This window comes from Streptomyces sp. NPDC052023 (assembly GCF_044548465.1).
Taxonomy (GTDB): domain Bacteria; phylum Actinomycetota; class Actinomycetes; order Streptomycetales; family Streptomycetaceae; genus Streptomyces.
The window spans coordinates 90,611-193,955 of the sequence record NZ_JBIUBW010000013.1 but is presented as its reverse complement, the minus strand read 5'-3'; the positions used below and the strand labels follow the sequence as shown (position 1 = coordinate 193,955).

General features: G+C 71.7%; 85 protein-coding genes, 2 tRNA genes and 1 riboswitch. Of the genes, 54 read left to right on the top strand and 33 right to left on the bottom strand.

The annotated features are described in order from the left end of the window. The first annotated feature begins 178 nt into the window (after positions 1–178). The 10 genes from fabG (at position 179) to ACIHCM_RS25165 (ending at position 10,952) form a co-directional block, all read left to right on the top strand. On the top strand, positions 179–964 hold the full coding sequence (fabG, locus tag ACIHCM_RS25210) for a 3-oxoacyl-ACP reductase FabG (RefSeq protein ID WP_399899857.1): 786 nt from the start codon (positions 179–181) through the stop codon (positions 962–964). 37 nt (positions 965–1,001) lie between these two features. Then, positions 1,002–1,946, top strand: a complete 945-nt coding sequence (locus ACIHCM_RS25205; RefSeq protein ID WP_399899854.1) for an aromatase/cyclase — start codon at positions 1,002–1,004, stop codon at positions 1,944–1,946. Between the two features lie 2 nt (positions 1,947–1,948). After that, positions 1,949–4,240: an SDR family oxidoreductase gene (locus tag ACIHCM_RS25200; protein WP_399899851.1), complete on the top strand. Its 2,292-nt coding sequence runs from the start codon at positions 1,949–1,951 to the stop codon at positions 4,238–4,240. Positions 4,241–4,244: 4 nt separating this feature from the next. After that, positions 4,245–5,663, top strand: coding sequence for an MFS transporter (locus ACIHCM_RS25195; RefSeq protein WP_399899848.1), 1,419 nt, complete (start codon positions 4,245–4,247; stop codon positions 5,661–5,663). A gap of 62 nt (positions 5,664–5,725) precedes the next feature. Beyond that, positions 5,726–6,175, top strand: a complete 450-nt coding sequence (locus tag ACIHCM_RS25190; RefSeq protein ID WP_399899845.1) for an acyl carrier protein — start codon at positions 5,726–5,728, stop codon at positions 6,173–6,175. Beyond that, the gene (locus ACIHCM_RS25185) at positions 6,172–6,981 is read left to right on the top strand and encodes a 4'-phosphopantetheinyl transferase family protein (RefSeq protein ID WP_399899842.1); all 810 of its coding nucleotides are present in this window, start codon (positions 6,172–6,174) and stop codon (positions 6,979–6,981) included. The genes ACIHCM_RS25190 and ACIHCM_RS25185 overlap by 4 nt, the downstream gene beginning before the upstream one ends. 9 nt (positions 6,982–6,990) lie before the next feature. Further along, the gene (locus tag ACIHCM_RS25180; RefSeq protein ID WP_399899839.1) at positions 6,991–8,622 is read left to right on the top strand and encodes an acyl-CoA carboxylase subunit beta; all 1,632 of its coding nucleotides are present in this window, start codon (positions 6,991–6,993) and stop codon (positions 8,620–8,622) included. After that, positions 8,619–8,849 (top strand): acyl-CoA carboxylase subunit epsilon, encoded by a 231-nt coding sequence (locus ACIHCM_RS25175; RefSeq protein WP_399899837.1) that lies wholly within the window; start codon positions 8,619–8,621, stop codon positions 8,847–8,849. The genes ACIHCM_RS25180 and ACIHCM_RS25175 overlap by 4 nt, the downstream gene beginning before the upstream one ends. A gap of 69 nt (positions 8,850–8,918) precedes the next feature. Next, the gene (locus ACIHCM_RS25170; RefSeq protein WP_399899834.1) at positions 8,919–9,845 is read left to right on the top strand and encodes a nuclear transport factor 2 family protein; all 927 of its coding nucleotides are present in this window, start codon (positions 8,919–8,921) and stop codon (positions 9,843–9,845) included. Between the two features lie 156 nt (positions 9,846–10,001). Further along, a complete protein-coding gene (locus ACIHCM_RS25165; protein ID WP_399899831.1) occupies positions 10,002–10,952 on the top strand; it encodes an NAD-dependent epimerase/dehydratase family protein in 951 nt (316 codons plus the stop codon). A gap of 18 nt (positions 10,953–10,970) precedes the next feature. Here ACIHCM_RS25165 and ACIHCM_RS25160 read toward each other — a convergent pair whose 3' ends face one another. The 5 genes from ACIHCM_RS25160 to ACIHCM_RS25140 all read right to left on the bottom strand — a co-directional run bounded on the left by ACIHCM_RS25160 (position 10,971) and on the right by ACIHCM_RS25140 (position 15,348). After that, entirely contained in the window at positions 10,971–12,134 is a 1,164-nt protein-coding gene (locus ACIHCM_RS25160; RefSeq protein ID WP_399899827.1) for a serine hydrolase domain-containing protein, read from the bottom strand. Positions 12,135–12,213: 79 nt separating this feature from the next. Further along, positions 12,214–12,660: an organic hydroperoxide resistance protein gene (locus ACIHCM_RS25155; protein WP_399899824.1), complete on the bottom strand. Its 447-nt coding sequence runs from the start codon at positions 12,658–12,660 to the stop codon at positions 12,214–12,216. A 120-nt stretch (positions 12,661–12,780) separates the two neighbouring features. Then, complete coding sequence (locus ACIHCM_RS25150; RefSeq protein WP_399899822.1) at positions 12,781–13,542, bottom strand: energy-coupling factor ABC transporter ATP-binding protein; 762 nt, start codon at positions 13,540–13,542, stop codon at positions 12,781–12,783. Then, positions 13,530–14,291 (bottom strand): cobalt ECF transporter T component CbiQ, encoded by a 762-nt coding sequence (gene cbiQ, locus ACIHCM_RS25145; protein ID WP_399899819.1) that lies wholly within the window; start codon positions 14,289–14,291, stop codon positions 13,530–13,532. The genes ACIHCM_RS25150 and cbiQ overlap by 13 nt, the downstream gene beginning before the upstream one ends. A 1-nt stretch (position 14,292) precedes the next feature. Next, on the bottom strand, positions 14,293–15,348 hold the full coding sequence (locus ACIHCM_RS25140) for an energy-coupling factor ABC transporter permease (protein WP_399899816.1): 1,056 nt from the start codon (positions 15,346–15,348) through the stop codon (positions 14,293–14,295). A gap of 166 nt (positions 15,349–15,514) precedes the next feature. Here ACIHCM_RS25140 and ACIHCM_RS25135 point away from each other — a divergent pair, with 166 nt between their 5' ends. After that, the gene (locus ACIHCM_RS25135; RefSeq protein ID WP_399899813.1) at positions 15,515–15,874 is read left to right on the top strand and encodes an SsgA family sporulation/cell division regulator; all 360 of its coding nucleotides are present in this window, start codon (positions 15,515–15,517) and stop codon (positions 15,872–15,874) included. Between the two features lie 10 nt (positions 15,875–15,884). On the opposite strand, the gene ACIHCM_RS25130 is transcribed toward ACIHCM_RS25135, so the two are convergent. Both ACIHCM_RS25130 and ACIHCM_RS25125 read right to left on the bottom strand, forming a co-directional pair. After that, entirely contained in the window at positions 15,885–17,561 is a 1,677-nt protein-coding gene (locus ACIHCM_RS25130) for a penicillin-binding transpeptidase domain-containing protein (protein ID WP_399899810.1), read from the bottom strand. A 136-nt stretch (positions 17,562–17,697) separates the two neighbouring features. Next, positions 17,698–19,329, bottom strand: coding sequence for a penicillin-binding transpeptidase domain-containing protein (locus ACIHCM_RS25125; RefSeq protein WP_399899807.1), 1,632 nt, complete (start codon positions 19,327–19,329; stop codon positions 17,698–17,700). Between the two features lie 225 nt (positions 19,330–19,554). On the opposite strand from ACIHCM_RS25125, the gene ACIHCM_RS25120 reads away from it, so the two are divergent. Then, positions 19,555–19,926, top strand: coding sequence for a hypothetical protein (locus tag ACIHCM_RS25120; RefSeq protein WP_399899805.1), 372 nt, complete (start codon positions 19,555–19,557; stop codon positions 19,924–19,926). A 15-nt stretch (positions 19,927–19,941) separates the two neighbouring features. Here ACIHCM_RS25120 and ACIHCM_RS25115 read toward each other — a convergent pair whose 3' ends face one another. Then, positions 19,942–21,687 (bottom strand): dolichyl-phosphate-mannose--protein mannosyltransferase, encoded by a 1,746-nt coding sequence (locus tag ACIHCM_RS25115; RefSeq protein ID WP_399899802.1) that lies wholly within the window; start codon positions 21,685–21,687, stop codon positions 19,942–19,944. 62 nt (positions 21,688–21,749) lie between these two features. Between ACIHCM_RS25115 and rsmI the strand changes: the two genes are divergently transcribed. The 11 genes from rsmI (at position 21,750) to ACIHCM_RS25060 (ending at position 35,397) form a co-directional block, all read left to right on the top strand. Then, positions 21,750–22,595, top strand: a complete 846-nt coding sequence (gene rsmI / locus ACIHCM_RS25110) for a 16S rRNA (cytidine(1402)-2'-O)-methyltransferase (RefSeq protein ID WP_399899799.1) — start codon at positions 21,750–21,752, stop codon at positions 22,593–22,595. Positions 22,596–22,770: 175 nt separating this feature from the next. Further along, positions 22,771–23,181 carry a hypothetical protein gene (locus ACIHCM_RS25105; protein ID WP_399899796.1) on the top strand — a complete coding sequence of 137 codons (411 nt, stop codon included), beginning with the start codon at positions 22,771–22,773 and terminating at the stop codon, positions 23,179–23,181. A 37-nt stretch (positions 23,182–23,218) separates the two neighbouring features. Further along, positions 23,219–24,100, top strand: a complete 882-nt coding sequence (locus ACIHCM_RS25100) for a TatD family hydrolase (protein WP_399899794.1) — start codon at positions 23,219–23,221, stop codon at positions 24,098–24,100. A gap of 111 nt (positions 24,101–24,211) precedes the next feature. After that, complete coding sequence (locus tag ACIHCM_RS25095) at positions 24,212–25,627, top strand: ubiquitin-like domain-containing protein (protein ID WP_399899791.1); 1,416 nt, start codon at positions 24,212–24,214, stop codon at positions 25,625–25,627. Positions 25,628–25,658: 31 nt separating this feature from the next. After that, the gene (gene rsmA / locus ACIHCM_RS25090) at positions 25,659–26,558 is read left to right on the top strand and encodes a 16S rRNA (adenine(1518)-N(6)/adenine(1519)-N(6))-dimethyltransferase RsmA (RefSeq protein ID WP_399899788.1); all 900 of its coding nucleotides are present in this window, start codon (positions 25,659–25,661) and stop codon (positions 26,556–26,558) included. Next, entirely contained in the window at positions 26,555–27,454 is a 900-nt protein-coding gene (locus ACIHCM_RS25085) for a 4-(cytidine 5'-diphospho)-2-C-methyl-D-erythritol kinase (RefSeq protein WP_399899783.1), read from the top strand. Before rsmA ends, ACIHCM_RS25085 begins: the two co-directional genes overlap by 4 nt. A 116-nt stretch (positions 27,455–27,570) precedes the next feature. Next, complete coding sequence (locus tag ACIHCM_RS25080; RefSeq protein WP_399899780.1) at positions 27,571–28,653, top strand: peptidoglycan recognition family protein; 1,083 nt, start codon at positions 27,571–27,573, stop codon at positions 28,651–28,653. Between the two features lie 73 nt (positions 28,654–28,726). Next, positions 28,727–30,535, top strand: coding sequence for an ABC-F family ATP-binding cassette domain-containing protein (locus ACIHCM_RS25075; protein ID WP_399899777.1), 1,809 nt, complete (start codon positions 28,727–28,729; stop codon positions 30,533–30,535). A 217-nt stretch (positions 30,536–30,752) separates the two neighbouring features. Continuing rightward, positions 30,753–32,546, top strand: coding sequence for a PQQ-binding-like beta-propeller repeat protein (locus tag ACIHCM_RS25070; RefSeq protein WP_399899774.1), 1,794 nt, complete (start codon positions 30,753–30,755; stop codon positions 32,544–32,546). Between the two features lie 48 nt (positions 32,547–32,594). Next, positions 32,595–34,373 (top strand): PQQ-binding-like beta-propeller repeat protein, encoded by a 1,779-nt coding sequence (locus ACIHCM_RS25065; protein ID WP_399899771.1) that lies wholly within the window; start codon positions 32,595–32,597, stop codon positions 34,371–34,373. A 334-nt stretch (positions 34,374–34,707) separates the two neighbouring features. Beyond that, a complete protein-coding gene (locus ACIHCM_RS25060; protein WP_399899769.1) occupies positions 34,708–35,397 on the top strand; it encodes a LuxR C-terminal-related transcriptional regulator in 690 nt (229 codons plus the stop codon). A 208-nt stretch (positions 35,398–35,605) separates the two neighbouring features. On the opposite strand, the gene ACIHCM_RS25055 is transcribed toward ACIHCM_RS25060, so the two are convergent. Further along, complete coding sequence (locus ACIHCM_RS25055; protein ID WP_399899766.1) at positions 35,606–35,917, bottom strand: hypothetical protein; 312 nt, start codon at positions 35,915–35,917, stop codon at positions 35,606–35,608. A gap of 21 nt (positions 35,918–35,938) precedes the next feature. Continuing rightward, the gene (locus ACIHCM_RS25050) at positions 35,939–37,618 is read right to left on the bottom strand and encodes a sodium:solute symporter family protein (RefSeq protein WP_399899763.1); all 1,680 of its coding nucleotides are present in this window, start codon (positions 37,616–37,618) and stop codon (positions 35,939–35,941) included. 195 nt (positions 37,619–37,813) lie between these two features. On the opposite strand from ACIHCM_RS25050, the gene galT reads away from it, so the two are divergent. From galT to galK, 3 genes are read left to right on the top strand one after another with little or no spacing between them, the layout of a single operon-like run. After that, the gene (gene galT, locus ACIHCM_RS25045) at positions 37,814–38,875 is read left to right on the top strand and encodes a galactose-1-phosphate uridylyltransferase (protein ID WP_399899760.1); all 1,062 of its coding nucleotides are present in this window, start codon (positions 37,814–37,816) and stop codon (positions 38,873–38,875) included. After that, positions 38,872–39,834 carry a UDP-glucose 4-epimerase GalE gene (gene galE / locus ACIHCM_RS25040; RefSeq protein WP_399899757.1) on the top strand — a complete coding sequence of 321 codons (963 nt, stop codon included), beginning with the start codon at positions 38,872–38,874 and terminating at the stop codon, positions 39,832–39,834. Before galT ends, galE begins: the two co-directional genes overlap by 4 nt. A 27-nt stretch (positions 39,835–39,861) precedes the next feature. Continuing rightward, entirely contained in the window at positions 39,862–41,034 is a 1,173-nt protein-coding gene (galK, locus tag ACIHCM_RS25035) for a galactokinase (RefSeq protein ID WP_399899754.1), read from the top strand. 11 nt (positions 41,035–41,045) lie between these two features. Here the strand turns inward: galK and ACIHCM_RS25030 are convergent, their stop codons facing one another. Further along, the gene (locus tag ACIHCM_RS25030; protein ID WP_399899882.1) at positions 41,046–41,507 is read right to left on the bottom strand and encodes a GNAT family N-acetyltransferase; all 462 of its coding nucleotides are present in this window, start codon (positions 41,505–41,507) and stop codon (positions 41,046–41,048) included. 297 nt (positions 41,508–41,804) lie between these two features. Between ACIHCM_RS25030 and ACIHCM_RS25025 the strand changes: the two genes are divergently transcribed. Further along, positions 41,805–42,575: a LuxR C-terminal-related transcriptional regulator gene (locus ACIHCM_RS25025; RefSeq protein WP_399899752.1), complete on the top strand. Its 771-nt coding sequence runs from the start codon at positions 41,805–41,807 to the stop codon at positions 42,573–42,575. 147 nt (positions 42,576–42,722) lie between these two features. Here ACIHCM_RS25025 and tamR read toward each other — a convergent pair whose 3' ends face one another. Continuing rightward, positions 42,723–43,220, bottom strand: a complete 498-nt coding sequence (tamR, locus tag ACIHCM_RS25020) for a MarR family transcriptional regulator TamR (RefSeq protein WP_399899749.1) — start codon at positions 43,218–43,220, stop codon at positions 42,723–42,725. Positions 43,221–43,292: 72 nt separating this feature from the next. Between tamR and ACIHCM_RS25015 the strand changes: the two genes are divergently transcribed. After that, positions 43,293–44,096: a trans-aconitate 2-methyltransferase gene (locus ACIHCM_RS25015; protein ID WP_399899746.1), complete on the top strand. Its 804-nt coding sequence runs from the start codon at positions 43,293–43,295 to the stop codon at positions 44,094–44,096. Continuing rightward, positions 44,093–44,452, top strand: a complete 360-nt coding sequence (locus ACIHCM_RS25010) for a VOC family protein (RefSeq protein ID WP_399899744.1) — start codon at positions 44,093–44,095, stop codon at positions 44,450–44,452. The genes ACIHCM_RS25015 and ACIHCM_RS25010 overlap by 4 nt, the downstream gene beginning before the upstream one ends. A 57-nt stretch (positions 44,453–44,509) precedes the next feature. Here ACIHCM_RS25010 and ACIHCM_RS25005 read toward each other — a convergent pair whose 3' ends face one another. Together ACIHCM_RS25005 and ACIHCM_RS25000 are read right to left on the bottom strand one after the other, a co-directional pair. Beyond that, complete coding sequence (locus tag ACIHCM_RS25005; protein ID WP_393109409.1) at positions 44,510–45,184, bottom strand: TetR family transcriptional regulator; 675 nt, start codon at positions 45,182–45,184, stop codon at positions 44,510–44,512. Beyond that, a complete protein-coding gene (locus ACIHCM_RS25000) occupies positions 45,181–46,206 on the bottom strand; it encodes an acyl-CoA desaturase (RefSeq protein ID WP_399899741.1) in 1,026 nt (341 codons plus the stop codon). Before ACIHCM_RS25000 ends, ACIHCM_RS25005 begins: the two co-directional genes overlap by 4 nt. Before the next feature lie 314 nt (positions 46,207–46,520). On the opposite strand from ACIHCM_RS25000, the gene ppc reads away from it, so the two are divergent. Beyond that, entirely contained in the window at positions 46,521–49,253 is a 2,733-nt protein-coding gene (gene ppc / locus ACIHCM_RS24995; protein ID WP_399899738.1) for a phosphoenolpyruvate carboxylase, read from the top strand. A gap of 366 nt (positions 49,254–49,619) precedes the next feature. Here the strand turns inward: ppc and ACIHCM_RS24990 are convergent, their stop codons facing one another. The 7 genes from ACIHCM_RS24990 to ACIHCM_RS24960 all read right to left on the bottom strand — a co-directional run bounded on the left by ACIHCM_RS24990 (position 49,620) and on the right by ACIHCM_RS24960 (position 55,290). After that, complete coding sequence (locus ACIHCM_RS24990) at positions 49,620–50,108, bottom strand: hypothetical protein (protein WP_399899735.1); 489 nt, start codon at positions 50,106–50,108, stop codon at positions 49,620–49,622. A gap of 54 nt (positions 50,109–50,162) precedes the next feature. Continuing rightward, positions 50,163–50,765 carry an aminoacyl-tRNA hydrolase gene (pth, locus tag ACIHCM_RS24985; RefSeq protein WP_399899732.1) on the bottom strand — a complete coding sequence of 201 codons (603 nt, stop codon included), beginning with the start codon at positions 50,763–50,765 and terminating at the stop codon, positions 50,163–50,165. A 69-nt stretch (positions 50,766–50,834) separates the two neighbouring features. Continuing rightward, on the bottom strand, positions 50,835–51,446 hold the full coding sequence (locus tag ACIHCM_RS24980) for a 50S ribosomal protein L25/general stress protein Ctc (RefSeq protein WP_399899728.1): 612 nt from the start codon (positions 51,444–51,446) through the stop codon (positions 50,835–50,837). 205 nt (positions 51,447–51,651) lie between these two features. Next, positions 51,652–52,632, bottom strand: coding sequence for a ribose-phosphate diphosphokinase (locus tag ACIHCM_RS24975; RefSeq protein WP_393109397.1), 981 nt, complete (start codon positions 52,630–52,632; stop codon positions 51,652–51,654). Positions 52,633–52,766: 134 nt separating this feature from the next. Then, complete coding sequence (gene glmU, locus ACIHCM_RS24970) at positions 52,767–54,215, bottom strand: bifunctional UDP-N-acetylglucosamine diphosphorylase/glucosamine-1-phosphate N-acetyltransferase GlmU (RefSeq protein WP_399899725.1); 1,449 nt, start codon at positions 54,213–54,215, stop codon at positions 52,767–52,769. Positions 54,216–54,337: 122 nt separating this feature from the next. Continuing rightward, positions 54,338–54,408: transfer RNA gene (locus ACIHCM_RS24965), tRNA-Gln, on the bottom strand. Positions 54,409–54,414: 6 nt separating this feature from the next. Next, positions 54,415–55,290: a hypothetical protein gene (locus ACIHCM_RS24960; protein ID WP_399899722.1), complete on the bottom strand. Its 876-nt coding sequence runs from the start codon at positions 55,288–55,290 to the stop codon at positions 54,415–54,417. 167 nt (positions 55,291–55,457) lie between these two features. Here ACIHCM_RS24960 and ACIHCM_RS24955 point away from each other — a divergent pair, with 167 nt between their 5' ends. Continuing rightward, positions 55,458–56,789, top strand: a complete 1,332-nt coding sequence (locus tag ACIHCM_RS24955) for a sensor histidine kinase (protein WP_399899719.1) — start codon at positions 55,458–55,460, stop codon at positions 56,787–56,789. A gap of 33 nt (positions 56,790–56,822) precedes the next feature. Here ACIHCM_RS24955 and ACIHCM_RS24950 read toward each other — a convergent pair whose 3' ends face one another. Next, complete coding sequence (locus ACIHCM_RS24950) at positions 56,823–57,317, bottom strand: SUKH-3 domain-containing protein (protein WP_399899716.1); 495 nt, start codon at positions 57,315–57,317, stop codon at positions 56,823–56,825. Between the two features lie 160 nt (positions 57,318–57,477). Next, complete coding sequence (locus tag ACIHCM_RS24945; protein WP_399899713.1) at positions 57,478–57,990, bottom strand: YwqJ-related putative deaminase; 513 nt, start codon at positions 57,988–57,990, stop codon at positions 57,478–57,480. Positions 57,991–58,309: 319 nt separating this feature from the next. Here ACIHCM_RS24945 and ACIHCM_RS24940 point away from each other — a divergent pair, with 319 nt between their 5' ends. From ACIHCM_RS24940 to ACIHCM_RS24930, 3 genes are all read left to right on the top strand, one after another. Further along, positions 58,310–59,338, top strand: coding sequence for an SMI1/KNR4 family protein (locus ACIHCM_RS24940; protein WP_399899710.1), 1,029 nt, complete (start codon positions 58,310–58,312; stop codon positions 59,336–59,338). 7 nt (positions 59,339–59,345) lie between these two features. Beyond that, entirely contained in the window at positions 59,346–62,069 is a 2,724-nt protein-coding gene (locus tag ACIHCM_RS24935; RefSeq protein ID WP_399899706.1) for an SUKH-4 family immunity protein, read from the top strand. 179 nt (positions 62,070–62,248) lie between these two features. Continuing rightward, positions 62,249–63,136 (top strand): cellulose-binding protein, encoded by an 888-nt coding sequence (locus tag ACIHCM_RS24930; RefSeq protein ID WP_399899703.1) that lies wholly within the window; start codon positions 62,249–62,251, stop codon positions 63,134–63,136. 56 nt (positions 63,137–63,192) lie between these two features. Here ACIHCM_RS24930 and ACIHCM_RS24925 read toward each other — a convergent pair whose 3' ends face one another. From ACIHCM_RS24925 to ACIHCM_RS24915, 3 genes are all read right to left on the bottom strand, one after another. After that, the gene (locus tag ACIHCM_RS24925) at positions 63,193–64,773 is read right to left on the bottom strand and encodes a cation acetate symporter (RefSeq protein ID WP_399899879.1); all 1,581 of its coding nucleotides are present in this window, start codon (positions 64,771–64,773) and stop codon (positions 63,193–63,195) included. A 26-nt stretch (positions 64,774–64,799) separates the two neighbouring features. After that, positions 64,800–65,231 (bottom strand): DUF485 domain-containing protein, encoded by a 432-nt coding sequence (locus ACIHCM_RS24920; protein ID WP_399899700.1) that lies wholly within the window; start codon positions 65,229–65,231, stop codon positions 64,800–64,802. Between the two features lie 422 nt (positions 65,232–65,653). Next, a complete protein-coding gene (locus ACIHCM_RS24915; RefSeq protein ID WP_399899698.1) occupies positions 65,654–67,159 on the bottom strand; it encodes an MFS transporter in 1,506 nt (501 codons plus the stop codon). Positions 67,160–67,574: 415 nt separating this feature from the next. Here ACIHCM_RS24915 and ACIHCM_RS24910 point away from each other — a divergent pair, with 415 nt between their 5' ends. From ACIHCM_RS24910 to mfd, 3 genes are all read left to right on the top strand, one after another. After that, entirely contained in the window at positions 67,575–68,363 is a 789-nt protein-coding gene (locus ACIHCM_RS24910; RefSeq protein ID WP_393109377.1) for an ABC transporter ATP-binding protein, read from the top strand. After that, positions 68,360–70,939 (top strand): ABC transporter permease, encoded by a 2,580-nt coding sequence (locus ACIHCM_RS24905; protein ID WP_399899694.1) that lies wholly within the window; start codon positions 68,360–68,362, stop codon positions 70,937–70,939. Before ACIHCM_RS24910 ends, ACIHCM_RS24905 begins: the two co-directional genes overlap by 4 nt. Before the next feature lie 389 nt (positions 70,940–71,328). Continuing rightward, positions 71,329–74,862, top strand: a complete 3,534-nt coding sequence (gene mfd / locus ACIHCM_RS24900; RefSeq protein WP_399899691.1) for a transcription-repair coupling factor — start codon at positions 71,329–71,331, stop codon at positions 74,860–74,862. 142 nt (positions 74,863–75,004) lie between these two features. Here mfd and ACIHCM_RS24895 read toward each other — a convergent pair whose 3' ends face one another. Then, on the bottom strand, positions 75,005–75,190 hold the full coding sequence (locus ACIHCM_RS24895; protein WP_399899688.1) for an Rv0909 family putative TA system antitoxin: 186 nt from the start codon (positions 75,188–75,190) through the stop codon (positions 75,005–75,007). A 150-nt stretch (positions 75,191–75,340) separates the two neighbouring features. Between ACIHCM_RS24895 and ACIHCM_RS24890 the strand changes: the two genes are divergently transcribed. The 13 genes from ACIHCM_RS24890 to ACIHCM_RS24830 all read left to right on the top strand — a co-directional run bounded on the left by ACIHCM_RS24890 (position 75,341) and on the right by ACIHCM_RS24830 (position 88,320). Continuing rightward, the gene (locus tag ACIHCM_RS24890; protein WP_399899685.1) at positions 75,341–76,057 is read left to right on the top strand and encodes an HNH endonuclease family protein; all 717 of its coding nucleotides are present in this window, start codon (positions 75,341–75,343) and stop codon (positions 76,055–76,057) included. A gap of 215 nt (positions 76,058–76,272) precedes the next feature. Beyond that, positions 76,273–76,449, top strand: a complete 177-nt coding sequence (locus ACIHCM_RS24885; RefSeq protein WP_399899683.1) for a hypothetical protein — start codon at positions 76,273–76,275, stop codon at positions 76,447–76,449. A 176-nt stretch (positions 76,450–76,625) separates the two neighbouring features. After that, positions 76,626–77,252 (top strand): hypothetical protein, encoded by a 627-nt coding sequence (locus ACIHCM_RS24880; protein WP_399899681.1) that lies wholly within the window; start codon positions 76,626–76,628, stop codon positions 77,250–77,252. 38 nt (positions 77,253–77,290) lie between these two features. Beyond that, positions 77,291–78,775 carry a serine/threonine-protein kinase gene (locus ACIHCM_RS24875; RefSeq protein ID WP_399899876.1) on the top strand — a complete coding sequence of 495 codons (1,485 nt, stop codon included), beginning with the start codon at positions 77,291–77,293 and terminating at the stop codon, positions 78,773–78,775. A 143-nt stretch (positions 78,776–78,918) separates the two neighbouring features. Then, positions 78,919–79,563, top strand: coding sequence for a SurA N-terminal domain-containing protein (locus ACIHCM_RS24870; RefSeq protein WP_399899679.1), 645 nt, complete (start codon positions 78,919–78,921; stop codon positions 79,561–79,563). A 67-nt stretch (positions 79,564–79,630) separates the two neighbouring features. Beyond that, positions 79,631–80,707, top strand: a complete 1,077-nt coding sequence (locus ACIHCM_RS24865) for a nucleoside triphosphate pyrophosphohydrolase (protein ID WP_399899676.1) — start codon at positions 79,631–79,633, stop codon at positions 80,705–80,707. Continuing rightward, positions 80,704–82,002, top strand: coding sequence for a cytochrome P450 (locus ACIHCM_RS24860; protein WP_399899673.1), 1,299 nt, complete (start codon positions 80,704–80,706; stop codon positions 82,000–82,002). The genes ACIHCM_RS24865 and ACIHCM_RS24860 overlap by 4 nt, the downstream gene beginning before the upstream one ends. Before the next feature lie 145 nt (positions 82,003–82,147). Continuing rightward, a complete protein-coding gene (locus ACIHCM_RS24855) occupies positions 82,148–83,248 on the top strand; it encodes a transglycosylase family protein (RefSeq protein ID WP_399899670.1) in 1,101 nt (366 codons plus the stop codon). Between the two features lie 217 nt (positions 83,249–83,465). Further along, positions 83,466–83,645: riboswitch (cyclic di-AMP (ydaO/yuaA leader) on the top strand. Between the two features lie 3 nt (positions 83,646–83,648). Further along, positions 83,649–84,347, top strand: coding sequence for a transglycosylase family protein (locus ACIHCM_RS24850; RefSeq protein WP_399899667.1), 699 nt, complete (start codon positions 83,649–83,651; stop codon positions 84,345–84,347). 561 nt (positions 84,348–84,908) lie between these two features. After that, positions 84,909–86,189 carry a phosphopyruvate hydratase gene (eno, locus tag ACIHCM_RS24845; RefSeq protein ID WP_399899664.1) on the top strand — a complete coding sequence of 427 codons (1,281 nt, stop codon included), beginning with the start codon at positions 84,909–84,911 and terminating at the stop codon, positions 86,187–86,189. 111 nt (positions 86,190–86,300) lie between these two features. Beyond that, complete coding sequence (locus tag ACIHCM_RS24840) at positions 86,301–86,777, top strand: septum formation initiator family protein (RefSeq protein WP_399899661.1); 477 nt, start codon at positions 86,301–86,303, stop codon at positions 86,775–86,777. Between the two features lie 41 nt (positions 86,778–86,818). Next, positions 86,819–87,370 carry a DUF501 domain-containing protein gene (locus ACIHCM_RS24835; protein WP_399899658.1) on the top strand — a complete coding sequence of 184 codons (552 nt, stop codon included), beginning with the start codon at positions 86,819–86,821 and terminating at the stop codon, positions 87,368–87,370. Beyond that, positions 87,367–88,320, top strand: coding sequence for an exopolyphosphatase (locus tag ACIHCM_RS24830; RefSeq protein ID WP_399899656.1), 954 nt, complete (start codon positions 87,367–87,369; stop codon positions 88,318–88,320). Before ACIHCM_RS24835 ends, ACIHCM_RS24830 begins: the two co-directional genes overlap by 4 nt. Positions 88,321–88,469: 149 nt before the next feature. Here ACIHCM_RS24830 and ACIHCM_RS24825 read toward each other — a convergent pair whose 3' ends face one another. Continuing rightward, entirely contained in the window at positions 88,470–88,694 is a 225-nt protein-coding gene (locus ACIHCM_RS24825) for a hypothetical protein (RefSeq protein ID WP_399899653.1), read from the bottom strand. 558 nt (positions 88,695–89,252) lie between these two features. Between ACIHCM_RS24825 and ACIHCM_RS24820 the strand changes: the two genes are divergently transcribed. Together ACIHCM_RS24820 and ACIHCM_RS24815 are read left to right on the top strand one after the other, a co-directional pair. Further along, positions 89,253–90,635, top strand: coding sequence for an NAD(P)/FAD-dependent oxidoreductase (locus ACIHCM_RS24820; protein WP_399899650.1), 1,383 nt, complete (start codon positions 89,253–89,255; stop codon positions 90,633–90,635). A 349-nt stretch (positions 90,636–90,984) separates the two neighbouring features. Beyond that, positions 90,985–91,644 (top strand): hypothetical protein, encoded by a 660-nt coding sequence (locus ACIHCM_RS24815; protein WP_399899647.1) that lies wholly within the window; start codon positions 90,985–90,987, stop codon positions 91,642–91,644. Positions 91,645–91,673: 29 nt separating this feature from the next. Here the strand turns inward: ACIHCM_RS24815 and ACIHCM_RS24810 are convergent, their stop codons facing one another. Next, positions 91,674–92,324 (bottom strand): hypothetical protein, encoded by a 651-nt coding sequence (locus ACIHCM_RS24810; protein WP_399899644.1) that lies wholly within the window; start codon positions 92,322–92,324, stop codon positions 91,674–91,676. Between the two features lie 265 nt (positions 92,325–92,589). Between ACIHCM_RS24810 and ACIHCM_RS24805 the strand changes: the two genes are divergently transcribed. Beyond that, on the top strand, positions 92,590–93,888 hold the full coding sequence (locus tag ACIHCM_RS24805; RefSeq protein ID WP_399899641.1) for a class I SAM-dependent methyltransferase: 1,299 nt from the start codon (positions 92,590–92,592) through the stop codon (positions 93,886–93,888). Between the two features lie 59 nt (positions 93,889–93,947). Here the strand turns inward: ACIHCM_RS24805 and ACIHCM_RS24800 are convergent, their stop codons facing one another. Together ACIHCM_RS24800 and ACIHCM_RS24795 are read right to left on the bottom strand one after the other, a co-directional pair. Continuing rightward, positions 93,948–96,476 (bottom strand): ABC transporter permease, encoded by a 2,529-nt coding sequence (locus ACIHCM_RS24800; protein ID WP_399899639.1) that lies wholly within the window; start codon positions 96,474–96,476, stop codon positions 93,948–93,950. 36 nt (positions 96,477–96,512) lie between these two features. Continuing rightward, positions 96,513–97,313, bottom strand: a complete 801-nt coding sequence (locus ACIHCM_RS24795; protein ID WP_399899636.1) for an ABC transporter ATP-binding protein — start codon at positions 97,311–97,313, stop codon at positions 96,513–96,515. Between the two features lie 407 nt (positions 97,314–97,720). On the opposite strand from ACIHCM_RS24795, the gene ACIHCM_RS24790 reads away from it, so the two are divergent. After that, positions 97,721–97,803 (top strand) — tRNA-Leu (locus ACIHCM_RS24790). Between the two features lie 637 nt (positions 97,804–98,440). Here the strand turns inward: ACIHCM_RS24790 and ACIHCM_RS24785 are convergent. Continuing rightward, positions 98,441–99,487: a zinc-binding dehydrogenase gene (locus ACIHCM_RS24785; RefSeq protein ID WP_399899633.1), complete on the bottom strand. Its 1,047-nt coding sequence runs from the start codon at positions 99,485–99,487 to the stop codon at positions 98,441–98,443. A gap of 209 nt (positions 99,488–99,696) precedes the next feature. Next, entirely contained in the window at positions 99,697–102,918 is a 3,222-nt protein-coding gene (locus ACIHCM_RS24780; RefSeq protein WP_399899630.1) for a cytochrome P450, read from the bottom strand. Between the last annotated feature and the right edge of the window lie 427 nt (positions 102,919–103,345).

Here is a 103,345-nt window from a genome sequence, read left to right as displayed (position 1 = left end):
GTGGTCCCCCTCCACCCCCCCCCCGGGGGTGGGGCGGCCCCCGGCCCCACCCCCCCGCCCCCCCCCCGCCCCCCCCCCCCGCGGGGGGGCGGGGGCCCCCCCCGGGGGGGCCCCCCCCCCCACGCCCCACCCCGCCCGAACACCCGCCCGACCACCCGCCCACAAGGGAGCAGCAGTCATGTCCGACAAGCACGAGCGGGTCGCCCTCGTCTCCGGCGCCACCAGCGGAATCGGCCTCGCGGTCGCGCGGCTGCTGGCCCAGCAGGGCCACCGCGTCTTCCTCGGCTCCCGCGACGCCGGCAACGTCGCCGGGACCGTCAAGGAGCTGACCGCCGAGGGCCTCGACGTCGACGGTGCCACCCTCGATGTGCGCTCGGCACTGTCCATCGAGAACTTCGTGCAGGCCGCCGTCGACCGCTTCGGCACCGTCGACGTCCTGGTCAACAACGCGGGCCGGTCCGGCGGCGGCGTCACCGCCGACATCGACGACGAGCTCTGGTACGACGTCGTCGAGACCAACCTCAACAGCGTCTTCCGGCTCACCCGCGCGGTCCTCACCACGGGCGGCATGCGCGACAAGAGCCGCGGCCGGATCATCAACATCGCCTCCACGGCCGGCAAGCAGGGCGTGGTCCTCGGCGCCCCCTACTCCGCCTCCAAGCACGGCGTCGTCGGCTTCACCAAGGCCCTCGGCAACGAGCTCGCCCCCACCGGCATCACCGTCAACGCGGTCTGCCCGGGCTACGTCGAGACGCCCATGGCGCAGCGGGTGCGCGCCGGTTACGCGGCGGCGTACGACACCAGCGAGGACGCCATCATGGAGAAGTTCACGGCGAAGATCCCGCTCGGCCGCTACTCCACCCCGGAGGAGGTCGCCGGGCTGGTCGGCTACCTCGCGTCCGACACCGCCGCCTCCATCACGGCCCAGGCCCTGAACGTCTGCGGCGGCCTCGGCAACTTCTGACCCGCCCGCCACCCGTACCCTTCCGAGGAGTTCACGCATGTCCGCATCCGAGCTGCGGGAAGTCGAGCACGAGATCACGATCGCGGCGCCGGCCGCCGACGTCTACCGGCTGATCGCCGACGTGGCGAACTGGCCGCGGATCTTCCCCCCGACCATCTACGTCGACCACCTGGAGCGCTCCGGCGACGAGGAGCTGATCCGGATCTGGGCGACCGCGAACGGCGAGCCCAAGAACTGGACCTCGCGCCGCGTGCTGGACCCCGGGGCCCTGCGGATCACCTTCCGCCAGCAGGTCTCCACCCCGCCGGTCGCCTCCATGGGCGGCACCTGGATCATCGAGCCGCAGGGCGAGGGCACCTCGCGCGTGCGGCTGCTGCACGACTACACGGCCGTCGACGACGACCCGGCGAGCCTTACGTGGATCGACGAGGCCGTGGACCGCAACTCCCGCTCGGAACTGGCGGCCCTGAAGACCAACGTCGAACTGGCCGCCGCCTCCGCGGAGCTGACGTTCTCCTTCGAGGACACGGTCGAGGTCGACGGCTCCGCCAAGGACGTCTACGACTTCGTCAACGAGGCCGGCCTGTGGTCCGAGCGGCTGCCGCACGTGGCGACCGTCCGGCTCACCGAGGACTCCCCGGGGCTGCAGACCCTGGAGATGGACACCCGCGCCAAGGACGGCTCCACGCACACCACCCGCTCCTACCGGGTGTGCCTCGAGGGCCGGAAGATCGCCTACAAGCAGACCACGCTGCCGGCGCTGATGAACCTGCACACCGGCTACTGGACGTTCACCGACCACGGCACCGGCAGCACCGCGTCCTCGCAGCACACCGTCGTGCTGCGTCCGGAGAACATCGAGAGGATCCTCGGCCCCGGGGCGGGCGTCGCCGAGGCCCGGGAGTACGTGCGCTCGGCGCTGAGCACCAACAGCAGGGCCACCCTGGGCCACGCCAAGGCGTACGCCGAAGCGAGGCGCTGACCGTGTCCGGCGCCGACGCGGTCGATACGGACGTCATCGTGGTCGGCGCCGGACCGGTCGGGCTGATGCTCGCCGGGGAACTGCGGCTCGGCGGCGCCGAGGTGACCGTACTGGAACGCCTCGACGCGGCCACCACGCAGTCGCGGGCCTCCACGCTGCACGCGCGGACCATGGAGATCCTGAAGCAGCGCGGACTGCTCGACGGGCCGGACGGGTTCGGCGACCCGCTGCCGCCGCACGAGCCGCGCGGCCACTTCGGCGGGCTGCCGCTGGACCTCACGCTGCCCGGTCCCTACCCGGGCCAGTGGAAGGTGCCGCAGGTGCGCACCGAGGAACTCCTCGGCACCCGCGCCGCCCGCCTCGGCGCCCGCGTCCTGCGCGGCCACGAGGTCGTCGAACTGGACCAGGACCAGGGGCGGGTGACGGTGACGGCCCGGCACGCCGGGCGGCGGGTGACCTTCACCGCGCGGTACGTCGCCGGCTGCGACGGCGAGCAGTCGGCGGTACGGCGGCTCGCGGGCGTCGGCTTCCCCGGCAGCGACGCCGAACGGGAGCTGATCCGCGCCGACGTCGCCGGCATCGAGATCCCGGGCCGGCGGTTCCAGCGGCTGCCGAAGGGGCTCGCCATCGCCGCCCGGCGCGGCGACGGCGTGACACGCGTGATGGTCCACCGGTTCGGCTCCCCGCCGCGGTCCGGCGAGGCACGCTTCGCCGACATCGTCGCCGCCTGGCGCGAGGTCACCGGCGAGGACATCGCCCACGGCACCCCGCTGTGGGTCAACTCCTTCGGCGACGCGTCCCGGCAGGCCGTGCGCTACCGCTCCGGCCGGGTGCTGCTCGCCGGCGACGCCGCCCACCTGCAGATGCCGATCGGCGGCCAGGCACTCAACCTCGGCCTCCAGGACGCCGTCAACCTCGGCTGGAAACTGGCGGCGACCGTACGCGGGCGCGCCCCCGAGGGGCTGCTCGACACCTACCACGACGAACGGCACGCCGTCGGCCGCCGGGTCCTGTCCCACATCCGGGCCCAGGCGCGACTGCTGCTGGGCGGGCCGGAGGTCGAGGCGCTGCGCTCGGTGGTCGGCGAACTGACGTCGTACGAGCGGGTGCGGGCGCATCTGGCGGGCACGGTCAGCGGCCTGGACGTGCGGTACGGCACCGGAAGCGGGCCCGTCGGGACGCGGCTGCCCGACGCGCAACTCACCGGCGCCACCGGGCCCCGCTCCACCCTCGACCTGCTCCGCGAGGCACGCGGCGTGCTGCTCGTACTCGCCGGGGTGGCGGAGCCGTTCGCGAAGGTGGCGCGGCCGTGGTCCGCGGCCGTCGACATCGTGGGCGCTCGTCCCGCGCCCGGCGGCGCACTGCCCGACGTGGCCGCCCTCCTCGTACGGCCCGACGGGCACATCGCCTGGGCCGGCGACACCCCGGACGGCCTGGAAGCGGCGCTCGCTCGCTGGTTCACGCCCGGAGCGCGCACCGCGCCCCACCACCCCACCCACCCCCACCGACACCACGACGTCAGGAGAAGGAAGATGGGCAACCTGAGCGGCAGGACGGCGCTCGTCACGGGCGCCAGCCGAGGCATGGGCCGGGCCACCGCCGAGCGGCTCGCCCGCGACGGCGCGCTGGTCGCCGTGCACTACGGCACCAACGAGGACGCGGCCGCCGAGGTCGTCGCCGGCATCGAGCGGGACGGCGGCCGGGCGTTCGCCGTACGCGCCGAACTCGGCGCCCCCGGCGACGTGCACGAGCTGTTCCTCGCCCTGGAGGAGGGCCTGAAGGAGCGCACCGGCTCCACCGAGCTGAACATCCTGGTCAACAACGCCGGTGTGATGGGCGGGGTCAAGCCCGAGGACACCACGCCGGACATGTTCGACCGGATCTTCGCCGTCAACGCCAGGGCGCCGTTCTTCCTCGTCCAGCGGGCCCTGACGAACATGCCCGACGGCGGGCGGATCGTGAACATCTCCTCGGGTCTGACCCGGTTCGCCAACCCCGACGAGATCGCCTACGCGATGAGCAAGGGCGCCGTCGAGCAGCTCGCCCTGCACTACGCCAAGGCCCTCGGCCCGCGCGGCATCACGGTCAACAGCGTCGCCCCCGGCATCACCCGCAACGGCAACCCGCTGTTCGACATCCCCGAGGCCGTCGAGGCGATGTCGGCCCTGTCCACCTTCAACCGGGTCGGCGAACCGCAGGACGTCGCCGACGTCATCGCCTTCCTCGTCTCCGACGATGCCCGGTGGGTCACCGGCTCCTTCGTCGACGCGAGCGGCGGCACCCTCCTGGGGTGACGCCGTGACCAGGACGTACCCCGCGGCTGAGCCCGGCACCGGGAACGCGCGGTGGAGCCCCCGGCTGTGGGGGCTCCTGCTCGTGCTCGCCGGGAACATGCTCATCGACGCGCTCGAGGTGTCCGTCGCGGTCGTGGCGCTGCCCTCGATCGGCACGGACCTCGGGCTGCCCCTGACCGGCGTGCACTGGGCCATGACCGGCTTCGCCGTCGGCTTCGGGGGCCTGCTGCTGTTCGGCGCCCGGGTGGTGAGCCTGCTGGGCCGCCGCCGGGTCTACCTGGCGGCGCTGCTCGCCTTCGCCGCCGCCTCCGCCCTCAGCGCGCTCGCCCAGGAACCGGCGCTGCTCGTCGCCACCCGTCTGGTCAAGGGCTTCTGCGCGGCGCTGACCGCCCCCACCGGCCTCGCCATCATCGCCACCGCCTTCCCGCAGGGCCCGCCCCGCGACCGGGCGGTGTCCGTCTACGCCCTGTTCGGCGCCGGCGGTTTCACCGCCGGCCTGCTGCTGTCCGGCTGGCTCACGGAGATCAGCTGGCGGCTGTCCTTCGCGTTCCCGGCCCCGGTCGTGCTGATCCTCTTCGCCCTCGGCCTCAAGCTGATCCCCGACGAGGAGCGGACCCCGGCGGGCGCCACCCCACGCCGCTACGACCTCACCGGCGCCGTCACCTTCACCGCGGCGCTCCTCGCCCTCGTGTACGGCATCGGCGCCGTGCCCGCGCACGGCTGGACCGGCGCCGGGGCCGCGGTGCCGCTCACCGCCGCCGCGCTGCTGTTCGTGGCCTTCGCGGTCGTCGAACGCACCACGCCCGACCCCCTGGTGAAACCGCTGCGCGACGCCGCGCTGATCCGCTCGGCGCTCGGCGCGGCCTGCCTCAACGGCTCCTATCTGGGGCTGCTGTTCGTGCTGACGTACCAGATGCAGACCGTCGCCGGCTGGTCGCCGTCGACGGCCGCGCTGGCCCTGGTCCCGGCCGCCGCCCCGCCCGCGCTCACCGCGCTCGCCTCCGGGCGCCTGGTCGCCCGTTTCGGCGCACCCCGGCTGATCGTGACCGGGGCCGCCTGCGCGTTCGCCGGGTACCTGCTCCAGCTCGGGCCCGCAGGGCCGCTGAACTACCCCGCACGGACGCTGCCGACGCTGCTGCTGGCCGGCGCCGCCTTCGTGCTGTCCTTCGCCGCGCTGAACATGCAGGCGACCTCGGGTCTCGGCCCCGCCGGCCGGGCCGCGGCCAGCGGCCAGTACCAGACGGCCGTCCAGCTGGCCGCCGCGCTCGCGGTCGCGGCCGTCGCCGCGCTGCTCGCCTCCTCCGCGGCCCCCGGCGCCACCGCGGCCGAGGCCGTCGGGGCCTGCCGTCCCGCGCTGATCCTCGTGGCCGCGCTCGGCGGACTGGGCACCCTCGTCGGCCTCACCGGCCTCGGGCGCCGCTGAGCCGTTCCGGCCCGGCCCGCCCGCCCTTCCCTCCAGCCACCCACTCCCGACGGGGCACGCCCATGGACCAGACGACGAAGACCTGGGTCTTCGACGACCTCGACGATCTCGACGACCTGGACTACGAGTTCGAGCAGGACACCGTCGTCGACGTCGACCCCCCGGACCCGGCCCACCTGGCCGCCTGCGGCGAGAGCGAGCGGGTCCGGCTCATCGACGCGTACGTACGTGCCGAACTCGCCCGGGTGCTGCGGGTGCCGCCGCACACCATCGACACCGAAGGGCGGCCGATGAACAGCCTCGGCATCGGCTCGATCAACGGCCTCGAACTCCAGCGCCGGATGGAGGCGGCCCTCCACCTCGACGTCAACCTCAACATGCTGCTGCGCGCCAACAGCGCCGCCGAACTCATCGAGTGCCTGTCCGGGCAGCTCGGCCCCGGGGACAGCCCGCACAAACGCGGCGGGCAGGGCGTCCACCTGGTCTCGCACGACGGGCCGGGCACGACGTGATCCCGGAGCTGGTGGTCCGCCAGGGACCCGAGACCGCGAGGCCGCGACTGCCGGCCCCGGGGCAGCTCGACGTGTGGCTGGTGCGCCGGCCCAAGCTGGAGACTGCGGCCGAGCTGCTGGACCTGTCCGAGCTGGACGACGCGGAACGCCGGCGCACCGCCTCCTTCGTACGTCCCACGGACGGCATCACGTACGCCTCCGCGCACGTCGCGCTGCGCCGGCTGCTCGGCGCCTACCTGGGGCTGGCGCCGCGCGAGGTGCCGTTCGTCCGGGAGCCCTGCCCGGGCTGCGGCAAACCGCACGGACGGCCCGCCGTCGCCCACCCCGACCCGCCGCTGCACTTCTCCCTGGCGCACAGCCACGGCGTGGCCGTCGTCGCCGTCGCCGCCACCGTGCTCGGCGCCGACGTGGAGCGGCTGCCGAGGGACGAGACCGTCGAGGTGTGCTCCCCGGCGCTGCACCCGGGGGAGCAGGAGGAGCTGGCGCGCCTGCCCGTCGAGGAGCGGCGTGTGCTCTTCGGGCGGATGTGGACCCGCAAGGAGGCCTACCTCAAGGCGCTGGGCACCGGCCTGTCCCGCGACCCGGGCCAGGACTACCTGGGGGCCGACCGGCGCCGCCGCCCGGCCGGCTGGACGCTGCTGGACCTGCCGTCCGGGCCCCGCCACAACGCCGCCGTCGCCCTGCTGGGCGGGCCACCGGACCGGGTCACCGTGCGCTGGGTGCCACCCTTCGCGCTGCACGCCGGCGGGACGGTGGACCTGGACGCCGGCGGCATGACCACGCACGAACCTGACTGGGGAGCGTGAGATCCACCCATGACGACCGATCAGAGATCCGATCACCTCGGGGCCCCGGCCGCCGACCGGCCCAGCCTGCACGACCGTGAGCACCGCGGTCAGTGGAGCGCCGCGGAGCGGCTGGAGGAACTGAGCCTGATCAAGCAGGCCGCCCGGCACGGCGATCCGCTGGCCACCGAACGGCAGCACGCCAAGGGCAAGCTCACCGCCCATGAACGCATCGAACTCCTGCTTGACGAGGGGTCGTTCACCGAGGTCGAGATGTTGCGCCGGCACCGGGCCAGCGGCTTCGGCCTGGAGAAGAAACGTCCCTACACCGACGGTGTGATCACCGGCTGGGGCACGGTCCACGGCCGTACGGTCTTCGTCTACGCGCACGACTTCCGGATCTTCGGCGGAGCCCTCGGCGAGGCCCACGCCCAGAAGATCCACAAGATCATGGACATGGCCATGGCGGCAGGCGCGCCGCTGGTGTCGCTCAACGACGGCGCGGGCGCCCGGATCCAGGAGGGCGTCAGCGCGCTGGCCGGCTACGGCGGCATCTTCCAGCGCAACACCCGCGCCTCCGGCGTCATCCCGCAGATCAGCGTGATGCTCGGCCCCTGTGCGGGCGGCGCCGCCTACAGCCCCGCCCTGACCGACTTCGTCTTCATGGTCCGCGACATCGCCCAGATGTTCATCACCGGGCCCGACGTGGTCAAGGCGGTCACCGGCGAGGAGATCTCCCAGAACGACCTCGGCGGCGCCGACGTGCACGCCACCACCTCCGGCGTCGCCCACTTCGCCTACGACGACGTCCGCGCCTGCATGGAGGACGTGCGCCACCTGCTCTCCCTGCTGCCGGCCAACAACCGTGACCTGCCGCCCAGGATGCCGAGCGCCGACCCCGCCGACCGGCGCACCGACCGGCTGCTGGACATCGTGCCCGGCGACCCGAGCCAGGTGTACGACATCCGGGCGGTCATCGAGGAGATCGTCGACGACGGCGACCACTTCGAGGTCCACCCCGGCTGGGCGACCAACGTGGTGTGCGCGCTGGCCCGGCTGGACGGCGAGGTCGTCGGAGTCGTCGCCAACCAGCCCGCCTCCTACGCCGGGGTGCTCGACATCGACGCCAGCGAGAAGGCGGCGCGGTTCGTGCAGTTCTGCGACGCCTTCAACATCCCCATCGTCACGCTGATCGACGTGCCGGGCTTCCTGCCGGGCGTCGACCAGGAGCACAACGGCATCATCCGGCGCGGCGCCAAGCTGCTCTACGCCTACTGCAACGCCACCGTGCCGCGCATCTCGCTGGTGCTGCGCAAGGCGTACGGCGGCGCGTACATCGTCATGGACTCCCGGTCCATCGGCACCGACCTGGCACTGGCCTGGCCGTCCAACGAGATCGCGGTGATGGGCGCGGAGGGCGCGGCGAACGTCATCTTCCGCCGGGAGATCGCCGGCTCGGACGACCCGGAGACGACCCGCGCCCAGAAGATCAAGGAGTACCAGGCGGAGCTGATGCACCCCTACTACGCCGCCGAACGCGGCCTCATCGACGATGTGATCGACCCCCGGGACACCCGCGGGGCCCTCGTCCGCGCCCTGTCGATGCTGCGCAGCAAGCAGGCCGACCTGCCGTGCCGCAAGCACGGCAACCCGCCGCAGTGAGCACGCGGGACGCGCTGGTCATCAAGGTCGTCACAGGCACCGCGACACCGGCCGAACTCGCGGCCCTGACCAGCGTGCTGCTCTCCCGTGCCGCCGCGCTCGCGGCCGCCGGCCCCGGCCTGCAGGAGCAGGCCCCCACCCGCACGGCGGCCTGGCGCCGCCCGGAACGCGTCCCGGCGCACCGCGACCCACGGGGGTGGCGGGTGTCGGGCAGCCGGGCGGCGTAGGGGCTGCGCCCCAGGTGCCGTCGATCGCCCCCTCGTCGCGGGGCGCTGCCGAAACGGAGCTTGTTCCCCATGACCTCCCCGCACCACGAACAGACCGACACCGTCACCCTCCCGCGGACCGAACTCGACGCCCTGCGGCGGCGGTTGCGCGAACTGGCCGACCGGGCCGAGATCACCGGGCTCGTCGACCGGTACATCACGCTGCTCGACGCCCAGGACGCCCACGGGTACGACGAGAGCTGGCCCCGCACGGTCTTCACGGACGACTGCCGGCTGGAGTTCCCGGTCGGCGCGGTGCGCGGCCGGGACACCGCCGCCGCCTTCCACTTCGACCGCAAGTCACGCTTCGCCCGCACCCACCATCTGGCCTCGAACTACGGCATCGCGCTGGACGGCGACACCGCCCGCGTCCGGGTCCACATCCTCGCCTCCCACGTCCACCACGACGACGGTCCCGACCCCGGCGGCCGCTTCGACATCGGCGGCTACAGCGAGGGCGAGACCGTCCGCACCCCGGACGGCTGGCGGATCAGCCGCTGGCGTTTCCACCTGGTGTGGTCCGACGGAGCCGGACCGCGTCCGGGTCCCGCACCCACCGCCCTGCGCAGCTCCCAGCCCCGTCCGCGCACCGCTCCCACACCCCGGAAGGACGACACCGTGTCACCGACTCCCGTCCCGGCCCCGGACCTCGGCTCCTGGCGCACCGCCACCGGCGAGGAACGGCTGCGGGCCGTCGAGGCGTTCGTCTGCCGCACCCTGGAGACGTACCTCGACGTCCCGCCCGCGCACCGCATCCACCGCGACCGCCCGCTCTACGCCCAGGGCATCGACTCCCTCACCGCCCTGGCCTTCCAGCGCAAGCTGGAGCACGCCCTGCGGATCCCGGTGCCCACCCACCACCTCCTGCGCGAGCAGTCGGTCAGCGAACTCGCCGCCACCCTCGACGACCTGCTCACCCACGCCGGGCGCGGACAAGCGGCGACGGCGTCCGTGTAGGGCGCACCCGCACGCGGGCGTGCCGCCACCGACGGGCGGCGGCACCCGCCACGCTCAAGTCCCCTTGCCCACCGGGCCGTCGGTGTAGAAAAGTGACGCGACGCGACACACGTGATGACACGTCCAGCTCACCGACCCCCCGGCGGAAGGCCGCACTTGAGCCCCGAACGCATTCTGGTGACCGGCGGCACCGGTTTCATCGGCTCCCACGTCGTACCTCTGCTCCGGGCCGCCTCCGCCGCCCCGCACGGCCCCGCCCTCCGTCTGCTCACCCACCGCCGCCCCGGTCCCGGCACCACCGGCGCCGGACTGGAGACCGTGCACGGCGACCTCGCCGACCCGGCCTCGCTGCACGGCGTGTGCGACGGCGTCGGCACCGTCCTGCATCTCGCCGCCCGCATCGGAGGCACCCCCGAGGAGTGCCGGACCGTCAACGAGGAGGGCACCCGCGCCCTGCTCGCCGAGGCGGCCAGGGCGGGCGTGCGCCGGATCGTGCAGCTCGGCACCGCCGCCGTCTACGGCGACGGCCCGCACCGCGGCGAGCCCGAGGGCCGGATCGCCGAGGCGCCGCTCTCCCCGACCAGCCGGACCCGCCTCGCCGGCGAACGGCTGGTGCTGGCCGCCGGGGGCACCGTCGTACGCCCGTACCTCGTCTACGGCGAGGGCGACACCTGGGTCGTGCCCGGCATCGTCCAGCTGCTGCGCCGCCTGCCGCACTGGGTGGACGGCGCCGGCTCCCGGCTCTCCCTGATCTCGGCCCCCGTCCTGGCGCGTGCCCTGGCCGAGCTGGCCCTCGCGCCCCAGGCGCCGGCCGCCGGTGTGCTGCACGCGGCGCACCCCGAGCCCGTGACCCTGCGCGAACTCGTCACGACCGTCTGCGGAGCCCTCGACCTGCCCCTGCCGTCCGGCGAGCTCGCTCTCGACGAGGCACTGCGCCGGCTCGACGCCCACGGCCCGGGCGCCCGGCGTCCCCTGGCGCTGGTCGCCGTCGACCGCTGGTACGACAGCGGCGCCCTGTGGTCACAGCTGACCACCGGCCCCGGAGCCCCGTTCGCCGTGGCGTTCAAGGAGTGCGCCCCTTGGTACCGCCGCGCCCTGACGGCCTAGCCCCGAAGCAGCAGCCGCTCAGCCGCCCAGCACACCCCGCAGCGCCCGCACCAGTGCCTGGGCCCGGGGGTCCGCCGTGACGCTCTTGCGGAAACCGTTGGTGACATAGCCGAAGGCGATCCCCGACCCGGGGTCCGCGAAGCCGAGCGCGCCGCCGCGACCGGGGTGGCCGAAGGCGGTGCCGGACAGCAGCGGGGACGCGCTGCCGTGCAGCATGTAGCCGAGCCCGAAGCGCGTGCCGACCACGAGCACCCGGTCCGGCCCCGCCGACTGTTCCCCGCGCGCCAGCTCCAGCGTCCCGGGCGTGAACAGCCGTGTCCCGCCGTCCACCTCACCGATCAGCGAGGCGTAGAAGCGGGCGAGCCCGTCGGCCGTGGCGATGCCGTTGGAGGCGGCAAGGGCGGCGGACCGGTACACGGGGTCGTTCTCGTCCGGCACCGGCGATATCGCCCCGAAGGCGCGGCGGGTGAGGGAGTCCGGGTCGGCGTAGGCGTCGGACACCGCCCGCTTGGGCCGCGTCCGCAGCCCGTTCGCCGTGTCCGGGCCCTCGACCTTGCCGACCCGCCCCACGCGCGCCGCCTCCCTGTCCGGCAGCCCGAGCCACAGTTCCGCCCCGACCGGCCCGGCGATCTCCTCGGCGATCCACTCCCCGACGGAACGCCCGCTGACCCGCCGTACCACTTCGGCGACCAGCCAGCTGTACGTCTGCGCGTGATACCCGTGGGCGCTCCCCGGCTCCCACGCCGGTTCCTGCGCGGCCACCGCGGCGGCGCCGAGGTCCGGGTCGGCGGCCTGGGCCACGGTCAGCGGCCGGTCGAGCACGGGCACGCCGGCCCGGTGCGCGAGCAGATGCCGTACGAGGGTCCGCTCCTTGCCCGCCGCCTTGTACTCCGGCCACACCTCACCGACCGGCGCGTCCAGGTCCAGCTCACCCCGCTGGTGCAGCAGCAGGAGTACGGCGGCGGCGACGCCCTTGGTCGCCGAGCGCACGATCTGCGCGGTGCCGTGCTCCCAGGGCGCGGTGCCGTCGACGTCCTTCGTGCCGCCCCACAGGTCGACGACCTTGTGCCCGTCCCGGTAGACGGTCACGGCGGCCCCGCGGTCGCCGAGCGCCTCGAAGTTCCTGGCGAACGCCTCCCTGACCGGCTCGAAGCCCTCGGCCACTGTGCCGTTCACGTCCACGTCCGTACTCCGTTCCCTTCACACACCTGCGACGGTGGGTGCAACGCACACGGAGAGCCCGCGATTCCTCCGCCCGCCCCTAGCCCAGCAGGATCGTGACCTCGATGTTGCCGCGGGTGGCGTTGGAGTACGGGCACACCTCGTGGGCCTCGTCCACCAGCTTCGCCGCGACGTCCGCGTCCAGGACCGGCAGCGAGACGCTCAGGGCGACGGCGAGACCGTAGCCGCGCCGGCTGTTGGGGCCGATGCCGACCTTGGCGGCGACCGTGGAACCGGCCAGGTCGTAGCCGGACCGGTTGCCGACCAGGATCAGCGCGTTGTGGAAGCAGGTGCTGTAGCCGGCCGCGAACAGCTGCTCCGGGTTGGTGCCGTTGCCGTCGCCGCCCAGCTCCGGCGGCATCGCCACCTTCAGCTCGATCTGCCCGTCCTGGCTGGTGACATAGCCTTCGCGGCCGCCGTGCGAGGTGGCCTCGGCGACGTACATGATCTTCCGCGGGCGGGTGTCGGCGGCGGTGCCGTCGGTCAAGGGTGGCCTCCCCAGGCAGGAAACGTGAACGCGGCAACTACTTCGTGCACAAGGTACTGGCCGGTGGGGCGGCCTTGTTACCAGGGGGTAGCGGCCCGGGGTGACCCGAGCGGCCGCGCCTCACCCGCGTGTCGTCACCGCGCGCGGGTCGAAGCCGAAGGGCAGCTCCAGACGGTGGGCGCGCATCAGGGCGTCGTCGCCGAGGAGGTCGCCGGTCGGCCCGTCCGCCGCGATCACGCCCTCACTGAGGATCAGCGCGCGCGGGCAGAGTTCCATGGCGTACGGCAGGTCGTGGGTGACCATCAGCACGGTCACGTCCAGCGCGCGCAGAATGTCCGCGAGTTCCCGCCGCGAGGCGGGGTCGAGGTTGGACGACGGCTCGTCCAGGACCAGGATCTCCGGCTCCATGGCGAGCACGGTCGCCACGGCCACCCGGCGCCGCTGCCCGAACGACAGGTGATGCGGCGGACGGTCCTGGAACCCGGCCATCCCGACCTGCTCCAGCGCCCGCTCCACCCGGGCCCGCAGCTCCTCCCCCTTCAGCCCGGCAGCCGCCGGCCCGAAGGCCACGTCCTCGCGGACGGTCGGCATGAAGAGCTGGTCGTCGGGGTCCTGGAAGACGATCCCGACCTTGCGCCGGATCTCGGCCATGTGCGTGCGGTCCACGGGCAGCCCGGCGACCCGCACCGAGCCCGCGCCCCCGCCGAGGATGCCGTTGAGGTGGAGCACCAGGGTGGTCTTCCCGGCGCCGTTCGGCCCGAGCAGCGCGACCCGCTCGCCACGGCCGACGCGGAAGTCCACGCCGAAGAGGGCCTGATGGCCGTCGGGGTAGGCGAAGGCGAGGCCGGAGACCTCCAGGGAAGCTTCAGTCACAGCACCCATCCCAGCAGACAGACGACGAGGGCGGCACACGGCAGGGCGAGGGCGTACGACCACTGCGCCCGGGACGCGGTCACCTCGTCGATCACCGGCATCACACCGGTGTACCCCCGGCTCACCATCGCCAGATGGACCCGCTCGCCGCGCTCGTAGCACCGGATGAACAGCGCTCCGGCCGACTTGGCGAGCACCCCCCAGTGCCGCAGACCGCGCGCCTCGAAGCCGCGCGACTCCCGGGCGATCCGCATCCGCCGCATCTCGTCGGTGATGACATCGGCGTACCGGATCATGAAGGACGCGATCTGCACCAGCAGGGGCGGGAGCTTCAGCCGTTCCAGGCCGAGCAGCAGCTCGCGCAGCTCGGTGGTGGCGGCGAGCAGCACGGACGCGGCGACGCCCAGGGTGCCCTTGGCGAGCACGTTCCAGGCCCCCCACAGCCCGCTGACGCTCAGCGACATGCCCAGCACCTCGACCCGCTCGCCCTCCGCCACGAACGGCAGCAGCACGGCGAACGCGACGAACGGCACCTCGATCAGCAGCCGCTTCACCAGGAAGAGCGGGGGGACGCGCGCGATCCCGGCCACCACCGCCAGCAGCACGGCGTACGCCCCGAAGGCCCACAGCGCCTCGCGCGGGGTGGACACCACGACCACCACGAAGGCGAACGTGGCGGCGAGCTTGGTGTGCGGCGGCAGGGCGTGCACGGGTGACGAGGTGCGCCGGTAGAGCTTGTGGGCGTGCCCCGCACCCATGTCAGACGCTCGTGCTCGTGGGCGAGACGTCGTCCCCCTCGCCCGTACGGCGCCGGCGCACCGCCCAGAAGACCGCGCTGCCCGCGACGACGGTCACGCCGACGCCGATCACACCGGCGAGGCCGCCGGAGAGCCGGGCGTTGTCGACGTCCTTGACGCCGTAGTCGGCGAGCGGGGAGTCGGCGTTGTGGTGTTCCTCGGCGGACTCGGCGAAGCCCTTGTCCTCGGCGACCTTCTCCAGCCCGTCCGGGCTGGCCGAGGCGTAGAAGCTGACGATGCCGGCCAGGACCAGGGAGGCGGCGAGTCCCCCGCCCCACAGCGTGCGGTGCGAGGTCCGGGCGGCGGGCGCGGGGGTCTCGGGGGCGGGGGCGTCGACGAGTTCGCCGCCGACCCGCAGCTTCAGCGGCCGGCGCAGGTCCCGGGCGCCGTACACGAGGTCCGGCCGCACCGCGAGGACGGCGCCGACGGTCAGCGCGGTGATCACGGCCTCGCCGACACCGATCAGGACGTGCACGCCGACCATCGCGGTGGCGACCTTGCCGATGGAGACGTCGGTGGTCCCGCCGATCGCGTAGAACGCGGTGAAGGCCAGGGCGGCGGCCGGCACCGAGATCAGGGCGGCGACGAAGGAGGCGGCGGTGATCGACCGCCGGGTGCCGGGCAGCACCTTCACCAGGGCGCGGAAGACGAGGTAGGCGACGCCGACGCCGACCACCGACATGTCGGTGATGTTCACGCCGAGCGCCGTCAGGCCGCCGTCGGCGAACAGGATGCCCTGCATGAGCAGGACGACGGATATGCACAGGGCCCCGGTGAAGGGGCCGACGAGTATCGCGGCGAGTGCGCCGCCGAGCAGATGGCCGCTGGTCCCGGCCGCGACCGGGAAGTTCAGCATCTGCACCGCGAAGATGAACGCCGCCACCAGACCGGCCAGCGGCGCGGTCCGCTCGTCCAGTTCACGGCGGGCACCGCGCAGGCTCACGGCGATGGCGCCGGCGGCGACGACTCCGGCCACGGCGGACGTGGGCGCGTTGATGAATCCGTCAGGTACATGCACGCTTCGATGATGTGGCTTGATGCGAACGACTTGCAAGAGCGAGGCTCTCCCGTTGTGAAGCTGAGATAAGCCGCTCCGCCAGGCGTAATCCCGGAAATATGGGACATTGGAGGGGTAGCGGATTCATAGTTTCCGCTCAGGTGACGCACGGTGAAAGGGCCGTCCGATGTCCGTAGTGGAGCAGTACGCACGCGCTCATATCGTCACGGACGCGGATGTCCAGCTGCTGGACGAACGGGGGGCGATTCCGGTCGTGCTGCGCTACGACCCCGACCGCGACCCCCGCGCCGTGCGCATAGGCCTGCCCGGCCCGCACGAGTGGACCTTCGCACGCGAACTCCTCGAACAGGGCCTGCGCGCCCCGGCCGGCTCCGGCGACGTCCGGGTGTGGCCGTGCGGGCGGGTGCAGGCCGTCATCGAGTTCCACTCCCCGCAGGGCACCGCGGTCGTCCAGTTCGACACGAAGGCGCTGATCCGCTTCCTGCGGCGCACCTACATGGCCGCCGCGACCCCCGTCGGAAGCTGACCGCGCGCCGTCAGCCGCCCTGCTTCAGCAGCGCCGCCACGATCGGCCCCGCCGTCTCCCCGCCGTGCCCGGCCGCCTGGACCACACCGGCGGCCGCCAGATCGCCCCGGTACGCGGTGAACCAGCCGTTGGGCTTCTTCTGCCCGTCGACCTCCGCGGACCCGGTCTTGGCGCCGACGTCCCCGGTGACCCCCGCCATCGCCTCCGCCGCCGTACCGTACGCCGCCGTGTAGGCCATCAGCCCGCGCAGCTTCGCCAGTGTGTCCGCGGACATCGTGCGCGAGGCCGTGGCCAGGGTGCGGTCGTCCACGGACGGGGCGACCAGGTACGGCTGGTGGAAGACGCCCGCCTTGACCGTCGCCGACACCGACGCCATGTTCAGCGGGTTCATCCGCACCCCGCCCTGGCCGATGAGCGACGCCGCCATCGAGGCGGCCGACTGCACCGGCACGGCACCGTCGAAGGTGGGCACACCGATCGCCCAGTTGTTCAGCGACAGCCCGAACACCTGCTGGGCCTGCTCGGTCAGGTCGCCGTCGTCCAGCTCGGGCGCCTGGCTGATGAACGCCGTGTTGCAGGACCGGGCGAAGCTCGTCTTGAAGGTGCCGCCCTTGATCTCGAACTTGTCGTCGTTCTGGAACTTCCACCCGCCGTACGTGAAGTACTTGGGGCACGGGTGCGCCTTGTCCGGCGAGGCCAGCCCCTTCTCGATGAGCAGCGACGAGGTGATGACCTTCATCGTCGAACCGGGCGCCAGCGATCCCTGGAACGCGGTGTTGAAGCCCGGGTTGGAGTTCGCCACCGCCAGGATCTCGCCCGTCGAGGGCCGCAGGACGACCACGGAGGCACGGGAGCGTGCGCCGACCTGCTGCTCCGCCGCCGCCTGCAGGGTGGCGCTGAGCGTCGTCCGCACCTCGCCCGGCGTGCCCTCGCTCAGCTCCAGGACGGTCTTGTCGGACAGCTTCTGCTTCTCGGAGGCCTTGCCGCGGACCACCCGGAGTTCCACGCCGGCCTTGCCGCCCGCCGTCTTGCCGTACTTCTCGCGCAGCCCGTCCAGGACCGGCCCCAGCGACGCGTACTGCTCGGTGGTCAGCTCCTCGCCGTCCCGGTCCAGCGCCGTGACCGGCGGCGTGCCCGCCTCGCCGGTGACCAGCCGGTCGCCCTCGCGCAGGTCGGGGTGGAGGACCGAGGGCTGCCAGCTCACCAGCGGCTCGCCGTCCGCGGCCCGGCGGACGACCTTCAGCGAACTGCGGTACGTCAGCGGCTTGCTGACGTCCCGGTACGCCACCGTGCCCTTCACCGTGAACGGCACGGTGTCACCGGTGCGCGCACCCGGAGTGAGCGTGAGGTCCTTGATGTGGGCGTCCTTGGCGTACGCGGCCAGCAGCGCCGTCGCCGCCGCGGCGTCGTCGGTGGCGGCCGCCGCGCCGGTCACCTCGCCCCGCTGCCAGGCCGTGAGGAACGCCTGGGCCGCGGTGCCGACCTCCTTCGCCGACAGCGGGCCGGTCTTCACCGACTTCTCCCGCCCGGCGGCGGCCGTCGTGGACGCGCTGTTGTCGGCCGCGGCGCCGGTGCCGAACAGTGCGTAGGCACCGATCCCGGCGCCGCCCACGACCACGGCGATCACGCCGCCGATGACGGCGGGCCTCGTCTTCCGTCGCTCGGCGACGCGCCTTCTCTTGCCCACTGCTTCCCGATCCTCCGCGCAGTCCCCGGGCCCCGCCCCTTGCGGGCGGCGCGGCCCTTACGGCCGTACCGGCCTCGTGGTCGTCACAGTCCCCAACGACGGCACCACCCTAGAGTCCCCGCCTGTGCGGGTGACGTCAGCCACCCGCACGCAGGACGGCCGCCACGATCGGGCCCGCCGCCTCGCCGCCCCGCCCGCCCTGCTGGGCCATGGCCGCCGCGGCGACGTCGTCGCGGTAGCCCGTGAACCAGCTGTCCGCCTTGGTGTTGCCGTCCACCTCCGCCGAGCCGGTCTTCGCGCCGATGCTGCCGGACAGACCCGACATCACGGAGGCGGCGGTGCCGCTGGTGGCGGTGCGGTTCATCATGGCGCGCAGCTGCTCGACGGTGCTCCCGGACAGACCCTGCGCCTTGGCCAGTTCCCGTCCGTCCAGGCTCTGCGGCACGATCACCGGCTGCCGGAAGGTGCCCGTCGTCGCGGTCGCCGTGACCGACGCCATGTTCAGCGGGCTCATCTGCACCTGGCCCTGGCCGATCAGGCCGGCGGCGGTGTCCGGGCCGCCGGCGGCGGGCACCGACCCGTCGAAGGAGGGGACGCCGACCTTCCAGTCGTCGCGGCCGATCCCGAACCTGTCCTGTGCCTCCCGGGTCAGCGAGTCCACCTTCACCTCGTCCGCGAACTTGACGAAGGCGGTGTTGCAGGAGCGCGCGAAGCTCTCGGAGAGCGTGGCGTTGTCGTTGGGGGTCATGCCGGTGAGGTTGTGGAAGGTCTGGCTCTCCGAGACGGCCGAGTCCGGGCAGGGTGCCGGGCCGTTCATGCTGGTGAGCCCGGCGTCGATGAGCGTCGCCGCGCTGAGGATCTTCATCGTGGAGCCGGGCGCCACCTGGCCGAGGAACGCCGCGTTGAAGCCGTCCGCGCGGTTGTTGGCCACCGCCAGGATCTCGCCGGTGCTCGGCTTGACGGCGACGACCGAGGACTCGTCGTACTGGGCGACCGCCCGCTCGGCGGCGGCCTGCGCGGTCGCGCTCAGCGTCGTCCGCAGCTTGCCGGGCCTGCCCTCGGCGAGGGTGAGCAGCGTGGTGTCGGCGGCCCCGGCCACGGTGTGCCGGACGGCGAGTTCGACGCCGGGGGTGCCGCCGGCCTGCTCACCGTAGCGGGCGCGCAGTTCGTCCAGGATCGGGCCCAGGGAGGGGTACTTCGCCTTCGGCAGCACCGTGCCGTCGCGGTCCACCGCCTCGACCTGAGGGGTCGCCGACTCCCCGGTGACAAGGATGTCACCGTCCTTGAGGCGGGGGTGCACCACGGACGGCTCCCAGTCGACCAGCGCCCGCCCGGTGCTCTTCCCCCGCACCACGGTGAGGGTGCTGCGGTACGCCAGCGGCTTGGACTTTCCGTCGTACGACACCGTCGCCCGGACCGAGAACGGCACGGTCCGCCCCTGCGCCCTGCCCGGCGTGATCTCGACGTCGGTGAGGTGCGCGTCCTGCCCGAAGGACGTCAGCACGGGCTCGGCCTCTTCGGCGAAGTTCGTGTACGACGCCGCCTTCACGCCCTGTCCCCGCTCCCAGGCGGCGAAGAACTGACGGGCCGTCTCCCGCACCTCGGCGTCGGTCGGCGGTCCGGAACGCAGCGGCTCGTTCTCCCCCGCGGCCGCTGTTCCGCCGTCACCGTTCACCGCGGACACGAAGTTGAAGGCGCCGTATCCGGCCCCTCCCACCATCACCGCGAACACACTGCCGACGACGGCAGCCTTGACCCCCTTGCGCATGGCGCGACCCCTCCCCGTTCACAGATCTCCGCACTCTAAGCGGGAGTCATGGTGCAGGGGGCACGGGTTTCTCAGATTGTTAGGCGTGGGCTACCCGCGTTCGATTGGACACGCAAGTGGCGGGGGAGTACCAAGGAAGCGAAGGCCCGTGCACCTTTTCTCTCGCCCTCCCTCCGGCCGCGAAGCCGGGCCTTTCCGCGCGTTCGTGCCCGCAAGGAGGCTGGCATGCGTACAAAAAGGATCATGGTCGCGCTCGTGGCGCCCCTCGCCTTCGCGACCGCGTTCGCCCTCCCGGCGGCCGCGGCTCCGCAGGCCGCCGCGCAGGGAACGGCGGCCGTGGCGGCCCCAGGGTCCACCGCCACCCTGGCACCCACCTCGCCCAAGGACTTCCGGCGCGGCTACCAGGACGGATCCCACCGGGGCTGGAGCGACGGGTCCAGGGACGGCCGCAACTGCGACTACCGCGACAACTACCGCCCGTGGACCGACCGGGGCAACCGTGACTACCGCGACGGCTACCGCAAGGGCTACCGCGGCGCCTACGAGTCCGCCTTCGACCGCACCGCCAGGCGCTGCGACTACCAGCGGCACTTCTAGGAGCCGCCCGCTCGGCTACACCCAGGTGTCCAGCCACATCCGCGACCGCCAGTCGTCCATCGGGATCGTCTGGCCGGTGTAGATGGGCCAGAAATAGACGAAGTTCCAGGCGATCAGCAGCACCAGGACGCCCGCTCCCGTCGCTCCCGCCACGCGGCGGGTGTCGGTGGAGCCGGGTGGGCCGACCAGGGCGCCGAGCAGCATCGCGACCGCCAGGCAGAGGAACGGCACGAAGACCACGGCGTAGAAGAAGAAGATCGTCCGCTCCTGGTACAGGAACCAGGGGAGATAGCCCGCGACGATCCCGCAGGCGATGGCGCCCGCGCGCCAGTCGCGGCGGAAGAACCAGCGCCAGAGCACGTACAGCAGCGCGAAGCAGGCCACCCACCACAGCATCGGCGTGCCCAGCGCCAGCACCTCGCGCGCGCACTTGTCACCCGCGTCCACCGGGCAGCCGTCCGCGCCGGGGGCCGGGGACTCGTAGAAATAGGACACCGGGCGGCCGGTGACGATCCAGCTCCACGGGTTGGACTGGTAGGTGTGCGGCGAGGACAGGCCGACGTGGAACTCGTACACCTGGCTCTCGTAGTGCCACAGGCTGCGCCACCAGTCGGGGAACAGCCACGACCAGGAGCTGTCCTTGCCGTCCGTGGCCGCCCAGTTGCGGTAGTAGCCGCCCGATCCGTCGGTCGGGGAGAGGATCCAGCCGGTCCAGGACACGACGTAGGTGACGATCGCGACCGGGACCGTCGACAGGAACGCCCAGCCGAGATCGCGCCGGATCACCGCCGTGTACGGATGCCGTGCTCCCGCCACCTTGCGGGCCCCGACGTCCCAGAGCACCGCCATCACACAGAACGCGGCCAGGATGTACAGGCCGTTCCACTTGGTGCCGATGGCCAGGCCCAGCATCAGACCCGCCGCGATCCGCCACGGGCGCCACCCGATGCGGGTCTCCTGCGCCGTCCGCGCGTCCGGCCGGACCCGGCCGTCGGCGTCCGTGGGCAGGGCGGCGGCCAGTCTCGCCCGCGCCCGGTCCCGGTCGACCAGCAGGCAGCCGAACGCCGCCAGCACGAAGAACATCAGCACGCCGTCCAGCAGCGCGGTGCGGCTCATCACGAAGTGCAGCCCGTCCACCGCCATCAGCGCGCCCGCGAGGCAGCCGAGGAAGGTGGAGCGGAACAGGCGGCGGCCGATCCGGCACAGCAGGAGGACGGACAGCGTGCCCAGCAGGGCGGTCATGAACCGCCAGCCGAACGGGTCGAACCCGAACATCAGCTCGCCGAGCCCGATCACGTACTTGCCGACCGGCGGGTGCACGACGTACGCCGCGTCCGTCGGGATCGGCACGTCGCCGCCCCGGGACAGGATGAGGTCGTTGACGTTCTTGTCCCAGTTGACCTCGAACCCGCGGTGGACGAGCGCCCAGGCGTCCTTGGCGTAGTACGTCTCGTCGAATATCACCGCCTTCGGGCTGCCCAGGTTCCAGAACCGCAGCACCCCCGCGAACAGCGTCACCAGCAGCGGCCCGCCCCAGCCGGACCAGCGGGCGATGCGCGTGGCCAGCGGATACCGGATGCCGAGCGCCGCCCACAGCCGTGGGCTCGGCTCGGTGTACGGCGGTACGAGGCGGTCCCGGACGTCGCCGCGGGAGCCGGCCGGTGTGTAGCCGAAACGGCGCAGCCGCTGCTGCCACGAGGGCCGCTGCTCGTGGGAGGCCTGGTCCTGCCGGGTGTCCGTGGAGGACGCGGTACTGGTCACCGCGCCATCGTAGGGAACCCGTCTGTGGGAGTCCCGTGGACCGCCCCTGCGAGGATGGAAACGTGACAGGAACCCTTGTTTTGGCAGGCACCCCCATCGGTGACGTCGCGGACGCGCCGCCGAGGCTCTCCGCGGAACTGGAGCGGGCGGACGTGGTCGCCGCCGAGGACACCCGGCGGCTGCGCCGGCTGACCCAGGCGCTCGGCGTGACGCCCCAGGGGCGGGTGGTGTCGTACTTCGAGGGCAACGAGGCGGCGCGTACGCCGGAGCTGGTAGAGGAGCTGGTGGGCGGCGCGCGGGTGCTGCTCGTCACGGACGCCGGCATGCCGTCGGTGTCGGACCCGGGGTACCGGCTGGTGGCGGCGGCGGTGGAGCGGGACGTCCGGGTCACCGCCGTGCCGGGGCCGTCCGCCGTACTGACCGCGCTGGCGCTGTCCGGGCTGCCGGTGGACCGGTTCTGCTTCGAGGGGTTCCTGCCGCGCAAGGCGGGGGAGCGGCTGTCGCGGCTGCGGGAGGCCGCCGGGGAGCGGCGCACGCTGGTCTACTTCGAGGCGCCGCACCGCCTGGACGACACGCTGAGGGCGATGGCCGAGGCGTTCGGCGCACAGCGGCGGGCGGCCGTCTGCCGGGAGCTGACGAAGACCTACGAGGAGGTACGGCGCGGGACGCTCGGCGAGTTGGCCGAGTGGGCGGCCGAGGGGGTGCGCGGGGAGATCACCGTGGTGGTCGAGGGCGCCCCCGAGAAGGGTCCCGAGGACGTCGGCCCCGAGGAGCTGGTGCGGCGGGTGCGGGTGCGGGAGGACGCCGGCGAGCGGCGCAAGGAGGCCATCGCGGCGGTGGCCGTGGAGGCGGGAGTGCCCAAGCGGGTCGTGTTCGACGCGGTGGTGGCCGCCAAGCGCGCGCCATGAGAGGCCACGGGTCTCCACTGGGCTCTCCCAAACGGCGCTAAAGGGGACGGGCCCTGAGGCAAGACACCGCCAAGTCCCGCCCAATACTGCACAGATCCCGTGCTTTCGGCCCCTTCCAGCAGTCCACTGGGTGACGGAACGCAACCCGTTCCTCCAGCGGACAACAGGAGCCGGCATGAGCGAGATCACAGGGCACACCGGCCTTCGCAACGGGGCGACCGCCGTGGTCGACGAGTCGTACTCCTTCGCCTGCATGCGATGCGGGCACGGGTGGGAGCAGTCGTACGAGATAGAGCACCACGTCGACGGCGGGGGTCACGAGTTCGTCCTGTACGTGACCGACGGGCGGATCGTGCCGTCGCCGCTGAGCAGGCCCGCCTGCCATCGCTGCGACGGCCATGTGGTGCGGATCATGCGGGCCGGCCAGGTGTCGTCGGCGCGTGACGCGGGACGGCGGCAGCGGCCCGCCGCGGCGGCCGGGCCGGTCGCGGTGCCACGGCAGGCCGGGGAGGCCGGGGCGACCGGCGAGCAGCATCACTGGCACCTGTCCGGCCTGCTGCACGTCTTCCAGCGCAAGGCCGGCTGAGCCGCTCCCGGGCGGGTCCCTCTCGTACGATCGGGGCATGCCCACCTCCGACAAGAACGCCGCACCGCCCCTGCCGCCGCCCCTCGGCGTGCCGGTCGCCGACTCGCACACCCACCTGGACATGCAGTCCGGCACCGTGGAGGAGGGCCTCGCGAAGGCCGCGTCGGTCGGTGTCACGACGGTCGTGCAGGTCGGCTGCGACGTGAACGGCTCCCGGTGGGCGGCCGAGACGGCGGCGGCGTACGAGAACGTGCACGCGGCCGTCGCGCTGCACCCCAACGAGGCCCCGCGCATCGTGCACGGCGATCCCGACGGCTGGTCCCGGCAGGGGGCGCGCGAGCCCGGCGGGGACGCGGCGCTGGACGAGGCGCTCGCCGAGATCGAGCGGCTCGCCGCGCTGCCGCAGGTGAAGGCCGTCGGCGAGACGGGCCTCGACCACTTCCGTACCGGGCCCGAGGGCAAGGCGGCGCAGGAGCGGTCCTTCCGCGCGCACATCGAGATCGCCAAGCGGCACGGCAAGGCACTGGTCATTCACGACCGCGACGCCCACGCGGACGTGCTGCGCGTCCTGAAGGAGGAGGGCGCGCCCGAGCGCACGGTGTTCCACTGCTACTCCGGGGACGCCGAGATGGCCGAGGTGTGCGCGCGCGCCGGCTACTTCATGTCCTTCGCCGGCAACGTCACCTTCAAGAACGCCCAGAACCTGCGCGACGCGCTGGCGGTGGCCCCGCTGGAGCTGGTCCTGGTGGAGACGGACGCGCCTTTCTTGACGCCGGCGCCCTACCGCGGACGGCCCAACGCCCCGTATCTCGTTCCGGTCACGGTGCGCGCCATGGCCGCCGTCCGCGGCATCGACGAGGACGCCATGGCCACCGCACTCGGCGCGAACACGGCGCGCGCCTTCGGTTACCGCACATGACACAGCACGCTGTGTAGTCGCGTCGCTTTGGAGAGTGACGATCGCTCCGCTAGGTTCTGGGGGCCCGATCCGGACCCCTCTGGACCCCTCCGGCCCCTGGAGCGTGTCGGCGTGAGCAACTCGCAGTACGAGACATACGGGATCAATCAGTCGTACGGGACCTTCGACTCCCTCGACGCGTACGAGCCGTCGCCGGCCTACGACGACGGGTGGGACGTGCACAGCGCCCCGACGCTGCCCCACGGCACCACCTACGCCGCCTACGCCGCGTACGACCCGTCCGGCGCCACGTCCGGCGACACCTACCGGCCCGCCTACGAGACGGCCGAGCCGCTGGTGCCCCGGCAGGGCTCGCCGGAGACGCCGGCCGTCGCCCGCCCCCGGGCCGGTGGGCGCGCCGCGCGCCGGCGCAAGGGGCGGTCCCCGGAGCGCCCCGACACCTCCGTACGCCGGCTGCTGCCGCGTGCGCTGGTCGTCGCGTTCCTCGCCGGTGGCACCACCGCCTTCGTCGCCGAGGACAAGGCCGTCGAGCTGACCGTCGACGGCGAGCCCCGCCGGCTGCACACCTTCGCCGACGACGTCGGTGAGCTGCTCGCCGAGGAGGGCGTCGAGATCGGCGCGCACGACGTGATCACGCCCACGCCCGGCACGGAACTGGGCCACGGCGACGAGATCGCCGTGCGGTACGGCCGCCCCGTGCGACTCACCCTCGACGGGCACCGGCAGGAGGTGTGGACGACGGCACGGACGGTGGAGGGGGCGCTCAGACAGCTCGGGGTGCGGGCACAGGGCGCGTACCTGTCCGTGGCGCGCTCGCAGTCGATCGGGCGGGCCGGTCTCGCCCTCGACGTGCGCACCGAGCGGTCGGTGACGGTCATGGCGGACGGACGGGCCCGCACCGTCCGCACCAACGCGGCCACCGTCGACGAGGCCGTCCGGGCGGCCGGGGTCACCTTGCGCGGCCAGGACACCACCTCCGTGCCGCCGGACAGCTTCCCGCGCGACGGGCAGACGGTCACCGTGCTGCGGATCACCGGCGGCAAGGAGACCCGTGAGGAGGAGATCCCCTTCGAGGTGCGGCGGGTCGAGGACCCCACGGTGTTCAAGGGCACGGAGGTGGTCGAACAGGCCGGGCAGCCGGGCCTGCGCCGGGTCACCTACGCGCTGCGGACCGTCAACGGGGTGCGCCAGCAGCCGCGCCGGATCAGTACCGAGCTGGTGCGCGAGCCGGCCACGCGGATCGTGAAGGTCGGCACCAAACCGATGCCCACCTCGGTCCAGGGCGCCGACCACCTCGACTGGCAGGGCCTCGCCGTCTGCGAGTCCGGCGGCGACCCCGGCGCCGTGGACCCGTCGGGGACGTACGGGGGCCTCTACCAGTTCGACACCGGGACCTGGCACAGCCTCGGCGGCACCGGCCGCCCCCAGGACGCCCCGGCGGCGGAGCAGACGTACCGGGCGAAGAAGCTGTACACCCGGCGGGGCGCCGGCCCCTGGCCGCACTGCGGAGCGCGGCTGCACGGATAGCCCCGGCGGCGGCCACGGATAGGCTGTCGCCGTGAGCAGCCCCACCCCCGACGCCCTCCTGGGTCCCGCCGACATCCGTGAGCTGGCGGAAGTCCTCGGCGTACGGCCCACCAAGCAGCGCGGCCAGAACTTCGTCATCGACGCCAACACGGTCCGCCGTATCGTCCGAACCGCCCAGGTACGGCCCGACGACGTGGTCGTGGAGGTCGGGCCGGGGCTCGGCTCGCTCACCCTGGCGCTGCTGGAGGTGGCCGACCGGGTCACCGCCGTCGAGATCGACGACGTCCTGGCCGGCGCGCTGCCCGCCACCGTCGCGGCCCGCATGCCGGAGCGCGCCGAGCGGTTCGCGCTGGTGCACTCCGACGCGATGCGCGTCACCGAACTGCCCGGCCCCGCGCCGACCGCCCTGGTGGCGAATCTGCCGTACAACGTGGCCGTCCCGGTGCTGCTGCACATGCTCGACACCTTCCCCAGCATCGAGCGCACCCTCGTGATGGTGCAGTCCGAGGTCGCCGACCGGCTGGCCGCGCCGCCCGGTTCGAAGGTGTACGGCGTGCCGTCGGTGAAGGCCAACTGGTTCGCCGAGGTCAAACGGGCCGGCGCGATCGGACGCAACGTCTTCTGGCCCGCCCCGAACGTGGACAGCGGGCTCGTCTCGCTCACCCGGCGCGCCGAGCCGGTCAAGACCACCGCCTCGCAGCGCGAGGTCTTCGCCGTCGTCGACGCGGCGTTCGCGCAGCGCCGCAAGACCCTGCGGGCAGCGCTGTCCGGGTGGGCCGGTTCCGCGGCCGCCGCCGAGGCGGCGCTCGTCGCGGCGGGCGTCTCGCCGCAGGCGCGCGGCGAGTCCCTGACGGTCGAGGAGTTCGCCCGGATCGCGGAGGCCGCGCCGGCGCGGGCCACGACCCCCGCACCCCAGAAGGAGAACAAGTGAGCGTCACGGTACGTGTCCCCGCCAAGGTCAACGTCCAGCTCGCGGTCGGCGCAGCCCGCCCCGACGGCTACCACGACCTGGCCAACGTCTTCCTCGCGGTCGGGCTCTACGACGAGGTCAGGGTCACCGCGGCCGACGAACTGCGCGTCACCTGCGAAGGACCCGACGCCGCCCAGGTCCCCCTGGACCGGACGAACCTGGCGGCCCGGGCGGCGGAGGCGCTCGCCGCCCGCTACGGCCGCTCGGCCGGCGTCCACATCCACATCGCCAAGGACATCCCCGTCGCCGGCGGCATGGCGGGCGGCAGCGCGGACGGTGCGGGCGCGCTGCTCGCCTGCGACGCCCTGTGGGGCACCGGCGCCTCCCGCGAGGAACTCCTCGACATCTGCGCGGAGTTGGGCAGTGACGTGCCGTTCAGCCTGGTCGGCGGGGCGGCGCTCGGCACCGGGCGGGGCGAGAAGCTGACCTCGCTCGACGTCGGCGGCACCTTCCACTGGGTGTTCGCGATGGCGGACCGCGGGCTGTCCACCCCGGCCGTGTTCCGGGAGTTCGACCGGCTCGTCGAGGGCACGGACGTGCCGGAGCCCGTCGCCTCCCAGGACCTGCTCGGCGCCCTCGCCAAGGGCGACCCCGACGCGCTCGCCGCCGCCGTCTCCAACGACCTCCAGCCCGCCGCCCTCTCCCTCTTCCCCGCCCTCGCCGGCACCCTCGCGGCGGGCCGGGCCGCCGGCGCCCTGGCCGCGCTGGTCTCGGGCTCCGGCCCGACCACGGCCTTCCTCGCCCGCGACCCGCAGTCCGCGGCGAAGGTGGCGGCGGCGCTGAGCGCGTCGGGCACGTGCCGGACGGTGCGCACCGCGTCCGGTCCTGCGCCGGGCGCCACCGTCCTGGGCGGTTGATCCGGAGCTCCACCGGCGGGACGGTCAACGTGAGTTGATCTTCTTCGCCCGATCTCCACGAGGAGTTCGGGAAGCCGTGGTGCTGGTGGGGCAGGTGGCGCCCATACGTTTGGTTGATGTTTCAAGCCTCCTCCCACCGCAAGAAGAACCCCCTTTCCCGCCGCGGCGTGATCGGCGCCGCCGGAGCCGTGGCCGCCGCGGCCGCGGTGACCCCGGCGGTCTTCGCGGCCACCGAGTCCGGCACCTCCACCACGGACGCCGGGCCGGGGACCACGCCGAAGGCCTTCCCGGCCACCCGCACCGCCGCCGCCGAAGGCACCGACTCCCTCCCCTTCGCCGCCTCCTACGTCGCCGTCCGCTGGACCGGCGCCCAGGACGGCGCCGCGATCCGCTTCGGGGACGGCTCCTGGGAGCCCGTGACCGGCGGGTGCGCCACCGTCGAGGACGGCGGCACGGCACTCGTCCCGGCCGGCGCGGCCACCGCGTACGAGGTGCAGGCGCCCGCCGGGGCGCGGCGCCTGCGCTCCCTGGCCATCGACCCCACCGACGGTCCGGAGCGCACCTTCCTGGTGCCGTCGGAGCCCACCCGGATGCGGGGCGTGCGCTATGTCTCCCGCCCGGCCTGGGGCGCCGACGAGTCCAAGCGCTTCAAGGACGGCGTGGTCATCTCGCCCGAGCAGTACTATCCGCTCCAGACGATCACCGTCCACCACACGGCGACCCCCAACGACGACCCCGCCCCGGCGGCCACCGTGCGGACGATCTACGACTTCCACGCGATCACCAACGACTGGGGCGACATCGGCTACCACTTCCTCGTCGACGAGGAAGGCGTCGTCTACGAGGGCCGCTACTCCGGCGGCGACGGCATCCCCGCCCTCGACCCGGACGGCAACCTCGTCACCGCCTTCCACACCGCCGGCTTCAACTCCGGCAACCTCGGCATCGCCCTCCTCGGCACCCTCACCGACCAGGGGCCCACGCCTGCCGCCAGGAACTCCCTCACCCGGCTCGTGAAGGTGATCGCCCGCCTCAAGGGCCTGGACCCACGGGCGCGGACCACCTTCGTCAACCCGGTCAACGGCGTGACCAAGGACGTACCCGTGCTCAGCGGCCACCGCGACTGGCTGCAGACCGACTGCCCGGGACAGGTCATGTACGACCTCCTCGCCGAGATCCGCGCGGCCGCCGCCCGCTGACGGCGCGGGGACCGGGCACCTCCCCGCGACCGTTAGGCTGGGAGGCTGACCGATCCCCGCGAGCAGGAGCGAAATGGCCGTCAACCTGGTCAATGTCGAGAACGTCAGCAAGGTGTACGGCACCCGCGCGCTCCTCGACGGCATCTCCCTCGGCGTCTCCGAAGGGGACCGCATCGGCGTCGTCGGCCGCAACGGCGACGGCAAGACCACGCTCATCCGGATGCTGGCCCGCCTGGAGGAGGCCGACACCGGCCGCGTCACCCACTCCGGCGGCCTGCGCATGGGCGTCCTCACCCAGCACGACTCCCTCGACCCCGAGGCCACCGTCCGCCACGAGGTCATCGGCGACATGGCCGACCACGAGTGGGCGGGCGACGCCAAGGTCCGCGACGTGCTCACCGGCCTGTTCGGCGGGCTGGACCTGCCCGGCTTCCCGCAGGGCCTCGACACCGTCATCGGCCCGCTCTCCGGTGGTGAGCGGCGCCGCATCGCGCTCGCCAAGCTGCTGATCGACGACCAGGACCTGATCGTCCTGGACGAGCCCACCAACCACCTCGACGTCGAGGGCATCGCCTGGCTCGCCCAGCACCTGCGCGAGCGCCGGTCCGCGCTGGTCTGCGTCACCCACGACCGCTGGTTCCTCGACCAGGTCTGCACCCGCATGTGGGACGTGCAGCGCGGCGTTGTCCACGAGTACGAGGGCGGCTACTCCGACTACGTCTTCGCCCGCGCCGAACGCGAGCGGATCGCCGCGACCGAGGAGGTCAAGCGGCAGAACCTGGTCCGCAAGGAACTGGCCTGGCTGCGCCGCGGCGCCCCCGCCCGCACCTCCAAGCCGCGCTTCCGCGTGGAGGCCGCCAACGAGCTGATCAAGGACGTGCCACCGCCCCGGGACCGCTCCGAGCTGATGAAGTTCGCGTCCTCGCGGCTCGGCAAGACCGTCTTCGACCTGGAGGACATCACCGTCCAGGCCGGACCCAAGGTGCTCCTCAAGCACGTCACCTGGCAGCTCGGACCCGGCGACCGCATCGGCCTGGTGGGCGTCAACGGCGCCGGCAAGACCTCGCTGCTGCGGGCCATGGCCGAGGCGGCGCGCACGCAGGGGGAGACGCAGCCCACGGGCGGGCGGATCGCCGTCGGCAAGACCGTCAAGCTCGCCTACCTCTCCCAGGAGGTCGCCGAACTCGACCCCAGCTTGCGGGTCCTGGAGGCCGTGCAGCAGGTGCGTGAGCGCGTCGACCTCGGCAAGGGGCGCGAACTCACCGCGGGCCAGCTGTGCGAGACGTTCGGTTTCAGCAAGGAGAAGCAGTGGACGCCGGTCGGGGACCTGTCCGGCGGTGAGCGGCGCCGGCTGCAGTTGCTGAGGCTGCTGATGGACGAGCCGAACGTCCTCTTCCTCGACGAGCCGACCAACGACCTCGACATCGAGACGCTGACCCAGCTCGAGGACGTCCTCGACGGCTGGCCCGGCTCGATGATCGTGATCTCCCACGACCGCTTCTTCATCGAGCGCACCACGGACCGGGTGTTCGCCCTGCTCGGCGACGGCACGCTGCGGATGCTGCCGCGCGGGATCGACGAATACCTGGAGCGGCGCCGGAAGATGGAGGAGGCCGTCGCGGCCGCCTCCCCGGCGGCGGCGCCGGTGAAGCCGGCGGCCGAGAAGAGCGCCGCCGACCAGCGCGCCGCCAAGAAGGAACTCCAGAAGATCGAGCGGCAGTTGGACAAGATCTCCGAACGCGAGACCAAGCTGCACTCGCAGATCGCCGAGAACGCCACGGACTTCGCGAAGGTGGCCGAACTGGACGCCGAGCTGCGTGGGTTGGCGGGGGAGCGCGAAGAGCTGGAGATGCGCTGGCTGGAACTGGCCGAGGACGCCTGAGTCCCGGCGCGCGCGTCACGTGAAGGGGGCGTGAAGGCGCGTAACAACGGCATCACGGGCCGGTGCTCCCTTGGGAACAGGGGTGTATCCGGCCCGGTTCGTCTTGGGTTCCGGGTGATAGAAATGGGCGGTCTGAGAACCGTCTGAGAATCGTGGGTGTGGCGGAAACGCAGCGCCAGGGGCGCGGAGCCACATCAGTCACAAGGGGGAACCGCTGATGACCCAGCCACCCAACCAGCCGCCGGGTGGCGGCTTCGGCGCGCCACAGGACCAGCCGCCCGGTGGCGGCTTCGGCGCACCGCAGGACCCGCGGCAGTCCGGCGGTTTCGGCGCGCCACAGCCCCCGGCGCAGGGCACGCCCCCGCCGCCGGCACAGCCCCCGCAGGGGCCGCCGCAGCCGCCCCAGCCCCCACACGCTCCGCCCCAGCCGGGGTACGGCTATCCGCAGCAGCCCGGCCCGTACGGAACCCCGGGCCCCTACGGGCAGCCACAGCAGCCGGGGCCGTACGGCCCGCAACCCGGCTACGGCTATCCGCAGCCCCAGTACCCCGGCGCCCCCGGCACGCCTCCCGGCGCCGGCTCGCGCAACCCCTTCCGGGGCAAGCCCGCGCTGGCCGTCGGGGCCGCGGTGGCGGCGCTGCTGCTGATCGGCGGCACGGTCTACGTCGTGACCAGCGGCGACGGCGACGACAAGAAGCCGGTCGCCGAGCAGAGCGACGATCCCAAGCCCTCCGCGTCCGACGCCCCGGTCAACCCCGGTGACGGCAGCGGCGACGGCGGCGCCGACCCCGACGACCTCAACGAGGGCCGCAAGCCCGGCGAGGCGAAGGTGCTCTGGTACAAGGAGGCGCCCGACGCCCCCGGTTCCGGCGCCGACGCCCCCGGCATGTGGATCACCGGCAAGACGGCGGTGAAGGCGGCGTACAAGGAACTCGTCGCCTACAACGTCGGCGACGGCAAGCCCACTTGGGACCCGATCACCTTCCCGCAGAAGATCTGCTCGGTCACCTCGCAGAAGACGGCCGACGACAAGATCGTCGTGGCGTACATGAACGGCGCGAGCGACCGCGCCAAGTGCAACCAGATGCAGCTGATCGACCTCGACACCGGCGAGAAGGGCTGGAGCGGCGAGGTCGCGGACGGCGCGCTCTTCGACAGTGCGCTCAGCATCGAACTGAGCCTGGCCGGCAACACGTTGATGGTGGGCCGCTCGCAGTCGGGCACGGCCTACGACGTCACCACCGGCAAGAAGCTGTTCGACAAGAAGAAGTACGGCGACTCCTGCTTCCCGACCGCCTTCGCGGGCGGCAGCCGGCTGATCTCCGTGGCGTCCTGCGGCGCGGCCACCGACAACGAGCACGACGAGATCCAGGAGCTGGACCCGAGGACGGGCAAGGTCAAGTGGACCCAGGCCTTCGACAAGGGCTGGCGGATCATGCGCACCTATTCCCTCGACCCGCTGGTGGTCTACAGCACCAACGACGACAAGGACGCCTGGAACATCTCCACGCTGGACGCCAAGGGCGGCTTCCGCTCCCAGGTGAAGATCGACGAGAGCTTCGCCCCGGCGTGCGGCTGGTCCGTCCTCCAGCGCGACCTGACCGGCTGTGAGGGCGTCGCCGCCGACGCGAACACCCTCTATCTGCCCACCGAGGCCTCCGGCGGCGCCAACGAGATCGTCGCGATCAACCTCGCCACCGGCAAGGAGAAGTGGCGCGTGAAGTCCCCGGCGGAGGAGGCGATGCTGCCGCTCCAGGTCGAGGGCGGCAAGCTCACCGCGTACGTCGAGCCGTCGTACGACGGGGGCGGCCAGATCGTGTCCGTGCCGACGACCGGCAGCAGCCACACCCCGGCGAAGCTGCTGCAGAACCCCGCGGGCGCCGCGGAGGTCGAGAACAGCTTCTTCTCGCGGGACGTCGCCTGGGTGGACGGCCGCTTCTACATCTCCACCACCCGGCTGTCCGGCTCGGACGACGCCAAGGAGAAGCTGATGCTCGCCTACGGCAAGTGACGCGCCCCCCGACTCGTTCCGTCCCCGTCTCCCCGAGGTACCCACGTCATGACCCAGCCGCCGCCTCCGCCGCCCAACCAGCCCCCGCAGGGGGGTGGGCCCGGCTCCTCGCAGCCCCAGCCCCAGCCACAGCACCAGCCGGGGTCCCAGGACCAGCCGCCCGCCGCGCCGCCCACTCCGCCGCAGCAGCCGCCGGCGGGCTATGGATATCCGCAGCCGCCGCAGCCGCAGCCCGGGTACGGATATCCGCAGAGCCCGCCGACGCCGCCGCAGCAGCCCGGGTACGGCTACCCCGGGGCGCCGGGCCCCCATCCCTACGGACAGCCCGCCCCGGGCTACGCGCAGCCGACCGTGCCGATGCACCCGCAGCCGGGTCGGCCGGGCGGTGACAAGCGGGCGTTCCAGGCGCAGGTGGCCATCATCGTGGCCGCCGTCGTGGCGATCGCGCTGATCATCGGTGGCGGCGTCTGGTACTCGAAGTCGTCCGCCGGCGGCGGCAAGGACGACACCGCAAGCTCCAGCGGCGGCAAGGGTGACGGCAAGGGCGGCGAGGGCTCCTCCAAGGGCTCCGAGAAGGTGCCCGCCGACCCGAACTCCAAGGTGCTGTTCCAGATTCCGGCGCCCAAGGTCGACAAGGACGACTCCGTCGTCGTCTCCGGCTCCTGGCTCACCGACAAGGTGTACGCCAAGGCGGGCGTCGCCGAGATCGTCGGCTACGACCGGGACAAGGGCACCGAGCTGTGGACGATCCCGCTGCCCGGGCCGGTCTGCGAGGCCACCGAGCACGCCACGGCGGACGGGAGGACAGCGGTCGTCTTCCAGCCCCGGATGCCCGCGAAGAACTCCTCCGAGGGGTGCAGTCAGGTCGCCGCGATCGATCTGAACGCGGGCAAGAAGCTGTGGACGAAGACCGCCAACTCCGGTGACCAGCCGATCAACTTCGACAACGTCACCGTGAGCGCGAGCACGGTCGCCGTGGGCAGCACGAGCGGCGGCGCCGCGTTCGACATCGCCACCGGCAAGTCGCTGTGGGCGCCGAAGCCCGGGGACACCTGCTACGACGCCGGGTACGGCGGCGGCGCCAAGCTGGTCGCGGTGCGCAAGTGCGGGCAGTACGAGGCGCGTGAGCTGCACATCCAGACCATCGACCCGAAGTCCGGGAAGGTGATCTCGGAGTACAAGATGGCCAAGGGCATCGAGTACGCCAGTGTCGTGTCGACCGAGCCGCTGGTGGTCGCGGCCGACGTGGGTGACTCGGCCGGGGACGGCAGCGGCATCTCGGACTTCTTCTCCGTGGACAACAAGACGGGCAAGCTGCGGGCGCGGATCTCGGCGCCGGGTGACTCCTACGCCGCCGACTGCGACGGGATCTCGCGGGTCGAGGACTGCACGGGGCTCGCGGTCGGCAACGACCGGCTGTACGTGCCCACGGAGGAGCAGGACAGCTCCGGTGACCTCGGCCGGATGAACTCGGTCGTCGTGTTCGACCTGGCGACCGGGAAGCAGACCGGGCAGCGGGCGGACGCCGGGGACGGGTACACGATGACGCCGCTGCGGATGGACGGCGGGAACGTGATCGCGTACAAGAGCGGGCCCTACGACAAGGGCGGGCAGATCGTCAGCATCGACGGCGGCAGCTTCGAGCAGGTCAAGCTGATGGAGAACCCGGGGACCGACTCGGTGCGGGACGTGGAGTCGGGCAAGGAGCCGGCGTACGGCGAAGTGCTCTACGCCCAGGGGCAGTTGTACATGTCCGAGGTGTACGTCAGTGGGTCGGCCGCGAGTGGGGACGAGTACCTCGCCATCGCGTTCGGGGTGAGTGGCTGACGTCCGTGTCGCCGTCGGCGGCGTGCGGCCCCGTCCCTGTTCAGGGGCGGGGCCGCGTGCTTACCGCTCAGCACCCTCGAACGAGCGGATTTTCGGCGATCAGGGGCACTTCTCAGCAGGAGAGGCAGCGTGACGTCGAACAAGCGTGTAGCTTCCGGGGCATGACGGGCGTCTATGCCGGGGGGCGGGCGTCCGGGGGGCTGGACTTGGTTTGTTCCGTGTTGGTTCCGGGTCTGTCCGTGGGGACCTTTGGGCATCCATAGTGGGCGTCCATCGGGGGTCTGGGACTGCGACGGGGACCGGGGCAGGGGACTGGGGGCTGGGGGGTATCTCGATGGGAGTGCGGCTCATGGTGGTCGACGACCACCGGTTGCTCGCGGAGGCGCTGGCCTCGGCGTTGAAGCTGCGGGGGCACCGGGTGCTGGCCGCGGCGGCGCCGGCCGTGGGGGCGGCGGAGCTGGTGATCGCGCGGGCGCCCGAGGTGTGTCTGTGGGGGACGGCGACGCCTGCCGAGGCGGGGGCGTTCGATCCCGTGCAGCGGATCAAGCGGGAGCGGGGGCAGGTGGCGGTGCTGGTGCTGGGGCCGGTGCCGAGTCCGCGGGGGATCGCGGCGGCGTTCGCGGCGGGGGCGTCCGGATATGTGCGGCACGACGAGCGCATCGAGGGCGTGGAGCGGGCGATCATGAAGGCCCGGGCGGGGGAGGCGGCGGTGGCGCCGCAGTTGCTGCAGGGGGCGTTCAGTGAGCTGCTGAATCCCGCGGCGCAGCCGGATGACGAGGGGCAGCGGCTGTTGGAGATGCTGACGCCGAGGGAGGTGGAGGTGCTGGTGCGGGTGGCCGACGGGGAGGACACGCGGCTGATCGCGGCGGGGATGGGGATCGCGCCGTCGACGGCCCGTACCCATGTCCAGCGTGTCCTCATGAAGTTGGGCGTCGGCTCGCGTCTGGAGGCCGCGGCCCTGGCGGCCCGCACCGGGCTGCTGGACCGGGCGGGGCCGCTGCCGGGTCGCGGCGGCGAGGACTGACGCCTGCGGGGGCCTGTTTTCGGTTTGGTGGGGGTTGCTGTAGCGCGTTCGGTGGCGGGGTGGGGCGGGGCCGTGCCGGGTACGCGACTGCGGGTCCGCGGGGCCGCCCGGGCCCGTGCCCGCCTTCTCGCCGTGTGCGGGTGTGGGGTCCGTGGGGTGTGGTGCCCCGTCCCCGGGTGGGGACGGGGTGGGGACGGGGTGGGGTGGGTTATTGCTGGTCGGGGGTTTCCGGTGGGGGTGGGGGGGCCGTGGGGCGGAGTTTCAGCCAGGCCAGGAAGAACAGGCCCAGCAGGAGCATGCCCAGGCCGGTCCAGAGGTTGATGTTGACGCCCTCGGCCTTTTCGATCGCCGCCTCGTCGTCCGTGAGGCCCACGATCGTGACGATGACGCCGTAGACGACGAACAGGCTGCCGATGATGCGGCGGATGTCGAAGAGGCGGGCGGCCGTGGCGGACTTGCCCTCCAGTTCGGTGACCTCGCGCAGGACGTCGTCCTCGGAGTACTCGGGGTGCTCTGACATGGTCTCTCCATCCTCCCGCGGTCAGAACGAGAACGGGATGTAGCAGGCGGCGGCCAGGATCACCGCGCCCCAGCCGAGCAGGGCGGGCTTGCGGTACCACGCGTCGTCGCCCTCGGCGGGCGGCTCCGCCATGCCGGGCGAGCGGGTGCCGTAGACGAGTCCCTGGAGTTCCCGCTCGGGCTTGGGCGCGGTGAACAGGGAGACGGCCACCATGACCACCGCGCCGGCCACGAAGCCCGCGATCGCGGAGACGAAGTTGGCGCCCTGGTCGGAGGGGATGTCGATGATGCCCTCCTTGTAGATCACGAAGTAGTTGACCATCGCCGCCGTGGTGCCCGCCAGCAGGCCCCAGAAGCCCGACTTCATCGACGCGCGCTTCCAGAACATGCCGATGATGAAGACGACGAACATCGGCACGTTGAAGAAGGAGAACAGCGTCTGGAGGTACGCCATGATGTTCGAGAAGGACGACGCCAGGAACGCCGTGCCGATGGAGGCCAGCACGCCGATCGCGGTGATCAGGCGGCCGAAGCGCACGTAGTAGGCGTCCTCCTGGCCCCGTTTCACGTACTTGGCCCAGATGTCGTTGGTGAACACCGTGTTGAACGACGACACGTTGGCCGCCATGCCGGCCATGAACGCCGCCAGCAGGCCGGTCACGGCGATGCCGAGGACCCCGTTGGGCAGCAGGTCCTGCATCAGGTAGGGGATCGCGTCGTTGTACTGGTAGCCCGACTCGGGGGTGCCGAACTGCGGGATCAGCGCGGCGGCGACCAGCCCCGGGATCATCACCAGGAAGACGATGAAGATCTTCGGGAACGCGGCGATCAGCGGGGTGCGCTGGGCGGCCGAGAGGTTCCTGGCGGAGAGCGCGCGCTGGACCTCCGCGAAGTTCGTGGTCCAGTAGCCGAAGGAGAGGACGAAGCCGAGGCCCAGGACGATGGTGAGCCAGTTCGCGCCGAGCGGGTTGGCATCGCCGATGCCCGTACCGCCCCAGGCGGTCATGAAGTGGTCGCCGCGGCTGGCGGTGAGCGTGTCGGACAGGCCGTCCCAGCCGCCGGCCTTCTTCAGGCCGAGCACCGTGATCGGGATCAGGGCGGCGAGGATCACGAAGAACTGCAGCACCTCGTTGTAGATCGCCGAGGACAGGCCGCCGAGCGTGATGTAGGCGAGTACGAAGAAGCCGGCGACGACGATGGCCACCCACTCCGGCCAGCCGAGCAGCGCCTCCACGACGATCGCGAGGGCGTAGAGGTTGACGCCCGCGATCAGGATGGCGGCGAAGGCGAACAGGACCGAGGCGAGCAGGTGCGCCGACTTGTCGAAGCGCAGGAGCAGGAACTCGGGGACCGAGCGGACCTTGCTGCCGTAGTAGAAGGGCATCATCACCAGGCCGAGGAAGACCATGGCCGGGATGGCGCCGATCCAGTACCAGTGGGTGGTGTAGACGCCGTACTGCGCGCTGTTGGCGGCCATGCCGAGGATCTCGGTGGCGCCCAGGTTGGCCGCGATGAACGCGAGGCCCGTGACCCAGGCGGGCAGGGAGCGGCCGGACAGGAAGAAGTCGAGGCTGGTCTTGACCGACCGGCGGGCGGCGAAGCCGATGCCGAGGACCACGACGAAGTAGATGCCGAGGAGCGTGTAGTCGAGCCAGTTGGTGGGGAGCCGTAGCTCGGCGGACAGGTATGTGGGGGTTTCCATACGCACTCGCTTCGTTGCGTGAACTGATCCGGAGCGAAACCTACGCCTGGGCGTTCGCTAATTGAACACGTTCGATGTCGAGCTTTGTTTGATTGTGATGTTGACTGACCCTGGTGAGTTGTGTTTTGGTATGTTGAGTTATGTTGGATGGTTGGGTGGCTGGTAATACTCGAAGGCTCGAAAGAGGAGTCCGCGGTGAAGAAGACCTCGACCCGTCTGGCCGACGGTCGTGAGCTGATCTACTACGACCTGCGGGACGACGCCGTGCGCGACGCGGTCGACCACCGTCCGCTGGAGCGGACCGTCACGACCTCCGAGATCCGCCGCGACGAGCTGGTGGGCGACTCGGTCGCGATCGCCTCGCACCGCCAGGGCCGGACCTACCACCCGCCGGCCGACCAGTGCCCCCTGTGCCCGTCGCAGGGCGAGCGGCTGAGTGAGATCCCGGACTCCTCGTACGACGTGGTCGTCTTCGAGAACCGCTTTCCGTCGCTGGCCGGTGACTCCGGGCGCTGCGAGGTCGTCTGCTTCACCTCCGACCACACCGCCTCCTTCGCCGACCTGAGCGAGGAGCAGGCGCGCCTGGTCCTGGACGCGTGGACGGACCGCACGTCGGAGCTGTCCCATCTGCCCTCCGTCGAGCAGGTCTTCTGTTTCGAGAACCGGGGTGCGGAGATCGGTGTGACCCTGGGTCACCCGCACGGACAGGTCTACGCCTACCCCTTCACCACCCCCCGCACCGCCCTGATGCTCCGGTCCGTCGCGGCCCACAAGGAGGCCACCGATGGCGAGAACCTCTTCGACGCCGTGGTCGAGGGCGAACTCGCCGGCGAGCGCGTCGTCCTTGCGGGTGAACACTGGGTGGCCTTCGTGCCGTACGCCGCGCACTGGCCGTACGAGGTCCACCTGTACCCGCGCCGCAGGGTGCCCGACCTGCTCGCGCTGGACGAGGCGGCACGCTCAGAATTCGCCCAGGTCTATCTGGAACTCTTGAGGCGCTTCGACCGGATCTTCGGCGAGGGTGAGCCTCCGACGCCGTACATCGCCGCCTGGCACCAGGCGCCGTTCGGCCGGCTGGCGGAGTTCGAGGGCGTCAGCCGTGACGACTTCGCGCTCCACCTGGAGCTTTTCACCATCCGCCGAACTTCCGGCAAGCTGAAGTTTCTCGCGGGTTCCGAATCCGGCATGAGCGTGTTCATCAACGACGTGCCGCCGGAGCGCGCGGCCGAGCGACTGCGAGAGGTAGCTAGTACATGAGCGGGAAGTACCTGGTCACCGGTGGAGCGGGATACGTGGGCAGCGTGGTCGCCCAGCACCTGCTGGAGGCGGGCCACGAGGTCGTCGTCCTCGACAACCTGTCCACCGGATTCCGCGAGGGCGTGCCCGCCGGTGCCTCCTTCGTCGAGGGCGATGTCCGCGACGCCGCGAAGTGGCTGGACTCCTCGTTCGACGCGGTGCTCCACTTCGCCGCCTTCTCCCAGGTCGGCGAGTCCGTCGTCAAGCCGGAGAAGTACTGGGACAACAACGTCGGCGGCACCATGGCGCTGCTCGCCGCCATGCGGGCGGCCGGGGTGCGCAGGCTGGTCTTCTCCTCCACGGCCGCCACCTACGGCGAGCCGCGCGAGGTCCCGATCGCCGAGTCCGCGCCGGCCGCGCCGACCAACCCCTACGGCGCCTCCAAGCTCGCCGTCGACCACATGATCACCGGTGAGGCGCGGGCGCACGGACTGGCCGCGGTGTCGCTGCGCTACTTCAACGTGGCGGGCGCCTACGGCGAGTTCGGGGAGCGGCACGACCCCGAGTCGCACCTGATCCCGCTGGTCCTCCAGGTGGCCCAGGGCAGGCGCGACGCGATCTCCGTCTACGGCGACGACTACCCGACGCCGGACGGCACCTGCGTCCGTGACTACATCCACGTCGCGGACCTCGCGGAGGCCCACCTGCTCGCCGTCGGCGCCGCCGTGCCCGGCGAGCACCTGATCTGCAACCTCGGCAACGGCAACGGCTTCTCCGTCCGCGAGGTCGTCGAGACCGTCCGCCAGGTCACCGGCCACCCGGTCCCCGAGGTCGTGGCCCCGCGCCGGGGCGGCGATCCGGCGGTGCTGGTGGCGTCCGCGCAGACCGCCCGCGAGCGGCTCGGCTGGCACCCCTCCCGCGCGGACCTCGCCGAAATCGTCGCGGACGCCTGGGAGTTCGCGCAGCGGCGCGGCAAGTAGACACGGACGGAAGGCAGGGGTCAGGGCATGAGCGAGGCCAGTGAGACGGTCGCCGGGGCCGTCGCCGAACGGTTCCGGGAGCTGTACGGGGCCGATCCGCAGGGCGTGTGGGCCGCGCCGGGGCGGGTCAACCTCATCGGCGAGCACACCGACTACAACGACGGCTTCGTGATGCCGTTCGCGCTGCCGCACACGGCGGTCGCCGCGCTCTCCCGGCGCGAGGACGGCGTCCTGCGACTGCACTCGGCGGACGTCGAGGGCGGCGTGGCCGAGCTACGCGTCGACGCCCTGGAACCGGAGTCGGACCGGAACTGGACGGCGTACCCGGCGGGCGTGGTCTGGGCGCTGCGCGCGGCGGGCCACGAGGTGACCGGCGCGGACATCCACCTGTCCTCGACCGTCCCGGCGGGTGCGGGCCTGTCCTCGTCGGCGGCGCTGGAGGTGGTGATCGCCCTCGCCCTGAACGACCTGTACGGCCTCGGCCTGAAGGGCTGGCAGCTGGCCCGCCTGTGCCAGCGCGCCGAGAACGTCTACGTCGGCGCCCCCGTCGGGATCATGGACCAGACCGCGTCCGCCTGCTGCACCGCGGGCCACGCCCTGTTCCTCGACACCCGCGACCTCTCCCAGCGCCAGATCCCCTTCGACCTCGCCGCCGAAGGGATGCGCCTGCTGGTGGTCGACACCCGGGTCAAGCACGAGCACAGCACCGGTGAGTACGGCAAACGCCGGGCCGGCTGCGAGAAGGGCGCGGCCCTGCTGGGCGTCGACGCCCTGCGCGACATCCCCTACGACGGGCTGGACGCGGCGCTGGACCGCCTCGGCGACGAGGAGGAGGTACGCCGGCTGGTCCGGCACGTCGTCACGGAGGACGAGCGCGTCGAACGTGTGGTCGCCCTGCTGGAGTCGGGCGGGACCGAGGCGATCGGCCCGGTCCTCACCGAGGGCCACGCCTCCCTGCGCGACGACTTCCGCATCTCCTGCCCGGAGCTGGACCTGGTCGTCGACACCGCCCTGTCCGCCGGGGCCCTCGGTGCCCGGATGACGGGCGGCGGCTTCGGCGGCTCGGCGATCGTGCTCGCCGCGGTGACGGACGTCGACGGCATCACCAAGGCGGTCCAGGAGGCGTTCGCGGACGCCGGCTTCACGGCGCCCCGGGTGTTCGAAGCGGTGCCTTCGGCGGGGGCGCGGCGGCTGCGCTAGAGCAGTGCCCGTCAGCCGGTCCCAAGGCCCTTGGTCAGGGTGAACTCCGTGACGCCGGGCGGGTAGTCGGGGATCGTGCCGACCACCTCGTACCCCCGCTTCCGGTAGAAGTCCGGGGCCTGGAAGTCCCAGGTCTCCAGGCGGGCGGCGGTGCAGCGGCGCTCCTCGCGGGCGGCGCGCTCCGCCTCCGCCAGCAGGCGCGAGCCCAGGCCGGTGCCCCGGTGCCGTCCGTCGACCCAGAGGTACGTGACGTGCAGCCAGGTCGCCCAGGTGTGCCCCACCAGCCCGCCGGCCAGGTCACCGCCGGCGTCCAACGCCCAGACGTGCAGGGGCGATTCACGCGCGGCAGGGGTGTCGCGCAGGGCGCGCAGCACCGGGGAGGCTGCCGTATTGGTGTCGCGGAGCCGGGAACGGAGAAGATCGCGCCGGGACTTGTCGACTTCTGTCTCAATACGAAACATGCGGCTCACCATAAACGCGCCGGGCAGCCAGTTCTGCAAATTGCCTTCCGCTCCTGCCCCCCGCCCGTACTCTGATGAAAGCACCGGTGGGGGCCGGTGCTGTTCAGGGGGCGAGACAAGTCGGGTACGACGCCCGAAGTGGGGGTAGCAGTTTCTGCACGGCGGCGGCCGTGCGGCTGCGGCGACCCCGTCCTGGGGAACGGCAGAGACAACAACCCAGGAGCGCTTCGGGCGTCGTACCCGCACCGGTCACCGGTCCCCGTCGCTGGGCGTTCCCCTGCTCTTGGAGAGCTCGGGGGAGGGGGTTTCGTGGTACGCATCCGAGTCCTGGTCGTCGACGACCACCGCATCTTCGCCGAGTCCCTCGCAGCGGCACTCGCCGCCGAGCCCGATGTCGACGTCTCCGCGGCCGGCAGTGGTCCCGCCGCGGTGCGCAGCCTGGAGCGCGCGGCCGCCGAGGGCCGCCGCTTCGACGTGCTGCTCGTCGACGCCGACCTGGGCGGCGCCGCCCCCGGCATACGGCCCGCGGTGCCCGTGCAGGACGGCGGCGACGGGGTCGTGGACGGGATCTCCCTGGTCGCCGGGGTCCGTGTCGCACAGCCCGGGGTGCGGGTCGTGGTGCTCGCCGAGAAGGACGACCCCCGGCGGGCGGCGCTCGCCCTGCAGGCCGGCGCGAGCGGCTGGGTCGCCAAGGACTGCTCGCTGTCCCGGCTGCTCACCGTCATCCGGGGCGTGCTGCGCGACGAGACCCATCTGCCGCCCGCCCTGCTCACCGGCGTGCTGCGCGAACTGACCGCCGCCCGCAGGCACCGCACCGAGAGCGAACGGCTGGTGGAGTCCCTCACCCCGCGCGAGCGTGAGGTGCTGCGCTGCATGGTCGCGGGCCTCGGCCGCAAGGCCGTCGCCGAGCGCCTCTACCTCTCCCCGCACACCGTACGCACCCACATGCAGAACGTCCTCGGCAAACTCGGCGTCCACTCCACCCTCGCCGCCGTCGCCCTGGCCCGCCGCGCCGGCGTAGGCCCGGCCGACCTGGGCCCCGCCACCGGAATCCCCTCAGAGGAAAGCAACAGCGCCTGAGTCCACGCCCGGCTGGGCAGCGTCCGTAAAGGGGCGCGGGGAACTGCGCGACCAGCCCCGACGGCCCGCAGACAACAACCGGCCGACCCACCGACGCTGCCCGCGGACGACAACCGACGCGCCCCGCAAGCCCCGGCCGGCCAGGCCCTACCCCGGAATGTTGTCGAACGGCGCGGTCAACTGCCGCAACAACGCCGCCAGTTCCCCCCGCTGCGTACGCGACAGCTCCGCGAGGATCGCGCGCTCCTGGTCGAGCAGCCCCGCCAGGGCCTGGTCCGCGCGGTCCCGGCCCTCGTCCGTGAGCCGTACCAGGACACCACGCCGGTCGCTGGGGTCGGGCAGCCGCTCCACCAGCCCCTTCTTCGCCAGCCGGTCGATACGGTTCGTCATCGTGCCCGAGGTGACCAGGGTCTGGGTCAGCAACTGCCCCGGTGAGAGCTGGTACGGCGTCCCCGCGCGACGCAGCGCCGTCAGGACGTCGAACTCCCACGGCTCCAGACTGTGCTCGGAGAAGGCCAGCCGACGTGCGCGGTCCAGGTGCCGGGCCAGCCGGCTCACCCGGCTGAGCACCTCAAGCGGTTCCACGTCGAGGTCCGGGCGCTCCCGGCGCCACGCTGCGACCAGCCGATCGACCTCGTCCTCCATGACGATCAGTGTAGTGGTTGTGTCGACATGAAGTCTCTTGACGTCGAGATACCTACTTGCCAAGCTGAGGACATGGCCGACCCCACCTGGGACCCCGCCCAGTACCTGCGGCACGCCGGACACCGTGCCCGCCCCTTCACCGACCTCCTGGCCCACATCCCCGAGCCGCCCAGCGACCCACCCTGCATCGCCGACCTCGGCTGCGGCCCCGGCAACCTCACCGCGCTGCTCGCCGCCCGCCTGCCCACCGCCCGCGTCACCGGCTACGACAACTCCCCGGAGATGCTCCGGCGGGCCCGCACCGAGCACGCCGGCATCGACCGCCTCGACTTCGCCCACGCCGACCTGCGCACCTGGACGCCCGGTGAGCCGTACGACCTCATCCTCAGCAACGCCACACTCCAGTGGGTCCCCGGGCACGCGGACCGTTTCGGGGACTGGCTCGCCGGGCTGGTCCCCGGCGGCACCTTCGCCTTCCAGGTCCCCGGCAACTTCGACGCCCCCAGCCACCGCCTGATGCGCGAACTGGCCGCGTCCCCGCGCTGGCGGGACCGTCTGGCCGGCACCCTGCGCCACGGCGACGCCGTCCTCACACCCGAGGCCTACCTCGAACGCCTCACCGCCCTCGGCTGCACCGCCGACGTCTGGGAGACCACGTACGTCCATCTCCTCACCGGCGAGGACCCGGTCCTGGACTGGGTGAAGGGCACCGGCCTGCGCCCCGTCCTCACCGCCCTCGCCGACGACCCCGACGCGGCGCGCGCCTTCGAGGACGAGTACCGCAACGCCCTCCGCGAGGCCTATCCACCGGGCCGCCACGGCACACCGTTCCCGTTCCGCCGCATCTTCGCAGTCGCCCGCAAGGAGGTCCGGTGATCACCGCCCTGGACCACGTTCAGCTCGCCGCGCCGCCCCGTTCCGAGGACCGCCTGCGCGCGTACTACGCCGGGGTCCTCGGTATGACGGAGATCCCCAAGCCCCCGGCACTCGCGGAGCGCGGCGGCTGCTGGTTCCAAGCCGGGACCGTACAGCTGCACCTCGGCATCGACACCGGCTTCCACCCCGCCCGCAAGGCCCATCCCGGCCTACGGGTCACGGACATCGACTCCTTCGCCGCACGCCTGATCACCGCCGGCGCCCCGGTCGGCTGGGACGATGCCCTGCCGGGCCACCGCCGCTTCTACTCCACCGACCCGGTGGGCAACCGCCTGGAGTTCCTGGAGCCGATCTGACCGCACGGGCGAAACGGCGACCGACACCGCCGACGGCAACGGCGCCCCGCGAAGCCCTCAGCTCTTGCGGTGCCCGATCAGCCGCGGCTTCTGCTCCAGCCCGTCCAGCCCGTGCCACGCCAGGTTCACCAGATGCGCCGCCACCTCCGCCTTCTTCGGGCGGCGCACCTCCAGCCACCACTGCCCGGTGAGCGCGACCATCCCGACCAGCGCCTGCGCGTACAGCGGGGCCAGTTTCGAGTCGAAGCCGCGGTTCTTGAACTCGCGGCCCAGGATGTCCTCCACCTGGGTGGCGATGTCGGAGATGAGGGAGGCGAAGGAGCCGGTGGACTGGGGGATGGGGGAGTCGCGGACCAGGATGCGGAATCCGTCCGTGTACTCCTCGATGTAGTCGAGGAGCGCGAACGCCGCCTGCTCACACAGCTCGCGCGGATGGCCCGCGGTCAGCGAGCTGGTCACCATGTCCAGCAGGCGGCGCATCTCACGGTCCACCACCACCGCGTACAGCCCCTCCTTGCCGCCGAAGTGCTCGTACACCACCGGTTTGGACACCCCGGCCTTCGCCGCGATCTCCTCCACCGACGTGCCCTCGAAGCCCTTCGCGGCGAAGAGGGTGCGACCGATCTCCAGCAGCTGCTGGCGCCGTTCCGCGCCGGTCATACGGGTCCGGCGCGTCCGCCGCGGCTTGTCATTGCTGGAGGTGCTGGAGTCGGTCGCCACGGCGTCAATCATGCCGCCTCGGCGGTCTCCCGCCCGCGCCGGGAACCGCCTTCCCCGTCCTGGCGGCGGGAATCGATACGCGAGCGTGACGGCCAGCGCACGTCGTACGCCCACCCCGCGAGCTCGAACCAGCGGATCAGCCGGGCCGACGAGTCGATCTGGCCGCGCTCCACGCCGTGCCGCGCCGACGTCGGGTCGGCGTGGTGCAGGTTGTGCCAGGACTCACCGCAGGACAGGACCGCCAGCCACCACACGTTGCCCGACTTGTCCCGCGACTTGAACGGCCGCTTGCCCACCGCGTGACAGATCGAGTTGATCGACCAGGTCACGTGGTGCAGCAGCGCCACCCGCACGAGCGAGCCCCAGAAGAACCCGGTGAACGCGCCCCACCAGGACATCGTCACCAGACCGCCGATCAGCGCCGGCAGCGCCAGCGACACCACCGTCCACAGCAGGAACTGGCGGGAGATCGCCCGCAGCGTCCGGTCCTTGATCAGATCCGGCGCGTACTTGTCCTGCGGGGTGCGCTCCTCGTCGAACATCCAGCCGATGTGCGCCCACCACAGGCCCTTCATCAGCGCCGGGACGGTCTCGCCGTACCGCCACGGGGAGTGCGGGTCGCCCTCCGCGTCGGAGAACCGGTGGTGCTTGCGATGGTCGGCCACCCACCGCACCAGCGGGCCCTCGACCGCCAGCGACCCGGCGATCGCCAGCGCGATCTTCAGGGGCCGCTTGGCCTTGAAGGAACTGTGGGTGAAGTGCCGGTGGAAACCGATCGTGATGCCGTGGCAGCCGAGGAAGTAGAAGAAGACCAGCAACCCCAGGTCCAGCCAGCTCACCCCCCAGCCCCAGGCCAGCGGCACGGCCGCGACCAGCGCGAGGAACGGGACGACGATGAAGAGCAGCAGCACCAGCTGCTCGAGAGAACCCTTGCGGTCGCCGCCGAGCGTGGCGGACGCGGGCGTAAGACGGTCGGCGGTGTCCTGCGAGGTCGACTTCGGGGCGTCGTCGATCACATCGGAACTCGTGGTCATGGGGCGTCCCCTGTGGGGTGGTGGGTTGAGACAGGTGCCGGGGGGTAGCGAAACCGGGTACGGCTCGGACGAGACGTCCCTACGGTTCCGTAACCTACGGCGTCGTAAGTATGTCAGCGCGCCGCCCGGCGGCAAGAGCCCGTGGGCCTGCGCGTCCGGGCCGACACATATCCTGGAGTCGGTCGGACAGCGCGGTCCGCTCTGATTCCTTCCCCGGAAGTCCGGCCCGTAATGCGGCACCGCCGTGCGACGGTCACCGGGTTCCCTCCCAGACGAGCTTCAGACGAGCTTCAACACTGCAAGGAGCCGCACCTGTGAGCAGTGCCGACGACCAGACCACGACGACCAGCAGCGAGCTGCGCGCCGACATCCGCCGGCTGGGCGACCTACTCGGAGAGACGCTCGTCCGCCAGGAGGGCCCTGAGCTGCTGGAACTCGTCGAGAAGGTACGCCGACTCACCCGTGAGGACGGCGAGGCCGCCGCCGAGCTGCTACGCGGCACCGAACTGGAGACCGCGGCCAAGCTGGTCCGCGCCTTCTCCACCTATTTCCACCTCGCCAACGTCACCGAGCAGGTGCACCGCGGCCGGGAGCTGCGGGCCCGGCGCGCCGCCGAGGGCGGGCTCCTGTCCCGCACCGCCGACCGGCTGAAGGACGCCGACCCCGAGCACCTCAGGGAGACGGTCCGCCATCTCAATGTTCGTCCCGTGTTCACGGCGCACCCCACGGAAGCCGCCCGCCGTTCCGTTCTCAACAAGCTCCGGCGCATCGCCAAGCTTTTGGAGACCCCGGTCATCGACTCCGACCGGCGCCGCCAGGACACCCGGCTCGCCGAGAACATCGACCTCGTCTGGCAGACCGACGAGCTGCGCGTCGTACGACCCGAACCGGCCGACGAGGCCCGCAACGCCATCTACTACCTCGACGAGCTGCACGCGGGAGCCGTCGGCGACGTCCTGGAGGACCTGACGGCGGAACTGGAGCGCGTCGGCGTCAAGCTGCCCGACGACACCCGCCCCGTCACCTTCGGCACCTGGATCGGCGGCGACCGCGACGGCAACCCCAACGTGACCCCCGAGGTCACCTGGGAGGTGCTGATCCTCCAGCACGAGCACGGCATCAACGACGCCCTGGAGATGATCGACGAGCTCCGCGGCTTCCTGTCGAACTCCATCCGCTACACCGGCGCCACCGAGGAACTGCTGGAATCCCTCCAGGCCGACCTGGAGCGGCTGCCCGAGATCAGCCCCCGCTACAAGCGCCTCAACGCCGAGGAGCCCTACCGCCTCAAGGCCACCTGCATCCGGCAGAAGCTGGAGAACACCAAGCAGCGCCTCGCCAAGGGCACCCCCCACGAGGCCGGCCGCGACTACCTCGGCACCAGCGAGCTCCTCGACGACCTCAAGCTGATCCAGGCCTCCCTGCGCGCCCACCGCGGCGGCCTGTTCGCCGACGGCCGCCTGGACCGCACCATCCGCACGCTGTCCGCCTTCGGCCTCCAGCTCGCCACCATGGACGTACGCGAACACGCGGACGCCCACCACCACGCACTCGGCCAGCTCTTCGACCGGCTCGGCGAGGAGTCCTGGCGCTACGCCGACATGCCGCGCGACTACCGCACGAAGCTCCTCGCCAAGGAACTCCGCTCGCGCCGCCCGCTCGCCCCCACCCCCGCACCCGTCGACGCGGCCGGCGCCAAGACCCTCGGCGTCTTCGGCACGGTCAAGCGGGCGCTGCAGGTCTTCGGGCCCGAGGTCATCGAGTCGTACATCATCTCCATGTGCCAGGGCGCCGACGACGTCTTCGCCGCCGCCGTCCTCGCCCGCGAGGCGGGCCTCGTCGACCTGCACGCCGGCTGGGCCAAGATCGGCATCGTGCCGCTGCTGGAGACCACCGACGAGCTCAAGGCCGCCGACTCCATCCTGGAGGACATGCTCGCCGACCCCTCCTACCGGCGCCTGGTCGCCCTGCGCGGCGACGTCCAGGAGGTCATGCTCGGCTACTCCGACTCCTCGAAGTTCGGCGGCATCACCACCTCCCAGTGGGAGATCCACCGCGCCCAGCGGCGACTGCGCGACGTCGCCCACCGCTACGGCGTACGGCTGCGGCTCTTCCACGGCCGCGGCGGCACCGTCGGCCGCGGCGGCGGCCCCACCCACGACGCGATCCTCGCCCAGCCCTGGGGCACCCTGGAGGGCGAGATCAAGGTGACCGAGCAGGGCGAGGTCATCTCCGACAAGTACCTGATCCCGTCCCTGGCCCGGGAGAACCTGGAACTGACGGTCGCCGCGACCCTCCAGGCCTCCGCCCTGCACACCGCGCCCCGTCAGTCCGTCGAGGCCCTCGCCCGCTGGGACGCCGCCATGGACGTGGTCAGCGACGCCGCGCACGCCGCGTACCGCGGGCTCGTGGAGGACCCGGACCTGCCGACGTACTTCCTCGCCTCCACCCCCGTGGACCAGCTGGCCGACCTCCACCTGGGCTCCCGGCCCTCCCGCCGCCCCGGCTCCGGCGTCTCGCTCGACGGCCTGCGGGCCATCCCGTGGGTGTTCGGCTGGACCCAGTCCCGGCAGATCGTCCCCGGCTGGTTCGGCGTCGGCTCCGGCCTGAAGGCGCTGCGCGAGGCGGGCCTGGACACCGTGCTCGACGAGATGTACGGACAGTGGCACTTCTTCCGCAACTTCGTCTCCAACGTCGAGATGACGCTGGCCAAGACCGACCTGCGGATCGCCGGCCACTACGTCGACACCCTCGTCCCGGACGAGCTGAAGCACGTCTTCGACACCATCCGCGCCGAGCACGACCTGACCGTGCGCGAGATCCTCCGGATCACCGGCGAGGACGAACTCCTCGACGCCCAGCCGGTGCTGAAGCAGACCTTCACCATCCGCGACGCCTACCTGGACCCGATCTCCTACCTCCAGGTCGCCCTCCTCAAGCGTCAGCGCGACGCCGCGGCCTCGGGCGCCGAGCCCGACCCGCTGCTCGCGCGGGCCCTGCTCCTGACCGTCAACGGCGTGGCAGCGGGCCTGCGCAACACCGGCTGAGAACGCGCACCCAGGTGTGCCCCCGCGCTCCACCCGAGCCCGGGGGCACACCCGCGTCCGCGGACCAGAACGACGGTCGAGTCCGCGGCCGGGGGCGACGGGCTGGTGCCCGGTCCCCGTACGGAGGTCGAATCCGCGGCCGGGAACGACGGGCTCGTGCGCGGTCCCACACGAACGTCGACTCGCGGCCCGGAATGACGGCGGAGTCGGCGCTGCCGCACGCCGGGCGAATTCGCGGCCCGGCACGACGGGCCGGCACGCGGGCCCGCCTGAAGGCGGTGTCCGCTGCCCAGCGCGACGGGCGAGTATGCGGCTCCGCGCGACGGGCGAGTACGCCGCCCCGCACGCCGGCCGAGTCCGCGCGTCCTACACGACGGCGAACGCCGCGGTGATCAGTGCCAGTCCCGCACCCGCCATCGCCCAGGCCGCCCGCATCCGCCCCAGCCCACCCGCGACCACGACCGAGCCGAGCAGCAACGCGCCCCCCAGCGGCACCCAGGAATACAGCACCCCGGCGGGCCCGGACCGCACGACCTCACTGCCGCCGGGCTTCAAGACCACGGTGTACGTCTGCCCGTCCCGCACGGCGGCGGTCTTCTCGATGACGACCCGGTCGCGGGCCTGCGACCCCGCGGAGATCGGCGTGTACGGGCCGGAACAGGTGTCGCCGCCGCAGCCCGTCACCTTGATCGTCCCGCTCTCCCGCCCCTTGGTGAGCATCACGTACTGGGCGCTGCTCCAGGACGCCCACACCCCCGCGATCAGTATCAGCGCCGCGACGACACCCATCGCCGCGAGCCGCCCGAACCGCAGCGCGACGAACGCGCCCTGACTGGAGACGACGGCAGAAGGCATGGCCGCGATCCTTGGCCATGCCTGCACGGCGAGTCAACCGAGGCGGGGGACAAGTCAGGAGTTGTACGAACTCTGCGCCCGCTCCAGGCCCTCACTCACCAGACACTCCACCGAGTCCGCCGCCCGGTCCACGAAGTAGTCCAGCTCCTTGCGCTCACTCGACGAGAAGTCCTTGAGCACGAAATCCGCCACCTGCATACGCCCCGGCGGCCGCCCGATCCCGAACCGCACCCGGTGATAGTCCGGCCCCATCGCCTTCGTCATCGACTTGAGCCCGTTGTGCCCGTTGTCCCCACCTCCGAGCTTCAGGCGCATCGTGCCGTAGTCGATGTCCAGCTCGTCATGGATCGCGACGATCTGGGCGACCGGCACCTTGTAGAAGTCGCGCAGCGCGTTCACCGGGCCACCGGACAGGTTCATGTACGACATCGGCTTCGCCAGCACCACCCGACGGCTCGCCGGCCCCGGCGGACCGATCCGGCCCTCGACCACCTGCGCCTGCGCCTTGCCCGCCCGCTTGAACCTGCCCCCGATCCGCTCCGCGAGCAGATCCGCCACCATGAAACCCACGTTGTGCCGGTTCATCGCGTACTCGGGCCCAGGATTGCCCAGCCCCACGATCAGCCAGGGAGCGCCCGCGTCGGTCGTCACGTCCATGTCTCCTTGATACGCGCCAGCCGCTGCCCCCACAGGGAACAGCGGCTGACGAAACGAAAAAGGTGAGGATCAGGCCTCGGCGGCGGCCTCTTCGCCGGCCTCGCCCTCAGCGGCCTCCCCGCCCTCCGGAGCCTCCTCGGCCTGCGCGGCCAGCACCTGCAGGACGACGGTGTCCTCCTCGACGGCCAGGGTCACGCCGCTGGGCAGCTTGACGTCCTTGGCCTGGATCGAGGCACCGGCCTCCAGACCCTCCACGGAGACGGTGAAGTTCTCCGGGATGTGGGTGGCCTCGGCCTCGACCGGCAGCGCGTTCAGCACGTGCTCCAGCAGGTTGCCGCCCGGCGCCAGCTCGCCCTCGGCGACGACCGGAACCTCGACGGTGACCTTCTCGCCCCGCTTGACCAGCAGCAGGTCGACGTGCTCCAGGAAACCCTTCAGCGGGTCACGCTGCACGGACTTCGGGATCGCCAGCTCGTTGGACTTGCCGTCGATGTCCAGGGAGATCAGGACGTTCGGCGTACGCAGCGCCAGCAGCAGGTCGTGACCCGGGAAGGTCAGGTGCAGCGGGTCGGAACCGTGGCCGTACAGCACACCCGGAACCTTGTTGTCGCGGCGGATGCGGCGTGCGGCACCCTTGCCGAACTCCTTGCGGGTCTCGGCGGCGAGCTTCACCTCGGACATGACGATCACTCCTCGTAGAACTGGGAACGGACGTGGTCACCCGGCCACGAACGGCCTGCTACGAAGAGCGCGTCGATAACGGACCGCCGTGTCCCGTCAGCAGACGGACCACGGCCTCCCTCGCCGAGCAACTGCAACAGAATACCCGGCGGGGAGGCCGCAGAAAAATCGATCAACCGTGAACCGGGCGATCCGCCCTAACGGCTCACTGCTCGTCGAACAGGCTCGTCACCGAACCGTCCTCGAACACCTCTCGCACCGCGCGCGCGATCGTCGGGGCGATCGACAGCACCGAGATCTTGTCCATGTCCCGCGCCAGCTCACCCGGCGTCGGCAGCGTGTTGGTGAACACGAACTCGCTCACCCGCGAGTTCTTCAGACGGTCCGCCGCCGGACCCGACAGCACACCGTGCGTCGCCGTCACGATGACGTCCTCCGCACCGTGCGCGAACAGCGCGTCGGCAGCGGCACAGATCGTCCCACCCGTGTCGATCATGTCGTCGACCAGGACACACACCCGGCCCTTGACCTCACCCACGACCTCGTGGACCGTCACCTGGTTCGCGACGTCCTTGTCCCGCCGCTTGTGCACGATCGCCAGCGGCGCACCGAGCCGGTCGCACCACCGGTCCGCGACCCGCACCCGGCCCGCGTCCGGCGACACCACCGTCAGCTTCTCGCGGTCCACCTTCTTGCCCACGTAGTCCGCCAGCAGCGGCAGCGCGAACAGATGGTCCACCGGACCGTCGAAGAAACCCTGGATCTGGTCCGTGTGCAGATCCACGGTCAGAATCCGGTCCGCACCGGCCGTCTTCATCATGTCCGCGATAAGACGCGCCGAAATCGGTTCACGACCCCGGTGCTTCTTGTCCTGCCGCGCGTAACCGTAGAACGGCACAATGACCGTAATGGAGCGCGCCGACGCCCGCTTCAGAGCGTCGATCATGATCAACTGCTCCATGATCCACTTGTTGATCGGAGCCGTGTGGCTCTGGATCAGAAAGCAGTCGGCCCCACGAGCCGACTCCTGATAACGCACATAGATCTCGCCGTTGGCGAAGTCGAAGGCCTTGGTCGGGACAACCCCGACACCCAGCTGGTGGGCGACCTCCTCGGCAAGCTCGGGGTGGGCGCGGCCGGAGAAGAACATCATCTTCTTCTCGCCGGTCGTCTTGATCCCGGTCACAGCACTGTCTCCTCAGAGGTGTCTCAGCTGGATGTCGACACGACGTCTCAACTGGACGAAAAGCGTCGTCTCAGCTGGTGGGGTGCGGGTGTGCACTTATCACGGTACGCCGTCCCAGACGCACCTGTTTCCGGTCAGCCCTCGCCGCCCGGCTTCCGGGACGCCGCCTCGGCCGCCTTCGCCGCCGCACTCCCCGGACGCTTACGAGCCACCCAACCCTCGATATTGCGCTGCTGACCACGGGCCACGGCCAGCGAACCGGGCGGCACATCCTTCGTGATCACGGACCCGGCGGCGGTGTAAGCACCGTCCCCGACCGTGACAGGAGCCACAAACATGTTGTCCGACCCCGTCTTGCAGTGCGACCCGACAGTGGTGTGGTGCTTCTCCTCACCGTCGTAGTTCACAAACACACTCGCCGCACCGATGTTCGAGAACTCACCGATCGTCGCGTCCCCCACATACGACAGATGCGGCACCTTCGTACCCTCACCGATCGCCGCGTTCTTCGTCTCCACGTACGTCCCGATCTTGCCCTTCTTCCCGAGACGCGTCCCCGGACGCAAATACGCGTACGGCCCCACCGACGCCTCCGGGCCGACCACCGCCCCCTCCGACACCGTGTTGTCGACCCGCGCACCCGCACCGACCCGGGTGTCCCTCAGCCGGCTGTTCGGACCGACCTCCGCACCCGCGCCCACATGCGTCGAACCCTCCAGCAGCGTGTTCGGATACACCACGGCGTCCTGCTCGAACGTCACCGCCACATCGACCCACGTCGACCCCGGATCGACAACCGTCACACCGTCCAGCATCGCGGCGGACAGCAACCGGTCGTTCAGAATCCGGCGAGCCTCCGCGAGCTGCACACGATTGTTGATCCCCGCGATCTCACGGTGATCACCCGCAACCGAGGCACCGACACGATGCCCCGCCTCCCGCAGGATGCCGAGAACGTCCGTCAGATACTCCTCGCCCTGACTGTTGTTCGTCCGCACCTGCCCCAGCGCCTCCGCCAGCAACCGCCCGTCGAACGCGAACACACCCGAATTGATCTCCCGGATCACCCGCTGCTCGGCAGAAGCATCCTTGTGCTCCACGATCGCCGTCACCGCACCCGACGCCGGGTCCCGGACGATCCGCCCGTACCCCGTGGCATCCGGCACCTCCGCCGTCAGCACCGTGACCGCGTTGCCGTCCTCGGAGTGCGTACGAGCCAGGCTCTTCAGCGTCTCACCGGTCAGCAGCGGGGTGTCACCACACACCACCACGACCGTCCCGGCGAGACCGCCACCCAGCTCCTCCAGCCCCATACGGACGGCATGACCCGTGCCGTTCTGCTGCGCCTGGACCGCGGTGCGCACGTCCGGGGCGACGTCGGCGAGATGGGCGGTGACCTTCTCCCGGGCGTGCCCGACGACCACGACGAGGTTCTCGGGCTTCAACTCACCGGCGGCGGCGAGGACATGCCCCACCAGGGAACGGCCGCAGATCTCATGCAGGACCTTCGGTGTGGCCGACTTCATACGGGTGCCCTCACCCGCTGCGAGTACGACGACGGCTGCCGGGCGAATGGCGCTCACGGGATGCCCTTCGGCTGTGGAGGGGGTGTGGACAACCGCAGGATACCGGGGTGGGGGTGGGGGGAGACGAGAGCGGGTCCGTGCCCGGAAGGGGGCGGGGGAGGATCCGAACGGGGCATGTGCTCCCGGGGGAGGACTCGAACCCCCATGATCAGAACCAAAATCTGACGTCTTGCCCTTAGACGACCCGGGATTACCGCTATGTCCGATTTCGTAGATCGGGTGCGGTGGCAGCCCCTACTATGCCGTACCACCAGCCTTCGACGCGACGGTACAAGTCAGCTCCATCCCTGACGTCCACTCGGAGGCATCCGTGGTAGCCGCCCTCGGTGTTCTTGCGGTTGGTGCTGGGGTTGTGCTTCTTGAGTGTCGTCTTCAGCAGTTCGGTGGGTTCGATGCCGACGAGGTCCGCCCAGAACTTCTCCGCGGTTGTCACATCGGCGGTCTCATGGATCTGCACCGCGAACTTGACCTTTCCGGGGTCCACGCGAAGCAAGTTCAGCCAGGCCATGAAGACCCTGATCATGTTCGGATCGCTGTTCACGAAGGTGATGCGCTCTCGTCGGTTGTAGGGCTTGCTCTTGGAGCCCTCGGCCCAGTACAGGCCGACGCCGATCAGGAAAAGTTCGCGTTCGGTCAGCTGATCGATCTCCGTCATTGCCTGATGCCTGGTGCGCTGACGTTCCTCTTCGCGTAGACGCAGCTTGGCTTCCCAGCCGTGCTTCGCGATGGCCGAGGCTTCTGCGCTGGTTCGCCTCGGCCGATCCGGCTTCGGCAGATCTCGTACCCACAGTGAGATCGAGCTCTTCGAACATCCCAATTCCACCTGGATCTGGTCGTACGTCCAGCCCTGGAGTCGCAGCCCCCGTGCCTTCTCGCGCAGGTCGTCCTTCGCGTTAGGTCGCTTCGTCCAGGCCGGTGCAGGTTCGCCCTTCACCAGCCGGTTCAGGATGTCGTTGTTGAAGATCTTCAGTTCGTTGCGGATCTGCCGGAGGCTGTAGCCGCTGCGTCGGAGTGTGACCGCCCGTTCCCGTAGTGTCTCGAAGTCCGCGTACCTGCCAGGTGAATGTGCCATGTGCATACCGTCCGGCCGGAATGATCCGTTCCGGGGGCGAGCGTTCGTGGTTCAGCAGTTCGAGGGATTCCGGGCTGTTTCGTCGCTGTTCGGCTACGGAGTGTGGTGTGGCCAAGTCCTCGAAACTCGCCGGAAAAGCGAAGGCCACCGCCCGTAGGCTGGAGGGCATGACCACGACGGGGGAAGAGCGCGCCGAGGGCCTGACCGGCCCCTGGTGGTGGGCGAGGTGGCGTAGCGCCGTACTGGACGGGACGCTGGCGCTGCTGTCCGCGGTCGAGTGCGGCGCCGAGGGCGTGCCGTTCGCGCGGGACGCGGGGCTTCCGGTCGCGGCGGGTGTCGTCTTCGGTGTGCTGGCCGGTTCGACGCTGCTGCTGCGCCGGATGTGGCCGATAGCCGTCGTGCTGGTGTCGATCGCGATCTCGCCGGCCCAGATGGGCTTTCTGCTGACGATCGTCGGCCTGTACACGCTTGCCGCGTCGGAGCTGCCGCGCCGGATCATCACGGCGCTGGCGGGGATGTCGCTCGTGGGCACGCTGGTGGTGACGTTCGTCCGGGCGCAGCAGGACATGGCGCGGGGGGATGTGGGGATCGGCGAGTGGGTCGTGCCCTTCGTTTCGATCACGGCGTCGCTGGGTGTGACCGCGCCGCCGTTGCTGCTGGGTCTGTATGTGGGTGCGCGGCGCCGGCTGATGGAGAGCCTTCGGGAGCGCGCGGACAGTTTGGAGCGGGAGCTGCAGTTGCTCGCGGAGCGGGCGGAGGAGCGGGCCGAGTGGGCGCGGAACGAGGAGCGGACGCGGATCGCGCGGGAGATGCACGACGTGGTCGCGCATCGGGTGAGTCTGATGGTGGTGCACGCTGCCGCGTTGCAGGCTGTGGCGCGGAAGGATCCGGAGAAGGCCGTGAAGAACGCGGCGCTGGTCGGTGATATGGGGCGGCAGGCGCTGACCGAGTTGCGGGAGATGCTCGGGGTGTTGCGCAGCGGTGAGGGTGGTGCGGGGCGGCGTGAGCGGGCGTCGGTGCCGTTGGTGGCGGTGGGGGTGGCTGCGGCGGCTGCGGCGGCGGCTTCGCGTGCGGGTGCGGACGGCGAGGGTGTGGTGGGGGAGGGGCCCGGTCTGTCCGGGCTGGACGAGTTGATCGGGCAGTCTGCCGCCGCGGGGATGGTGGTGGAGCTGTCGGTGGAGGGGGAGTCGCGGGGGTATGCGCGGGCGGTGGAGCAGACGGCGTTCCGGGTGGTGCAGGAGGCGCTGACGAACGTGCACAAGCATGCGGCGGGGGCGAAGACGCATGTGCGGTTGGCGCACCGGGTGTCGGAGATCGCGATGCAGGTGGAGAACGGCCCGCCGCCGGAGGTGTCGTCGGCGTCCTCGGCCCGGTTGCCTTCGGGGGGTAATGGGCTGGTGGGGATGAGGGAGCGGGTCGTCGGCCTCGGTGGGGTGTTCGTGTCCGGGCCGACGGACGCGGGAGGTTTCCGGGTGTCTGCGGTGATTCCGGCGTCGTAGGCCGGGTGTGGGGGCCGGGGTGCCGGGCGGCTGTCAGGCGGCTGTCAGGCGTACTGGTTCCGCGCCGGAGGCGAGGCCGGTGAGTGCTGTGTCGATGTCGGGGCCGAGGTACCAGTCGCCGGTGTGGTCGAGGGCGTAGACGCGGCCTTCGGTGTCGATGGCGAGCAGGGACTGGGTGTCGGGTTCGGCGCCGAGGGGGCTGACTTCGGTGTCGAGGGCGCGGCCGAGGTCGCCGAGGGTGCGGGCCATGTGGAGGCCGTGCAGCGGGTCCAGGTGGAGGTGGGCGGGCGCGATCTGGCGTCCGGGGCCGGTGGGGGCGATGTGCAGGCCGCCGAATTCGGCCCAGGCCTCGACCGCGGCGGGGAAGACGGCGTGCCGGTGGCCGGCTGGTGAGGTGTGTTCGCGGAGGGTGTCGGCCCAGATCTCGGCTTGTTTGATGTCCCAGCGTCCGGGTTGCCAGCCGGCGGCGCGCAGGGCGGCGTCGACGGGTACGGCGAAGCGGGTGGTCGAGGTGCGGTCGGTGTGCATCGGCCCTTCGTTCGTTGTGCGGCGTGTGTGCTGTGGTGCGTGTGGTGCCAGTGGTGCGTGTGGTGGCTCGTGAAGTGAGGGGAACGCCCGGCTGGTCGGTCTTCTCGGCGGGGGGCCGTCTGTCGGTGTGCAGTCCGTGCGGCGGTCGGCCGGTGGTTCGTCAGTCGTCCGTCGTGGGGTCGACGACGCGGACGCCGAAGTGGGCGGTGAGGGCGGTGCAGGCGCGGCACGGGGCGGCGAAGCTGCCGTGCAGGGGGTCGCCGTCCTCGCGGATGTGGCGGGCGGTGAGCTTGGCCTGCTTGAGGGCTTTGCGGGCTTCGCCGTTGGTCATGGGTTTTCGGGCGGCGCGTTTGCTGCGGGCGGCGTCGGCGGCGGTGATGTGCCGGGAGATGAGGATGGCTTCGGCGCAGCGGCCGGTGAAGCGGTCGCGTTGGGCGCTGGTGAGGGTGTCGAGGAAGTCCTGTACGAGGGGGTGCAGGGGTGGGGGCTGGTCGCCGCGGGCGGCGGTGCCGGTGAGGGTGGCGCCGCGGACGGAGAGGGCGGCGGCGACGGTCGGGAGTATTCCGTCGCGGCGGTGGCGGAGGGCGGGCGCGGGGCGGGTGTCGGTGGCGCTCCAGCCGATGCGGGGGTCGCCGGATGTGCCGGCGTGTGGTCCCGTTTGCGTAGCGTTCATGATCGTATTTCCCCTCCCGTGCATCCCCCCGGCGGACACAGAGTGCCAAATGCCGTGGCCTGTGCGGAAGCTGGGGCGCCGCGACACGCCCGGGACGGGGCGGGTCGTCACGGTGGGGTGACGGCTGGTCACCGTGGGCGGAGTGAGCGTTTCCGGTGCTGTGACGTGCGCCGGTGACCGGTTTCGTCGTACGGCATAGGCTGTCGGCACCACTATGCGCGGGCAACGCGTTGGAGACAGTCGATACGGGGCGTAGCGGGCCGAAGAGTTCAGAGGGTCTGCTATGGGTCGTACCAGAGTGCCGCAGGGGGCAACCGCCATGACGACAGGTCGGCTCGGGCTGGGGGCGCCTCCCGGCCGCCAGGCCGGGGGACAAGCCGCGCCGCCGAACGCGGCCTACGCCGGGCAGGTCGTGCATTTCCCGGATCCGGTCCGGGCGGCCCGTCACCCGGGAGGGGTACGGGTGGACGAGCACGGCTATCCCGACTTCTCGCCCTACGCGCGTGCGGCGGCGGAGATCGCGGATCCGCCGGCCGGTTTCGGGGTGGACGAGCTGCGGCTGACGGACTACGTGTCGGCGAACGCGGCGCTGTCGGCGTCCGGGCACGACCTGTGGGACACGGTGGCGCCGGTGGCGACCCCGCACGGGTGGACGTGGCATCACGTGGTGGGTACGCGGCGGCTGGAGTTGGTGCCGGTCGAGGTGAAGGCCTTGCTGCGGCATCACGGCGGGATCGCGACGGCGGTGGTGGAGCAGACGAAGCGGGGTACGCGGCCGTTGCAGGAGACGCGCCCGGCGCATTTCGGGTTGCCGAAGCAGGGGCTGGCGGTGACGGAGTCGCAGGTGCTGGGGGTCGAGGAGGATCTCGGGTACCGGTTGCCGGGTGCGTACCGTTCGTTCCTGAAGGCGGCGGGTGGCTGTGCGCCCGTCGGGACGGCGCTGGACGCGGAGTTGGGGTTGCTGGTCGACCAGCCGTTCTTCACGGTGCGGGACGAGGCGGCGGTCAACGACCTGGTGTACGTGAACAAGTGTCTGCGTGACCATCTCACCAAGGACTTCCTGGGTGTCGGGTTCGTGCAGGGCGGTCTGCTGGCCGTGAAGGTGAAGGGCGAGCGGATCGGTTCGGTGTGGTTCTGCGCGTACGACGACGCGCGGGACACGGATCCTTCGGTGCCGCCCGCGGAGCGGGTGGAGCGGTTGTTGTTGCCGTGCGGGGAGGATTTCGATGTCTTCCTGTCGCGGTTGGCCGGGTCTCCGCCGGAGTTGGACACGGTGGCGAATCTGATGGTGGACGGCGGTTTCGCGCGGGCGGTCGACGTCTCGTCCTCGGTGTCCTTGGGGGAGTGAGTCGACGATGGTGACCTTCGCGCAGGCGCAGGAGCGCGCCGAGGAGTGGATCAACGGGGATGTGCCGGCGTATCAGCATCGTGAGGTGCGGGTGCGGGAGTTCGAGCTCGGGTTCGTGGTGTGGGCGGAGGACCGCCCGGACGGCCCGCGTTCGGACGGGGGCACGCAGCGGCTGGTGATCGCGCGGGACAGCGGGGAGGCCACATTGTGGCCGTCGCTGCCGGTGGGCGAGGTCGTCCGGCGGTACGAGGAGGAGTACGGCCGCCCTCAGGGGGTTTCCGAGCCGGTGGCCGCGCCCGCGGCGCGGGTGGATCTGAACCAGACGTCGTTCTTGCTGAGTCCGCCGGAGTGGTTGCAGGAGGCGGCCGACAAGCTGGGCATTCCGGACCGGCGTGGTGGGGCTGCCGCTGCCGGGGGTGACTCCGGTGCGGGCCGGCCGGGCGCCGACGGCGGGAGCGGTGCGGCCTGGCCCGCGGCCGCCGGCGCTGAGGAGAGCGCGCCGTCGCCGGAGTCCGGGACGGGTTCGGGGGCGCACGGTGGGTCCGGTGCGCCGGCGGCGCCCGCGGGGGCGACTCCGTGGGCCGGGACGGACACCAACGCGGACGTGGGTGAGGACCGTTCGGTGCCGCTGCCCGCGACGGTGTTCGCGCCGCCGTTGGGTGAGGGCGGTGAGGAGGAGTCGCGGGTGACTCCTCCGGAGGCGCAGACGGCGTTGCTGGCGGGGGGAAGTCAGCTTCCGCCCACGGCGATCGCGCCGGTGGTCGATGAGGGTGGTTCGCGGGGGGCGGGTGTGCCCGCGCAGGCGCCGCCGGCTCAGACGTACGGGTACCCGCAGGGGGTGGGTGGCGCGGCGGCGCCGGGTACGCCGACGCCTCCGGCGGCGCCCGGTACGCCTCCGCACGGTGCGCCGGTGCCGGGTTCGGCGACGCCCCCGCACGGGGCTCCGGGGCAGCCGCTCGCTGCGAACGCCGGGGACATCGCCGACGCCGCGACGAGCAAGGCGGCGCCCCCGCCGCGCCGGCCGCGGGGCGGGGGCGCGACGCCGCCTCCGCCGCCGGGTGCTCCGGGTGTGCCGGGAGCACGTCAGGGGAGTACGCCTCCACCGCCCGGTACGCCGGGTACGCCGGCGGGTGGGTACGTGCCCACCCAGCTTGTGTCGGCGCTCGGGCCCGACGGTCCTGGGGGACCTGCGGCCGGTCCGGGTGCGCCGCAGGCGCCGGGTGCCCCGACGCCGCCCGGCCCGGCGAACCCTCCGGGCCCGCCGGGAGCCCCGGGTGCGCCCGGCGGTACGCCGCCGGGTGGTGTCCACCACGCCGCGACGATGCTGGCCGACCCCGGGCAGTCGGGGCCGGGCCGGGGCGCGGCGGGGCCTCCCGGCGCGCCGCAGCCGCCGGGTGTTCCGGGTGCCCCGCATGCCCCCCATGCCCCGGGTGCTCCGCGGCCGCCGGGCGTTCCAGGTGTTCCGGGTGCTCCGCAGCCGCCGGGCGCTCCTGGCGCGCAGGGTTCGGCCGGGGGCGCGCAGGGTGCGGTGCACCACGCGGAGACGATGCTGGCCGGTCCCGCCGTCGGTGGCCCGGGCACGCCTCCGCCCCCGCAGGCCCCGGGTGCTCCGGGCATGCCTCCGGGTGCCGCGCATCCGATGCCTCCGGGGCCGGGTGCGATGCCGCCGCCTTCCGTTCCCGCGCATCCCGGCGGGCCCATGCCCGGGCAGCCGGTTCCCGGGCCGCCGCCGGCGTACGGCTATCCGCAGCAGGGTCAGCCGACGGTCGGGCCGGGCTATCAGGCCGTCCTGCGCTACCGCGCGCACGACGGTTCGGAGCAGCAGCTGATCCGGCGTTCGGCGCCGGGTACGCCGCACCCGGAGTGGCAGATCTTCCATGAGCTGCGGGCGATGAACGTACCGCCGGACCAGGTGCTGGAGCTGCACACCGAGTTGGAGTCGTGCGAGCTGCCGGGTGCGTACTGTGCGCGGATGATCCGCGAGCAGTGGCCGCAGGCGCGGATCACGAGCATCGCCCCGTACGGCACGGATCACGCGAGCCGGCAGCAGGGGATGCAGCAACTGCTGGCGCATCAGGGCGAGTTGCATCAGGTGGCGGACGGGCCCGCGCGCCCGGCGCCGGTGCGTGCGCCGCTGATGCCGGTGCCGCCGGCGCCGCCGCTTCCGCCGGAGGGTGTGGCGCAGGAGCTGGCGGGCGCGTTCGGGCCGGGTGTGTTCCGCTTCGAGCAGGCCGCGGTGTCCCGGCAGGGTGTGCCGCCGGTCGTGGCGCACACGCTGGTGGCGGCGGGGCTGCCGCTGGACATGGGGCCGTTCTTCTGGGCGCAGGCCCAGCCGGGCCGGCCGGTTCCGACGCTGGCCGAGCTGGCGCAGGAGCGCGGGGTGCAGCCGGCGGCGGACGCGGGCTCGTACCTCGTCATGGGCAGTGACTTCGGCAAGGCGATCTGTGTGCAGTACGGCACGGCGAACATCGTGGCCGTGCCGGTGGAGGCCGGGCCGGGCGGTGCGCCGGTGCCGCCGCAGTTCGTGAACACCGGGCTGCCGGAGTTCGTGCGCTGTCTGGCGCTGCTCGGCCGGATGTGGCGCCTGCGGTTCGGGCTGAACCAGGAGCAGGCGGGCCGCTGGACCGTCGACTTCCAGGCTCAGCTGGCCGCGATCGATCCGGCGGCGCTGGGTTCGCCGGAGAGCTGGTGGTCGGTGCTGCTGGAGCAGATGTGGGACGGGCTGCTGTGACGCGTACGTCGCGCTAGTCGCTCAGGGGAGGGCCGGACCTGGTCGGGTGACCGGGTCCGGCCTTTGCTGTTTTCCGGATGGTGTACGAGGTGCACCCGGCGCGGAGTGTCGGATAATGACCATTTCTGTCCGATACATCAAGATATGCGCTAAATCGACATCGCTCGAGGGGTTCCGGAATGAGCAGCGCATCCGTGTCGCATGGCTTCGTGACAGTACGGGGGCGCGGTTACCGCCCCGAAGAGGTCGATGCGTACATCGCCGCCTTGTCCGACGATCGTGACGCCGCCTGGGAGCGCGCCGCCCGTCTCACCGTCCTCGCCCGGGAGATGGAGGAGGAGGCCGAGGAACTGCGCGAGACGCTGGCGGAGCTGCCGCCGCAGACGTACGAGTCGCTGGGCGAGGGCGCGCGGCGCCTGTTCGAGATGGCGCGGGACGAGGCCGCGGCGCTGCGGGAGCGGGCGCGGCGCGAGGCGCACGAGCAGATCGCGCAGGCCGAGGCGTACGCCGACAGCCTGCGCCGGACGGCGCAGGAAGAGGCGGACACGCTGGTGGCGGAGGTGGAGGAACGCGCCCGGCAGCGGCTGCTCGCGGCGCGCGCGGAGGCGGACGAGATCCGCGTCGACGCCCGGCGTGAGGTGAAGGAGGGGCGCACGGAGGCGCTTGCCGCGTTGCGCGAGGTCCGTGAGCGCACCGCCGCGAGGCTGGCCGAGCAGGAGAAGGACCACGCCGGGCGCTGGGCCGCGGTGGAACGCGAGGCCCAGGAGGGCGCCGCGGCCGTGGACGCGCGGCACGCCGACCGGGCGGCGCGCGCGGAGGCAGCGCTCGCCGAGGCGGAGCGGGACTTCGCCGACGCCGAGCAGGCCCTCGGGCGCGAGCAGGAGCGGGCGCGGGTGATGGCCGACGAGGTGCTCGCGGAGGCGAGGGCGCGGGCGGACGGCATCGCCCGCGAGACGGAACGGGTGCTGCGCGAGCACGGGCAGCGCTGGGACGACGTACAGGCGCACATGGACTACGTACGCAACAGCCTCGCCGCGCTCACGGGTGGGCGGGCGCCGGCGGAGTGAGGCCGGGGCCCGCCCCGGGACCGTGGGTGGAAGGCCCGGTCCGCCTTCCGCGCGCGTCACCTCCTGCGGCGTACCGCCCCCGCCAGGATCCACCCCTCCACGGCCTCGTACTGCCGTCGTTGCTCCTCCGCCTTGCGCCGGCCGGACGCCATCGTGCCCAGCCAGCCGAACGCGAAGCCCAGGGGGACGGAGAGCAGGCCGGGTGTGGTGAAGGGGAAGTAGGTGAAGTCCGCCTCGGGGAAGGCGGCGACCGGTGAGCCGGAGACCAGGTTGGTGCCGGGCATCAGGACCAGGACGGCCAGGGTGCCGCCGATGAGGGTGCTCAGCAGGCCGGTGCGGGTGTAGCGGCGCCAGAACAGGCCGTAGACCAGGGCGGGTGCGATGGCGGAGGCCCCCAGGGAGAAGGACAGGGTTATCAGGGGGTGCAGGCTGCGGTGCTGCACCAGGGTGGCCAGCAGGATCGTCGGGATGCCGACCGCCACGGCGGACAGGCGGGCCAGCGTCATCTCGCGGCGGGCGGACAGCTCCTGGACGCGGGCGGCGAAGACGTCGTGGGCCAGGGAGTTGGCGCAGGCCAGGATCATCCCGGCGACGGAGGCGAGCACGGTCAGGAACACGGCCGTGGTGACCGCCGTGAACAGGAACGTCTCCCCGGTCGTCACCTGCGGCCCGAACGCCGCCTGCGAGCCGAGCAGATAGGCCGAGTTGCCCTGCGGATCCGCCCGTGTGATGGCCTCGCGGCCGATCAGCGCGGTCGCGCCCATCCCGACGACGGTGACGATCAGCACGAACAGGGTGACGCCGGACACCGCCCAGGACATCGACCGGCGTACCTGACGGGCGCTGGACGCGGTGTACATGCGCATGGTCACGTGCGGCAGGCAGCCGCCGCCCAGCACCACGCACAGCTCGGCGGTGATCATGTCGAGCCGGGGGAAGGGCCCGCCCTGGAACTGGAGTCCCGACCCGAGGAACGCGGTGCCGGCGCCGCTGCGCTCGGCCGCCGCGTCGAACAGCGCCACCGGGTCCCAGTCGAACTTGCCCAGCACGAGCACGGCGACCACCGCGCCCGACCCGAGCAGCATCACGATCTTCAGGATCTGGATGAGCGCGGTGCCCTTCATCCCCCCGATCGCGGCGTAACTGATCATCAGGGTGCCCAGCCCGACGATGCAGCCCGTCTCCACCCCTGAGCCGGAGAGCCCGAGCAGGAACGCCATCAGCTGTCCGGTGCCCGCGAGCTGCACCAGCATCAGCGGCAGCAGCGCGGCCAGCGTCACCATGCACGCGGTGACCCGCACGCACCGCCCCGGCATCCGGCGCGCGAAGGCGTCGCCCATCGTGAAACGGCCCGCGTTGCGCAGGGGTTCCGCCAGCAGGAACATCAGCAGCATCAGCGACAGCGCCGTGCTGAGCGCCAGCACGATGCCGTCGTGGCCGTAGAGCGCGATCACCCCGCAGGTGCCCAGCACGGACGCCGCGGAGATGTAGTCGCCCGCGATGGCGAGGCCGTTGCGCATCGGGGAGAGGGAGCTGTAGCCGGTGTAGAACTCGTCGAGGTCGTCGCGGTCGGGGCCGGTCATCACGCACAGCAGCAGCGTGATGGTGGCGACGACGGTGAACGCGACCAGCGACATCGTCTCCGCGGAGTCGTCGAAACCGGTCACCGTCCCGCCCCCCGCTTGGCGTCCAGCGCGGCCTGCCGGCGGATCCGGTCCGCGAGCGGGTCGACCCGTACGCGCGCGGTGCGCTCGTACAGGGCTATGGCCAGCCAGGTCACGGGCAGTTGGGCCAGCGCGAGCAGCAGCCCGGCGGGCAGTCCTCCGGCGGCCTCGGCCGTCATGAAGCCCGGCGTGAACGCCGACAGCACCAGGAACAGGGTGAAGTACCCGAGCGCGGTGAGCGTCGCCACCCGCCGCTGCCGGCGGTAGGCGCTGCGCAGGACACGCAGGTCGCTGTGGTGCCCGAGCGGCGCGTGCAACGGGGCGCGACGGGGCGCGGGTTCGGGCGGCGACTGCGGCTGCCAGGGGTAGGTGGGGTACGTCGGTGAGGCGGGCGGGCGCTGCGGGTACGGCGAGAACGGGTCGTGGGTCATCCCGGACTCCTTGCGTGGCTCGGGTCCGTGGCGGCGGACCGCAGGGAGGTGGGGGGCGGGTCACGCACGCTACTCGCCGGTCACGAAGCGCGGGAGGTTTTGGCCGAACTGAGCGGTCGGTATGCGCTTACTTCGCCGTCCGGCGGGTGACCTGCGGTGTTACCCGCGTTGACCGAGGGGTGCGGCGCACGCCGTCCAGGCGGGGGAGCGAGGAGGATCACCGGGCCGACGGAGTTCTTGCTGCCGCGGACGGGGCTGTGGGCGGGGCGGGGGCGCCGTGGACTTCGGGGCGGGAGTGGCCGCCCGCCGCCGCAGCTGGACTCGCGCCACGCCGCGACTGGGCGTGAAGGCGGGTTCGTCAGATGGAGGCGCCTCCGGCTTCGCGGGGCGCTCCCGCCCTGCCGGTGCCCGGCGCTGCGACCTCAGCCGTCGGCGGGGGCCTCCTTGAGGACCGGGAAGCGGCGCGGCGCGAGGACGAGCAGGACGACGAAGGCGAGCGCGGCCGCGCACGCGGCGCCCAGGTACACCGCGTGGACCGCGTCCGCGACGGCCCGCCGGGTGGTCCCGGACGCGGCGCCCGTGCCCAGGCCGTGGGCGACGGCGTCGAGGTCCGTGCTGCCGATGCGGCCCGCGACGACGCCGTTGGCGACGGCACCGAAGACCGCCGCGCCGATGGTCTGGCCGGTCTGGCGGCAGAAGAGGATCGAGGCCGTGGCCGTCCCGCGTTCGGACCAGCCGACGGTGGACTGGACGCCGACGACGAGGGGCAGCTGGAACAGGCCCAGCGCGGCGCCCAGCAGGAGCATCAGGACAGTCGGCTGCCACGCCTCACCGGGGTACGGCAGCAGGGGGAACGCCAGCAGGATCAGCGTGGCGCCGCCGATGCCCAGCATGGCCGTGTTGCGGAAGCCGATCCGCCGGTAGACGTGCTGGCTGCACGCCGCCGAGAGGGGCCAGCTCAACGTCCACACGGAGAGCACGAACCCGGCGGCGACCGGACCGAGGCCGAGGACCGACTGGGCGTACGTCGGCAGGAACACGGCCGGTGCCACCATCAGCAGGCCCAGGGCGCCCAGCGCGAGATTGACCGCGGCGATCGTACGGCGGCGCCACACCCAGCCGGGGATGATCGGCCCGGCCGCCCGGCGTTCGATCACGACCAGGAGCGCGACGAGGGCGAGTCCCGTACCGAACAGGGCGATCGACGGCGCCGACAGCCACGGCCACGCCACCCCGCCCTGCACCAGAGCGGTCAGCAGGACCCCGCCGCAGGCGAACACGGTGAGCGCGCCCGCCCAGTCCACGCGCGCGCGTGCGGCCTTCTCGCGCCGCGGCTCGTGCAGGTGACGGACGATCAGCCACAGGGCGAGGCCACCGATCGGCAGGTTGACGAGGAAGATCCACCGCCAGTCGGCGTACGCGGCGAGGACGCCGCCGACCGCCGGGCCGGCGACCGCCGACATCGCCCACACGGCGGAGAGCCTGGCCTGGATCTTCGGGCGTTCCCGCAGCGGGTACAGATCGGCGGCGAGCGTCTGGACCGTGCCCTGGAGGGCGCCGCCGCCCAGGCCCTGCACGATGCGGAAGACGATCAGCGCCCCCATGTTCCAGGCGAGCGCGCACAGCAGGGAACCGAGGAGGAAGAGGGACGCGCCCGCTATGAGGACGGGTTTGCGGCCGAAGGTGTCGGAGAGCTTGCCGTAGACGGGGAGGGTGACGGTGACGGCGAGCAGATAGCCGGAGAAGAGCCAGGAGAAGACGGAGAAGCCGCCCAGGTCGCCGACGATCTGCGGTACGGCCGTGGAGACGACGGTGGAGTCGAGCGCCGCCAGCGCCATCGAGAGCATGAGCGCCGCAACGACCGCTCCCCGTCTGCCGGTTGCGGTGCGCCGTGCGGTGTCGCGCACGACGGGCCCGGTGCTGCCCACGCCGATTCCTTCCCCTTGCACCTATCTGCTGCTCCGACAGCTTCCCACTTGACCCTCACGCGACGGGAGGGTGCAGCCTGGGAGGGCCGGAAGGGGGACCGACCCCGAGACGGACTCCGCCTGGGGGGTGACGGCCCCTAGGGGGTTCTCCGTACAAGGGCTCGGGGAGGGCTCGTCCCGGCGGAGGACGAAGGGCGCCCGGGGCCTGCTTAACCTGGCTTTACGTCGCTGAGGGCGCCGCCGGTGAGGCGGCCGGGGGGCGGTGCACCGCACCTTCGGGGGTGGGGTTCTCCTCAGGGCAACAGGGGGCTGTGCACCATCGAACGGCACCCCCTGCTGCCGCGAGACTCATCGGCGTACCGCTTCGCACGACGTGACATACGCGTCAACTGCTGACCGACATAGGAGACATACGGTGACATCGGCTGTAACCATTCCCAGGCACGGGGGCACTGGAGAGCGTACGGCCGTAGCCGCGCGGGCGCGGCAGGTCGTCAAGGCGTACGGGGCCGGGGAGACCCGCGTCGTCGCCCTCGACCATGTCGACGTGGACATCGCCCGTGGCCGGTTCACCGCGATCATGGGTCCGTCGGGCTCCGGCAAGTCCACCTTGATGCACTGCCTCGCCGGGCTCGACACCGTCACCAGCGGGCAGATCTACCTGGACGAGACCGAGATCACCGGCCTGAAGGACAAGAAGCTGACGCGGCTGCGCCGGGACCGGATCGGCTTCATCTTCCAGGCCTTCAATCTGCTGCCGACGCTGAACGCGCTGGAGAACATCACGCTGCCCATGGACATCGCCGGCCGCAAGCCCGACAAGGCGTGGCTGGACCGGGTCGTGGAGACCGTCGGCCTCGCCGGGCGGCTCAAGCACCGGCCGACCCAGCTCTCCGGCGGTCAGCAGCAGCGCGTCGCCGTGGCGCGGGCCCTGGCCGCCCGGCCGGAGATCATCTTCGGTGACGAGCCCACCGGAAACCTCGACTCGCGCGCGGGCGCCGAGGTGCTGGGCTTCCTGCGCCGGTCCGTGGACGAGCTCGGGCAGACCATCGTGATGGTCACGCACGACCCGGTGGCCGCGTCGTACGCGGACCGGGTGCTGTATCTCGCCGACGGCCGGATCGTCGACGAGATGCACCGGCCGACCGCCGAAGCCGTCCTGGACCGCATGAAGGACTTCGACGCCCGGGGGCGCACGTCATGACCGTGCTGAGAACCTCGATGCGCAACTTCCTCGCGCACAAGGGGCGCATGGCCCTCTCGGCCGTCGCCGTCCTGCTGTCGGTGGCGTTCGTGTGCGGCACGCTCGTGTTCACCGACACGATGAGCACCACCTTCGACAAGCTGTTCGCGGCCACCGCCTCGGACGTCACCGTCAGCGCCAAGGGCTCCTCCGACACCGGCGAGACCACCGCCGGCAACGGCAAGCCGCCGGTCATGCCGGCCTCCGTCGTCGACGCGGTCGGCAAGGCGGACGGCGTGCGGTCGGCGCAGGGGACGGTCTTCTCGACCTCGGTGACCGTCGTCGACGCCGACAAGGACAGCCTCTCCCCGACCGGCGGCGGGCCGACCATCGTCGGCAACTGGAACGCCAACGACGCCCGCACCATGGACATCACCTCCGGTACGGCACCCAAGGGCGCCGGTCAGGTGATGGTCGACGCCGACACGGCCGACAAGCACGGCCTGAAGCTCGGCGACGAGATCGGCATCATCTCCGCCGTCGGCACGCACCGCGCGAAGCTCTCCGGCATCGCCGACTTCACCGTCACCAACCCCGGTGCCGCGATCTTCTACCTCGACACCAGGACCTCTCAGGAAGCCCTGGTCGGCGCCGCGGGCGTGTACACCAACGTCAACGTCACCGCCGCGGCCGGCGTCAGCGACGCCCAGCTGAAGAAGAACGTCTCCGCCGCCCTCGACGGCCGCTACAAGGTGCAGACGGCCAAGGAGGTCGCCGACGCCAACGCCGAGGACGTCCAGGAGTTCATGGGCGTCATCAAGTACGCGATGCTCGGCTTCGCCGGGATCGCCTTCCTCGTCGGCGTCTTCCTGATCATCAACACCTTCTCCATGCTGGTCGCCCAGCGCACCCGTGAGATCGGCCTGATGCGGGCCATCGGGTCCAGCCGCAGACAGGTCAACCGCTCGGTGCTGATCGAGGCGCTGCTGCTCGGTGTCGTCGGCTCCGTGCTGGGCGTCGCCGCGGGCGTCGGCCTGGCGGTGGGGCTGATGAAGCTCATGGGCGCCATGGGCATGAACCTCTCCACCGACGACCTGACGATCGTGTGGACCACCCCGGTCGCCGGCCTCGTCCTGGGCGTCGTGGTCACCGTCCTGGCCGCCTACCTCCCGGCCCGCCGTGCCGGCAAGGTCTCGCCGATGGCCGCGCTGCGCGACGTGGGCGCACCGGCCGACGCCAGGGCCGGCGCCGTCCGGGCCGTGCTCGGCGTGCTGCTGACGGGTGCCGGAGCCTTCGCGCTGTACCTCGCGGCCGCCGCGGACACCGCCGGCGGCGGCGCGCTGTGGCTCGGCGCGGGCGTGGTGCTGTCTCTGATCGGCTTCGTCGTCGTCGGCCCGCTGCTGGCGGGCGGACTGGTGCGGGTGCTCGGCGCGATCGTGCTGCGGATGTTCGGCCCGGTCGGCCGGATGGCGGAGCGCAACGCGCTGCGCAACCCGCGCCGCACCGGCGCCACGGGCGCGGCGCTGATGATCGGGCTGGCGCTGGTGGCCTGCCTCTCCGTGGTCGGCTCCTCGATGGTCGCCTCGGCGACCGACGAGCTCGACAAGAGCGTCGGCACGGACTTCATCGTGCAGTCCGACACCGGGCAGCTGATCACCCCGCAGGCGGTCCGGGCCGTGAAGGACGCCGACGGCGTGGCCCGCGTCACCGAGTACAAGTGGACGCAGGCCGACTTCACCACCCCGGACGGCAGGACGTCCAAGGACACCGCCATCACCGCCGCCGACCCGACGTACGCGCAGGACCTGCGGGTCGAGACCGTCGCCGGTGACCTGGCCGACGCCTACCGTCCCGACTCGATGTCCGTCCACGAGGAGTACGCCAAGGACCACGGCATCCGCCTCGGCTCCAAGATCGCCGTCGACTTCGAGGACGGTTCCGAGGCCCGGCTGACGGTCCGGGCGATCACCAGCAGCGAAGCGGTGATCGACCAGGGCGCGATGTACACGGCGATCGACACCCTGGCCAAGTACGTCCCCGCCGACAGGATGCCGCTCGACAGGCTGCTGTTCGCCTCGGCCGAGGAGGGCCAGGAGGCGGCCGCGTACACGGCGCTGAAGACGGCTCTGGACGACTACCCGCAGTACAAGGTGCGCGACCAGACCGACTACAAGGAAGCCCTGAAGGACCAGATCGGGCAGCTGCTGAACATGATCTACGGCCTGCTCGCCCTGGCGATCATCGTCGCGATCCTGGGCGTCGTGAACACGCTCGCCCTGTCGGTGGTCGAGCGGACCCGGGAGATCGGCCTGATGCGGGCGATCGGCCTCTCGCGCCGGCAGCTGCGTCGCATGATCCGCCTGGAGTCGGTCGTGATCGCCCTCTTCGGCGCCCTGCTGGGCCTGGGACTGGGCCTGGGCTGGGGTGCCACCGCCCAGCAGCTCCTCGCCCTGGAGGGCCTGAAGGTGCTGGAGATTCCGTGGCCGACCATCGGCGCGGTGTTCATCGGTTCGGCCTTCGTGGGTCTGTTCGCCGCCCTGATTCCGGCCTTCCGGGCGGGCCGCATGAACGTCCTCGACGCCATCGCCACCGAGTAGCCACCGCATACGGGGGTTGCGGGGGACGGGCCCGGCGCCGGGAGTCCAGGGGGACTCCCGGCGGCGGGCTTTGGCCGCGGCGGGCTTTGGCCGCGTGCGGGCCGCGACGAGGCGGCGGGCGGCGCGCGCCCTCACGTCCGGACACCCACGCGGCACGCGGCAGCCCGGTCCTCGTGTGCGCTGGGGCCGGCCCTTCCGGCCCGTCCCCGTGTACAACGGGACCCGCCCTTTCCGGCCCGGCCCCGTGCGACCCGAGGTGCGACCTTTCCGGCCCGGCCTCATCACTCCCCCGGGTGACACCCCCGGCGGCGACGTACCCTGGAGACCCCCGGCCCGCAGCGCGCGTCGGGCCCGTTGTGTTGTCCACCCCCGGACGGGAAGCACCCCGAATGAGCCTGCACGGTCTGCTCGACGCCGTCGTCAAGGACGCCGCACTCGCGGAAGCGATCAAGGCGGCCACGGACGGCAACCGGACGCACGTCGACCTGGTCGGCCCCCAGGCGGCCCGCCCCTTCGCCGTCGCCGCGCTGGCCCGCGAGAGCGGCCGCCCGGTGCTGGCGGTGACGGCGACCGGACGTGAGGCGGAGGACCTCACGGCGGCCCTGCGTACGCTGCTGCCCTCGGACGGCGTCGTGGACTACCCGGCCTGGGAGACGCTCCCGCACGAGCGGCTGAGCCCCCGCAGCGACACCGTGGGCCGCCGCCTCGCCGTGCTGCGCAGGCTGGCCCACCCGCGCCCCGACGACCCCGAGACCGGCCCGGTCTCCGTCGTCGTGGCACCCGTGCGCTCCGTGCTCCAGCCGCAGGTCAAGGGCCTGGGCGACCTGGAGCCGGTGGCGCTGCGGACCGGGCAGAGCGCCGACCTGAACGAGATCGTCGACGCCCTCGCCGCCGCCGCGTACGCGCGCGTGGAGCTGGTCGAGAAGCGTGGCGAGTTCGCCGTACGCGGTGGAATCCTCGACGTCTTCCCGCCCACCGAGGAACACCCCCTGCGCATCGAGTTCTGGGGCGACGACGTCGAGGAGATCCGCTACTTCAAGGTCGCCGACCAGCGCTCCCTCGAAGTCGCCGAGCACGGCCTGTGGGCCCCGCCCTGCCGTGAGCTGCTGCTCACCGACGACGTGCGGGCACGCGCGCGTGCCCTCGCCGAGCAGCACCCCGAGCTCGGTGAACTGCTCGGCAAGATCGCCGAGGGGATCGCCGTCGAGGGCATGGAATCTCTCGCGCCGGTCCTCGTCGACGACATGGAACTCCTGCTCGACGTCCTGCCCAAGGGCTCCATGGCCGTGGTGTGCGACCCGGAGCGGGTACGCACGCGTGCCGCGGACCTCGTGGCCACCTCCCAGGAGTTCCTCCAGGCCTCCTGGGCGGCCACCGCCGGCGGCGGCGAGGCGCCCATCGACGTCGGCGCGGCCTCCCTGTGGTCCCTCGCGGACGTCCGTGACCGGGCGCGTGAGCTGGACATGATGTGGTGGTCGGTGTCGCCGTTCGCCGCCGACGAGGAACTGGACGCCGCCACCGTCAAGCTCGGCATGCACGCCCCCGAGACCTACCGCGGCGACACCGCGAAGGCGCTCGCCGACACCAAGGGATGGCTCGCCGACGGCTGGCGCACGGTCTACGTCACCGAAGGCCACGGCCCGGCCGCGCGTACGGTCGAGGTGCTCGGCGGCGAGGGCATCGCGGCCCGGCTGGACGCCGACCTGGGCGACATCTCCCCGTCCGTGGTGCACGTGGCGTGCGGCTCGATCGACCACGGCTTCGTCGACCCGGCGCTCAGGCTCGCCGTGCTCACCGAGACCGACCTGTCCGGCCAGAAGGCCGCGGGACGCGACGGCCAGCGCATGCCGGCCCGCCGCCGCAAGACCATCGACCCGCTCACCCTGGAGGCGGGCGACTACATCGTCCACGAGCAGCACGGCGTGGGCCGCTACATCGAGATGGTGCAGCGCACCGTGCAGGGCGCGACCCGCGAGTACCTCGTCGTGGAGTACGCCCCGGCCAAGCGCGGCCAGCCCGGCGACCGGCTCTACATCCCGACCGACCAGCTGGAGCAGATCACCAAGTACGTCGGCGGCGAGGCACCCACGCTGCACCGCCTCGGCGGCGCGGACTGGACGAAGACCAAGGCGCGCGCGAAGAAGGCCGTCAAGGAGATCGCGGCCGACCTGATCAAGCTGTACAGCGCGCGGATGGCGGCGCCCGGGCACGCGTTCGGCGCGGACAGCCCCTGGCAGCGCGAGCTGGAGGACGCCTTCCCCTACGCGGAGACGCCGGACCAGCTGACGACCATCGCCGAGGTCAAGGACGACATGGAGAAGTCGGTCCCGATGGACCGCCTGATCTGCGGCGACGTCGGCTACGGCAAGACCGAGATCGCGGTCCGGGCCGCCTTCAAGGCCGTACAGGACGGCAAGCAGGTGGCGGTCCTCGTCCCGACCACGCTGCTGGTGCAGCAGCACTTCGGGACCTTCAGCGAGCGGTACGCGCAGTTCCCGGTGAACGTGCGGGCGCTGTCCCGGTTCCAGACGGACACCGAGGCGAAGGCGGTCCTGGAGGGCCTGCGCGAGGGCTCGGTGGACGTCGTCATCGGCACCCACCGCCTGTTCTCCTCGGAGACGAAGTTCAAGGACCTCGGGCTCGTCATCGTCGACGAGGAGCAGCGGTTCGGCGTCGAGCACAAGGAGCAGCTGAAGAAGCTGCGCGCCAACGTCGACGTCCTGACGATGTCCGCCACCCCGATCCCGCGCACCCTGGAGATGGCGGTCACCGGCATCCGCGAGATGTCCACGATCACCACCCCGCCGGAGGAACGGCACCCGGTGCTGACCTTCGTCGGCCCCTACGAGGAGCGGCAGATCGGCGCGGCCATCCGCCGTGAACTGCTGCGCGAGGGCCAGGTCTTCTACATCCACAACCGGGTCGAGTCCATCGACCGCGCGGCGGCCCGGCTGCGCGAGTTCGTCCCCGAGGCGCGGATCGCCACGGCGCACGGGCAGATGTCGGAGACGGCACTGGAACAGGTCGTCGTCGACTTCTGGGAGAAGAAGTTCGACGTCCTCGTCTCGACCACGATCGTCGAGTCCGGCATCGACATCTCCAACGCCAACACCCTGATCGTCGAACGGGGCGACACCTTCGGCCTGTCGCAGCTGCACCAGCTGCGCGGGCGCGTCGGCCGTGGCCGGGAGCGCGGTTACGCCTACTTCCTGTACCCGCCGGAGAAGCCGCTGACCGAGACCGCCCACGAGCGGCTCGCCACCATCGCCCAGCACACCGAGATGGGCGCGGGCATGTACGTCGCCATGAAGGACCTGGAGATCCGCGGCGCCGGAAACCTCCTCGGCGGCGAGCAGTCCGGCCATATCGCGGGCGTCGGCTTCGACCTGTACGTCCGGATGGTCGGCGAGGCCGTCGCGGACTACCGGCGGCAGCTGGAGACCGGTGGGATCGAGGAGGAGCCGCCGCTCGAGGTCAAGATCGAGCTGCCGGTGGACGCGCACGTCCCGCACGACTACGCGCCGGGCGAGCGGTTGCGCCTGCAGGCCTACCGCGCGATCGCCTCCGCCAACTCCGAGGAGGACATCAAGGCCGTACGGGAGGAACTCGTCGACCGTTACGGCAAGTTGCCCGAGCCGGTGGAGAACCTGCTCCTGGTGGCCGGCCTGCGCATGCTCGCGCGCGCGTGCGGCGTGGGCGAGATCGTGCTCCAGGGCAACAACATCCGCTTCGCGCCGGTGGAGTTGCGTGAGTCGCAGGAACTGCGGGTCAAGCGGCTGTATCCGGGGACGGTCATCAAGCCGGCCGTGCACCAGGTGCTGGTGCCGCGTCCGAAGACGGCGAAGGTGGGCGGGAAGCCGTTGGTCGGGCGGGAGTTGCTGGGCTGGGTCGGGGAGTTCCTGGCGTCGGTGCTGGGGTCCTGAACCGCCGGCCGGGGCACGGCACCGTCAGACAGGGTGAGTCGGACATGTGACGTCTCACAAGTGACGTCTCACATGTGACGGACCGCCGCCGGGGCGAAGCGCCCCGCGCGGGCGGACCGGCTGCCCCCCGTGGGTGTCCTGGCTACGGCTGTTCGGGCCTGTCGCGGTCCATGCCGGCCCTGCCCTCGATGTTCTGCTGGGCGGCGTCGACCTGACTCTCGTACTTGTTGCCCGTCCTGTCGTTGGCCTTCTTCTCCGCGGCGTCGGACATCTGCCGTGCTTTGTCCTGTGCCGCCTTGTGGCTCTTGAACCTGTCGAGGATGCCCATCCAGAGCTCCTTCCAGAGGTGTCCCAGAACCGACGATACGCCGGGAAAGGCGGGTATGCCCCAAGAGGCCCCCTATGGTCTGGAGCTCTCGACGGATACCGTGTCTCCACGCAGTGGGCCGGATCGAGTACGGCAAGGGGTGGGGCGCACATGGGGCGTCTGAGGGGTGGGGCGGCGGCCGCGTGGGCCGCCGTCGTGTTCGTCATGGCGGGGTGCACGGAAGGGGCCACCGGCACCGGAAGTCCGGAGGCACCGGCCGGCGGGGGCGCGGCTCTCGCGGCGGCGCAGGCGCTGCCGGTGAAGGGGCGTGCACCCAGGACGGGCTACGACCGGGACCGGTTCGGCTCGCCCTGGGCGGACACCGACTCCAACGACTGCGGGACCCGCGACGACATCCTCAAACGGGACCTCGTCAGTGTGGAGTTCAGCGACGGCAGTTGCGAGGTGGCGTCCGGGACGCTGGATCCCGACCCCTACACCGGTAAGGACGTCACGTTCGCGCGGGGCCGCAGCCAGGTGGACATCGACCATGTGGTCGCCCTCTCCGACGCCTGGCAGAAGGGCGCCCAGCAGTGGGACCCCGGCAAACGCATCGCCTTCGCCAACGACCCCTTGAACCTCGTCGCCGTCGACGCGGGCACCAACCGTGCCAAGGGAGACGGTGACACCGCGACCTGGCTGCCGCCCAACCGGTCGTACCGCTGCGCCTACGTCGCCGCGCAGGTCGCCGTGAAGAAGAAGTACGGGCTGTGGGTGACGGCCGCCGAGAAGTCCGCGATGACGGAGGTCCTCTCCGACTGCCCCGGCCGGCGACTGCCCACCGGCGGCAACCCCACGCAGGCGCCGCCCCGCTTCCACGCGGACTGAGGCCCGCAGCCGGAGAAGATCCCCCTACCCGCGGATCGCCGCCGAACTGCCGCAGTACGTGCAGTTCGCGGAGGACGAGCACGGTGAGGTCGGGTGCTCTGCTGGGCGTTCTGCGACCTGCGCCGCTCGGTGCGCCCCGACACGGTCGGCGCCGTCTCGGTCGTCGTCGCCCCGCACGCCAGGGCCACGGCCTGTCCGTCCGGATGCTCGCGGCGATGCGCGACAACGCCGGTGCCCTCGGCTTCCGCGAGGTCGTCGCCCGCGTCCGCCCAGCGCCAAGCGACACGGCGGGCGACCGAGCCGCCGGGGGCCTGGTGCCGGTGCGGTGCGAGCCGGAGCGCGGCCACGCGGTCTGCGTCGAGCCCAATGTGTGGATGCGGCACTCTCTTTGAGCCACCGGCGCCCCGGGAGCGGTGCGCGGGCCCGTACGAAGTGATCAGTGTGACAACGGTTCGGTACAACCCGTGCCGGGTTGTCGGTGTCGAGCTATACGCTCGAAGCGACCCTCACACGGCTGGCGCTGTCCGGCGCCTGCCCCGTACCCGCACTTCAGGCACCAGGAGCAGCCATGCATGGCCACGGCTACACGCAGCCGGTGAAGCAACCGCCCCCGACGGCGTGGCTGGTGCTCGTGCGTGTGCTGTTCGTGGCGATCTCCGTCCTCAGCCTCGGCTTCCTGACGTGGACGATGATGCTGCGCCTGGCGATCGTCACCCGGCGCTCGCTGGACTGGGGACTGTTCGTGGCCGTGCTGGCGATCGACATCCTCGCCGTGGTCCTGCTCGGGTCGGAACCCGGGGACGAGATCCACACCCCGGCCGGCTGGACCGGCCTCGCGCTGCTCCTGGGCACGCTGGTGGCGGTGCTCTCGTACTACCTCGCCGCCGAGGTGCGCCACTTCCAGCAGATGCGTCACGGCGGCGGATACGCCTCCCCGCCGGCCCAGGCCTACGGCTACCCGCGGCAGCCGTACACCGACGCGACGACCAGGCCCCAGACGCAGCCCCAGACGCCGCCGCCCCACCCCCCGCTCGGCCCGCACACCCCCCACCCGCGGCCACCGATACCCACCGCGCCCCCGCACCCCCCGGCCCCCGCCCGCATCGACCAGGTCCGGGCCGAACTGGACGAGCTCAGCCACTACCTCCGCAAGCAGGGCGGCCCACGCGACAGCGACCACGAGGGCGGAAGGTGACCGTGACGACGGGACGTGTCGTCGCCGGCCGCTACGAACTGGCCACGCTCATCGGGCAGGGCGGCATGGGCCAGGTCTGGACGGCGTACGACCAGCGGCTGGACCGGCGCGTGGCGGTGAAGCTGCTGCGCCCCGACAAGGTGGCCGGTCAGGAGGCCGCCGAGCTGCGCCGGCGCTTCGTGCGCGAGTGCCGGGTGACCGCGCAGGTCGACCACCCCGGGCTGGTCACGGTGCACGACGCGGGCAGCGAGGCCGAGGAACTGTTCCTCGTCATGCAGTACGTCGACGGCGTCGACCTCTCCGGCCATCTCGCCGGGAGGGACCCGTACCCGTGGCAGTGGGCGGTCGCGGTCGCCGCGCAACTGTGCGCCGTGCTGAGCGCCGTGCACGCCGTGCCGATCGTGCACCGCGACCTCAAGCCGCGCAATGTGATGGTGAAGCAGGACGGCACGGTCACGGTCCTCGACCTGGGTGTCGCCTCGGTCATGGACACCGACACCACGCGCCTGACGCACACCGGCTCGCCGATCGGCTCACCCGCCTACATGGCGCCGGAGCAGGCGATGAGCGGCGCGGTCGGCCCGTACACGGACCTGTACGCGCTCGGTGTGGTGCTGCACGAACTCCTCAGCGGCGAGGTCCCCTTCGCGGGCTCCACGGCCCTCGGCGTGCTGCACCGCCACCTGTACGAGCCCCCGGTCCCCGTACGCCGGATCCGCCCCGAGGTCCCCGAGGCCCTCGAGACCCTGGTCCTGCGCCTGCTCGCCAAGGATCCGCAGCACCGGCCCGGCTCCGCGCAGGAGGTGTACGAGGACCTGTCACCCCTGCTGCCGGAGCGCGGAACCCCCAGCGGTGCGGCCCTCGACCCCACGCGCCCCTTCGTCCGCCCGCACGCCCCCTGGCCGGACCGCGCCCGCACACCCGCGCCCCAGCCCGCCCCCGTCCCGCCGGCCGCCGGAAGAGGGGACGTCGCGAGCGCCGTCGACGAGGTCAAGCGGCTCCTCGGCGAGGGGCGGATCACCCAGGCCGTCGACATCCTCGGCGCGATCCTGCCGACCGCGGCCGAACAGCACGGCGAGCACTCCCCGGTGGTCCGCACGCTGCGCAAGCAGTACGCCGCCACGCTCATGGACGACGGCCAGTACCGGCGCGCGCTGCCCGAACTGCGCCGCCTCGCCGACGAGCGCGCCGCCGAGGCCGGCCAGGCCGACCCGCAGTCCCTCCGGTTCCGCTACGAGGCCGCCCAGTGCCTCGAACAGCTCGGCGAACCGGCGGCCGCGCTCGCCGCGTACCGGGCGCTGCTGCCGTACTACGAGAACCAGTACGTCTCCGGAGACCCCCAGCTCGCGCACGACGTCCGCCGCCGCATCGGCCACCTCCTGCTCGCCCTAGGGGACCGCGCGGCCGCGCACGACACGCTGGCCCGGCTGCTGCACGACGTCGAACGGACGGGCGGGACGGGCCATCCCCTCGCGGTGGAGGTGCGGCGGACGCTGCAATGGCTGGGACAGGTGCGCGGATAGTCCCCCGGCAGCCGGACGGCGCGGCGGTGCCCGAAGTCCTGGTGAATCGTTGGTCGAATGGGTTGGCCAAAGCCGGACTGCTGCCTACCATCGATCACCGCAAGACCTTGTGCACCGTCGCACAATCTCCTCGGGAGGTTCCCTTGCACCGCCGTCGTCGCCGCACCGCGCTCCTCCTTTCCGCCGCGATCGCCTCGGCGCCCGTCCTCACCGCCTGCGGCAGCGACGCGCACCCCGGCGCGGCGGCCGTCGTCGGCGGACAGCGGATCACTGTGTCGCAGCTGGAGACCCGCGTCAGCGAGGTGCGCGAGGCGCAGCGGTCGGCCGTGGCCGACGAGGCGCAGTACGCGCAGGTCATCGCCAAGACCGGCACCCTCACCCGCGACACCCTGCACAGCATGGTCCTGGACCGGGTGCTGCATCGCGCCGCCCAGGACGCCGGCATCTCCGTCAGCCGCAAGGAGGTCCAGGAGATGCAGGACGGGCTGCGCGAGCAGGTCGGCGGCGCGAAGGCGCTGGAGACGACCTGGCTCCAGCAGTACGGTGTGGCGCCGCAGCGCCTCGAGGAGAACCTCCGCCTGCAGCTGGAGGCCCAGAAGCTCGCCGCCAAGCTCGGCACCGACACCAGCCGGCCGGCGTTCTGGAAGGCCCTGTCCGACGCCTCCCGGAAGCTGAACATCGACCTCAACCCGCGCTACGGCGACTGGGACGTGAGCAAGAGCAGCCGCGTGGACGCGAAGACGCCGTGGGTGCGGGAGATCACGGGGCAGGGCCAGCAGCCGGCGTAGCGGGTCCGCGGCTGCCCGTGAGTGGACGACTCACGGGCCTGTCGGTGGCGTGGGTTACGTTCGGAGCGTGAACGCAACCAGCTTCGGCAGCGCCCCTGACGGCGGTCAGGGCAGTGCTCCCACGCGCCCGGAAACCGGGCGCATCGTCCTGCTCACCACCAGCCACCGCGTCGCCCCCGGCCTGCTCTCCTGGCCCGCCTGGCAGGCACTGCACGCCGCCGACCGTGTGCTGTGCGCCGACGGGGCGCATCCGCAGCTCCCGTATCTGCGTGAGGCGGGGATATCCGTGGAGGAGGCCGGTCCGGCCGCCGAGGAGCTGATCGACCTGTGCGCCGGCGGGCGGACCGTGGTGGTCGTCGCCACCGGTGAGGGCGAGCCCGTCCTCACGGACGGCCTGGCGCGGCTCGCCGGCAGCGGCCGCTTCCACATGCCCGAGCTGGAGCTGCTGCCCGCCTCCTACGACCTGCCCGGCGCCCGCCTCCTCGACCTCGTCCAGGTCATGGACCGCATCCGCGCCGAGTGCCCCTGGTCGTCCCGGCAGACCCACGAGGGCCTGGTGAAGTACGGCATCGAGGAGGCGTACGAACTCGTCGAGGCGATCGAGGAGGGCGACCGGGACGAGCTCCGGGAGGAACTGGGCGACGTCCTGCTCCAGGTCGTCTTCCACGCGCGGATCGCGCAGGAGGACGCGGACGCCCCGTTCTCCATCGACGACGTCGCGGGCACCATCGTCGCCAAGCTCGTCCACCGCCACCCGCACGTCTTCGGCGAGGAGACCGCCGCCACGCCCGAGGAGGTCAAGGAGCACTGGCTGCGCACCAAGGCCCAGGAGAAGCAGCGGACCTCGGTGACCGAGGGCATCCCGCTGCACCAGCCCGGCCTGGCCCTCGCGGCGAAGCTGGCGTCCCGGGTGCGCACGGCGGGAATGGACGTGCCGCCGCCGTCCGGCGAGGGCATCGGGTACGAGCTGCTGGCACTGGCGATACGCGCCGAGGCGGAGGGCGTGGACCCGGAGGCGGCCCTGCGCGCGGCGGCGCGCGCCTACCGGGACGCGGTGCGGGCCACCGAGGGCACCGGCGCCCAGGGCCGGTCCGACGAGGCCCTCGGTGACGGGTCCGCCTCTGCGGATACCGTCGAGGAGTGACCGACCAGCACCACCACCCCGACCCGCCCGCGCCCGGCTCCACCCCCGCGCCCGAGCTCTTCACCCGGGAGTTCGCGACCGACCCGTACCCGGCCTACGCCTGGCTGCGCGAGCACGCGCCCGTGCACCGGACGAGGCTGCCCAGCGGGGTGGAGGCCTGGCTGGTCACCCGGTACGCCGACGCCAAGCAGGCTCTCGCCGACCAGCGGCTGTCCAAGAACCCCGCGCACCACGACGAGCCCGCGCACGCCAAGGGGAAGACCGGTATCCCCGGTGAGCGCAAGGCCGAGTTGATGACGCACCTGCTCAACATCGATCCGCCGGACCACACCCGGCTGCGCCGGCTGGTCTCGAAGGCGTTCACGCCGCGCCGCGTCGCCGAGTTCGCCCCGCGGGTGCAGGAGCTCACCGACGACCTCATCGGCCGGTTCGCCCGCGACGGCTCCGCCGACCTGATCCACGACTTCGCCTTCCCGCTCCCCATCTACGCCATCTGCGACCTGCTCGGCGTCCCCCGTGAGGACCAGGACGACTTCCGGGACTGGGCGGGCATGATGATCCGGCACGGCGGCGGGCCCCGGGGCGGGGTCGCGCGGTCGGTGAAGAGGATGCGCGGCTACCTCCTGGAGCTGATCCACCGCAAACGAGCCACCCTCCCCGCCGCACCCGGCCCCGCCGAGGACCTGATCTCCGGCCTCATCCGCGCCTCCGACCACGGCGAGCACCTCACCGAGAACGAGGCGGCGGCCATGGCCTTCATCCTCCTGTTCGCCGGTTTCGAGACGACCGTGAACCTCATCGGCAACGGCACCTACGCCCTGCTCACCCACCCCGAACAGCGCACCCGCCTCCAGCAGTCCCTGGCCCGCGGCGAACGCGCCCTGCTGGAGACCGGCGTGGAGGAACTCCTGCGCTACGACGGGCCCGTGGAGCTCGCCACCTGGCGGTTCGCCACCCAGCCGCTCACCATCGGCGGCCAGGACATCGCGACCGGCGACCCCGTCCTCGTCGTACTCGCCGCCGCCGACCGGGATCCGGAGCGGTTCGCGGACCCGGACACCCTCGACCTGGCGCGCCGCGACAACCAGCACCTCGGCTACGGCCACGGCATCCACTACTGCCTCGGCGCCCCGCTGGCCCGCCTGGAGGGCCAGACCGCGCTCGCCACCCTCCTCACCCGCCTCCCGGACCTGCGACTCGCGGTGGATCCGGCTGAATTGCGGTGGCGCGGGGGGCTCATCATGCGGGGACTGCGGACGCTGCCGGTGGAGTTCACGCCTGCGCAGGAAACGTGACGCACTTTCAACTATGTGATCTTCACGTGATCTGTGCGGCATTAACTTGTGACAAGTGATCGTCTGCCTATACGTTCACCCATCAGCGCGGCCCCCCTGTTTCACCTGCCGCGCAGATCCCCGCTGTCGCGCGAAAGGTCCCCGCATGCTCTCCGGGAACGGTCGTCACCGTCGCCCCCGCCAGGCACCCGCTCTTGTCGTCGCGGCCGGAGTGACCGGCTCCGCCATCGCCATCCCGCTCCTCGGCGCCACCGGTGCGAGCGCCGCCGGCGGAACGACATGGGACCGGGTCGCGGAGTGCGAGACCGGTGGCTCCTGGAGCGCCGACACGGGCAACGGCTACTACGGCGGGCTGCAACTCTCCCAGCAGGACTGGGAGAAGTACGGCGGCCTCATGTACGCCGCGAGCGCGGACCGGGCCAGTCGTTCGCAGCAGATCGCCGTCGCCGAGAAGGTCCTCGCGGACCAGGGCGTGGGCGCGTGGGCGACCTGCGGGCCGCTGGTGGGGCTCGATGTGGACACCGAGTCGGCCGCGGTCGACACGGGGGTGGCCGGTGACGCCTCCAGTACGCCGTCGCATACGAGATCCAGCGATTCGGGAAGTCTGTCCAACTCGCTCGGCTTGTCCCACTCGTCCGGCCGTAGCCATGCCGACGGCTCCAGCGGTTCCGGCGGCTCCAGCGACGCCGATGAGTCGCATGGTTCCGGTGCGCCCACGGATTCCGCGAAGCCATCGAGTCCGGCAAACCCAACGAATTCCCCGGACTCCACTGAATCCGGCGAATCCGGCCAATCCCGCCCGTCCGACGGTTCCACCTCCCAGGAGGCCGGCGGATCCACCTCTCCCGATTCCAGTGGATCCCCCAGCTCCAGCGAATCCCCTGAATCGGGCGAATCCCCCTCAAGTTCCCCGTCTTCCGACGTGCCTTCGGGCATGCCGAGCACCTCGAACCTCACCGACACCGGAGCCCTCGGCACCGGCAAGCACCGAGGGGGCAGCGCGGACGAGGGTGACGGCAGGTCCGGAGAGTCCGCCGGGCGGCATGCCTCGCGCGGAGCCGCCGGCACCCGCGCGGCCGTCGACGGTTCATACACGGTCCGGGACGGCGACAGCCTCTGGAGCATCGCCGACTCCCTTGACGTGCAAGGCGGATGGGCCGCGCTGTACGCCGGGAACAAGAACGCCCTCGGTGCCGACCCCGACCACATCGTCCCCGGTCAGGAGCTCGACATCCGGGCGGAGTAGGCCGGCGAGCAGGCCCGGAAACGGCCTGCGGGCGGCGGGAGTTCACGTCACACTTCGAGCTGAATGTCCGTTTTGGCGAAAGTGTGGGATGAGTCTCAGAAGCCCTGATCGTCTTTGAAATTCCGTCGATCGCCTGTCTACGGTCATGACCGCTCGTCAACACGAGCCCCGGTTGCCGCAACGCCGAATCCTGCCAGCGGCCGGCCGGGAACAGTCGTCGCGTCAAGCGCCGTAGGCAGGAGCGGGGGACCCAAGGTAGGTGCCGGGCCCGGCAGTTGAGGAGACTCAGCGCCGGAACCGGCTTGGGGTGAAGCCACGCCTCCCAGGGAGGTGTGGCCGGGCAACTCAACCGGCCCGAACCCGACAGCTCACCTCGCAGGCGTCGGTGAGGGGATCAACCATGCTGTTTTCCAGCAAGGGCAAGCACCGTCGTCCGTCCAAGGCCGTTCGCGCCATCGCCGCGGTCGGCGTCACCGGTGCCGCCGCCGTCGCCGCGCCGCTGATGGCCGCCGGCAGCGCCTCCGCCGCCACGGCCTCCGAGTGGGACACCGTCGCCCAGTGCGAGTCCGGTGGCAACTGGTCCATCAACACCGGCAACGGTTACTACGGCGGTCTGCAGTTCTCCGCCTCGACCTGGGCCGCGTACGGCGGCACGCAGTTCGCCTCCACGGCCGACCAGGCCTCCAAGGAGCAGCAGATCCAGATCGCCGAGAAGGTGCTCGCGGGCCAGGGCAAGGGTGCCTGGCCGGTCTGCGGCACGGGCCTGTCGAACGCCGCGTACACCGGCGGTGGCTCCACCGACAGCGGCTCCGCCGCGAACGAGTCGCAGAGCACCGACACCAGCACGCGGGCGACCGAGGAGCAGCCGGCTTCGCGTTCCGAGGAGCGTCCGGCCGCGAAGGAGACGGTCACCACGCCGACCGGCGACAAGGTGAAGAAGGGCGACGGCGAGTACAAGGTCGCCGAGGGTGACACCCTCAGCACCATCGCCGCCGAGCACGACGTCAAGGGTGGCTGGGAGAAGCTGTTCCAGCTGAACAAGGACATCGTCGAGGACGCCGACCTCATCTTCCCGGGTCAGCAGCTGCACCTGAAGTAGGACGGCGTACGCCGCCGGCCCGCCGGAGGCCCCAGAGGCTCCCGTGAGGGTCACCCCCCGTCCCCACGGGCTCCCCGCCCTGGTGCGTGTTCCCCCGTACGCACCGGGGCGGGGCTTTTTTACGCCCCGCATCGGTGCGCCGCTATCGGGATCGTCGGTCAGCCGCCCCCCTGTCTCAGCCGTGCGCCGCCCCAGGCGCCCCCTCGCCCTGCATGCCGGCCGCGCGCCGCGCCGATGCCACCCGCAAGGACACGCGCTCGCCTGGGGTCCCGGCCCTTCATCGCCCGTGCACCGCGCCGATGCCGCCCACCGGACATCCACCTGCCCCGCGGTCTCGGCCATCCGGCGTCCCCCGGGTCGCCGTCCGCCGGCCCCCCGCCCCCTCACCCCCCGCTTCCCACCCCGTGCGCCCCCGTCTTTGTTTCGTTCGGAAACAATTTACTCTCGGTTCCGTCCACGAGATGGGCGACCGGCTGGCCGATCGCACGGAGGCGGTTAGGCTCGTCTCGCAGAGCCGCTGCGGTCCTGCTAAACCGCGTCACATCCACGAAGGAGATGCTCGTGCCGTCCATCGACGTCGTCGTAGCCCGGGAAATCCTGGACTCCCGAGGCAACCCCACGGTCGAGGTCGAGGTCGGCCTCGACGACGGCAGCACGGGTCGTGCCGCCGTTCCGTCCGGCGCTTCCACCGGCGCCTTCGAGGCCATCGAGCTCCGCGACGGCGACCCCAACCGCTACCTCGGCAAGGGCGTCGAGAAGGCCGTCCTCGCCGTCATCGAGCAGATCGGCCCGGAGCTGGTCGGTTACGACGCCACCGAGCAGCGCCTGATCGACCAGGCGATGTTCGACCTGGACGCCACCGACAACAAGGGCTCCCTCGGCGCCAACGCCATCCTCGGCGTCTCGCTCGCCGTGGCGCACGCCGCCTCCGAGGCCAGCGACCTGCCGCTGTTCCGCTACCTGGGCGGCCCCAACGCGCACCTGCTGCCGGTGCCGATGATGAACATCCTGAACGGCGGCTCGCACGCCGACTCCAACGTGGACATCCAGGAGTTCATGATCGCCCCGATCGGCGCGGAGTCCTTCTCCGAGGCCCTGCGCTGGGGCGCCGAGGTCTACCACACCCTCAAGAAGGTGCTGAAGGGCAAGGGCCTGGCCACCGGCCTCGGCGACGAGGGCGGCTTCGCCCCGAACCTCGGCTCCAACCGCGAGGCCCTCGACCTCATCCTGGAGGCGATCAAGGAAGCCGGCTACACGCCCGGCGAGCAGATCGCCCTGGCCCTCGACGTGGCCGCGTCCGAGTTCTACAAGGACGGCGTCTACACCTTCGAGGGCAAGGACCGCTCGGCCGCCGAGATGACCGAGTACTACGCGGAGCTCGTCGACGCGTACCCGCTCGTCTCCATCGAGGACCCGCTGTTCGAGGACGACTGGGAGGGCTGGAAGACCATCACCGACAAGCTCGGTGACAAGGTCCAGCTCGTCGGCGACGACCTGTTCGTCACCAACCCGGAGCGCCTGGCCCGCGGCATCGAGGACGGCGCCGCCAACGCCCTGCTGGTCAAGGTCAACCAGATCGGCTCGCTCACCGAGACCCTGGACGCCGTCGAGCTGGCCCAGCGCAGCGGCTTCAAGTGCATGATGTCCCACCGCTCCGGCGAGACCGAGGACGTCACCATCGCCGACCTCGCCGTCGCCACCAACTGCGGCCAGATCAAGACCGGCGCCCCGGCCCGTTCCGAGCGCGTCGCCAAGTACAACCAGCTGCTGCGTATCGAGGAGATCCTCGACGACGCCGCGGTGTACGCCGGCCGCAGCGCCTTCCCGCGCTTCAAGGGCTGAGCGACGCCCTCGTAGGAAGCGTCGTACGTACGTCCCCGCACCCGGTCCCGTACCGTGTGCGGGGACGTACGCGCGTGTGCACCACGCAGGCATGGGGAGGCGAGAGCCGAAATGGCCGTGAAGGAACGCGACCGTTTCTCCACCGCGACCAGGCTCAGGCTGCTCGGCGAGCAGACCGCGGCCCGTGTCTACCGCTCCCAGACCCGCCGCCAGGCCCGCCGTTCCCGGCTCACCGGCCGCGCGGCCCTGCTCGCCCTCGTCGTCTGTTCCCTGGTCGTCGCGCTCGCCTACCCGATAAGGCAGTACGTCGCCCAGCGCGCCGAGATCGCCGATCTGCGGCGGCAGAAGCAGCAGGCCGAGGCGCGGGTCGAGGAACTGCGCGACCTCAAGGCACGCTGGCAGGACGACGCCTACGCGGAGCAGCAGATCCGGCAGCGGCTGCACTACGTGATGCCGGGCGAGACCGGCTACATCGTGATCGACCCGGACGAGGCCAGGCAGTCCCGCTCCGACCAGGGCACGGCCGACCGCCCCTGGTACGCGAACGTATGGGACGGGGTCGACAAGTCCGACGCCGCCCACCACTGAGCCGGTCGCCTCCGGCCGGTGAACGTAACAGAGAGACAGGTATGGAAACGCCCCCGCCGCCCACCCCGCGCACCGAGCCCACCGACGCCGACGTCGAGGCCTTCAAGCAGCAGCTCGGGCGGCCGCCGCGCGGACTGCGCGCGATCGCGCACCGGTGCCCGTGCGGGCAGCCGGACGTCGTGGAGACGGCCCCCCGGCTGCCCGACGGCACGCCCTTCCCGACGCTGTACTACCTGACGTGCCCGCGGGCCTCGTCGGCCATCGGCACGCTGGAGGCCGAGGGCGTGATGAAGGAGATGACCGCCCGGCTGGAGACCGACCCGGAGCTCGCCGCCACGTATCGCGCCGCCCATGAGGACTACATCCGGCGCCGGGACGAGATCGAGGAGCTGCAGAACTTCCCCAGCGCGGGCGGCATGCCGGACCGGGTGAAGTGCCTGCACGTGCTCGTCGCGCACAGCCTGGCCGCCGGGCCGGGCGTCAACCCGCTCGGTGACGAGGCCCTGGCGATGCTGCCGGAGTGGTGGCGCAAGGGCGCGTGCGTGACCGCGGCGAACGAGGCAGACAAGGCGAACGAGGAGGACGGCAAGTGACCCGCGTGGTCGCCGTCGACTGCGGTACGAACTCCATCCGGCTCCTCGTCGCCGACGCGGACCCGGCGACCGGCGAACTGGTCGATCTGGACCGCCGGATGACCATCGTGCGGCTCGGCCAGGGCGTCGACCGCACCGGGCGGCTCGCCCCCGAGGCGCTGGAGCGGACGTTCGCGGCCTGCCGTGAGTATGCCGCGGTCATCAAGGAGCACGGCGCCGAGCGGGTCCGCTTCGTCGCCACCTCCGCCTCCCGGGACGCCGAGAACCGGGACGACTTCGTGCGCGGGGTCGTGGACATCCTCGGCGTCGAGCCCGAGGTCATCACCGGCGACGCGGAGGCCGAGTTCTCCTTCACCGGCGCGACGAAGGAGCTGGCGGTCCGGACGGATCTGCACCGGCCCTACCTGGTGGTGGACATCGGCGGCGGTTCGACCGAGTTCGTCGTCGGCGAGGACCATGTCCGCGCGGCCCGGTCGGTCGACGTCGGCTGCGTCCGGATGACCGAGCGTCACCTGGTCCGGGACGGGGTCGTCTCCGACCCGCCGTCCGAGGAGCAGATCGCGGCGATGCGGGCGGACATCGAGGCCGCCCTCGACCTGGCCGAGGAGACGGTGCCGCTGCGCGAGGCCAGGACGCTGGTGGGGCTGGCGGGGTCGGTCACCACGGTGTCGGCGATCGCCCAGGACCTGCCCGAGTACGACTCGGCCCGCATCCACCACTCCCGGATCGGCCTGGACCGGGTCCGCGAGATCACCGAGTGGCTCCTGCACTCCACCCACGCCGAGCGCGCGGCCGTACCGTCCATGCATCCCGGGCGTGTCGATGTCATCGCCGCGGGCGCCCTGGTCCTCCTTTCGATCATGGAACGGACGGGCGCGGAGGAGGTCGTCGTGAGTGAGCACGACATTCTCGACGGCATCGCGTTCCACGCGGCGAGCGAGCCGCGCTGACGGGTGGTGCCCGGCGGTGGTGATCTCGGGTGCGGCGTCACGGATTCCGGTGGACGCCCCGCCGGTCGTGAGCACCCGGAACGCGCGACGGCCCCGGTTCCTCTGGTGAGGAACCGGGGCCGTTCGTCTCGGCCCGCGCGGGCCGTCCGTCAGTTGCAGAGAAGGACGATGACTCCGCTGCACTCCTCGCCGTAGCCACCGCCGTAGCTGTGGTGGGGCGCCGACTGGACGGACGTGGCCTTCGTGGTGACGGGTGTGGCGGCCGCGGCGGACGCGGCCGTCACCACCCCGAGGCCGAGGGCGATGCCGAGGGCAGTGCCGACCGAAGTTATGCGCGAAGTGGCCCGCACGAGGGCCTTCTGTGAGGTGATCATGTCTGCACGTTATTTCCGCTTCCGGGTAATTTCGCATGGAGAGTGGCCGACCGGGTGACGGTGTGGGTGACCGGCGGTGCGGGGCGCTCGCGCGGCCCGGCGCGGCCCCGGCGCGCCACCGTCCGGCGGCCGACGGACGAGCAGGTCGACCCGCGTATGAGCGTCGTCGGAGGGCCTCCGGCGGCCGCTCGGACGCCCTCGGGGCGCCCGCTTCGGAAAAGTTCGTGAAGTTCTTCACAAGGAATTGGGCCCGCCGGGAGCACGGATGGGTGCCTGTTGACCCTTCCGAGGGGTGAACACGGTCTTGAACATGTTCAGATGGACCGTGTATGGAGCGGCCGGAGGCCCCTTGCGGGAGGGCCCGCCGCGCTTTCTCGGAGGCTCCGGAAGGTCAGAGGAGCAGCTCACGCGGCATTGACAACGGGGTCTGACAAGCCGTGGTTCCCGATGGTGACCATGACTTGCCTCACGCGGGCCGGGGAGTGTAGCACGGAGCCCGGATGTGCTTGTGAAGGGGCGCACGAGCTCCCCCTCAGAGGTGGGTGGATACTCGATGGCATGAGCACCACGGAGCGTCCCAGGATCCTCGTAGTAGGCGGTGGGTACGTAGGCCTGTACGCAGCTCGGCGCATCCTGAAGAAGATGCGCTACGGCGAGGCGACCGTCACGGTCGTCGACCCCCGGTCGTACATGACCTACCAGCCCTTCCTCCCCGAAACCGCCGCCGGCAACATCTCCCCGCGTCACGTCGTCGTCCCGCTGCGACGCGTGCTGCCCAAGGCGGAGGTGCTCACCGGCCGGGTCACCACCATCGATCAGGACCGCAAGGTCGCCACGATCTCCCCGCTGGTCGGCGAGGCGTACGAGCTGCCGTTCGACTACCTCGTCGTCGCGCTCGGCGCGGTCTCCCGCACCTTCCCGATCCCCGGCCTCGCCGAGCAGGGCATCGGCATGAAGGGCATCGAGGAGGCCATCGGCCTGCGCAACCACGTCCTGGAGCAGCTGGACAAGGCCGACTCCACGACCGACGAGGAGATCCGCCGCAAGGCGCTCACCTTCGTCTTCATCGGCGGCGGCTTCGCCGGCGCGGAGACCATCGGTGAGGTGGAGGACATGGCCCGGGACGCGGCCAAGTACTACACCAACGTGTCCCGTGAGGACATGCGCTTCATCCTCGTCGACGCCGCCGACAAGATCCTTCCCGAGGTCGGCCCCAAGCTCGGCAAGTACGGCCGGGAGCACCTGGAGAGCCGGGGCGTGGAGGTCTACCTCTCGACGTCCATGGACTCCTGCGTCGACGGCCACGTGGTGCTGAAGAACGGCCTCGAGGTCGACGCCAACACCATCGTCTGGACGGCCGGCGTCAAGCCGAACCCGGCGCTGTCGCGCTACGGCCTCCCGCTCGGCCCGCGCGGCCACATCGACTGCGAGCCGTCGCTCCAGGTCAAGGGAACCGACTACATCTGGGCCGCGGGCGACAACGCCCAGGTGCCCGACCTCGCCGCCCGCAAGGCCGGCGTGGAGAACGCCTGGTGCCCGCCGAACGCCCAGCACGCGCTGCGCCAGGCCAAGGTGCTCGGCGACAACGTGGTGTCCGGCATGCGGGGCTTCCCGCAGAAGGACTACAGCCACGCCAACAAGGGCGCGGTGGCGGGCCTCGGCCTGCACAAGGGCGTGGCGATGATCGTCATGGGCAAGATGAAGATCAAGCTCAAGGGCCGTCTCGCCTGGTACATGCACCGTACCTACCACGGCATGGCGATGCCGACCTGGAACCGCAAGGTCCGCGTCTTCGCCGACTGGACGCTCGCCATGTTCTTCAAGCGCGAGGTCGTCGCTCTCGGCGCGCTGGAGTCCCCGCGCGAGGAGTTCTACGAGGCGGCCAAGCCGGCACCGGTCGCCGCGGCCCCGAAGACCGAGGAGAAGGCGAAGGCCTCCTGACCTCAGGTCACCGGTGAGTCCGAAGGGGCTGCCCGCCATCCGTGGTGCGGGCGGCCCCTTCGCCGTGTCCGGAGGGGCCGCCCGCGGCACCCGGCCCGGTGTCGGCGAGGTGCTCTCCCCCGTACCAGGCGCCCCGTCGGCGAGGTGCTCTCCCCCGTACCCGGCGCCCCGTCAGTCAGGTGATCTCCGGGCCCGGCTACGCGGCATGTCCGGGCCAGGGTGGTACAGCAGGCATGTGAGCACCCCTCCACCGCCCGGTCCGCCGCCCGGCCCTCCGCCGGGCCCCCTGTACGCGAGCCGCGCCCCCGGCCCGCCCGAGAAACGGCGCCCCTGGTGGCGCAGGACTCCCGTGCTCATCGGTGCCGCTGCCGCCGTGGTCGCGATCGGTGCCGCCGTCGCCCTCGTGCCCGTTCTCGCCGGCCGTGACCGGGAGCCGGAGCCGATCACGACCGCCGCCGAGGCCCGGGACGTCGCGAAACGAGTGACGCTGACCCCGGCGGACTGGGGCTCCGGCTACGTCCGGAGCGATCCCTACGAAACGGACGACGTCACCCAGTACGTCGCCGACGACAGTTGCTACATCGTGGCGCAGCGACCGGCGACCATGCTGGCCGGTCTGCAGCGCAGTGCGCAGAAGTCGGATCAGTCGGTCGGCGCCACCTCGGGGGTCATCGTCCACCGGGACGCCGCCTCGGCCACGACGGACATCGCCAGGATTCGCGCCGACGCCCAGCGCTGCCGCACGGAACTGGACTCCACGAGCAAGCAGAAGTGGGAGGACGTTCGCGCCCTGGACCTTCCGCACCTGAAGGGCTCCGACGAGGTGGCGGGCGAGGAGGGGCACCTGGTCGTCGACCATACGGGCCTGAAGGCGGACACCTATTACACACAGCTCACCGCCCGCAAAGGGCAGGTCCTGATGCAGGCGACCGTGGTGCGCACAGGAAACCAGGGACACAACCGGGAGGACGCTGTGAACGCCCTCTCGGTCATGCTGGGCCGCCTTTAGCGGTGCCCGGGTCCGGGACGCGTCTCGGCTCACAAGGACCGGGTGGCCGCGTTGCTGGCCGACAGCTCGAGGCCGTTGAGGACCTGCAGGAAGTCGGCTTCCACCGCTTGCTGATCGTCCGTGGTGCCCAGGACCACCACCTGGACCATGTACTGGCCGAGGTCGACGAGGCGAGTGCTACCGGCCGTGCCGTCCGTGGCCGTGAGAGCCGCGTCGAGGGCCGGCAGTCCTTCGGCCGTGGTTCCTTCCTGGACGTCCTCGCTGCTGAGCGTGGCGCCGGAGGACTGGGCGGCGTCCTGGTTGTGCATGTCCAGCTGCTCCTGGAGAGACCCCGCCAGGTCCCATTCGGGACTGTCGTTCGACCCCTCGAAGACGGTGAATCTGATGAATCCGTAGTCGGTCGTCACATCGTAGACGCGAGCCTCGATGCCGTCGTCGTCGATGGTCTCGGTCTGCGCCTCCCCGGGCAGCTGCACCGTGACACCGCTCGCTGCGTCCGTGGTCTGCGTCCACTGCGCGGCGGCGTCGGTGCTGCCGGCAGCGTCGGCGACCGTCGTCGTGACGACGCCAGCGGGCGCAGCCGCCGCGAAGGCGCTGGTGGGCAGCAGCACGCCTCCGGTGATCACCGTGGTCGAGGCGGCGAGCAGTGCCATGCGCTGGAGCTTGGAAAGGCTGGTCATGCGAGATCACATCCAATGAGTCCAGGGAGGTGGAGTCGAACGTTTCGTTCTGTCTCCATTAGGGCGGGTCACCCCGGGCCGGGGCACGCCCCTTCATGTCGTGGCTTGACCGGTCGCACCCGCTCGGGTAACGCGGGAGTGTGACGGTTCGGCCAAGGTGTCGGCAGAGGCACCCGGAGGGGAATGACGTCGGCGTGCGCGGTCGTTTCCCCCGCCAGCGATGGAGACGAACCAGCGGGCTCATTCCTTTGACCGGAGGTGTGCCATGGCCGACGCCGCGTCGCGGCTGAGGAGTCTTGCCGAGCAGATGCTGGGAGCCCCGCTCCCGCTGAGGGTGCGGGCCTGGGACGGCTCGCAGGACGGGCCGCCGGAGGCGCCGGCCCTCGTCGTACGCAACCGGCGCGCCCTGCGCCACATGCTCTTCAAGCCGGGCGAACTGGGGCTCGCCCGCGCCTGGGTCGCCGGAGACCTGGGCATCGAGGGCGACCTGTACACCACTGTCGGTATCATCTCCGGGCTGGTCTGGGAGCGTGGGGAGGACGCCCGTGGTCTCGTCGAGGCACTGCGCGACCCCGACGTACGGGCGGGCGTACGGGAGCTGGTGAAGCTGGCCGGGCCGCCGATCCCGCCCGCCCCGCCGCGGGAGGAGGTACGCAGGCGCGGTCATCTGCACACCCGGCGCAGCGACAAGCGGGCCATCAGCCATCACTACGACGTCGGCAACGACTTCTACGAACTCGTCCTCGGCCCGTCGATGGTCTACTCATGCGCCTACTGGCCGGACGCCCGGAGCGACGGCACCCTGGAGTCGGCCCAGCGCGACAAGCTCGAACTGGTCTGCGCGAAGCTCGGGTTGACAGAGGGACAGCGGCTGCTGGACGTGGGCTGCGGCTGGGGTTCGATGGCCATCCACGCGGCACGCGAGCACGGGGTGAGCGTCGTCGGGATCACGCTCTCCCAGGAGCAGGCCGTGTACGCCCGCAAGCGCGTCGCCGACGAGGGCCTGACCGACCGGGTGGAGATCAGGGTCCAGGACTACCGGGACGTCGCGGACGGCCCCTACGACGCCATCTCCTCCATCGGCATGGCCGAGCACGTCGGCAGCGAGCGCTACCTGGAGTACGCGCGCGCCTTGTACGCCCTGCTGAAGCCCGGCGGACGGCTGCTCAACCACCAGATCGCCCGCCGCCCCCAGCGGGACGAAACGACCTACCGGGTCGACCCGTTCATCGACGCCTACGTCTTCCCGGACGGTGAACTCGCCCCCGTCGGCACCACCGTCACCCAGCTGGAGCGGGCCGGCTTCGAGGTGCGGGACGTCGAGTCGATCCGCGAGCACTACGCCCGCACCCTGCGGCGCTGGGTCGCACGCCTGGAGGCCGACTGGGACCGCGCGGTCCGCCTGACCAGCCCCGGCCGCGCCCGCGTCTGGCGCCTGTACATGGCCGCCTCGGCGCTCGCCTTCGAACGCAACCGCATCGGCGTCAACCAGGTCCTGGCCGTGCGGACCCCCGAGTCCGGCGCTTCGGGAATGCCGCTGCGTGCCCGCACCTGGAACAGCTGAATGACCAGGGGCCCCGCCTCCCGAAGGAAGCGGGGCCCCTGGTCGCCGTACACCCGGGACTACTCCGACTTGATCGCCGTGAGCATGTTCAGGCGCGCCGCCCGGCGGGCCGGCCACAGGGCCGCGAGTACACCCACGACCGCCGCCAGCAGCAGGAAGACCGCCATCCGGGTCCAGGGCAGGACCAGTTCGTACGTCGCCATCTTCGAACCCAGCAGCTCACCGGCCGCCCAGCCGAAGAAGACGCCCAATCCGATGCCCAGCACACCGCCGAACAGGGAGATCACCAAGGACTCCAGGCGGACCATCCGCTTGATCCCCCGGCGGTCCAGGCCGATCGCGCGCAGCATGCCGATCTCCTGGGAGCGCTCGAAGACGGACATCGCCAGGGTGTTGATGACGCCGAGGACGGCCACGATCACGGCCATGGCCAGCAGGCCGTAGAGCATGTTCAGCATCAGCGTGAACATCTGGGCGATCTCGTTGGAGAGGTCCTGCTTGTCCTGCACCTTGATCGCCGGGTTGGTGCCGAGGGCCTTCTCCAGCTTGTCGGCCACCGCGTCGGAGGGGCCGCCGGACGTCTTGACCATGACCATCATGTCGGCCGGGTCCTGCTGGTGCGGCGCGAGGGTCGCGGTGTCCAGCATGATCCCGCTGATCATGTCGTTGCCCTGGTAGACCCCGGCCACCGTCAGCCGCTGCTTCCTGCCGTCCTCGTAGGCGACGGTGAAGCTCGAGCCCGCCTTCCAGCCGTGCGACGCGGCGGTCTCGTCGTCGACGGTGACGTCCGTGCCGCCGACCTTGAACGAGCCCTGCTGGACCTCGAGAGCGGTCAGCTCACCGAAGGTGGCGCCGGAGACGCCGGTGAGGAACTCGGTCTCGCCGTCGATCCGGGAGACGGCGTTGCGCATCGGGCTGGTGGCGGTGACGCCGTCCGTCCGCTCCAGCTTCTCGGCGACGTCCGGCGACAGCGCGTTGCCGTTCGCCATGGAGACCACGTAGTCGGCCTTGATCGCGTCCGACGCCATCTTGTCGATCGACGTCTGCAGGCTGCCCGCCATCACCGTCATGCCCGTGATCAGGGTGAGGCCGATCATCAGCGCCGAGGCGGTGGCGGCGGTGCGGCGCGGGTTGCGCACCGAGTTCTGCCGGGCGAGCTTGCCGGAGACGCCGAACACCCGCAGCACCGGTGCCGCGGCCGCGATCAGCGGGCGGGACAGCAGTGGCGTCAGGATGAACACGCCGATGATCAGCAGGACCGCGCCGAGCCCCATCGGGGCCTGCCCGTCCGAGCCGTCCATCGTCGTCGCCGCGAGGACCACCGCGATGCCGGCCGCCGAGAACAGCGAGCCCAGCGTGTTGCGCAGCACCAGCGACTTGGTCGTCGCCTTGGCGTGCAGGCTCCCCATCGCCGCCACCGGCGGGATCTTCGCCGCCCGACGGCCCGGCAGCCAGGCCGCCAGCATGGTGACCAGGATCCCGACCGCGAGGGCGGCGCCCACCGTGCCCGGCGTGATCACCAGGGGGCCGTCCGGTACGGGCGCGTCGAAGCTGCCCATCAGGGAGCGCAGCCCGGCGCCGATACCGATGCCGGCCACCAGACCGACCACGGCGGCGACCGCTCCGACGACGAACGCCTCGATCAGCACCGACCGGGTGACCTGCTTGCGGGAGGCGCCGACCGCCCGCAGCAGCGCCAGTTCCTTGGTGCGCTGGGCGACCAGCATGGTGAAGGTGTTGGCGATGATGAACGTGCCGACGAACAGCGCGATACCGGCGAACACCAGCAGGCCCTGCTTCAGCCCGCTCATCGAGGAGGCGATCATCTCCGCCTGGTCGTCGGCGAGCTGCTTGCCCGTGGTGGTCTCCACGGCGCCCTTCGGCAACGCCTTGTCCAGTGCGGCCTTGAGCGCGGCCTGGGTGACGCCCGGCTCCGCCTTGACGTCGATCTCGTCGTACGTGCCCACCTTGCCGAACAGCCTCTGCGCGGTCGCCGTGTCGAACAGGGCGAGGCTGCCGCCTGCCGCGACATTGCCGTCGTCGGTGGTGAAGATGCCGGTGACCTTCGGCGTGAGGACGGGGCCGTCGACCGACAGCCGCACCGTGTCGCCGACCTCGTAGCCGGTGCGCTGCGCGGTCTCGGAGTCGATGAGGATCTCGTCCCGGCCCTTCGGGGCCTGGCCGTCGACCAGCGGGTACCGGGGGTCCTCGGAACCCCAGTAGTTGCCGCCCTGGGTGCTGAAGCCGTCGCCGATCAGCTTGCCGTCCTTGTCGGCGATGGCGGTGAATCCCTGCACGACACCGACCGCGGACGCCGCGCCGGGCACCTCGGCACTCCTGTCGAGCAGTGCTTCGGTCAGCTCGTGCTGCTTGCCGACCCGGTCGCCCTCGGCGTCCTGGAACCCGGGGCCGACCGCGACGTCGACATGGTCGAAGCCCTTGGCGGACTTGCTCTGGTAGGCGTCGGAGATGGTGTTCGTGAAGACCAGCGTCCCCGACACGAACGCCACGCCGAGCATCACGGCGAGGACGGTCATCAGGAGCCGGGCCTTGTGCGCGAGTACGTTGCGCAAGGCGGTGCGGAACATGGAAGTCTCAGTCCTGAGTCTGTGGGTGAGGGGACGTCAGCTGGTGCGGCCCTTGGCGTCGAACTCGGCGGTCCGGGGCGTTTCCCCGGAGAGATGCAGCATGCGGTCGAGGACCGAGTCCGCGGTCGGCCCGTACACCTCGTCCACGATCCGGCCGTCGGCGAGGAAGACGACGCGGTCCGCGTACGCCGCCGCCACCGGGTCGTGCGTCACCATGACCACCGTCTGGCCCAGCTCACGCACGGAGTTGCGCAGGAAGCCCAGTACCTCGGCGCCCGCGCGGGAGTCGAGGTTTCCGGTGGGCTCGTCGCCGAAGATGATCTCGGGGCGGGAGGCCAGGGCGCGGGCGACGGCGACGCGCTGCTGCTGACCGCCGGAGAGCTGGGACGGGCGGTGGCCGAGCCGGTCGGACAGGCCGACCATCGCGATCACGCTGTCCAGCCACTGCCTGTCCGGCTTGCGCCCGGCGATGTCCATCGGAAGGGTGATGTTCTCCAGGGCGGTCAGCGTCGGCAGCAGGTTGAACGCCTGGAAGATGAAGCCGATCTTGTCGCGGCGCAACTTGGTGAGCTGATTGTCCTTCAGGGAGCCGAGCTCGGTGTCGCCGATGCGCACCGAACCGGAGGAGAAGGTGTCCAGGCCGGCGACGCAGTGCATCAGGGTGGACTTGCCGGAGCCGGACGGGCCCATGATCGCGGTGAACTCGGCCTGCCGGAACTCGACGGAGACCCGGTCCAGGGCGACCACCTGGGTCTCGCCCTGTCCGTAGATCTTCGACAGATCCGTGGCGCGCGCGGCCACGGTGGTGGTCCGGCCGGCGACGGGTGTGGTGGTCACGGGGTGGCGCTCCTGTCGGGACGACGGGGTGGTTCTTGGGACGTGCTCCATCGTCTCGGCCGAACGGCGCCATGTAGTCAGCCGCTGTTCCGGTTCCCGGGGCAGTCTCCAGTCGCACTGCGGGTGCCCGCGTCATACCTGGGGATGACGGGCGGGCCCTACGGGATCCCCGGCCGGGAGGACCTGCCGGAAACGGGTGGAGCCACCTCGTTCGGGCGGTGAAATTCCGTCATTCCGCATGCGCGGGCGAGTCTCGCACGTAAGGCTGTTGGCAAGTGCGGACGGCGCGTACCGAGTGCTGATGCACCCTCAGGCGTCAATAAAATAAGACAACATGGGGCCGCCCTTCCGCTGTTCGGGGGATGCGTCCCGATAGGCTCGGGACCTCGACGCGGAGCCCATGGCCTGCCCGGATGGTGGAATGCAGACACGGCGAGCTTAAACCTCGCTGCCCCTCGCGGGCGTACCGGTTCAAGTCCGGTTCCGGGCACTTCCGAGGAAGTGGTGGCTGAACTAGCGAAAAGGCCGATTCGCAGGTCGCTCCATCGTGTCGCTGGCGCACGGCCCCCTGATTTGCCGTCATGGCGTGGCCGGGCTGAGCAAGTCCGCCGCCCAGTACTGGGCGTGATGTCGATGAGTGCTGCGCCGCACCCCCGACGACGAGCCGACCCCGCAGTCCAGCGGCGGCCCGGCGGGGGAGGAGCGCCCCGGGGGGGGGCGTGCCAGGCCCGGCCGTCGACGGGACCGCGGGGGAGGGGCCCCGGCGACGTCGACGAGGAAGGTCGACGTACTCGTCGAAGCCGCCCGGACCGAAGAGGTCGACGATCTCCTTGGAGTCGCTCGGCAGCGGGGTGTCCGGATCGGTCTCGACGGCAGGTCATGGGGTTGTCCGGCGGGGCCGGCTCGGGCGGTGACGGTGGCGGCCAGGGCGGTGTGAGGGCTCCGGCCTTCGGCCCCGCGGTCCTGCCTCTGCGGGCCTTTGGTGACGGCTGATCGCCGATGCTGATGAACGCGGGCGCTGGTGGACCCGGCGACCGGGTGCGCCAAGCCGTGGGCGCCGGTGCTCCCTCACGCACCGGCGCCCACTCACCCCTGCCCGAGGTGGCTTGGTGTCCTGCTGACAGGCGTCAGGGGACGAGGATGAGGCGGATCGGGTCGCCGATCTTGTTCTCCAGCCGGTGGACGGCGTCGGCGGCGTCGGCGAGCGGGATGTGGGCGGTGATGGAGGGGGCCAGGTCGAGACGGCCGACCTCGGCGAGGCGGACCAGCTCGGTGACGGACTCGGGGCTGCCGCCGTAGTGGCCGCGCACCTGCTTCATCATGTAGTTGAAGGTCAGGCCCTCGGTGATGGTCAGCGGCCTGGGGCTGATGCCGACCAGGATGAGGGAGCCGCCCAGGCCGAGCACGGAAGCGGCCTGCTCGCGGACGGCGGGTACGCCGGCGCAGTCGAAGGCGAAGTCCAGGCCCCGTCCGCCGGTGGCCGCGCGGACCTGGTCGGCGAAGTCGTCGGCGGCGGGGTCGAGGGCGTAGTCGGCGCCGAATTCCAGGGCGCGTTCGCGGGCGCTGGGCAGCGGGTCGACGGCGATGATCGGTGCGGCGCCGGCCAGGCGGGCGAGGCGGACGTTGTGGGCGCCGACTCCGCCCACGCCCCAGATGCCGACGGACTGGGCGGGGCGGACGCCCGCGGTGGTGACGACGGCGGCGTAGGGGGTGGAGACCGCGTCGGGGATGATCGCGGCCTGGTCGAAGGGGAGGTTGTCGGGGATGGGGACGAGGGTGTCCTCGCGGGCGATGGTGTACTGGGCCCAGCCGCCGTCGTAGTCGATGCCGGCGGTGCGTATCTGGGTGCAGGGGCGGGTGCGCACGCAGCCGACGCACTGGCCGCAGGTCTTGCCGGCTTCCAGGGTGACGCGGGTGCCGACGGTCAGGCCCCGCTTGAGGTCGGGGCCGAGGGTGTGGACCACACCTGCGACCTCGTGGCCGACGGTGACCGTGTCGGAGGTGGCGAACAACGGGACGAGTGAGCCGTCGAGCAGGTGGACGTCCGACAGGCAGACGCCGGCGGCCTTGACCTCGACGAGGACCTCGCCCGGGCCCGGCACGGGGACGGGAACCTCCTCCACGGCGAACTTCTTGCTGTCCAGGTGGAAACGTCCGGCGAGCATGGTGTCCATGGTGATCCTCTGTCTTCCTTGGCAAGTGCTATGTCGATCGGTCCGTTTGCCGGGCGTGCTGCCGGGGGACCGCGGTTCGGCCGCTGTGTGACGGGGCGTCGGCGGCTCGGGCCGAGGGGAGCCGGGTCGGTCTCCCGGCGGGTGTGGTGGCCGGGAGGCGTGCGGGGGAGGAGGATGGACCCGCACGTCTCCCGGCGGCTGGGGGGGGGTCAGGCGAAGACGTCCTGCTGGTAGCGCTCGTCGGCCTCCAGCTGGGCGAGCCACTGCTGGGCGGTCTCGTCGTCGGCGCCGGTCCGCTCGCGGTAGATGGCCGCCAGGGCCTCGCGGACGGCGGGTGCCATGCGGCGGCCGTCACCGCAGACGTAGATGTAGGCGCCGGCCTCGATGGCCTGCCACACCGTGTCGGCGGCGTTGGCTATGGCGTTCTGGACGAAGCGGGCCGGGTGGCCGGTCACCGCGGAGTAGGCGGTGTGCACCTGGGCGATCCCGGACCGCTCCCAGGACTGCATCTCCTCCTTGTAGAAGTAGTCGTGCTCGGGGTGGCGGCAGCCGACGAACACCTGCGACAGGCCCACCTGGGTGCCGTTCGCGTGCTGTGTCGCCCGCTCCTCCAGGAAGCCGCGCAGCGGTGCGATGCCGGTGCCGGGGCCGATCAGGATCAGCGGCGTGGCGGGGTCGGCGGGCGGGGCGAAGGTCGGGGAGGGCACGCGCACATAGCCGTAGACGACGTCGCCCTGCTCGAGGCCCGCGATGTAGGAGGAGCAGGTGCCGCGGTACTGGCCGTCGCCGGACAGGGCGGGGCCTTCGAGGAGGCCGACGGTCAGGCGCACGTGGCGGGGGTTGGCCTGCGGGGCGGAGGAGATGGAGTAGAAGCGCGGGCGGATCGGGCCCATCATCTCCAGGAAGACCGCCAGCGGCAGCTCGACCGCCGGGAAGCGCTCCAGCAGGTTCAGCACCGAGACGCGCTTGCCGAGGATCTCCTGCTGGTAACGCTCCTCGGCCTCCTGGGTGTCGGCGGTGTACGCCTGGAGCTGCGGGCGGGTCCACGGGCACTCGGTGTGCTCGGCGAGCGTCTGGATCTGGGAGCGGGTGGCGACGTCCTGCAGTTCCAGGAACTCGGTGAGCAGGATGCCGGCGGTGACCGGGGTGCCGACCGGCAGGTGCGTGCGGCCACCGGCCGGCTGCTCCAGCCGGAGCACCTGGTCGTACTCGACGCCGAGCCGCCTCAGCGCGCGCTCCACCAGCGCGAGTTCGTTCTTGGCGAAGACGGCCAGGTGGTTGCCGGTGTCGTAGGTGACGCCCTCGGGCAGCTCGATGGTGATGGACTTCGCGGACGGGCGCGGCGGCTCGATCTGGAAGTCCCACAGGCCGGTGGCGTCGGCCACGAGTTCCTCGTTGGCCACCACCGTGAGGGGGTAGGCCTGCTCGGAGACGATCGCCGGGCGCACGTCGGACTCGCTGAGCAGCTGGACCTGGTAGCGCGGGCCGCTGGCCTCGGAGGTGTCGGCGGCGTACTCCTCGGCCAGGGTGGCCCACAGGGTGTCCATCCACCGCGTGGCCATGCCGTCGAAGTCACCGGCGGCGTCCGCGATGCCGCGCTCGATGATCGGGGTGGCGCCGGCGGCGAGCAGGCCTTCCTCGATCCGCTTGGGGAAGGCCTGGTAGGTGGCCACCCACTGGGTGTTGCCGGCGCCCAGCAGCGCGAACCGCACGTTTTGCAGGGAGCCCTCGGGCAGTCCGGCGGCGAGCAGGTCGTCGAAACGCTGCGCGTTGTCCGGCGCCTTGCCGTTGTAGCTGGCGGCCACCACGGTGAGCAGGCCCTCGGTGGGCAGGTTGTCACCCAGCTCGTCCAGGCTCACCAGCGTGGTGCCGAACCCGGAGCGCTCACCCCGGTCGGCGATGGTGCGCGCCAGGTCCTCGCAGGCGCCCAGGCTGGAGCCGTAGGCGACGGTCAGGTTCACCCCGACACCGCTGACCGCGGCCTGCGCCTGCGTGTCGCCGGTCTGCACATCCGCGACGCCGAAGACGGTCCGCTCGTGCTCCTGCCGGCGGCGCACGACCAGCTCGAAGCCGCCGGGCTTGCGGGTCAGCGCCTCTTTGACGTCCATCTTGTAGTCGCCGGGGTCGGAGAACTTGAACTTCTGCAGCACCAGCGCCAGGGCCAGGCGGGCCTCGGTGAGCGCGAACTGCCGGCCGATGCAGGCGCGTACGCCGTTGCCGAACGGCTTGTAGGCGTGCGGGTGGTGCTTGGCGCGGTTCTCCGGCAGCCACCGGTCGATGTCGAACTCGTCGGGACGGTCCCATGCCTTGGGGTGGGTGTGCAGCGGACCTTCGATGATGTTGACCCGCGTGCCCTTCTTGAGCTGGTAGCGGCCGCCGATGACGGTGTCCTCAAGCGGCGCCTTGCCGATCATCGGGATGGGAGCCCACAGGCGCAGCGTCTCGTCCAGGATCCGCGGGATGACGTCCATCTGCATGATCGTGTCGTAGTCCGGGACCGTGTCACCGGGCATCAGCCGGTCCACCTCGGCATACGCCTGGGCCAGCACGTGCGGGTTGCGCATCAGCGAGTACGTGGCGAACGACAGCAGGCCGCTGGTGGTCTCGTGGCCGGCGATCAGGAACGTCAGCACCTGGTCACGGACGTTGTCGTCGGCCAGCGCCTTGCCGGTGTCCGGGTCGGTGGCCTCCAGCATCAGGCCCAGCAGGTCCTCCTCACCGCCGCCCTTCCCCTCGCGGCGCTCCTTGATGACGCTCTCGACCAGGTCCTGCATCATCTGGATGTTCCGGCGGTACTTCTTGTCGTCCGCCTTGCGCATCTTGGTCATCATCGGCAGCTCCTGCGAGCGCCGCAGCGACTCGATCAGGGCCTCCAGCAGCGCGTTGAGGAAGGGGTGCAGCTCCTCCTTGGCGAAGGAGTCGAACCGGTAGCCGAACCCCGACAGGGCGATGGTGTCGAGCGTCAGGCGGGTGTAGTCGTCGGTGATGTTGACCGGCTTCCCCTCCCGGCGCTCCCACTTGCCCGCCAGGTTCTGGGCGATCTCCAGCATCTGCCCGAAGTACGCCTTCATGGCCCGCTGGCTGAACGCCGGCAGCAGGACACGGTGCGCCATGCCCCATTCCTCTTCGTGCTGGTGGGCCGTGAACAGGCCGGCGCCCGCGTAGTCCCGGACATGGGCCAGCGGCGTCTTGTCGATCTGCTTGAAGAACCGCGTCTCGTCGCTGACCTCGGCCACCAGGTCCGGGTCCCAGACGAAGACCTGCTCGATACCGGCGATGTCCATGCCGTAGAGGCCCTCGGGGAACTGCTTGGCCAGCTCACCGAAGTACGCCACCGGATTGGTGCTGGGGATCTGCGGCGTGTGACCGAGCAGGGGAATCCCGCGCGGGGAGCGAATGGGGGTGAGGGCCGATTCCGACTGCGTGGTCATGTGCTTGCTCCTGAGTGCTGTGCGGAGAGGGGAAGCGGGCAGGTTGCCGGTCGACGCCGCGGTGTACGCGAATCCACACCGAACCGGTGCGACAGCGTGGCCGTTCGGCTTGCCGGCCGCCGGGAACCGCTGCGTTCCCGACAACCTCAGCTTCCGTCGGGGGACACCCCCCGGGCTCCGCCGCGCACGACAGGGATCCGGCCGTTGTCTGTCGCCGGACGACAACGACGGCCTTCGCGCACCGGACGGCCGGCCTGCGGCTCAGGCGACTTCGCCCAGGAGTCGGCGCGCGGGAGGACGGCGGCTTCCCGCCGTCAGTGGATCTGGCTCAGGAGTCGGCGCGCGGGAGGACGGCGGCTTCCCGCCGTCAGTGGATCTGGCTCAGGAGTCGGCGCGCGGGAGGACGGCGGCTTCCCGCCGTCAGTGC

Excerpts from the sequence above, each read along its gene's own strand:
- fabG (WP_399899857.1), top strand. The coding sequence starts at position 179 with ATGTCCGACAAGCACGAGCGGGTCGCCCTCGTCTCCGGCGCCACCAGC.
- ACIHCM_RS25205 (WP_399899854.1), top strand. The coding sequence starts at position 1,002 with ATGTCCGCATCCGAGCTGCGGGAAGTCGAGCACGAGATCACGATCGCG.
- ACIHCM_RS25190 (WP_399899845.1), top strand. The coding sequence starts at position 5,726 with ATGGACCAGACGACGAAGACCTGGGTCTTCGACGACCTCGACGATCTC.
- ACIHCM_RS25180 (WP_399899839.1), top strand. The coding sequence starts at position 6,991 with ATGACGACCGATCAGAGATCCGATCACCTCGGGGCCCCGGCCGCCGAC.
- ACIHCM_RS25170 (WP_399899834.1), top strand. The coding sequence starts at position 8,919 with ATGACCTCCCCGCACCACGAACAGACCGACACCGTCACCCTCCCGCGG.
- ACIHCM_RS25150 (WP_399899822.1), bottom strand. The coding sequence starts at position 13,542 with ATGGGTGCTGTGACTGAAGCTTCCCTGGAGGTCTCCGGCCTCGCCTTC.
- cbiQ (WP_399899819.1), bottom strand. The coding sequence starts at position 14,291 with ATGGGTGCGGGGCACGCCCACAAGCTCTACCGGCGCACCTCGTCACCC.
- ACIHCM_RS25135 (WP_399899813.1), top strand. The coding sequence starts at position 15,515 with ATGTCCGTAGTGGAGCAGTACGCACGCGCTCATATCGTCACGGACGCG.
- ACIHCM_RS25125 (WP_399899807.1), bottom strand. The coding sequence starts at position 19,329 with ATGCGCAAGGGGGTCAAGGCTGCCGTCGTCGGCAGTGTGTTCGCGGTG.
- ACIHCM_RS25120 (WP_399899805.1), top strand. The coding sequence starts at position 19,555 with ATGCGTACAAAAAGGATCATGGTCGCGCTCGTGGCGCCCCTCGCCTTC.
- ACIHCM_RS25105 (WP_399899796.1), top strand. The coding sequence starts at position 22,771 with ATGAGCGAGATCACAGGGCACACCGGCCTTCGCAACGGGGCGACCGCC.
- ACIHCM_RS25100 (WP_399899794.1), top strand. The coding sequence starts at position 23,219 with ATGCCCACCTCCGACAAGAACGCCGCACCGCCCCTGCCGCCGCCCCTC.
- ACIHCM_RS25080 (WP_399899780.1), top strand. The coding sequence starts at position 27,571 with ATGTTTCAAGCCTCCTCCCACCGCAAGAAGAACCCCCTTTCCCGCCGC.
- ACIHCM_RS25075 (WP_399899777.1), top strand. The coding sequence starts at position 28,727 with ATGGCCGTCAACCTGGTCAATGTCGAGAACGTCAGCAAGGTGTACGGC.
- ACIHCM_RS25070 (WP_399899774.1), top strand. The coding sequence starts at position 30,753 with ATGACCCAGCCACCCAACCAGCCGCCGGGTGGCGGCTTCGGCGCGCCA.
- ACIHCM_RS25065 (WP_399899771.1), top strand. The coding sequence starts at position 32,595 with ATGACCCAGCCGCCGCCTCCGCCGCCCAACCAGCCCCCGCAGGGGGGT.
- ACIHCM_RS25060 (WP_399899769.1), top strand. The coding sequence starts at position 34,708 with ATGGGAGTGCGGCTCATGGTGGTCGACGACCACCGGTTGCTCGCGGAG.
- ACIHCM_RS25055 (WP_399899766.1), bottom strand. The coding sequence starts at position 35,917 with ATGTCAGAGCACCCCGAGTACTCCGAGGACGACGTCCTGCGCGAGGTC.
- ACIHCM_RS25050 (WP_399899763.1), bottom strand. The coding sequence starts at position 37,618 with ATGGAAACCCCCACATACCTGTCCGCCGAGCTACGGCTCCCCACCAAC.
- galE (WP_399899757.1), top strand. The coding sequence starts at position 38,872 with ATGAGCGGGAAGTACCTGGTCACCGGTGGAGCGGGATACGTGGGCAGC.
- galK (WP_399899754.1), top strand. The coding sequence starts at position 39,862 with ATGAGCGAGGCCAGTGAGACGGTCGCCGGGGCCGTCGCCGAACGGTTC.
- ACIHCM_RS25030 (WP_399899882.1), bottom strand. The coding sequence starts at position 41,507 with ATGGTGAGCCGCATGTTTCGTATTGAGACAGAAGTCGACAAGTCCCGG.
- tamR (WP_399899749.1), bottom strand. The coding sequence starts at position 43,220 with ATGGAGGACGAGGTCGATCGGCTGGTCGCAGCGTGGCGCCGGGAGCGC.
- ACIHCM_RS25015 (WP_399899746.1), top strand. The coding sequence starts at position 43,293 with ATGGCCGACCCCACCTGGGACCCCGCCCAGTACCTGCGGCACGCCGGA.
- ACIHCM_RS25005 (WP_393109409.1), bottom strand. The coding sequence starts at position 45,184 with ATGATTGACGCCGTGGCGACCGACTCCAGCACCTCCAGCAATGACAAG.
- ACIHCM_RS25000 (WP_399899741.1), bottom strand. The coding sequence starts at position 46,206 with ATGACCACGAGTTCCGATGTGATCGACGACGCCCCGAAGTCGACCTCG.
- ACIHCM_RS24990 (WP_399899735.1), bottom strand. The coding sequence starts at position 50,108 with ATGCCTTCTGCCGTCGTCTCCAGTCAGGGCGCGTTCGTCGCGCTGCGG.
- pth (WP_399899732.1), bottom strand. The coding sequence starts at position 50,765 with ATGGACGTGACGACCGACGCGGGCGCTCCCTGGCTGATCGTGGGGCTG.
- ACIHCM_RS24980 (WP_399899728.1), bottom strand. The coding sequence starts at position 51,446 with ATGTCCGAGGTGAAGCTCGCCGCCGAGACCCGCAAGGAGTTCGGCAAG.
- ACIHCM_RS24960 (WP_399899722.1), bottom strand. The coding sequence starts at position 55,290 with ATGGCACATTCACCTGGCAGGTACGCGGACTTCGAGACACTACGGGAA.
- ACIHCM_RS24955 (WP_399899719.1), top strand. The coding sequence starts at position 55,458 with ATGACCACGACGGGGGAAGAGCGCGCCGAGGGCCTGACCGGCCCCTGG.
- ACIHCM_RS24950 (WP_399899716.1), bottom strand. The coding sequence starts at position 57,317 with ATGCACACCGACCGCACCTCGACCACCCGCTTCGCCGTACCCGTCGAC.
- ACIHCM_RS24945 (WP_399899713.1), bottom strand. The coding sequence starts at position 57,990 with ATGAACGCTACGCAAACGGGACCACACGCCGGCACATCCGGCGACCCC.
- ACIHCM_RS24940 (WP_399899710.1), top strand. The coding sequence starts at position 58,310 with ATGACGACAGGTCGGCTCGGGCTGGGGGCGCCTCCCGGCCGCCAGGCC.
- ACIHCM_RS24935 (WP_399899706.1), top strand. The coding sequence starts at position 59,346 with ATGGTGACCTTCGCGCAGGCGCAGGAGCGCGCCGAGGAGTGGATCAAC.
- ACIHCM_RS24930 (WP_399899703.1), top strand. The coding sequence starts at position 62,249 with ATGAGCAGCGCATCCGTGTCGCATGGCTTCGTGACAGTACGGGGGCGC.
- ACIHCM_RS24925 (WP_399899879.1), bottom strand. The coding sequence starts at position 64,773 with ATGTCGCTGGTCGCGTTCACCGTCGTCGCCACCATCACGCTGCTGCTG.
- ACIHCM_RS24920 (WP_399899700.1), bottom strand. The coding sequence starts at position 65,231 with ATGACCCACGACCCGTTCTCGCCGTACCCGCAGCGCCCGCCCGCCTCA.
- ACIHCM_RS24905 (WP_399899694.1), top strand. The coding sequence starts at position 68,360 with ATGACCGTGCTGAGAACCTCGATGCGCAACTTCCTCGCGCACAAGGGG.
- mfd (WP_399899691.1), top strand. The coding sequence starts at position 71,329 with ATGAGCCTGCACGGTCTGCTCGACGCCGTCGTCAAGGACGCCGCACTC.
- ACIHCM_RS24895 (WP_399899688.1), bottom strand. The coding sequence starts at position 75,190 with ATGGGCATCCTCGACAGGTTCAAGAGCCACAAGGCGGCACAGGACAAA.
- ACIHCM_RS24890 (WP_399899685.1), top strand. The coding sequence starts at position 75,341 with ATGGGGCGTCTGAGGGGTGGGGCGGCGGCCGCGTGGGCCGCCGTCGTG.
- ACIHCM_RS24885 (WP_399899683.1), top strand. The coding sequence starts at position 76,273 with ATGCGCGACAACGCCGGTGCCCTCGGCTTCCGCGAGGTCGTCGCCCGC.
- ACIHCM_RS24880 (WP_399899681.1), top strand. The coding sequence starts at position 76,626 with ATGCATGGCCACGGCTACACGCAGCCGGTGAAGCAACCGCCCCCGACG.
- ACIHCM_RS24855 (WP_399899670.1), top strand. The coding sequence starts at position 82,148 with ATGCTCTCCGGGAACGGTCGTCACCGTCGCCCCCGCCAGGCACCCGCT.
- ACIHCM_RS24850 (WP_399899667.1), top strand. The coding sequence starts at position 83,649 with ATGCTGTTTTCCAGCAAGGGCAAGCACCGTCGTCCGTCCAAGGCCGTT.
- ACIHCM_RS24840 (WP_399899661.1), top strand. The coding sequence starts at position 86,301 with ATGGCCGTGAAGGAACGCGACCGTTTCTCCACCGCGACCAGGCTCAGG.
- ACIHCM_RS24835 (WP_399899658.1), top strand. The coding sequence starts at position 86,819 with ATGGAAACGCCCCCGCCGCCCACCCCGCGCACCGAGCCCACCGACGCC.
- ACIHCM_RS24825 (WP_399899653.1), bottom strand. The coding sequence starts at position 88,694 with ATGATCACCTCACAGAAGGCCCTCGTGCGGGCCACTTCGCGCATAACT.
- ACIHCM_RS24820 (WP_399899650.1), top strand. The coding sequence starts at position 89,253 with ATGAGCACCACGGAGCGTCCCAGGATCCTCGTAGTAGGCGGTGGGTAC.
- ACIHCM_RS24810 (WP_399899644.1), bottom strand. The coding sequence starts at position 92,324 with ATGACCAGCCTTTCCAAGCTCCAGCGCATGGCACTGCTCGCCGCCTCG.
- ACIHCM_RS24805 (WP_399899641.1), top strand. The coding sequence starts at position 92,590 with ATGGCCGACGCCGCGTCGCGGCTGAGGAGTCTTGCCGAGCAGATGCTG.
- ACIHCM_RS24800 (WP_399899639.1), bottom strand. The coding sequence starts at position 96,476 with ATGTTCCGCACCGCCTTGCGCAACGTACTCGCGCACAAGGCCCGGCTC.
- ACIHCM_RS24785 (WP_399899633.1), bottom strand. The coding sequence starts at position 99,487 with ATGGACACCATGCTCGCCGGACGTTTCCACCTGGACAGCAAGAAGTTC.
- ACIHCM_RS24780 (WP_399899630.1), bottom strand. The coding sequence starts at position 102,918 with ATGACCACGCAGTCGGAATCGGCCCTCACCCCCATTCGCTCCCCGCGC.